The 110,144-nt window shown below is 53.8% G+C and carries 129 protein-coding genes, 1 tRNA gene, 1 pseudogene and 1 other annotated feature (2 of these 132 only partly in view); of the genes and pseudogenes, 47 read left to right on the top strand and 84 right to left on the bottom strand.

The genetic code is table 11. From position 1 onward, the window contains the following. The 7 genes from pheT to thrS all read right to left on the bottom strand — a co-directional run. Positions 1-383 carry the beginning of a phenylalanine--tRNA ligase subunit beta gene (gene pheT / locus L3069_RS09110; protein WP_038415896.1) on the bottom strand. It extends 2,005 nt beyond the left edge of the window, so 383 of the gene's 2,388 nt are visible here — the first part of the coding sequence; its start codon is at positions 381-383; its stop codon lies off the left edge, out of view. Positions 384-398: 15 nt separating this feature from the next. After that, positions 399-1,382 carry a phenylalanine--tRNA ligase subunit alpha gene (gene pheS, locus L3069_RS09105; protein WP_063135932.1) on the bottom strand — a complete coding sequence of 328 codons (984 nt, stop codon included), beginning with the start codon at positions 1,380-1,382 and terminating at the stop codon, positions 399-401. A 62-nt stretch (positions 1,383-1,444) separates the two neighbouring features. After that, positions 1,445-1,569 (bottom strand) — a sequence feature (Phe leader region). Further along, complete coding sequence (gene pheM / locus L3069_RS09100; RefSeq protein ID WP_001386830.1) at positions 1,520-1,564, bottom strand: pheST operon leader peptide PheM; 45 nt, start codon at positions 1,562-1,564, stop codon at positions 1,520-1,522. It overlaps the preceding feature by 45 nt. Positions 1,570-1,686: 117 nt before the next feature. Then, positions 1,687-2,043, bottom strand: coding sequence for a 50S ribosomal protein L20 (gene rplT / locus L3069_RS09095; protein ID WP_000124850.1), 357 nt, complete (start codon positions 2,041-2,043; stop codon positions 1,687-1,689). Positions 2,044-2,093: 50 nt separating this feature from the next. Then, on the bottom strand, positions 2,094-2,291 hold the full coding sequence (gene rpmI, locus L3069_RS09090; RefSeq protein WP_001124225.1) for a 50S ribosomal protein L35: 198 nt from the start codon (positions 2,289-2,291) through the stop codon (positions 2,094-2,096). 97 nt (positions 2,292-2,388) lie between these two features. Continuing rightward, positions 2,389-2,931, bottom strand: coding sequence for a translation initiation factor IF-3 (infC, locus tag L3069_RS09085; protein WP_059443439.1), 543 nt, complete (start codon positions 2,929-2,931; stop codon positions 2,389-2,391). Between the two features lie 3 nt (positions 2,932-2,934). Then, positions 2,935-4,863 carry a threonine--tRNA ligase gene (gene thrS / locus L3069_RS09080; RefSeq protein WP_006809077.1) on the bottom strand — a complete coding sequence of 643 codons (1,929 nt, stop codon included), beginning with the start codon at positions 4,861-4,863 and terminating at the stop codon, positions 2,935-2,937. Positions 4,864-5,186: 323 nt separating this feature from the next. Here thrS and yncL point away from each other — a divergent pair, with 323 nt between their 5' ends. After that, positions 5,187-5,279 (top strand): stress response membrane protein YncL, encoded by a 93-nt coding sequence (gene yncL, locus L3069_RS09075; RefSeq protein ID WP_071785204.1) that lies wholly within the window; start codon positions 5,187-5,189, stop codon positions 5,277-5,279. A gap of 98 nt (positions 5,280-5,377) precedes the next feature. Further along, positions 5,378-5,485, top strand: coding sequence for a small membrane protein YniD (yniD, locus tag L3069_RS09070; RefSeq protein WP_003857815.1), 108 nt, complete (start codon positions 5,378-5,380; stop codon positions 5,483-5,485). A 149-nt stretch (positions 5,486-5,634) separates the two neighbouring features. Here the strand turns inward: yniD and L3069_RS09065 are convergent, their stop codons facing one another. From L3069_RS09065 to L3069_RS09055, 3 genes are all read right to left on the bottom strand, one after another. Further along, positions 5,635-5,868 (bottom strand): hypothetical protein, encoded by a 234-nt coding sequence (locus L3069_RS09065; protein WP_032622263.1) that lies wholly within the window; start codon positions 5,866-5,868, stop codon positions 5,635-5,637. A gap of 264 nt (positions 5,869-6,132) precedes the next feature. Further along, positions 6,133-6,891 (bottom strand): YdiY family protein, encoded by a 759-nt coding sequence (locus L3069_RS09060; protein ID WP_022647833.1) that lies wholly within the window; start codon positions 6,889-6,891, stop codon positions 6,133-6,135. A 5-nt stretch (positions 6,892-6,896) separates the two neighbouring features. Then, positions 6,897-7,169, bottom strand: a complete 273-nt coding sequence (locus L3069_RS09055; RefSeq protein WP_038415894.1) for a hypothetical protein — start codon at positions 7,167-7,169, stop codon at positions 6,897-6,899. Between the two features lie 17 nt (positions 7,170-7,186). Between L3069_RS09055 and pfkB the strand changes: the two genes are divergently transcribed. The 3 genes from pfkB to L3069_RS09040 all read left to right on the top strand — a co-directional run bounded on the left by pfkB (position 7,187) and on the right by L3069_RS09040 (position 9,467). Then, complete coding sequence (pfkB, locus tag L3069_RS09050) at positions 7,187-8,119, top strand: 6-phosphofructokinase II (RefSeq protein WP_022647831.1); 933 nt, start codon at positions 7,187-7,189, stop codon at positions 8,117-8,119. A 91-nt stretch (positions 8,120-8,210) separates the two neighbouring features. After that, on the top strand, positions 8,211-8,501 hold the full coding sequence (gene ghoS, locus L3069_RS09045) for a type V toxin-antitoxin system endoribonuclease antitoxin GhoS (protein ID WP_003857822.1): 291 nt from the start codon (positions 8,211-8,213) through the stop codon (positions 8,499-8,501). A gap of 105 nt (positions 8,502-8,606) precedes the next feature. Next, positions 8,607-9,467: a fructosamine kinase family protein gene (locus tag L3069_RS09040; protein ID WP_022647830.1), complete on the top strand. Its 861-nt coding sequence runs from the start codon at positions 8,607-8,609 to the stop codon at positions 9,465-9,467. Between the two features lie 32 nt (positions 9,468-9,499). Here the strand turns inward: L3069_RS09040 and L3069_RS09035 are convergent, their stop codons facing one another. Continuing rightward, on the bottom strand, positions 9,500-10,036 hold the full coding sequence (locus tag L3069_RS09035) for a YniB family protein (protein WP_015570741.1): 537 nt from the start codon (positions 10,034-10,036) through the stop codon (positions 9,500-9,502). 141 nt (positions 10,037-10,177) lie between these two features. Between L3069_RS09035 and hxpB the strand changes: the two genes are divergently transcribed. The 4 genes from hxpB to tcyP all read left to right on the top strand — a co-directional run bounded on the left by hxpB (position 10,178) and on the right by tcyP (position 13,944). Beyond that, positions 10,178-10,849, top strand: a complete 672-nt coding sequence (gene hxpB, locus L3069_RS09030) for a hexitol phosphatase HxpB (RefSeq protein WP_022647828.1) — start codon at positions 10,178-10,180, stop codon at positions 10,847-10,849. Between the two features lie 128 nt (positions 10,850-10,977). Then, positions 10,978-11,739, top strand: a complete 762-nt coding sequence (kduD, locus tag L3069_RS09025; protein ID WP_023299906.1) for a 2-dehydro-3-deoxy-D-gluconate 5-dehydrogenase KduD — start codon at positions 10,978-10,980, stop codon at positions 11,737-11,739. A gap of 95 nt (positions 11,740-11,834) precedes the next feature. Next, entirely contained in the window at positions 11,835-12,425 is a 591-nt protein-coding gene (locus tag L3069_RS09020; RefSeq protein WP_015570742.1) for a metal-dependent hydrolase, read from the top strand. 127 nt (positions 12,426-12,552) lie between these two features. Beyond that, on the top strand, positions 12,553-13,944 hold the full coding sequence (gene tcyP / locus L3069_RS09015; RefSeq protein ID WP_022647826.1) for a cystine/sulfocysteine:cation symporter: 1,392 nt from the start codon (positions 12,553-12,555) through the stop codon (positions 13,942-13,944). A 48-nt stretch (positions 13,945-13,992) separates the two neighbouring features. Here tcyP and cedA read toward each other — a convergent pair whose 3' ends face one another. Beyond that, positions 13,993-14,232, bottom strand: a complete 240-nt coding sequence (gene cedA / locus L3069_RS09010) for a cell division activator CedA (RefSeq protein WP_022647825.1) — start codon at positions 14,230-14,232, stop codon at positions 13,993-13,995. 201 nt (positions 14,233-14,433) lie between these two features. Here cedA and katE point away from each other — a divergent pair, with 201 nt between their 5' ends. After that, a complete protein-coding gene (gene katE, locus L3069_RS09005) occupies positions 14,434-16,683 on the top strand; it encodes a catalase HPII (RefSeq protein ID WP_236901913.1) in 2,250 nt (749 codons plus the stop codon). A gap of 92 nt (positions 16,684-16,775) precedes the next feature. On the opposite strand, the gene chbG is transcribed toward katE, so the two are convergent. The 4 genes from chbG to chbA all read right to left on the bottom strand — a co-directional run bounded on the left by chbG (position 16,776) and on the right by chbA (position 20,196). Beyond that, positions 16,776-17,525, bottom strand: a complete 750-nt coding sequence (gene chbG / locus L3069_RS09000) for a chitin disaccharide deacetylase (RefSeq protein WP_038415892.1) — start codon at positions 17,523-17,525, stop codon at positions 16,776-16,778. A gap of 11 nt (positions 17,526-17,536) precedes the next feature. Beyond that, a complete protein-coding gene (locus tag L3069_RS08995; RefSeq protein ID WP_038415891.1) occupies positions 17,537-18,892 on the bottom strand; it encodes a 6-phospho-beta-glucosidase in 1,356 nt (451 codons plus the stop codon). Between the two features lie 108 nt (positions 18,893-19,000). Next, positions 19,001-19,846: a transcriptional regulator ChbR gene (gene chbR, locus L3069_RS08990; protein WP_255248587.1), complete on the bottom strand. Its 846-nt coding sequence runs from the start codon at positions 19,844-19,846 to the stop codon at positions 19,001-19,003. Positions 19,847-19,848: 2 nt separating this feature from the next. Continuing rightward, on the bottom strand, positions 19,849-20,196 hold the full coding sequence (gene chbA, locus L3069_RS08985; protein WP_022647820.1) for a PTS N,N'-diacetylchitobiose transporter subunit IIA: 348 nt from the start codon (positions 20,194-20,196) through the stop codon (positions 19,849-19,851). A gap of 193 nt (positions 20,197-20,389) precedes the next feature. On the opposite strand from chbA, the gene L3069_RS08980 reads away from it, so the two are divergent. Further along, positions 20,390-21,558 (top strand): IS3-like element ISEc52 family transposase gene (locus tag L3069_RS08980; RefSeq protein WP_085929673.1). Its coding sequence is split into 2 segments (ribosomal slippage): positions 20,390-20,639 and positions 20,639-21,558, totalling 1,170 coding nucleotides; the frame shifts between segments, so codons are not numbered across the junction. A gap of 5 nt (positions 21,559-21,563) precedes the next feature. Here L3069_RS08980 and chbC read toward each other — a convergent pair. From chbC to osmE, 3 genes are all read right to left on the bottom strand, one after another. Then, positions 21,564-22,859, bottom strand: coding sequence for a PTS N,N'-diacetylchitobiose transporter subunit IIC (gene chbC, locus L3069_RS08975; RefSeq protein WP_051979821.1), 1,296 nt, complete (start codon positions 22,857-22,859; stop codon positions 21,564-21,566). Between the two features lie 80 nt (positions 22,860-22,939). Further along, positions 22,940-23,263 carry a PTS N,N'-diacetylchitobiose transporter subunit IIB gene (gene chbB / locus L3069_RS08970; RefSeq protein WP_225303350.1) on the bottom strand — a complete coding sequence of 108 codons (324 nt, stop codon included), beginning with the start codon at positions 23,261-23,263 and terminating at the stop codon, positions 22,940-22,942. A 275-nt stretch (positions 23,264-23,538) separates the two neighbouring features. Next, positions 23,539-23,883 carry an osmotically-inducible lipoprotein OsmE gene (gene osmE, locus L3069_RS08965; RefSeq protein WP_022647818.1) on the bottom strand — a complete coding sequence of 115 codons (345 nt, stop codon included), beginning with the start codon at positions 23,881-23,883 and terminating at the stop codon, positions 23,539-23,541. Positions 23,884-24,114: 231 nt separating this feature from the next. Here osmE and nadE point away from each other — a divergent pair, with 231 nt between their 5' ends. Beyond that, positions 24,115-24,942 carry an ammonia-dependent NAD(+) synthetase gene (gene nadE / locus L3069_RS08960; protein ID WP_038415889.1) on the top strand — a complete coding sequence of 276 codons (828 nt, stop codon included), beginning with the start codon at positions 24,115-24,117 and terminating at the stop codon, positions 24,940-24,942. Between the two features lie 115 nt (positions 24,943-25,057). Next, positions 25,058-25,936 (top strand): excinuclease Cho, encoded by an 879-nt coding sequence (cho, locus tag L3069_RS08955; RefSeq protein ID WP_032624399.1) that lies wholly within the window; start codon positions 25,058-25,060, stop codon positions 25,934-25,936. Here cho and ves read toward each other — a convergent pair. The 7 genes from ves to L3069_RS08920 all read right to left on the bottom strand — a co-directional run bounded on the left by ves (position 25,914) and on the right by L3069_RS08920 (position 33,493). Continuing rightward, positions 25,914-26,471, bottom strand: coding sequence for an environmental stress-induced protein Ves (gene ves / locus L3069_RS08950; RefSeq protein ID WP_038415888.1), 558 nt, complete (start codon positions 26,469-26,471; stop codon positions 25,914-25,916). The genes cho and ves overlap by 23 nt on opposite strands. Before the next feature lie 167 nt (positions 26,472-26,638). Beyond that, on the bottom strand, positions 26,639-27,133 hold the full coding sequence (gene spy / locus L3069_RS08945; protein ID WP_038415887.1) for an ATP-independent periplasmic protein-refolding chaperone Spy: 495 nt from the start codon (positions 27,131-27,133) through the stop codon (positions 26,639-26,641). A 337-nt stretch (positions 27,134-27,470) separates the two neighbouring features. Continuing rightward, a complete protein-coding gene (astE, locus tag L3069_RS08940; RefSeq protein WP_038415886.1) occupies positions 27,471-28,436 on the bottom strand; it encodes a succinylglutamate desuccinylase in 966 nt (321 codons plus the stop codon). A 9-nt stretch (positions 28,437-28,445) separates the two neighbouring features. Then, positions 28,446-29,771 carry an N-succinylarginine dihydrolase gene (gene astB, locus L3069_RS08935; RefSeq protein ID WP_023305957.1) on the bottom strand — a complete coding sequence of 442 codons (1,326 nt, stop codon included), beginning with the start codon at positions 29,769-29,771 and terminating at the stop codon, positions 28,446-28,448. Further along, positions 29,758-31,245 (bottom strand): succinylglutamate-semialdehyde dehydrogenase, encoded by a 1,488-nt coding sequence (astD, locus tag L3069_RS08930; protein ID WP_063136000.1) that lies wholly within the window; start codon positions 31,243-31,245, stop codon positions 29,758-29,760. The genes astB and astD overlap by 14 nt, the downstream gene beginning before the upstream one ends. Beyond that, positions 31,242-32,276 (bottom strand): arginine N-succinyltransferase, encoded by a 1,035-nt coding sequence (gene astA, locus L3069_RS08925; protein ID WP_022647810.1) that lies wholly within the window; start codon positions 32,274-32,276, stop codon positions 31,242-31,244. Before astA ends, astD begins: the two co-directional genes overlap by 4 nt. Continuing rightward, positions 32,273-33,493, bottom strand: coding sequence for an aspartate aminotransferase family protein (locus L3069_RS08920; protein ID WP_022647809.1), 1,221 nt, complete (start codon positions 33,491-33,493; stop codon positions 32,273-32,275). Before L3069_RS08920 ends, astA begins: the two co-directional genes overlap by 4 nt. A gap of 433 nt (positions 33,494-33,926) precedes the next feature. Here L3069_RS08920 and xthA point away from each other — a divergent pair, with 433 nt between their 5' ends. The 6 genes from xthA (at position 33,927) to L3069_RS08890 (ending at position 40,102) form a co-directional block, all read left to right on the top strand. Then, positions 33,927-34,733 carry an exodeoxyribonuclease III gene (gene xthA, locus L3069_RS08915; RefSeq protein WP_023299900.1) on the top strand — a complete coding sequence of 269 codons (807 nt, stop codon included), beginning with the start codon at positions 33,927-33,929 and terminating at the stop codon, positions 34,731-34,733. A 6-nt stretch (positions 34,734-34,739) separates the two neighbouring features. Then, positions 34,740-35,423: a TVP38/TMEM64 family protein gene (locus tag L3069_RS08910; protein ID WP_038415883.1), complete on the top strand. Its 684-nt coding sequence runs from the start codon at positions 34,740-34,742 to the stop codon at positions 35,421-35,423. Between the two features lie 6 nt (positions 35,424-35,429). Further along, positions 35,430-36,599, top strand: a complete 1,170-nt coding sequence (locus L3069_RS08905; protein ID WP_074133725.1) for an ABC transporter substrate-binding protein — start codon at positions 35,430-35,432, stop codon at positions 36,597-36,599. Then, positions 36,572-38,101 carry an ABC transporter permease subunit gene (locus tag L3069_RS08900; RefSeq protein WP_038415882.1) on the top strand — a complete coding sequence of 510 codons (1,530 nt, stop codon included), beginning with the start codon at positions 36,572-36,574 and terminating at the stop codon, positions 38,099-38,101. The genes L3069_RS08905 and L3069_RS08900 overlap by 28 nt, the downstream gene beginning before the upstream one ends. After that, a complete protein-coding gene (locus tag L3069_RS08895) occupies positions 38,101-38,721 on the top strand; it encodes an ATP-binding cassette domain-containing protein (RefSeq protein ID WP_038415881.1) in 621 nt (206 codons plus the stop codon). The genes L3069_RS08900 and L3069_RS08895 overlap by 1 nt, the downstream gene beginning before the upstream one ends. A 73-nt stretch (positions 38,722-38,794) precedes the next feature. After that, positions 38,795-40,102 carry a rhodanese-like domain-containing protein gene (locus L3069_RS08890; protein WP_038417022.1) on the top strand — a complete coding sequence of 436 codons (1,308 nt, stop codon included), beginning with the start codon at positions 38,795-38,797 and terminating at the stop codon, positions 40,100-40,102. On the opposite strand, the gene L3069_RS08885 is transcribed toward L3069_RS08890, so the two are convergent. Both L3069_RS08885 and L3069_RS08880 read right to left on the bottom strand, forming a co-directional pair. Continuing rightward, a complete protein-coding gene (locus tag L3069_RS08885) occupies positions 40,099-40,716 on the bottom strand; it encodes a CDP-alcohol phosphatidyltransferase family protein (protein ID WP_038415880.1) in 618 nt (205 codons plus the stop codon). The genes L3069_RS08890 and L3069_RS08885 overlap by 4 nt on opposite strands. Next, complete coding sequence (locus tag L3069_RS08880; RefSeq protein WP_038415879.1) at positions 40,706-41,278, bottom strand: carboxymuconolactone decarboxylase family protein; 573 nt, start codon at positions 41,276-41,278, stop codon at positions 40,706-40,708. Before L3069_RS08880 ends, L3069_RS08885 begins: the two co-directional genes overlap by 11 nt. Before the next feature lie 75 nt (positions 41,279-41,353). On the opposite strand from L3069_RS08880, the gene L3069_RS08875 reads away from it, so the two are divergent. Further along, positions 41,354-41,770, top strand: coding sequence for a pyrimidine (deoxy)nucleoside triphosphate diphosphatase (locus L3069_RS08875; protein WP_038415878.1), 417 nt, complete (start codon positions 41,354-41,356; stop codon positions 41,768-41,770). Here L3069_RS08875 and L3069_RS08870 read toward each other — a convergent pair. Then, complete coding sequence (locus L3069_RS08870; RefSeq protein WP_038415876.1) at positions 41,730-42,002, bottom strand: YnjH family protein; 273 nt, start codon at positions 42,000-42,002, stop codon at positions 41,730-41,732. The two genes, L3069_RS08875 and L3069_RS08870, sit on opposite strands and share 41 nt — an antisense overlap. Positions 42,003-42,227: 225 nt before the next feature. On the opposite strand from L3069_RS08870, the gene gdhA reads away from it, so the two are divergent. Continuing rightward, a complete protein-coding gene (gene gdhA / locus L3069_RS08865) occupies positions 42,228-43,571 on the top strand; it encodes an NADP-specific glutamate dehydrogenase (RefSeq protein WP_022647798.1) in 1,344 nt (447 codons plus the stop codon). A gap of 114 nt (positions 43,572-43,685) precedes the next feature. On the opposite strand, the gene L3069_RS08860 is transcribed toward gdhA, so the two are convergent. The 3 genes from L3069_RS08860 to L3069_RS08850 form a co-directional block, all read right to left on the bottom strand. Continuing rightward, positions 43,686-45,608, bottom strand: a complete 1,923-nt coding sequence (locus L3069_RS08860; protein WP_038415875.1) for a DNA topoisomerase III — start codon at positions 45,606-45,608, stop codon at positions 43,686-43,688. A 4-nt stretch (positions 45,609-45,612) separates the two neighbouring features. Then, positions 45,613-46,656 carry a selenide, water dikinase SelD gene (gene selD, locus L3069_RS08855; protein ID WP_038415874.1) on the bottom strand — a complete coding sequence of 348 codons (1,044 nt, stop codon included), beginning with the start codon at positions 46,654-46,656 and terminating at the stop codon, positions 45,613-45,615. Between the two features lie 116 nt (positions 46,657-46,772). After that, positions 46,773-47,324, bottom strand: coding sequence for an NAD(P)H nitroreductase (locus L3069_RS08850; protein ID WP_038415873.1), 552 nt, complete (start codon positions 47,322-47,324; stop codon positions 46,773-46,775). A 167-nt stretch (positions 47,325-47,491) separates the two neighbouring features. Here L3069_RS08850 and sppA point away from each other — a divergent pair, with 167 nt between their 5' ends. The 4 genes from sppA (at position 47,492) to L3069_RS08830 (ending at position 52,555) form a co-directional block, all read left to right on the top strand. Beyond that, on the top strand, positions 47,492-49,348 hold the full coding sequence (gene sppA / locus L3069_RS08845) for a signal peptide peptidase SppA (protein ID WP_063135999.1): 1,857 nt from the start codon (positions 47,492-47,494) through the stop codon (positions 49,346-49,348). A 62-nt stretch (positions 49,349-49,410) separates the two neighbouring features. Next, positions 49,411-50,427: an asparaginase gene (gene ansA / locus L3069_RS08840; protein WP_023305945.1), complete on the top strand. Its 1,017-nt coding sequence runs from the start codon at positions 49,411-49,413 to the stop codon at positions 50,425-50,427. Positions 50,428-50,436: 9 nt separating this feature from the next. After that, positions 50,437-51,078, top strand: coding sequence for a bifunctional nicotinamidase/pyrazinamidase (gene pncA / locus L3069_RS08835; RefSeq protein WP_023305944.1), 642 nt, complete (start codon positions 50,437-50,439; stop codon positions 51,076-51,078). Between the two features lie 223 nt (positions 51,079-51,301). After that, positions 51,302-52,555 (top strand): glycoside hydrolase family 18 protein, encoded by a 1,254-nt coding sequence (locus L3069_RS08830; protein WP_022647792.1) that lies wholly within the window; start codon positions 51,302-51,304, stop codon positions 52,553-52,555. Between the two features lie 51 nt (positions 52,556-52,606). Here L3069_RS08830 and L3069_RS08825 read toward each other — a convergent pair whose 3' ends face one another. Beyond that, the gene (locus tag L3069_RS08825) at positions 52,607-52,879 is read right to left on the bottom strand and encodes a YeaC family protein (protein ID WP_022647791.1); all 273 of its coding nucleotides are present in this window, start codon (positions 52,877-52,879) and stop codon (positions 52,607-52,609) included. 41 nt (positions 52,880-52,920) lie between these two features. Beyond that, positions 52,921-53,334 (bottom strand): peptide-methionine (R)-S-oxide reductase MsrB, encoded by a 414-nt coding sequence (gene msrB / locus L3069_RS08820; RefSeq protein WP_022647790.1) that lies wholly within the window; start codon positions 53,332-53,334, stop codon positions 52,921-52,923. 341 nt (positions 53,335-53,675) lie between these two features. Between msrB and gapA the strand changes: the two genes are divergently transcribed. Together gapA and L3069_RS08810 are read left to right on the top strand one after the other, a co-directional pair. Next, positions 53,676-54,671, top strand: a complete 996-nt coding sequence (gapA, locus tag L3069_RS08815) for a glyceraldehyde-3-phosphate dehydrogenase (protein WP_006809136.1) — start codon at positions 53,676-53,678, stop codon at positions 54,669-54,671. A gap of 74 nt (positions 54,672-54,745) precedes the next feature. Then, positions 54,746-55,630, top strand: coding sequence for a D-hexose-6-phosphate mutarotase (locus L3069_RS08810; protein ID WP_022647789.1), 885 nt, complete (start codon positions 54,746-54,748; stop codon positions 55,628-55,630). Between the two features lie 66 nt (positions 55,631-55,696). Here the strand turns inward: L3069_RS08810 and L3069_RS08805 are convergent, their stop codons facing one another. After that, positions 55,697-56,443: a MipA/OmpV family protein gene (locus L3069_RS08805; protein WP_032676322.1), complete on the bottom strand. Its 747-nt coding sequence runs from the start codon at positions 56,441-56,443 to the stop codon at positions 55,697-55,699. 432 nt (positions 56,444-56,875) lie between these two features. On the opposite strand from L3069_RS08805, the gene yeaG reads away from it, so the two are divergent. Both yeaG and L3069_RS08795 read left to right on the top strand, forming a co-directional pair. Beyond that, positions 56,876-58,810 (top strand): protein kinase YeaG, encoded by a 1,935-nt coding sequence (gene yeaG / locus L3069_RS08800; protein ID WP_126509685.1) that lies wholly within the window; start codon positions 56,876-56,878, stop codon positions 58,808-58,810. An 89-nt stretch (positions 58,811-58,899) separates the two neighbouring features. Then, a complete protein-coding gene (locus tag L3069_RS08795) occupies positions 58,900-60,183 on the top strand; it encodes a YeaH/YhbH family protein (RefSeq protein WP_023299884.1) in 1,284 nt (427 codons plus the stop codon). Positions 60,184-60,441: 258 nt separating this feature from the next. On the opposite strand, the gene L3069_RS08790 is transcribed toward L3069_RS08795, so the two are convergent. The 27 genes and pseudogenes from L3069_RS08790 to L3069_RS08660 all read right to left on the bottom strand — a co-directional run bounded on the left by L3069_RS08790 (position 60,442) and on the right by L3069_RS08660 (position 84,478). Further along, entirely contained in the window at positions 60,442-60,762 is a 321-nt protein-coding gene (locus L3069_RS08790) for a hypothetical protein (protein WP_022650865.1), read from the bottom strand. Further along, positions 60,762-61,001, bottom strand: a complete 240-nt coding sequence (locus L3069_RS08785; RefSeq protein WP_022650864.1) for a hypothetical protein — start codon at positions 60,999-61,001, stop codon at positions 60,762-60,764. The genes L3069_RS08790 and L3069_RS08785 overlap by 1 nt, the downstream gene beginning before the upstream one ends. A gap of 82 nt (positions 61,002-61,083) precedes the next feature. After that, positions 61,084-62,382 carry a phage tail protein gene (locus L3069_RS08780; RefSeq protein ID WP_214586984.1) on the bottom strand — a complete coding sequence of 433 codons (1,299 nt, stop codon included), beginning with the start codon at positions 62,380-62,382 and terminating at the stop codon, positions 61,084-61,086. A 59-nt stretch (positions 62,383-62,441) separates the two neighbouring features. Then, positions 62,442-63,407, bottom strand: coding sequence for a DUF6453 family protein (locus L3069_RS08775; RefSeq protein WP_058648089.1), 966 nt, complete (start codon positions 63,405-63,407; stop codon positions 62,442-62,444). A gap of 1 nt (position 63,408) precedes the next feature. Continuing rightward, a complete protein-coding gene (locus tag L3069_RS08770; RefSeq protein WP_236901912.1) occupies positions 63,409-66,999 on the bottom strand; it encodes a host specificity protein J in 3,591 nt (1,196 codons plus the stop codon). 53 nt (positions 67,000-67,052) lie between these two features. Further along, positions 67,053-67,637, bottom strand: coding sequence for a tail assembly protein (locus tag L3069_RS08765; protein WP_236901870.1), 585 nt, complete (start codon positions 67,635-67,637; stop codon positions 67,053-67,055). Beyond that, on the bottom strand, positions 67,637-68,347 hold the full coding sequence (locus tag L3069_RS08760) for a C40 family peptidase (RefSeq protein WP_236901871.1): 711 nt from the start codon (positions 68,345-68,347) through the stop codon (positions 67,637-67,639). The genes L3069_RS08765 and L3069_RS08760 overlap by 1 nt, the downstream gene beginning before the upstream one ends. 2 nt (positions 68,348-68,349) lie before the next feature. Beyond that, on the bottom strand, positions 68,350-69,108 hold the full coding sequence (locus tag L3069_RS08755; protein WP_016240208.1) for a phage minor tail protein L: 759 nt from the start codon (positions 69,106-69,108) through the stop codon (positions 68,350-68,352). Next, complete coding sequence (locus L3069_RS08750) at positions 69,105-69,443, bottom strand: phage tail protein (protein ID WP_058683958.1); 339 nt, start codon at positions 69,441-69,443, stop codon at positions 69,105-69,107. The genes L3069_RS08755 and L3069_RS08750 overlap by 4 nt, the downstream gene beginning before the upstream one ends. A gap of 2 nt (positions 69,444-69,445) precedes the next feature. Further along, the gene (locus tag L3069_RS08745; protein WP_236901872.1) at positions 69,446-72,937 is read right to left on the bottom strand and encodes a phage tail tape measure protein; all 3,492 of its coding nucleotides are present in this window, start codon (positions 72,935-72,937) and stop codon (positions 69,446-69,448) included. A 46-nt stretch (positions 72,938-72,983) separates the two neighbouring features. Continuing rightward, positions 72,984-73,319, bottom strand: a complete 336-nt coding sequence (locus L3069_RS08740) for a zinc ribbon domain-containing protein (RefSeq protein WP_032665364.1) — start codon at positions 73,317-73,319, stop codon at positions 72,984-72,986. Between the two features lie 55 nt (positions 73,320-73,374). Further along, positions 73,375-73,653: a DUF4035 domain-containing protein gene (locus L3069_RS08735; protein WP_023305929.1), complete on the bottom strand. Its 279-nt coding sequence runs from the start codon at positions 73,651-73,653 to the stop codon at positions 73,375-73,377. Positions 73,654-73,661: 8 nt separating this feature from the next. Beyond that, positions 73,662-74,045 (bottom strand): phage tail assembly chaperone, encoded by a 384-nt coding sequence (locus L3069_RS08730; protein WP_040117541.1) that lies wholly within the window; start codon positions 74,043-74,045, stop codon positions 73,662-73,664. A gap of 32 nt (positions 74,046-74,077) precedes the next feature. Then, a pseudogene (locus tag L3069_RS08725) lies at positions 74,078-74,497 on the bottom strand (phage tail tube protein); the annotation flags it as partial. Positions 74,498-74,556: 59 nt separating this feature from the next. Continuing rightward, on the bottom strand, positions 74,557-74,904 hold the full coding sequence (locus L3069_RS08720) for a DUF3168 domain-containing protein (protein ID WP_236901873.1): 348 nt from the start codon (positions 74,902-74,904) through the stop codon (positions 74,557-74,559). After that, the gene (locus L3069_RS08715; protein WP_063857662.1) at positions 74,901-75,350 is read right to left on the bottom strand and encodes an HK97-gp10 family putative phage morphogenesis protein; all 450 of its coding nucleotides are present in this window, start codon (positions 75,348-75,350) and stop codon (positions 74,901-74,903) included. Before L3069_RS08715 ends, L3069_RS08720 begins: the two co-directional genes overlap by 4 nt. Further along, positions 75,347-75,685 (bottom strand): phage head closure protein, encoded by a 339-nt coding sequence (locus L3069_RS08710; RefSeq protein WP_236901874.1) that lies wholly within the window; start codon positions 75,683-75,685, stop codon positions 75,347-75,349. The genes L3069_RS08715 and L3069_RS08710 overlap by 4 nt, the downstream gene beginning before the upstream one ends. 8 nt (positions 75,686-75,693) lie before the next feature. Next, entirely contained in the window at positions 75,694-76,020 is a 327-nt protein-coding gene (locus tag L3069_RS08705; RefSeq protein WP_236901875.1) for a head-tail connector protein, read from the bottom strand. Then, on the bottom strand, positions 76,020-76,280 hold the full coding sequence (locus L3069_RS08700) for a hypothetical protein (protein WP_236901876.1): 261 nt from the start codon (positions 76,278-76,280) through the stop codon (positions 76,020-76,022). Before L3069_RS08700 ends, L3069_RS08705 begins: the two co-directional genes overlap by 1 nt. Before the next feature lie 40 nt (positions 76,281-76,320). Continuing rightward, positions 76,321-77,532, bottom strand: a complete 1,212-nt coding sequence (locus L3069_RS08695; protein ID WP_032622508.1) for a phage major capsid protein — start codon at positions 77,530-77,532, stop codon at positions 76,321-76,323. A gap of 9 nt (positions 77,533-77,541) precedes the next feature. Then, entirely contained in the window at positions 77,542-78,390 is an 849-nt protein-coding gene (locus L3069_RS08690; protein WP_236901877.1) for a head maturation protease, ClpP-related, read from the bottom strand. A gap of 13 nt (positions 78,391-78,403) precedes the next feature. Further along, positions 78,404-79,708, bottom strand: a complete 1,305-nt coding sequence (locus L3069_RS08685) for a phage portal protein (protein WP_071283826.1) — start codon at positions 79,706-79,708, stop codon at positions 78,404-78,406. Continuing rightward, entirely contained in the window at positions 79,708-81,444 is a 1,737-nt protein-coding gene (locus L3069_RS08680) for a terminase large subunit (protein WP_042889604.1), read from the bottom strand. The genes L3069_RS08685 and L3069_RS08680 overlap by 1 nt, the downstream gene beginning before the upstream one ends. After that, a complete protein-coding gene (locus tag L3069_RS08675) occupies positions 81,444-81,941 on the bottom strand; it encodes a phage terminase small subunit P27 family (protein ID WP_236901878.1) in 498 nt (165 codons plus the stop codon). The genes L3069_RS08680 and L3069_RS08675 overlap by 1 nt, the downstream gene beginning before the upstream one ends. A gap of 157 nt (positions 81,942-82,098) precedes the next feature. Beyond that, positions 82,099-82,449: an HNH endonuclease gene (locus L3069_RS08670; RefSeq protein ID WP_044703918.1), complete on the bottom strand. Its 351-nt coding sequence runs from the start codon at positions 82,447-82,449 to the stop codon at positions 82,099-82,101. Next, a complete protein-coding gene (locus tag L3069_RS08665) occupies positions 82,449-83,039 on the bottom strand; it encodes a hypothetical protein (RefSeq protein WP_214586996.1) in 591 nt (196 codons plus the stop codon). Before L3069_RS08665 ends, L3069_RS08670 begins: the two co-directional genes overlap by 1 nt. Further along, the gene (locus tag L3069_RS08660) at positions 83,021-84,478 is read right to left on the bottom strand and encodes a glycosyltransferase family 2 protein (protein WP_214587078.1); all 1,458 of its coding nucleotides are present in this window, start codon (positions 84,476-84,478) and stop codon (positions 83,021-83,023) included. The genes L3069_RS08665 and L3069_RS08660 overlap by 19 nt, the downstream gene beginning before the upstream one ends. 93 nt (positions 84,479-84,571) lie before the next feature. On the opposite strand from L3069_RS08660, the gene L3069_RS08655 reads away from it, so the two are divergent. Beyond that, on the top strand, positions 84,572-85,114 hold the full coding sequence (locus L3069_RS08655) for a hypothetical protein (RefSeq protein ID WP_214586997.1): 543 nt from the start codon (positions 84,572-84,574) through the stop codon (positions 85,112-85,114). A gap of 111 nt (positions 85,115-85,225) precedes the next feature. On the opposite strand, the gene L3069_RS08650 is transcribed toward L3069_RS08655, so the two are convergent. The 18 genes from L3069_RS08650 to L3069_RS08565 all read right to left on the bottom strand — a co-directional run bounded on the left by L3069_RS08650 (position 85,226) and on the right by L3069_RS08565 (position 94,485). Then, positions 85,226-85,462, bottom strand: a complete 237-nt coding sequence (locus tag L3069_RS08650) for a hypothetical protein (RefSeq protein WP_164692025.1) — start codon at positions 85,460-85,462, stop codon at positions 85,226-85,228. Positions 85,463-85,612: 150 nt separating this feature from the next. Beyond that, the gene (locus L3069_RS08645) at positions 85,613-85,885 is read right to left on the bottom strand and encodes a hypothetical protein (RefSeq protein WP_214586998.1); all 273 of its coding nucleotides are present in this window, start codon (positions 85,883-85,885) and stop codon (positions 85,613-85,615) included. Between the two features lie 217 nt (positions 85,886-86,102). Beyond that, complete coding sequence (locus L3069_RS08640; RefSeq protein WP_063843794.1) at positions 86,103-86,732, bottom strand: glycoside hydrolase family 19 protein; 630 nt, start codon at positions 86,730-86,732, stop codon at positions 86,103-86,105. Beyond that, positions 86,732-87,010 (bottom strand): phage holin family protein, encoded by a 279-nt coding sequence (locus tag L3069_RS08635; protein WP_047051615.1) that lies wholly within the window; start codon positions 87,008-87,010, stop codon positions 86,732-86,734. The genes L3069_RS08640 and L3069_RS08635 overlap by 1 nt, the downstream gene beginning before the upstream one ends. Then, on the bottom strand, positions 87,000-87,389 hold the full coding sequence (locus tag L3069_RS08630) for a phage holin family protein (protein ID WP_058663101.1): 390 nt from the start codon (positions 87,387-87,389) through the stop codon (positions 87,000-87,002). The genes L3069_RS08635 and L3069_RS08630 overlap by 11 nt, the downstream gene beginning before the upstream one ends. Positions 87,390-87,859: 470 nt before the next feature. Then, positions 87,860-87,936: transfer RNA gene (locus L3069_RS08625), tRNA-OTHER, on the bottom strand. 177 nt (positions 87,937-88,113) lie between these two features. After that, the gene (locus tag L3069_RS08620; protein ID WP_109948546.1) at positions 88,114-88,269 is read right to left on the bottom strand and encodes a DUF3927 family protein; all 156 of its coding nucleotides are present in this window, start codon (positions 88,267-88,269) and stop codon (positions 88,114-88,116) included. Next, entirely contained in the window at positions 88,266-88,691 is a 426-nt protein-coding gene (locus L3069_RS08615) for a tellurite resistance TerB family protein (RefSeq protein WP_015570939.1), read from the bottom strand. The genes L3069_RS08620 and L3069_RS08615 overlap by 4 nt, the downstream gene beginning before the upstream one ends. A 240-nt stretch (positions 88,692-88,931) precedes the next feature. Beyond that, positions 88,932-89,510 carry a DUF1133 family protein gene (locus tag L3069_RS08610; RefSeq protein WP_100167701.1) on the bottom strand — a complete coding sequence of 193 codons (579 nt, stop codon included), beginning with the start codon at positions 89,508-89,510 and terminating at the stop codon, positions 88,932-88,934. Positions 89,511-89,522: 12 nt separating this feature from the next. Next, positions 89,523-90,512: a DUF968 domain-containing protein gene (locus L3069_RS08605; protein ID WP_214586999.1), complete on the bottom strand. Its 990-nt coding sequence runs from the start codon at positions 90,510-90,512 to the stop codon at positions 89,523-89,525. Continuing rightward, entirely contained in the window at positions 90,509-90,898 is a 390-nt protein-coding gene (locus L3069_RS08600) for a RusA family crossover junction endodeoxyribonuclease (protein ID WP_214587000.1), read from the bottom strand. Before L3069_RS08600 ends, L3069_RS08605 begins: the two co-directional genes overlap by 4 nt. Continuing rightward, on the bottom strand, positions 90,895-91,218 hold the full coding sequence (locus L3069_RS08595) for a LexA family transcriptional regulator (protein WP_109937577.1): 324 nt from the start codon (positions 91,216-91,218) through the stop codon (positions 90,895-90,897). Before L3069_RS08595 ends, L3069_RS08600 begins: the two co-directional genes overlap by 4 nt. Next, positions 91,215-91,874 carry an MT-A70 family methyltransferase gene (locus tag L3069_RS08590; RefSeq protein WP_214587001.1) on the bottom strand — a complete coding sequence of 220 codons (660 nt, stop codon included), beginning with the start codon at positions 91,872-91,874 and terminating at the stop codon, positions 91,215-91,217. Before L3069_RS08590 ends, L3069_RS08595 begins: the two co-directional genes overlap by 4 nt. Then, a complete protein-coding gene (locus L3069_RS08585; protein ID WP_214587002.1) occupies positions 91,874-92,368 on the bottom strand; it encodes a hypothetical protein in 495 nt (164 codons plus the stop codon). The genes L3069_RS08590 and L3069_RS08585 overlap by 1 nt, the downstream gene beginning before the upstream one ends. After that, positions 92,365-93,318 (bottom strand): conserved phage C-terminal domain-containing protein, encoded by a 954-nt coding sequence (locus tag L3069_RS08580; protein WP_214587003.1) that lies wholly within the window; start codon positions 93,316-93,318, stop codon positions 92,365-92,367. Before L3069_RS08580 ends, L3069_RS08585 begins: the two co-directional genes overlap by 4 nt. Continuing rightward, positions 93,302-93,487 carry a DUF4222 domain-containing protein gene (locus tag L3069_RS08575; protein ID WP_032103835.1) on the bottom strand — a complete coding sequence of 62 codons (186 nt, stop codon included), beginning with the start codon at positions 93,485-93,487 and terminating at the stop codon, positions 93,302-93,304. The genes L3069_RS08580 and L3069_RS08575 overlap by 17 nt, the downstream gene beginning before the upstream one ends. A gap of 163 nt (positions 93,488-93,650) precedes the next feature. Further along, entirely contained in the window at positions 93,651-94,211 is a 561-nt protein-coding gene (locus tag L3069_RS08570; protein ID WP_072014854.1) for a YmfL family putative regulatory protein, read from the bottom strand. A gap of 22 nt (positions 94,212-94,233) precedes the next feature. Next, positions 94,234-94,485 carry a hypothetical protein gene (locus L3069_RS08565; protein ID WP_032103836.1) on the bottom strand — a complete coding sequence of 84 codons (252 nt, stop codon included), beginning with the start codon at positions 94,483-94,485 and terminating at the stop codon, positions 94,234-94,236. Positions 94,486-94,519: 34 nt separating this feature from the next. Here L3069_RS08565 and L3069_RS08560 point away from each other — a divergent pair, with 34 nt between their 5' ends. The 5 genes from L3069_RS08560 to L3069_RS08540 all read left to right on the top strand — a co-directional run bounded on the left by L3069_RS08560 (position 94,520) and on the right by L3069_RS08540 (position 97,311). After that, positions 94,520-95,272, top strand: a complete 753-nt coding sequence (locus tag L3069_RS08560) for a S24 family peptidase (RefSeq protein WP_032103837.1) — start codon at positions 94,520-94,522, stop codon at positions 95,270-95,272. A 210-nt stretch (positions 95,273-95,482) separates the two neighbouring features. Beyond that, positions 95,483-95,767 (top strand): type II toxin-antitoxin system HigB family toxin, encoded by a 285-nt coding sequence (locus L3069_RS08555; protein ID WP_032103838.1) that lies wholly within the window; start codon positions 95,483-95,485, stop codon positions 95,765-95,767. 4 nt (positions 95,768-95,771) lie between these two features. Next, entirely contained in the window at positions 95,772-96,446 is a 675-nt protein-coding gene (locus tag L3069_RS08550; RefSeq protein ID WP_063436878.1) for a type II toxin-antitoxin system HigA family antitoxin, read from the top strand. Continuing rightward, positions 96,443-96,832, top strand: coding sequence for a hypothetical protein (locus tag L3069_RS08545; RefSeq protein WP_032103839.1), 390 nt, complete (start codon positions 96,443-96,445; stop codon positions 96,830-96,832). Before L3069_RS08550 ends, L3069_RS08545 begins: the two co-directional genes overlap by 4 nt. 122 nt (positions 96,833-96,954) lie before the next feature. After that, positions 96,955-97,311 (top strand): hypothetical protein, encoded by a 357-nt coding sequence (locus tag L3069_RS08540; protein ID WP_032103840.1) that lies wholly within the window; start codon positions 96,955-96,957, stop codon positions 97,309-97,311. Positions 97,312-97,346: 35 nt separating this feature from the next. Here L3069_RS08540 and L3069_RS08535 read toward each other — a convergent pair whose 3' ends face one another. Together L3069_RS08535 and L3069_RS08530 are read right to left on the bottom strand one after the other, a co-directional pair. Beyond that, a complete protein-coding gene (locus L3069_RS08535) occupies positions 97,347-97,556 on the bottom strand; it encodes a hypothetical protein (protein WP_032103842.1) in 210 nt (69 codons plus the stop codon). A 473-nt stretch (positions 97,557-98,029) separates the two neighbouring features. Beyond that, positions 98,030-98,488, bottom strand: a complete 459-nt coding sequence (locus L3069_RS08530; RefSeq protein ID WP_022648914.1) for a hypothetical protein — start codon at positions 98,486-98,488, stop codon at positions 98,030-98,032. Between the two features lie 507 nt (positions 98,489-98,995). Between L3069_RS08530 and L3069_RS08525 the strand changes: the two genes are divergently transcribed. From L3069_RS08525 to L3069_RS08490, 8 genes are all read left to right on the top strand, one after another. Next, the gene (locus L3069_RS08525; RefSeq protein WP_223832634.1) at positions 98,996-99,355 is read left to right on the top strand and encodes a hypothetical protein; all 360 of its coding nucleotides are present in this window, start codon (positions 98,996-98,998) and stop codon (positions 99,353-99,355) included. After that, complete coding sequence (locus L3069_RS08520; protein WP_214587004.1) at positions 99,355-100,182, top strand: chromosome partitioning protein ParB; 828 nt, start codon at positions 99,355-99,357, stop codon at positions 100,180-100,182. Before L3069_RS08525 ends, L3069_RS08520 begins: the two co-directional genes overlap by 1 nt. After that, on the top strand, positions 100,179-100,943 hold the full coding sequence (locus L3069_RS08515) for a DUF551 domain-containing protein (RefSeq protein WP_236901911.1): 765 nt from the start codon (positions 100,179-100,181) through the stop codon (positions 100,941-100,943). Before L3069_RS08520 ends, L3069_RS08515 begins: the two co-directional genes overlap by 4 nt. Further along, positions 100,943-101,458 (top strand): hypothetical protein, encoded by a 516-nt coding sequence (locus tag L3069_RS08510; RefSeq protein ID WP_214587080.1) that lies wholly within the window; start codon positions 100,943-100,945, stop codon positions 101,456-101,458. Before L3069_RS08515 ends, L3069_RS08510 begins: the two co-directional genes overlap by 1 nt. A 66-nt stretch (positions 101,459-101,524) precedes the next feature. Further along, on the top strand, positions 101,525-101,794 hold the full coding sequence (locus L3069_RS08505) for a hypothetical protein (protein ID WP_214587005.1): 270 nt from the start codon (positions 101,525-101,527) through the stop codon (positions 101,792-101,794). A 32-nt stretch (positions 101,795-101,826) separates the two neighbouring features. Further along, positions 101,827-102,090, top strand: a complete 264-nt coding sequence (locus L3069_RS08500; RefSeq protein ID WP_022650818.1) for an excisionase — start codon at positions 101,827-101,829, stop codon at positions 102,088-102,090. Then, a complete protein-coding gene (locus L3069_RS08495) occupies positions 102,065-103,207 on the top strand; it encodes a phage integrase Arm DNA-binding domain-containing protein (protein ID WP_032103854.1) in 1,143 nt (380 codons plus the stop codon). The genes L3069_RS08500 and L3069_RS08495 overlap by 26 nt, the downstream gene beginning before the upstream one ends. A 219-nt stretch (positions 103,208-103,426) precedes the next feature. Further along, positions 103,427-103,927, top strand: coding sequence for a YbaK/prolyl-tRNA synthetase associated domain-containing protein (locus L3069_RS08490; RefSeq protein WP_023299826.1), 501 nt, complete (start codon positions 103,427-103,429; stop codon positions 103,925-103,927). A gap of 20 nt (positions 103,928-103,947) precedes the next feature. On the opposite strand, the gene yoaI is transcribed toward L3069_RS08490, so the two are convergent. Further along, complete coding sequence (yoaI, locus tag L3069_RS08485; protein WP_017384693.1) at positions 103,948-104,049, bottom strand: small membrane protein YoaI; 102 nt, start codon at positions 104,047-104,049, stop codon at positions 103,948-103,950. A 285-nt stretch (positions 104,050-104,334) separates the two neighbouring features. On the opposite strand from yoaI, the gene L3069_RS08480 reads away from it, so the two are divergent. The 3 genes from L3069_RS08480 (at position 104,335) to L3069_RS08470 (ending at position 108,271) form a co-directional block, all read left to right on the top strand. Then, complete coding sequence (locus tag L3069_RS08480; protein ID WP_051979820.1) at positions 104,335-105,666, top strand: glycoside-pentoside-hexuronide (GPH):cation symporter; 1,332 nt, start codon at positions 104,335-104,337, stop codon at positions 105,664-105,666. 15 nt (positions 105,667-105,681) lie between these two features. Then, entirely contained in the window at positions 105,682-107,718 is a 2,037-nt protein-coding gene (locus L3069_RS08475) for a TIM-barrel domain-containing protein (RefSeq protein WP_032624454.1), read from the top strand. Between the two features lie 106 nt (positions 107,719-107,824). Continuing rightward, a complete protein-coding gene (locus L3069_RS08470) occupies positions 107,825-108,271 on the top strand; it encodes a DUF441 domain-containing protein (RefSeq protein WP_003857881.1) in 447 nt (148 codons plus the stop codon). Here L3069_RS08470 and L3069_RS08465 read toward each other — a convergent pair. Continuing rightward, positions 108,255-109,046: a helix-turn-helix transcriptional regulator gene (locus L3069_RS08465; protein ID WP_023305889.1), complete on the bottom strand. Its 792-nt coding sequence runs from the start codon at positions 109,044-109,046 to the stop codon at positions 108,255-108,257. The two genes, L3069_RS08470 and L3069_RS08465, sit on opposite strands and share 17 nt — an antisense overlap. Before the next feature lie 99 nt (positions 109,047-109,145). On the opposite strand from L3069_RS08465, the gene L3069_RS08460 reads away from it, so the two are divergent. Then, positions 109,146-110,144, top strand: partial view of a CynX/NimT family MFS transporter gene (locus L3069_RS08460; protein ID WP_038415869.1) — the 5' portion only. 189 nt of this gene lie beyond the right edge of the window; 999 of the gene's 1,188 nt are visible here — the first part of the coding sequence; the start codon lies at positions 109,146-109,148; its stop codon lies beyond the right edge, outside the window.

Here is a 110,144-nt window from a genome sequence, read left to right as displayed (position 1 = left end):
GAAATGCCCAGCTCGGAGAAGGAGCACAGCATGCCTTCAGACGGCTCACCGCGCAGCTTAGCCGCTTTGATTTTGAAATCGCCCGGCAGTACCGCGCCGACGGTCGCCACGGCTACCTTCAGGCCCTGTCGGCAGTTTGGCGCACCGCAGACGATATCCAGCAGACGGTCACCGCCCACATTGACTTTTGTTACGCGCAGTTTGTCGGCGTTAGGGTGCTGGCCACACTCAACCACTTCACCTACCACGACGCCGGTAAAGGCGCCAGAAACAGGATCCACGCCATCAACTTCCAGACCCGCCATGGTGATCTGGTTAGAAAGCGCGTCGCTGTCCAGCGTGGTGTTAACCCATTCGCGTAACCACAGTTCACTGAATTTCATTGTTCTTTCCTGCCCTTATTTAAACTGTTTGAGGAAACGCAGATCGTTTTCGAAGAACGCACGTAAGTCGGTTACGCCGTAGCGCAGCATGGTAAGACGCTCCATGCCCATACCGAACGCAAAGCCGGAGTATACTTCCGGATCGATACCTACGTTGCGCAGTACGTTTGGATGCACCATGCCGCAGCCCAGCACTTCCAGCCATTTACCGTTTTTACCCATCACGTCAACTTCCGCAGAAGGTTCAGTGAACGGGAAGTAGGACGGACGGAAACGAACCTGCAAATCTTCCTCAAAGAAGTTGTTCAGGAAATCGTGCAGTGTGCCTTTCAGGTTGGTGAAGCTGATGTTTTTATCAACAATCAGACCTTCCATCTGGTGGAACATTGGGGTGTGGGTCTGATCGTAGTCGTTACGGTATACGCGACCCGGCGCGATGATGCGGATCGGTGGAGCCTGCTCCTTCATGGTACGGATCTGAACGCCAGATGTCTGAGTACGCAGCAGACGGGTGGCGTCAAACCAGAAAGTGTCGTGGTCAGCGCGTGCCGGATGATGGCCAGGAATGTTAAGGGCATCGAAGTTGTGGTAGTCATCTTCAATTTCCGGGCCAGTCGCCACGGTAAAGCCGAGCTCACCGAAGAAACTTTCAATACGATCGATAGTACGGGTAACCGGATGCAGACCGCCGTTTTCGATACGGCGACCCGGCAGAGAAACGTCAATCGTTTCTGCCGCCAGACGCGCATTCAATACTGCGCTTTCCAGCTCGGCTTTACGTGCGTTCAGCGCCTGTTGTACCTGCTCTTTGGCTTCGTTAATCATTGCACCTGCTGCCGGGCGCTCCTCTGCTGGCAGTTCACGCAGGGTAGTCATCTGAAGGGTCAGATGCCCTTTCTTGCCCAGATATTCGACGCGGACATTGTCTAACGCGGCAACATCTGAGGCCTGGTTAATGGCGGCCGTTGCACTGGCAACCAGCTCTGCGAGATGTGACATGGTTTTCCTCATTATGTCGGTGCAGACACCGAATTGTTGGACGTAATCTCTCAAATTCAGGCACAAAAAAAGCCTCCATCGGGAGGCTTATCTGGCGCTGTTTTTCGTTTCATCTTTCACGCGCTAGCCTCCTGAAGTCAGGTGCTAAAGTAAAAGAAGAAGCGGAAAATAGCAGCATTCATGCTTGCGTTACCTTGTAGGGTAAAAACCGTTAAGACCTTATTGAAAAGCCTGGACGGGTAAATGTCAATCTTCTGATAAGGCGATATGAAAAGAGGGAGCAAAGCCCCCTCTTTCAACTGGCTTATGCCAGTGCTGCTTTCGCTTTTTCGACCAGAGCGGTGAACGCTACTTTGTCGAATACTGCGATGTCAGCCAGGATCTTACGGTCGATTTCAACAGAGGCTTTTTTCAGGCCGTTGATGAATTTGCTGTAAGAAATACCGTTCTGACGTGCTGCTGCGTTGATACGCGCAATCCACAGTTGACGGAACTGACGCTTACGCTGACGACGGTCACGGTAAGCGTACTGACCTGCTTTGATAACAGCCTGGAAGGCAACGCGGTATACGCGTGAACGCGCACCGTAGTAGCCTTTAGCTTGTTTCAAAATTTTCTTGTGACGTGCACGTGCAATTACACCACGTTTTACGCGAGCCATGTGTGCTCTCCTGTATCTATTCTAAGTTAAAAAAGTTAAACGTTAACGACTTATGCGTACGGCAGGCACGCGATGACCAGGCCCAGATCGCCTTTAGAAACCATGGCTTTTGGACGCAGGTGACGTTTACGCTTGGTAGCTTTCTTAGTCAGAATGTGACGCAGGTTAGCGTGCTTGTGCTTAAAACCACCTTTACCGGTTTTTTTGAAGCGCTTAGCAGCACCGCGTACGGTCTTAATTTTTGGCATTTTAATAACTTCCACTTCGCATTGTTAAATAAACGAAACATAGGCGAACAAAACCTATGGGGCCCGAAGGCTCCACAGATTTTGCTGCTTGAAGGCCTTACTGTTTCTTCTTAGGAGCGAGCACCATGATCATCTGGCGGCCTTCGATCTTCGTTGGGAAGGATTCGACTACTGCCAGTTCACTCAGATCTTCACGGACGCGGTTAAGCACTTCCATACCAATCTGTTGGTGGGCCATCTCACGACCGCGGAAACGCAGCGTGATCTTGGCCTTATCGCCATCTTCCAGAAAGCGAATCAGGCTGCGGAGTTTTACCTGATAATCGCCATCGTCGGTACCAGGACGGAATTTGATTTCCTTAACCTGGATAACTTTTTGCTTCTTCTTCTGTTCCTTAGAAGATTTACTCTTTTCATAAAGGAACTTGCCGTAGTCCATAATACGACAAACTGGCGGTTCGGCGTTAGGGCTGATTTCAACTAAATCTACTCCAGCTTCTTCAGCTTTTTCGATCGCTTCTCTCAGACTCACAATCCCCAGTGGTTCACCTTCAAGATCTGTTAAGCGAACTTCCTGGGCGCGAATCTCGCCATTGATACGATTCGGACGTGCCGTTTGAACTCGTTTTCCGCCTTTAATACCTTATTCCTCCAGTTGTTGAAGACTGCGGCTGCGAATCTCTTGTTGCAGCTTCTCAATCACTTCACTTACGTCCAGGCTCCCCAGGTCTTTACCACGGCGGGTGCGAACGGCAACTTTGCCTGCTTCCACCTCTTTATCACCACAGACCAACATATACGGGACACGACGTAAAGTGTGCTCGCGGATTTTAAAGCCAATCTTCTCATTTCTCAAGTCTGCTTTTACGCGAATGCCCGCATTTTGTAGTTTCTGCGTCAATTCTTTAACGTAATCCGCCTGAGAATCGGTAATGTTCATCACAACTACCTGCACTGGCGCAAGCCAGGTTGGGAAGAAGCCCGCGAACTCTTCAGTCAGGATGCCGATGAAGCGCTCCAGTGAACCGAGAATCGCACGGTGAATCATAACCGGCACCTGACGCTCGTTGTCTTCGCCAACATAAGAGGCGCTTAAACGCTGCGGCAGGGAGAAGTCCAGCTGTACCGTTCCGCACTGCCATGCGCGATCGAGGCAGTCATACAGGGTAAATTCAATTTTTGGACCGTAGAATGCGCCCTCGCCCAGCTGGTATTCGAACGGAATACCGTTCTCTTCCAGCGCCACGGCGAGATCCGCTTCTGCGCGATCCCATGTCTCATCGCTACCGATACGTTTTTCCGGACGCGTTGAGAGTTTGACCACGATCTTCTCGAAGCCAAAGGTGCTGTACATATCGTAGACCATACGAATACAGGCGTTAACTTCATCACGTACCTGATCTTCAGTACAGAAGATATGCGCATCATCCTGAGTAAAGCCACGAACACGCATCAGCCCGTGCAGCGCACCTGATGGCTCGTTACGGTGGCAGCTACCGAACTCCGCCATACGCAGCGGCAGATCGCGGTAGGATTTCAGACCCTGGTTGAAGATCTGAACGTGGCCCGGACAGTTCATTGGCTTGATGCAGTATTCACGGTTCTCAGACGAAGTGGTGAACATCGCATCTTTGTAGTTGTCCCAGTGGCCGGTTTTTTCCCACAGCACACGGTCCATCATGAACGGGCCTTTCACTTCCTGATACTGGTACTCTTTCAGCTTGGAGCGCACGAACGTTTCCAGTTCACGGAAGATTGTCCAGCCGTCGTTATGCCAGAACACCATCCCCGGCGCTTCTTCCTGCATATGATACAGGTCAAGCTGCTTACCGATTTTACGGTGGTCACGCTTAGCCGCCTCTTCCAGGCGTTGCAGGTACGCGTTCAGGGCTTTCTTATCGGCCCATGCGGTACCATAGATACGCTGCAACATTTTATTGTTGCTGTCGCCACGCCAGTAGGCGCCTGCGATTTTCATCAGTTTGAAGTGATGACAGAAGCGCATATTCGGCACGTGCGGTCCACGGCACATGTCGACATATTCTTCGTGATGGTACAAGCCAGGCTTGTCATCATGAGCGATGTTTTCATCAAGAATCGAGACTTTATAGCTCTCGCCGCGCTTCACGAAGGTTTCACGCGCTTCATGCCAGCTGACTTTCTTCTTGATGACGTCATAGTTCGTTTCGGCGAGCTCATGCATACGTTTTTCGAGCGCGTCGATATCTTCCTGTGTCAGGGTGTGGTCAAGGTCAACGTCGTAGTAGAAGCCGTTGTCGATAACCGGGCCGATCGCCATTTTGGTGTTGGGCCACAGCTGCTTAATAGCATGACCTAACAGGTGCGCACAGGAGTGACGAATGATCTCCAGACCTTCTTCGTCTTTCGCGGTGATGATCGCAAGCGTTGCATCGCTTTCAATCAGATCGGACGCGTCTACCAGCTCACCGTTTACGCGGCCTGCAATGGTTGCTTTTGCGAGTCCAGGACCGATATCCAGGGCAACATCCATTGGGCTTACAGCGTGGTCGAAATGGCGTTGGCTGCCATCAGGAAGAGTAATTACAGGCATTTTATATCCTTATTTGCAGTGATGCCCCACACATAAGAGCATATACAAAGAAAATAATCGTGATTAAACAGTAGATTACGAAACCATCTGACCAACAATCGTCAAATTGGTTCGTCATCATGCACCTGCCGATTCAGATAAATGCGGATTTACGGCAAGCAGCGTAATGGTAACACTATTAACAGGGCGAATGCACCTTCCCGCGACCGATTTGAACCGCTCATCCTTATGTCTGCGTTCATGAACTTTTGTTGACGGGGGCTCGCAATCCGAAAGTGCTGAGCTATTCTTGATCTGGTCCTTAAACATCGAAGGGGTATCACATGAATGTATCGAGCAGAACCGTTGTGATATTGAATCTACTTTCCGCTGCTGGTCTGGTATTGATACTGGCCGACAGATTCCACTGGTTTTAAGCCGAACCGCTGTTCTGGCATAACCTGTTGTCCCGGGTAAAGCGCTTTCTGGCGCAGACTTTGGTAGACTAAGGGTATCAACTGACAAGGAATGGGTTATGCCAACAAAAAGATTTGCCGTTAAGCACTGGAAAATGGTCGTGGTGTTAATCGCTATTTGCGGCGCGATGTTGCTGCTGCGTTGGGCCGCGATGATCTGGGGCTAATATTATGTCAGCGAAAACGTGCCGTGAATTTACTGAATAAATCTTAACTATCTTTACGATAATTTATGGTCCAAAACCGGTACGTCATAATCCGGTTTTCGCCAGGCTGGGACAGCGTATATATTCCATCACATGTGGCAATAGAAATATCAGGACCACTCACCCGCCACCAGCTTGTGTACATCAAATGCATCATTCATTGACTGGCCGGTAGACTGGGAGCCAGGGGCAATGTTGGAGCCTGCTTCAACATCAGAGGCTTTAGCGATCCCGACTGGGCTGTTAACGTCACTGGCAGGTTGCGTCATATTATCAGCAGCAAATACGCCAAATGAAAGTGCGGAAAGCACCATCGCTGCTGTAGCGGTTTTGATTTTTTTCATAATTCTGTTCTCATACTTAATTAATGCAGAAATGCCTGAGGCGAGTTTTTTGCCTGTGCCGTAAGTGTAGATCTGGATCACACTTTTGCCTAGTCAAATTATTTATCAAATCGTGTCAAATAAACTGAATAAGGCCTGGTCGCCTAATTATGGAGAAATTATGAAGACGAAAGCATGCCTATTATTTCAAAACGCCGTTTAATATAAATAAGCACAGTTTCAAAAAATAAAAAACAGGCCGAGAATAGTCCCGGCCCGAAGAAATTACATTTTATAACCTAAAGAAATCGTGGTTCGGCGATCGGTATGTTCCGGCGCGGAATCAGGCGGTGATGAGTTCCAGGTTACGTTGTACGCCACCTTGAGTCCAAAGTGTTCGTTGATAGCCACGTTCAACGCACTTTCAGAGTTCAGCGTTGTATCTTCAGCACCAAACACCGACACACCCTGGGTGAATTTCGCGTTGTCAGTCATTTGCCATGCGTAGGTGCCCGATGCATAACCCAGCGGCTGGGTTTCATCTTCGCCGTTGGTGTACTCGTCGTAACGGACACCCGGACCGAATTCAAAACGGAGGCTGTGCACCGGTCCATTCAGGAACTGACGACCATAACCCGCAGTCATGACATCGCGCTGGCGATAGCCGTTGTAGCGGTCAGTAAGCCAACTCGCCTGCCCAAACAGGTAGTCATAATCTGTCATGTTGTAACGGCTACGCCCACCTACCGCGTATTTCTCAGAGGAGCGTTCATCGTTAGCAGACGTGTTGCTGGCATTGCCCCACAGCGACCAGGCCGTGGTGTTGCCGTACCAGGTCAGGGTGCTGTCTGCGGTCATGGAGGAGCTTTTCGTGTTACCGGATTGCGCCAGATACCCGGCATTCACGTTACCTTCAAAGGGTTTTTTGGCAGTGGAGGGATCGTCCATGACAGTAAAAACGGTATCATCGGCGGTTGCATTCAGTGACGCAAATACGCCACCCGCCAGCATCAGTGCTGCGGGTACTGTCTTCAAAAGCTTCATTTATTTTAGGAGTCCGTACAACATAAAAAGAGACCGTCACGGTCTCGGAAACTTTCTTGCGGATCAATGACAAGGCGACCATAGAAAGGTAACAAATTATAAAAAGCCGCAAATAACATAGCAATAATTTCTTCTTTCATTTTTTGAATAAGAACGATCCCAAAATGCGATTTAATGTATATACCCGGCCAAGGTTTTTTGTCAGCATTCATTTTTAAAATCATACTGTTATTTACGTTGCCTTCCTGCCAAACGGTGCCAGGCTTAAAATAACCCATGATAAAAGGAGGTCATGATGGCTTCGATTTACACGCTGACGCTCTCCCCTTCCCTCGACTCTGCGACCATGACGCCGCAAATCTATCCGGAAGGTAAGCTGCGCTGTAGCGCGCCGGTGTTTGAGCCGGGCGGCGGCGGCATTAACGTGGCGCGTGCCATTACCCATCTCGGCGGAAAAGCAACCGCCATCTTCCCCGCTGGCGGCGCCACGGGTGAGCATCTGGTTGCGTTGCTGGCAGATGAACAGGTTGCCGTAGATACCGTTGACGCCAGAGACTGGACCCGGCAAAACCTGCATGTCCATGTTGAATCCAGCGGCGAGCAATATCGTTTTGTGATGCCAGGGGCGAAGTTGAGCGATGATGAGTTTCGTCAACTGGAAGAGAAAGTGCTGACCATTGAAAGCGGCTCATTGCTGGTGATCAGCGGTAGCCTGCCGCCGGGCGTCAAAACAGAAAAGCTGACGGCACTGGTTCAGGCGGTGCTCCAGCGCGGCATCCGCTGCATTGTCGATAGCTCAGGCGATGCCCTGAAGGCGGCGTTAGAGCCCGGACAACTTGAACTTGTCAAACCTAACCAGAAAGAGCTCAGTGCGCTTGTCAATCGCGAGCTCAACCAGCCTGATGACGTGCGTACTGCCGCAGAAGAGCTGGTACGCACGGGCAAAGCGCATCGCGTTGTAGTCTCTCTCGGTCCTCAGGGTGCGCTGGCCGTCGACAAGACGGGCTGCGTGCAGGTTGTTCCACCGCCGATGAAAAGTCAGAGTACCGTGGGTGCCGGTGACAGTATGGTTGGCGCGATGGTGCTGAAGCTGGCGCAGGGCGCTTCGCTTCTGGAGATGGCACGCTATGGCGTCGCGGCAGGGAGCGCTGCCACCATCAATCAGGGAACCCGTCTGTGTTCGCTTGCGGATACTCAGAAAATTGTCGATTACCTGGCGAGAAGCTGAACGTGCTTCCCCTTCCCGTGGAGGGGGAAGTCGCCAAATATGGCTTATCGACTATGCTAAGAAAACTTTCAGGATAACAACGAGGTGAATTATGAGCAGTGGTGATATCACCCGCTACGTCGTAACCGTCAATATTCATGAAGCATCGCTGACCGAACTGAATGAACTCAACAACGCTTTCACGCGGGCGAATTTTCTGCTCACGCTGACGGACGATGAGGGCAATATTCACGATCTCGGCTCGCTGGCCTTTGGCCTGATAAGCCCGCTGAGTCAGGAGGAGGTGAAGGCGCTGGCCAGTAGCCTGGTGGAAAGCGTGACTGACAAAGCCACGGAAATTGATGTGGATAGCTGGGAAAACTGGCATAAAAAAGAGCAATAAGTGCCCTGTACAAAATTAAACCGCTCAGTTGTGCGTTAGTTCCTGTTTTTTTATAGCCGTTTTGCGCTAACTTTATGATCTGGCAGACAACATGGGAGAGACATCATGTGGCAGGCTATCAGTCATCTTTTAAGTGAGCAACTGGGTGAAGGTGAAATTGAACTGCGTAACGAACTGCCAGGCGGAGAGATCCATGCCGCATGGCATTTACGTTACGCCGGGCGCGATCTCTTCGTAAAATGTGATGAGCGCGAATTGCTCCCCATTTTTACGGCCGAAGCCGATCAGCTTGAGTTGTTATCGCGCAGTAAAACAGTCAACGTTCCACAGGTTTTAGCCGTTGGCAGCGATCGTGACTACAGCTTTCTGGTGATGAACTATCTTCCGGCGCGCCCTCTGGATGCGCACAACGCCTTTATTCTCGGCCAACAGATCGCCCGTTTGCACCAGTGGAGCGATCAACCTCAGTTTGGGCTCGATTTCGATAACGACCTCTCAACCACCCCACAGCCAAACGCGTGGCAACGCCGCTGGTCGACTTTTTTTGCCGAGCAGCGCATAGGCTGGCAGCTGGAGCTGGCCGCTGAAAAGGGACTAGCGTTCGGCAACATCGACGCGATTGTTGAACACATTCAGCAGCGTCTGGCTTCGCATCAGCCTCAGGCTTCCCTTCTGCACGGTGATTTATGGTCGAACAACTGCGCGCTTGGGCCTGATGGTCCCTATATATTTGACCCGGCCTGCTACTGGGGCGACAGAGAATGTGACCTCGCGATGCTGCCGTTGCACCCTGAACAGCCGCCGCAAATTTATGATGGCTATCAGTCTGTCTCGCCGTTACCTGCGGGTTTCCTTGAACGTCAGCCGGTTTATCAGCTGTACACCTTGCTAAACCGGGCGATTTTGTTTGGCGGGAGTCATCTGGTGAATGCCCAGCGGGCGCTGGACCGTATCCTGGCGGCATAGCGGGAGGGGGCGGCAATACGCCCCCTTTGACATTACAGGAAGCCGAGCAGCGTAAAGAAGAAATACCCGGCCACAATGATAATAACCGGCAGGATATAGAGCGGGAAAAACTGCACAAAAATGGTATGACGCGGAACGACAATGCGCGATTCGATCTGCTCGCGGCTCATCCCGTCAGGGCCTTTCGCCTTCTCAAGTATCAGCTGATCTTCCACCCCTTCGCGTAAAAAGCGGGTCTGGCGACTCATGCGCGCGCCGGAGGCCTGCAACGCCATCGCGATAAAGATCAATGCATAGATTATCCAGAACCCGACATTCAGCTGGTGATGAAAATCCGGGGTGGGCGAGTTGAACCAGAAGACGTTCAGGAATGGGGTGTTAAACCGCATCATCTCAATCATGACGTGGGCAAAATCGAGCATGACGGCATTAATGCCCGGCTGTTTTTCGCTGTGATCGTACATAAATTTAAGTACGGAGATCAGCGTTGAAATCAGGGCGGGAATGAAAATAACCCAACCAGCAATACGTTTTAAGACTGCGATGCGTCCAGCTTGTTGATACGTCATTAGTTCCTCTTCATAAAGACGCGTTATTTGTGCCTAAGTCTACCTGCTGTCGGTCATTTTCGCCCGATCTTTGAATGCAATATGCTAAATTGCTTGTGCTTAGCACCGTTCGTCTTACCCCCAAGATAAGGAGATGTTGTAATGTCGACACCGCGCCAGATACTTGCCGCTATTTTTGACATGGATGGATTGTTGATTGATTCCGAACCCCTGTGGGATCGGGCTGAACTGGACGTGATGGCCAGCCTCGGCGTCGATATCAGTCGTCGTAATGAGCTTCCCGATACTCTGGGGCTGCGCATCGATATGGTGGTTGACCTTTGGTATGCCCACCAGCCATGGGTTGGCCCGGATCGCGACGAAGTTACGGCGCGCATTATCAACCGTGCTATCTCCCTTGTAGAAGAGAATAAGCCTCTGTTACCGGGCGTACGCGACGCTATCGCCCTGTGCAAGGCGCAAGGGCTGAAAGTGGGGCTTGCCTCTGCCTCACCTCTGCATATGCTGGAAAAAGTGCTGACGATGTTCGGGCTGCGCGACAGCTTCGACGCGCTGGCCTCGGCCGAAAAGCTTCCTTACAGCAAGCCACATCCGCAGGTGTATATGGACTGCGCCGCGAAACTGGGGCTGGATCCGCTTACCTGTGTGGCGCTGGAAGATTCGGTTAACGGCATGGTGGCGTCCAAAGCCGCACGTATGCGCTCCATCGTTGTGCCGGCTGAAGAAGGCCGACACGATCCCCGCTTTGCCCTCGCGGATGTCAGGCTGACGTCTCTTGAAGAATTGACTGCCCGCCATCTGCGCGGAGAGTAACGCTCTTTCAGGCAGCTTCGGCTGCCTGTATCACAAAATCAAAACAACGTTTTACTTTATTTGCTTTTCTCATTCCAGACTCCTATCCTTACGTGCAGAATGACAATAACCTGACTTCTGAGGCGCGTATGATACTGGATGCTTTTACTCTGGCAGGAAAAGTGGCGATGGTGACCGGGTGCGATACCGGTCTGGGGCAAGGCATGGCCATTGCCCTCGCCCAGGCAGGATGCGATATCGTGGGGGTAAACCGCAAGGTTCCTGACGAAACGGCAGCGCGCGTCACGGCGCTGGGACGGCGCTTTATCGCAATTCGCGCCGATCTCGGCAAGCATGAGAGTATTCAGAGCGTCGTGGATACCGCCGTCACAGAGATGGGCCGCATCGATATTCTGGTTAACAATGCCGGCACCATTCGTCGGTGCGATGCGCTGGAATTTAGCGAGAAGGACTGGGACGAGGTCATCGATCTCAATCTGAAATCGGTCTTTTTCCTCTCTCAGGCAGTAGCGAAACAGTTTATCGTGCAGGGTCAGGGCGGCAAGATCATTAACATTGCCTCCATGCTCTCCTTCCAGGGCGGCATTCGGGTGCCGTCCTATACGGCTTCGAAAAGCGGCGTCCTCGGGCTCACCCGCCTGTTGGCAAACGAATGGGCGCCGCTAGGTATTAACGTGAACGCTATCGCGCCGGGTTATATGGCGACAAATAACACCCAACAACTTCGCGATGATGAGCAGCGCAGCCAGGCGATCCTCGACCGTATTCCGGCGGGCCGCTGGGGACTTCCGGAGGATTTACAGGGTCCGGTGGTGTTTCTGGCCTCGGCGGCGTCGGATTACGTTAACGGCCATACCCTTGCCGTAGACGGTGGCTGGCTGGCGCGCTAACCGCCGGTTTGTGACAAAGAGTTACACCGTCACCTCTTTCACACACTGTATAAAAACCCTATACTGTATGGATTGACAGTTTACCGGGTTTTATCATGACGGCGGAAGGCCACCTGCTTTTTTCACTTGCCTGTGCAGTGTTTGCTAAAAACGCTGAACTGACCCCTGTGCTGGCGCAGGGGGACTGGTGGCATATTGTCCCTTCTGCCGTGCTGACCTGCCTGCTGCCGGACATCGATCATCCAAAATCATTCCTTGGTCAGCGGCTGAAGTGGATTTCAAAACCCATCGCCAGAGCCTTTGGTCATCGCGGGTTTACCCACAGCCTGCTGGCCGTATTTGGCCTGCTTACACTCTTCTATTTGAAGGTTCCCGAGAGTTGGATAGTCCCGGCGGATGCCATTCAGGGCATGGTGCTCGGCTACTTAAGCCATATCCTCGCCGATATGCTGACGCCAGCGGGCGTTCCGCTGCTCTGGCCCTGCCGCTGGCGTTTCCGCCTGCCAATCCTCGTGCCGCAAAAAGGCAACCAGCTGGAGCGCGTTCTGTGCATGGCGCTGTTTGCCTATGCCGTCTGGATGCCGCAGACATTGCCCGAAAATGGTGCAGTGCGCTGGTCATCGCAGATGATCAACTCGCTGCAATTTCAGTTCAATCGTTTTATTAATCACCAGATTGAGCATTAAACCGGCAATACAATCACTTTTGTCATAAACCATTCCATATGGATATAAGCGCCACATCACACTTCTGATAACCTTGCGCCAACAGGTTCGGTAAAAACCGACCGTATAATAAATCAGGAGAACGGGGATGAATTTTCCACTCATCGCGAACATTGTTGTGTTCGTCGTATTGCTATTGCTTCTCGCCCAGGCTCGCCACAAACAGTGGAGCCTGGCGAAAAAGGTACTGGTTGGTCTGGTCATGGGCGTGGTGTTTGGCCTGGCCTTACACGCTATTTACGGCTCCGACAGCCCGGTACTGAAAGATTCCATTCAGTGGTTCAACATTGTCGGTAACGGCTATGTACAGCTGCTGCAAATGATCGTTATGCCGCTGGTATTCGCCTCAATTCTGAGCGCCGTAGCCCGCCTGCATAATGCTTCTCAACTGGGTAAAATCAGTTTCCTGACCATTGGCACCCTGCTCTTCACCACGCTGATTGCGGCGCTGGTGGGTGTGCTGGTTACCAATCTGTTTGGCCTGACTGCTGAAGGTCTGGTGCAGGGTAGCGCTGAAACCGCGCGTCTGACGGCGATTGAGACCAACTACGTGGGTAAAGTGGCCGATCTGACCGTTCCGCAGATGGTGCTCTCCTTCATTCCGAAAAACCCGTTTGCTGACCTGACCGGTGCAAGCCCAACCTCCATTATCAGCGTAGTGATCTTCGCTGCGTTCCTGGGCGTGGCTGCGCTGAAGCTGCTGAAGGACGATGCGCCGAAAGGCGAGCGGGTTCTGACTGCCATCGATACCCTGCAAAGCTGGGTAATGAAGCTGGTGCGTCTGGTCATGCAGCTGACGCCGTACGGTGTCCTGGCGCTGATGACCAAAGTCGTGGCAGGTTCTAACCTGCAAGACATCATCAAGCTTGGCAGCTTTGTGATTGCCTCGTACCTCGGTCTGGGCATCATGTTTGTTGTGCACGGCATCCTGCTGGCGGTGAACGGCGTTGGCCCGCTGAAATATTTCCGCAAAGTTTGGCCGGTGCTGACCTTCGCCTTCACCAGCCGTTCCAGCGCGGCATCGATTCCGCTGAACGTGGAAGCACAGACACGTCGTCTGGGCGTACCCGAGTCTATCGCCAGCTTCTCGGCCTCCTTTGGCGCCACCATCGGGCAGAACGGCTGTGCGGGTCTCTACCCGGCGATGCTAGCCGTGATGGTTGCCCCAACCGTGGGTATTAACCCGCTGGATCCGGTCTGGATTGCGACGCTGGTCGGTATCGTGACCATTAGCTCCGCCGGTGTTGCGGGCGTGGGCGGCGGCGCGACCTTCGCTGCGCTGATCGTTCTGCCTGCGCTGGGGCTGCCGGTAACGCTGGTTGCCCTGCTGATCTCTGTTGAACCACTGATCGATATGGGTCGTACCGCGTTGAACGTGAGTGGTTCAATGACCGCCGGTACCCTGACCAGCCAGTGGCTGAAGCAGACCGACAAAACGATTCTCGACAGTGAAGATGATGCCGAACTGGCACATCGTTAATCACTGCTGAAATAAAAAAACCGCCATCGGGCGGTTTTTTTATGGCTGTTATTCTTCAACCTCTTCATCCTGGCGGGTCTGCATTGCCCATCGCTGCGCCGATTCCGGCACCGTAAACGCAGGGGAGCGACGGAAGTGCTCGCCAATCAGCACGAAGGCAACGTATTTACCCCGCAGCATCCAGACATCGCGAAAACCATCCACCTTCAGGGCATGGTCTGGCGGCGCGGGCTCAACGCGGGGTACATAGCTAATAACCTGGCGGTTTTGTTGACGAAGAGGTTTCATAAGCGACGGGTTCACTAAAGCAAATTCTTAAAGCAGGAAATTTCTATCATAGCCGATTCTCCCCCCGCCCGTCGCGCCTGACGTATCGCAGATGGCTCCTTTCGCTAATCAATATCTGAAAACGCTTAGTTCGCCTGCTAATTCTTAACATTGTTCTATCCTTAATAGGGTTTTTAGGAATGAACAAAGGAGAAGCGTGCAATGTCGAACAATGTTAAACCACATCAGTCACCCATTCATGGGACTGAAGAATCTCAACCGGGAATGGACTCACTTGCCCCAGCCGACGGCTCACACAAACCATCACCGGGTCCATCCGCACCGGGTGAACAGCCTACCGCCCCGGGCAGCATGAAAGCCCCGGAAACGGAAAACGAAAAGCTGAAATCGCTCGATCCTCACCGCAAGGGCGGTGAAGGCCATGCGCTGACCACGAACCAGGGCGTTCGCATTGCCGATGATCAGAACTCCCTGCGCGCCGGAACGCGCGGCCCGACGCTGCTGGAAGATTTCATCCTGCGCGAAAAAATCACCCATTTCGACCATGAGCGTATCCCTGAGCGTATCGTCCACGCTCGCGGCTCCGCGGCGCACGGCTATTTCCAGCCGTACAAGAGCCTGAAGGAGATCACCAAAGCAGATTTCCTTTCCGATCCGAACAAAATCACACCGGTGTTTGTGCGTTTCTCTACCGTACAGGGCGGCGCGGGTTCGGCCGACACGGTGCGTGATATCCGCGGCTTCGCCACCAAATTCTATACCGAAGAGGGCATTTTCGACCTCGTCGGGAATAACACTCCGGTTTTCTTCATACAGGACGCGCATAAGTTCCCTGACTTTGTCCATGCGGTAAAACCAGAACCACACTGGGCCATACCGCAGGGACAAAGTGCGCATGACACATTCTGGGACTACGTCTCCCTGCAACCGGAAACCCTTCACAACGTGATGTGGGCGATGTCTGACCGGGGGATCCCGCGCAGCTATCGCACCATGGAAGGCTTTGGTATTCATACCTTCCGTCTGATTAACGCTGAAGGTAAAGCGACGTTTGTGCGTTTCCACTGGAAACCGGTCGCGGGGAAAGCGTCCCTGGTGTGGGATGAAGCGCAGAAGCTGACTGGACGCGATCCGGACTTCCACCGTCGCGAACTGTGGGAATCCATTGAAGCCGGTGATTTCCCGGAATACGAGCTGGGGTTACAGCTGATCCCGGAAGAAGACGAGTTCAAATTCGACTTCGACCTGCTCGACCCGACCAAGCTTATTCCTGAAGAGTTGGTGCCGGTTCAGCTGGTGGGTAAAATGGTGCTTAACCGCAACCCGGATAACTTCTTCGCGGAAAATGAGCAGGCAGCGTTCCACCCGGGCCATATTGTGCCGGGGCTGGACTTCACCAACGATCCGCTGCTGCAGGGTCGTCTGTTCTCTTACACCGATACGCAGATCAGCCGTCTTGGTGGACCTAACTTCCATGAGCTCCCAATCAACCGTCCGACCTGTCCGTACCATAACTTCCAGCGTGACGGGATGCATCGCCAGGATATCGATACCAACCCGGCGAACTACGAGCCGAACTCCATTAACGATAACTGGCCGCGTGAAACCCCGCCGGGGCCAAAACGTGGCGGATTCGAGTCGTATCAGGAGCGCGTGGACGGAACAAAAATTCGCGAGCGCAGCCCGTCATTCGGCGAATATTACGCTCAGCCTCGCCTGTTCTGGAACAGCCAGACTCCGATCGAACAGCAGCACATTATCGGCGGCTTCAGCTTCGAGCTGAGCAAAGTGGTGCGTACCTACATTCGCGAGCGCGTGGTCGACCATCTGGCGCATATTGATATCCAGCTTGCTCAGGGCGTGGCGAATAATCTCGGCATTACGCTGACTGACGAGCAATGCCATGCTGCACCGCCTAAAGACGTGAACGGGCTGAAGAAGGATCCGTCCCTGAGCCTGTACGCGGTACCTGGCGGGTCGATCAAAGGCCGCGTAGTGGCTATCCTGCTGAACGATAAACCGCGCGCCAGCGACGTTCTGGGGATCATGAGGGCGCTCAAGACTCAGGGCGTACACGCCAAACTGCTTTACTCACGCATGGGTGAAGTGACGGCCGATGATGGCTCCGTCCTGCCGATTGCCGCGACCTTTGCCGGGGCACCGTCCCTGACGGTTGATGCGGTGATTATGCCGTGCGGCGACGTTGAGAGTCTGCTCGGTAACGGTGATGCCGCCTATTATCTGCTGGAAGCCTATAAGCACCTGAAGCCAATCGCCCTCGCAGGCGATGCGCGGAAGTTTAAATCGCTGCTGAAGGTACCGGCTCAAGGGGAAGAAGGCATTGTCGAAGGTGATAACATTGACGATGCGTTTATGACCCGGCTGTTTGACCTGCTCGCCGCGCACCGCGTGTGGTCGCGCAGCAGCAAGATTGACCAGATACCGGCGTAAAAAAAGCCGGGTGGCGATACGCTTACCCGGCCTATATTTCGACTGATGTTGTAGGCCCGGTAAGGCGAAGCCGTCCCCGGGCTTTATTTTGCTCACAAATCCCTGAACGTCCCCAGACGATACCCACGCTCGGCAATCGCATACTTCAACGACGCCGACGTTAGCACGTCCAGTTCCGCCAGACGCGGCCAGCAGTAGGCGCTCTTACGTACGATGTTATCGACAAACGCCGGATGCGCCATTACCTCAAGCGAGCGCTCCCCTTTTGCGGCGGAGGCATCCAGCACCTTCAGGAACAGCGCTTCGTCGATATCGTCGCCATAAAATGCGCTGCTGAACCCCTCCGTTGACGTCACCGCAACGTCCGGCAGTCCGCGCACCTCCCGATCCACGCGCATCGCCACGCCTTTACGTTTGGCAAATTCTGCCACAAGCGGGAAAATCGCCGGGATCATATGCACATGATGATGACTGTCGATATGGGTGGGCTCGCGGCCAAACACATCCACAAAGCGGTTAAACTGGCAGTCCAGCTCGCGGGCAATCTCATCAAGCGGCAAAGCGTCCTGCTCCGCCATTTCCCAAATCCATTTACCCAGTTGCCCGTCGCGCGTCAGCCCCGGCATCGGTGAAAGGGGCAACCCAAGCGTCAGCACAAAGTGCATGCCCACGCCCAGTTCGGGCAGCTCACGGCTTAACTGCGCCGCATGTTCCACCGCCTCACCGTTGATGAGCGCTGTTGTAGAGGTCACGACGCCCCGGCGACAGGCTTCGATAATGCCGTAGTTCTGCCCTTTTGACAGGCCGAAATCATCGGCATTGACGATCAGCAGGTTTTCCATCGCGCCTCCTCTTAACGGTGTGTGAGTTTCAGTTTCTCAACCGTTGCAGCAAAGTTTGGCAGCCATTTCTCATGCGCCAGTATCATCTCACTCGCGAGTTTTTCAGCGTCACGGTCAGAATGCACCAGCGGGCTCAGGTTCAGCGCCAGCAGCACGTCATTCAGCTCGCCGCTCAGGGCCGCATTGCTCGCCGCCACTTCAAAGCCTTTGATGGTGTGAATCAGGCCCATCACCTTATCGTCGAAGTGGGTAATGCGGGGATGCGGTTTTGCACCCTCGCGCCCAAGGATGCAGGTCATCTCCACGGCCCAGTCTGCCGGGATATTGTCGATGTGCCCATGATGCGGAACGTTCACATAGTGCTCGGCCTGCTTGTCATTGTAAATGGCGTTGATCACTTCACACGCGGCATCTGAATAGTATGCCCCACCGCGCTGCTCAAGCTCTTTCGGTTTGACGTTCAGGTTCGGATCTTTATACAAATCAAAAAGCTGCTTCTCTACTTTCTGTACAACCTGAGCGCGTGCGCCTCCTTTGTAGTATTCGCCCATTTCAATCGCCAGCATCTCTTTCTGCTTGAAGTAGTAAAGCAGATACGAGCACGGCAGCAGATTCAGGGAGCGGATCAGCCCTTCGCTGAACGGCAGATCGAAGATGTTTTTCACCGAGGCCGCGGTCAGGCGACCAGAGGCAACGCCATCAAGCAGCTCCGCAAAGCGCGATTGCCCGTTCACAATCACATCTTTGATAAAGACCATGTGGTTCAGGCCGAACAGGTCAATGGACAATTCATCGTTATCGGTTAGCGCCAGCACATCGCGGATGAACATCTTCATGCCGATCGGAATATTGCAGACGCCGATAAAGCGTTTGAAACCGGTGTGACGATAGACTGCCTCGGTGACCATCCCGGCCGGGTTGGTAAAGTTAATCACCCACGCGTTCGGGCAGATCTCTTCCACGTCTTTAATGATGTCAAAAATGACCGGAATAGTACGCAGACCTTTAAACAGGCCACCTGCCCCGTTGGTTTCCTGGCCCAGATAACCGTGGCTCAGCGGAATACGCTCGTCCAGCTCACGCGCCTTCAGCTGGCCGACGCGCAGCTGGGTGGTCACGAAGTCAGCATCTTTCAGCGCCAGGCTGCGATCCAGCGTTTTATGCACGGTTAAAGGCACGCCTGCTTTTTCAACCATGCGTTTGCACAGTTCAAAAATAATATTTAGCTTCTCCTGACCTTCTTCAACATCCACCAGCCATAATTCGCTGACCGGTAATTCATGATAACGTTTCAGGAAACCTTCAAGTAATTCCGGGGTATAGCTGCTGCCGCCACCAATGGTTACGACTTTTAATTTCTTTTGCATAAACTCTCCCTTAGCTTATCAGGGTAATCGCCTGCAAGGTATAGCGTACTCTTCCCGCTATTTGGGCAAGCCATTACGTCAATATTCCTGGCGGATAACCGCCGAAAGTTAATTAATTACCGTTAAATTTTTGCGGTAACTGTTCGGTGTGAATGAAGTCATTTTCTTAAAGGTTTTAATAAACAGGCTGGGGCTGCTGTAACCCGATTCGTAAGCGATATCGGTGACAGAGTAGTTAGTAATTTCCAGCTGTTTTTTGGCAAAATTGATGCGGATTTCATTAATAATTTGAACAGGCGTTTTACGGTAATAGCGCTGCGTGGCGCGCGTTAAATATTCCTGCGATTTACCCGACAGCGCCACCATGTTTTCCAGGGCGTTATCGCTGAACTGTCCTTTGTCGTGCATCAGCTCCACGGTACTGCGCAGCCACTGAGGAATATCATCCACCACCTGCTGTTCTTCACGATGATGGCGAAGACGGTTCATGACGTAGAACGTCACGGTTTCAATAAATTCATCAAATTCATTGTCGCGGAAATTCAGCGAGGCGATAACCGTTTCAATCCAGGTCATAAACTCATTTTTAACGCGATACACCTGTGACGCCACAAAGCAGAACGGAACCAGCGGCAGATAGTGCTTCTCGAAGAAACGCCTGCTCACCCCTACGTTAAGAATGCGCGTCGCACCAAACTCATAAAAGCTCTGGTGATAGGACCCCATCGGCAGGAAGACGAAATCGCCACGCTCAAGCAGGACGCGCTTACCGTTGATCTCCTGATAGTAGCGGCCGGTCAGAACAATCGTGAACTCGTAGTAGTCATGCTGGTGCAGACCGCTGGCGCTCTCCGTTTTGTTGTAAATCACCACGTGAAAATTCTTGCCATTAAACAGCTGCTGCTCATGTGCGGTTTTGATTTCCATCGTGCTGACCTCCTGGTGCCTGTTCAGACTTACTGCATCTTCTCGTGAAGCTCGATGAGCTCCGCTACCATCTCGCGCGCCAGCATGGAGGTCATCAGGTGATCCTGCGCATGTACCAGCACCAGACTCACTTTCATCTTTCCTTCGCCCTGGTCGCTTTCGATGAGTTTCGTCTGCACCAGATGCGCTTCGTTTAACGCCGTACGGGACTGCTCCATCATGGTTTTCGCGGCAACAAAATCGCCCTGCTTAGCCTGCTTAAGCGCCGCATACGCCAGGCTTCGCGCCTGCCCGGAATTGATGATGAGCCCCATCACCACTTCTTCCAGATCGTTCACTGCGGTTTCTTCGGCAACGATACTCTCTAAATCTAACATCTTTAAGCTCCTTTACGCTGGCGCGGGTTGCCCCGCGCCGTGCAATTTTAGAATTTCAGTGCGAGGGCGATATCCTCTTCGCTCTCTTCTTCATCGATAACCGTTGCAGCCTTGTTTGAAGTGAAGTGGTTTACTGAATTTGGCCACCTGAACAGAGGTGATATGCTCACCTCAGAACAACACAGGTGTCATAATGAAAAAAAGAAATTTCAGCGCAGAGTTTAAACGCGAATCCGCTCAACTGGTCGTTGACCAGAACTACACCGTGGCAGATGCAGCCAGCGCTATGGATGTCGGCCTTTCCACAATGACGCGATGGGTGAAACAATTACGTGATGAACGGCAGGGCAAAACACCAAAAGCCTCCCCCATTACCCCGGAACAAATTGAAATCCGTGAGCTCAGGAAAAAGCTACAACGTATTGAAATGGAAAATGAAATATTAAAAAAGGCTACCGCGCTCTTGATGTCAGACTCCCTGAACAGTTCTCGATAATCGGGAAACTCAGGGCGCGTTATCCTGTGGCCACTCTCTGCCATGTGTTCGGGGTTCATCGCAGCAGCTACAAATACTGGAAAAACCGTCCTGAAAAGCCAGACGGCAGACGGGCTGTATTACGCAGTCAGGTACTTGAACTGCATGGCATCAGCCACGGCTCTGCCGGAGCAAGAAGCATCGCCACAATGGCAACCCAGAGAGGCTACCAGATGGGGCGCTGGCTTGCTGGCAGACTCATGAAAGAGCTGGGGCTGGTCAGTTGCCAGCAGCCGACTCACCGGTATAAGCGTGGCGGTCATGAGCACGTTGCTATCCCGAATCATCTTGAGCGACAGTTCGCCGTAACGGAACCAAATCAGGTGTGGTGCGGTGATGTGACCTATATCTGGACGGGTAAGCGCTGGGCGTACCTCGCCGTTGTTCTCGACCTGTTCGCAAGAAAACCAGTGGGCTGGGCCATGTCGTTCTCGCCGGACAGCAGGCTCACCATGAAAGCACTGGAAATGGCATGGGAAACCCGTGGTAAGCCCGTCGGGGTGATGTTCCACAGCGATCAAGGCAGCCATTATACGAGCAGGCAGTTCCGGCAGTTACTGTGGCGATACCGGATCAGGCAGAGTATGAGTCGGCGTGGAAACTGCTGGGATAACAGCCCAATGGAGCGCTTCTTCAGGAGTCTGAAGAACGAATGGGTGCCGGCGACGGGCTATGTAAGCTTCAGCGATGCAGCTCACGCAATAACGGACTATATCGTTGGATATTACAGCGCACTAAGACCGCACGAATATAATGGTGGGTTACCGCCAAACGAATCAGAAAACCGATACTGGAAAAACTCTAACGCGGTGGCCAGTTTTTGTTGACCACTTCAGTTCGCAATCGCCACGAACGGCATGTAGAGCAGGGTTGCAATCCCGAGGTTGAATATCGCCAGCAGGAAGGCGGCCACGCTACCGTTGGTGTTGAAGAACGCGCCCAGACCAGCTGGCATCGTCCACGGCGCAATGTTGGTCACCGGCGGGATAATGCCCAGGTAATACGCCGTCAGCGTAATCGCGGCCAGCAGCGGCTGAACCAGGATGAATGGAATGAACATCACCGGGTTCATGATAATTGGCAGACCAAACAGGATCGGCTCGTTAATCTGGAAGATGCCTGACGGCAGGGCCAGCTTCGCAACCTGACGATGGTCGGCGCGGCGAGAGACAATAAAGACCGCGATGATCAGACCCAGCGTCGCCCCGGTACCGCCCAGGAAGATATAGGAGTCAAGCATCGGCTTCGCCCACACATGGAAGGTTTTACCGGCCGCCAGCGCCGCATCGACGGAGCCGTACTGCTGGTAAAGCGCGACGTTTTCCAGTGCCCACGGGGTCATAATACCGCTGTCCAGCGCCGCCAGTGCCAGTGAACCATGCACGCCGAAGAACCACAGCAGGGAAGTAAAGATGACATACGCCCAACCGACCACGCTACCCATCGACGCCAGCGGCGTTGAGATAGAGTCCATAATGATCTGGTGGAAGTTAGTCCCCCAGTGAGAGAGCGCCCAGGCAATAATCCCCATGATGGAGAGAATAATGAAGCCCGGTATCAACGCGGAAAATGAACGAGAAACAGAGGCCGGAACGCTATCAGGCAAGCGGATAACCCAGTTGCGGCGAATAATAAAGGTGAACATTTCGGCCACCACCAGTCCGATAATAATACCGGAAATAATGTTTGCCCCACCCAGCCAGTTGGCGCCCACGGCGTAAGCGTCGCCTACACTGTACGGCGTGACGGTCATAAACGCGGCAATGGACAGTAAGCCCGCCGCCAGCGGATCCACTTTACGCTCTTCCGCCAGCGCCATTCCGATAAAGAAAGGCGCCATTAGCGACATAATACCCAACGTACCGTTGTATACGTTGCCGCCAATGGCTTTTAAACCATTAAGGGTTTCAATAGTGGAAGCATCTAACCTAATTCCTAATGAATAAAAAAAGGAACCTTCTCCAAAGCTGAGAAAAACGTTGTTAATTAAAACGAACATTGCCCCGGCTAATGTCAACGGCATTAATTTAATAAAGCCGTTCCTAATGGCATTAACGTGAGGCTGCTTTCCTATTTTAACAGCAAAAGGAAGGAGTACCTTTTCAAGTGAAGCGATGACTTTACTCATAGGAAAATACCCTTAAATGCCGCAACGACCGTTACGGCGTATTGTGTGTGAAATAACTCTTTGACGGGAAAAATAAAAAATTAATTAGCAGCTTTTTTAATCGCCGCAACAGCAGCTTTTAATACACCTAAACCATCAATCTTGCCGTATAAAACGGAATCGATCACTTCGACCGGCTTATTAGGGAGCAAACGTTGAATTTCTGGCAGCATATAAGCGATTTGCGGCCCGAGTAAAATTACATCTGCTGTCTGACCCTTTTCGCCCGCCAGCGTTTCCGGAAACGCCTCAATCACCACAGGGACTTCATATTTTTCGGCCTGCGCGCGCATTTTTGAAACCAGCAGCGAAGTGGACATGCCCGCAGAGCAGAACAAGTAGATATGTTTCTTTTCCATGATAATTTCCCTCTTATTGGTCTGACCGCCGTCGCGCTATCACTCGACTCGCTATCCTGGCTGACGGGCAGTGTGCTGAACATTGTTTGTCGTTGAAGTGAGTATACGCAATGGTACAGGGAGGGGATAATTCTGGATAGACTCAAATTGTCTCTCATTGACCTGGCTTGTTGACTACCTTCACATTTCAGGCAAATATTTCGCGCTAAGAAATAAGATTTACGTATGCATAAAAAAACCGGCCATCAGGCCGGTTTGTTAACACTTTCAGGCAAGCGCGGTTACTGCGCCTTAGGTGCCTGTGGATCGGTGTCGTATTCAGCGCAGGTCTGGTAGCCCGAATTGATCACGTGACCGGTATCATCCAGGGCGACAAAGTAGGTTTCTGCCTTACCATTACGTTGACCCAGAATATAGGTCTGGCAGGTGCCACGCGCGTGGATCATAGTGACTTCTGAAGAAGGTTTACCGGCAATGGCTGCAACCTGGGAACGCGTCATGCCTTTTTTGACGTCTTTTACCACTGGCTGTGTGAACTGATCTGTGGTGCGATCGTAAGCTGTACACCCAGCCAGCATAGTCAGTACCGCCGCTGCGCTTAAAATTCCTGCTACGTTCTTGTTCATATTCCGTCCTCTTGTTTATCAGCGTGTTAACTAAGCATGGGATAAAAATTACTATTGTTCAACTTTGCGAGTTACGCCAGACGAATTTCGGAAAATTCTAATAAAACAACGATAAGCTGCTAAATCGCTGTAAAACAGTACACTCAAAACTGTGATCCTTGTCGTTTCCCCGACAAAGGGTTAGTTTTAACAGATCACACTTTCTGTTTGGTTCTGCATAGGGAGGGCGTAATGGCTCTGCAACAAGAAATTATTCAGGCGCTGGGCGCGAAACCTGCGATTAATGCCAAAGAAGAGATCCGTCGAAGCGTTGATTTTTTGAAAGCTTACCTGTCCGCACACCCTTTCCTGAAGACGCTGGTACTGGGTATCAGCGGCGGTCAGGACTCCACTCTGGCCGGTAAACTAAGCCAGATGGCCATCACCGAGCTGCGTGACGAGACCGGTGACACCGCACTGCAATTTATTGCCGTACGTCTGCCGTATGGCGTGCAGGCCGACGAGCAGGACTGTCAGGATGCGATCGCCTTTATTCAGCCGGACCGTGTTCTTACCGTAAACATCAAAGGTTCGGTACTGGCAAGCGAGCAGGCCTTGCGTGAAGCTGGCATTGAACTGAGCGATTTTGTTCGTGGCAACGAGAAAGCCCGTGAGCGCATGAAAGCGCAATACAGTATCGCAGGGATGACCAAAGGGGTCGTCGTCGGCACCGACCACGCCGCGGAAGCCATCACCGGTTTCTTCACCAAATACGGCGATGGCGGCACGGACATCAACCCCCTCTTCCGCCTGAACAAGCGTCAGGGTAAGCAACTGCTGGCGGCGCTGGGCTGCCCGGAGCACCTGTATAAGAAGGCGCCAACGGCAGACCTGGAAGACGATCGCCCTTCCCTGCCGGATGAAGCCGCGCTGGGTGTGACCTATGACAACATCGATGATTATCTGGAAGGCAAAACGCTCGACGAAGGTACCGCAAAAATTATTGAAGGCTGGTATCTGAAAACCGAGCACAAACGCCGTCCACCCATTACGGTGTTTGATGATTTCTGGAAAAAGTAAAAGCAAAACGGTAACTCAGTTTTGCAGGCCGGGTAAGGCGTAACCGCCACCCGGCTCTTTTTTAACCACCAAACACCTGCTACACTGTATGCCTGAACAGTATATGGAGCAGTATGTGAGCAGGCGTCAATCCGCCCCGCGTCTTGAGTTTGAAGCGGCGGCTATCTACGAATATCCCGAGCATCTTCGCCCCTGGCTTGAGGCGCTGCCTAAACAGCCTGGCGTCTATTTCTTCCACGGCGACAGCGACACCATGCCGCTCTATATCGGCAAAAGCGTAAATATCCGCAGTCGGGTGATGTCGCACCTGCGTACGCCGGACGAAGCGTCGATGCTCAGACAGTCCCGGCGGATCACCTGGATCGAGACGGCAGGTGAACTGGGCGCGCTTCTGCTCGAAGCCCGGCTCATCAAGGAACAGCAGCCGCTGTTTAACAAACGCCTGCGCCGCAACCGCCAGCTGTGTTCCTTGCAGGTTAACGCGGGAAAACCGCAGGTTGTTTATGCCCGGGAAGTGGATTTTTCGCATGAACCGAATCTTTACGGTCTGTTTGCCAACAAACGTGCCGCACTGCAAACTCTGCAATCCCTTGCTGATGAATTACAGCTTTGTTACGGCCTGTTAGGACTGGAAGCGACTACCCGCGGTCGCGCCTGTTTCCGCTCCGCGTTGAAACGCTGCGCCGGGGCGTGCTGTGGAAAAGAGAGCGTTGAAGAACATCATGCCCGGTTTATGGCTGGCCTGGCCTCAATCAGCGTCAACTGCTGGCCGTGGGAAGGCGCGGTGGCGTTGAAAGAGACCCGCGATGCGATGACGCACTATCACGTCATCCGCAACTGGCTCTGGCTTGGCGCGGTTGAAAGTCTGGATGACGCTGCCGCCCTGCTGCGCACACCTGCCGGGTTCGATCAGGATGGCTACAAAATTCTCTGTAAGCCGCTGTTAACCGGTAAATATGAGATAGTCATGCTCAATGACCCGGCAGCCAGGTAATTTCACTTAACAGCAGCGACCCCTTCGTTTCCAGTAGACGGAGGGTATGGCTGCCCTCTTGCCAGCTGGCGCCCTGATCGGCGGTCAGTAATTTATCGCCCAGTTGCCAGGCGCCGCTTAATACGAACGCCACGCCACCGCGTGATGCGAAGGTAGTGAACGTTCGGGTAGCAACGCGCACCTTTGCCTGGCAGTGCTCCCGTCGGGTCATGACATTGAAATCCATCGACATCTGCCCCTCTGTGAGCACGGCTTTCACCGTCAAATCGCCCGCAAAGCCGTAAGGCTGATGGTGTTTCAGGGTATGGCAAAACGCCCTCCCCGCATCCAGCGTCACCTCGCCGCCTTCCAGCAGCGTAATCACCCGGTCAACGCCCGGAAACGCGGAGAATTCGCCGTTACTGGCGATGGAGGCGATGCTGGCCCGCCAGGAAAAATCCCGCGTCGCGGGAGGGAAACAGCAAATCTCACGCGTCTCACCCGCGCCGTTACGCCAGAGACTGACGGGTATTTTACGGATATCAAAGAATTCCATGACCACTCCTGAAGGACGCACCGTGCGCCAGGGCATTTTCACAGACGTATTATCGGCAACGGTATGGCCAGACCTTAGGCATGGGGCAAAAGAAAAACCGCCGGTCCTGTCCACAGCGTTTTCGCTTGTGTAGACAGGAGCCCGGCGGTCTTAAGAGAGTGAACCGATTATTCGGCTGGTGCAGGCATTTTACCTTCCGGCGCTGCACGTTCTGTCAGACGCTTCTCAAAATTGGCATTAAATTGCTTTTTCTGTTCCGGCGTCAGAATGTTGTAAATCTTGTTCTGGGTTTCCATGTGGGCCAGCATATGCGCTTTATGCTGCTCGGCCATTTTGTCGATCTGCGCTTCTGCTTTTGCTTTGTCGAAGCTGTCGCTGGCAATGATGTCATGCATCGCGCGGCGCTCTTCCAGCGGAGGACGTTTCATCTGGTCACGCTGACTTTTCCTGATGTCGCGGATCTGCTGCTTCTGCGCATCGGTCAGGTTCAGATCTTTAAACATCATCATCTCATGATGCATACCCGGCTTGCCTTTATGATGCATCATCATTTTGCCTTCTGCCGGCGCGGCGGTAGTGGTCGCGGTATCGGCGGCGAACGCCATGCTGGTAGCGCCCAGAGCCAGGGTAGAGGCAACAAACAGTGCAGTTAATTTACGCATAATGTCTTTCCTTACTTTCAGTTATTCTTCGGCGCTATGCCGTGTTGACGAGATTAACTTTACGGGGTTTATCGTCAATTAGTCAGAGCAACGGTAAAACAATGAAAGTATAAAAAACACGTTTTCGCCAATTATGGAGAAATTAAGGAAAAAGCGTGGAGAGATGAAACAAAAATATTCAACAGGATGATTTTAAAGAGATTGTGGAGGAGTATAGCGAAGTGCCGTTTAATAATAAAGCAATTCTCCAGGAATATTCCGCAAACACTTCCAGAGCGCTTTTAACGTTAAGAAATTAATTCTTCGTTTCCCCTCCGGTCTGCGCGAGGGGAGACGATCAGGGCATTTTTTCCAGCATCAACCCGGCTCGTAAACCAAACGCGACTGACGGGTTAGGAAATAAAACATATTCCGTGGGGTTCTGTACCGCATAACGCGTCTCACCATCTTCCGCCAGCAGGACGCCCTGGCGAAACGGCGTGAAGTTCAGCGTATGGGGCGCCATATGAAGCTGGAAAGCTTCACTTTGACGCGTGATCTGCTGTACGACCCGATAGCGCACGACGGGTTCCCGGGTGGGTTCCGGCGCAACCCCTGCGAGCAACGCCCGAAGCGCCTGATGCGTAGGGGCAAAACGCGTCAGGTCGTTTTGCCCGAACGGCAGCGCTTTTCCCAGCTCCAGCGTGCAGGACAGCGCGCCGAAATTCTCGCAGGTGAAGTGGGTAAACGTGCCGCCCGGCGTCTGGTGGAAAACCAGCGCTTCCAGTCCCGCGTCGCCAAGCCAGGTCAGAAACGCCTCATCCCACGGCTGATGGCGCTGCGGTAACACGCCAAAACGTACGTGGTACGAGGCGCGGATGGCGGTATGCAGATCGAGGTGCCAGCGCGTTTCCCCCGCCCCGGCAAAAAACGCCGTGACCACCTTCTCCAGCCATTGCGCACGTGTCGTTTCATCACTCTGTGGAAATTGCGCCCAGCGGCCACCAAACATTCGGTTGATGTCGCTCACGAGATACCGTTTGTTTTGCGCCAGCGCAGGCGGATTTCCCAGTACCACCAGCAGACGGCAGTGCAGCGTGATCTCTGCGCGATACAGCGCGCGCAGCAACAGATCGACAATCTCCACAGGCGCGGTTTCATTCCCGTGAATGCCGGTAGAAAGCAGCAGCGACAGGTTATATTGCCCCGTCGGCGTCAGTTCAAGCACGCCCGGCCCCAGCCATCGCCAGTGGAACGAGGGGCCTTCCCCCTCGTGCCGCTCCGGTGTCTCTTCAGCCAGCGTCAGCGCCAGAAAGTTTTCCATATCGTCTCCTTAGCGCTGGAACGGATAAACCGATCCCAGTTGCAGGATGGTTGATAATGCATCCAGCGCCTCGCGGCCTTCGCGCAGCAGCTGCGGATCAACCAGATCGGCCTGAACCAGACGGTCACGATAGTAGCGGTCCACCCAGTCATTGAGGGTATTGAACAGCGTGTCGTTCATCATCACCGCCGGATTCACGGCCTGCATTTCCTCCGGCGTTAACACCACGCGCAGTCGCAGGCACGCCGGTCCCCCGCCGTTGGCCATACTTTCCCGCAGATCAAACACGCGCAGTTCATCAATCGGGTTATCCGCCTGCACCAGTTCGCTGAGATAGCGCCAGACGCCCTGATGGTTGCGGGACTCCTGCGGCAGCACCAGCATCATGCTGCCGTCATCCCGGCTCAGCAGTTGGCTGTTGAACAGATACGTTTCGACCGCATCCTGCACGCTTACCGCCTGCGTGGGCACCTGAATCGGCATAAATCCCGGCACGCGTTCGCGCAGCGTGGCCAGCAACTTTTCCTGATGGGCAAACGCCTGCTCGTGGCAGAACAGCACCTGACGGTTGGAAACGGCAATCACGTCGTTATGAAAAACGCCCTGGTCGATCACCTGCGGATTTTGCTGGGCAAAAATCACCTGAGTAGGATTAACCTGGTTCAGCCGTGCAACCGCCTGGCTTGCGGCTAAGGTTTGTCTCGCCGGATAACGAACCGGCGCGGCGTGGCCGCCCTCTTCCCGTCCATAGATAAACAGCTGCAAACCCGGATCGCCGTAATCGCCACCCAGACGGTTGTGGTTTGCCGCCCCTTCGTCGCCAAACATCGCGACCTGCGGCAGCGCCGAATGCACCTCAAAATGCGCATCATGATTAAAAATGGCGCGCAGCACGCGCCCGGTGGTCTCCGCTTCGCTGGCGCGGTGGAATTTGTTGTTCAGGTTAGCGACAGTCAGATGCACTTTGCCGTCCAGCGTATCCGCCGACGGCGCGACGGTGGCGGCATTCGCTACCCACATTGAAGAGGCTGAACTGGCCGCGGAAAGCAGCTGTGGGGACTGCGTACCGGCTTTTTCAACCACCTGTTCATCCGTACCGCTGAAGCCCAGCTGGCGCAGCACGGCCACGTTCGGCCGCTCCTGCGGCGGGATCACCGCCTGCGGGAAACCGGCATCGGACAGCGCCTTCATTTTCAATAGCCCCTGCTTGGCCGCCAGCTTCGGGTTCGAGACCTGGAAACGGTGCTTCGTCGAAGCTTCATTGCCGAACGACAGCCCGGCATAGTGGTGCGTCAGCCCCACCAGTCCGTCAAAGTTAACCTCACGCGCTTTCATGGGCGTCACCCTCTGTAAAATCCAGCCCCGGATTCAGCGTCTCCGGCAGCGTCAGCGCCGGGGTTTCCAGGCTTGCCATCGGCCACGCGCAGTAATCGGCGGCATACCAGGCGCTGGCGCGATGGTTGCCCGATGCCCCTACGCCACCAAACGGCGCGGTGCTCGCCGCGCCGGTCAGCGGTTTGTTCCAGTTCACGATCCCGGCGCGCGCTTCCAGCAGCAGCTGGTCGAATTTCTCGCGATGCGGGGATATCAGGCCGCTCGACAGACCGTAGCGGGTGTTGTTGGCCATCTCGATCGCCGACTCAAAATCGTCATAGCGCCAGACGCACAGCAGCGGGCCAAAGACCTCTTCATCCGGCACGTTGCTCGTCGCACTCATCTCAATAATCCCCGGCGTCAGCAGCGACGTGCCCGGCATTACCTGCTTCGGCTCCAGCAGGGTCTTCGCCCCACGCGCCACGTGCTCCTGCCACGCTTTCAGCACGTTCAGCGCCGCCTGCCCGGAGATCAGCCCGCCGATAAACGGCTGCGGCTCGGTATCCCATTTCGCGGGAACCAGACGCCCGCTCACCTCCACCAGACGCTTAAGAAACGCATCCCCCTGCGCGCCGCGTTTAACCAGCAGGCGGCGGGCGCAGGTGCAGCGCTGTCCGGCGGTAATGAATGCCGACTGAATGGTCAGGTGGACCGCAGCATCGATATCATCCGGATCTTCCACAATCAGCGGGTTGTTGCCACCCATCTCCAGCGCCAGAATTTTTTCCGGCTGCCCCGCCAGCTGACGATGCAGCTGATAACCCGTTCCGGCACTGCCGGTAAACAGCAGACCGTCAATGTCGCTCAGCGCACTCAGCGCCTGACCGGTTTCACGCCCGCCCTGCACCAGATTCAGCACGCCCGGCGGCAGCCCTGCCTGCTCCCAGAGTTTTACCACCGCTTCTCCGGTTAAGGGGGTTAACTCACTCGGCTTGAAGATAACGGTATTTCCCGCCAGCAGCGCAGGCACAATATGCCCGTTCGGCAGATGCCCGGGGAAGTTGTACGGGCCAAACACCGCCAACACCCCGTGCGGACGGTGGCGCAGCGTGGCGGCGCCGTCCGGCATCCCGGTATGCTGCTCACCGGTGCGGGCATGGTACGCCTTCACCGATATACCGATTTTATTGATCATCGCCGTCACTTCGGTGGTTGCCTCCCAGCGCGGCTTGCTCGTTTCGCAGGCAATGATGCGGGTCAGCTCTGCTTTATTGGCCTCCAGCAGCGCAGCAAATTTCTCAACCAGCGCCTGGCGCTCGGAGAATGGCCGTTTCGCCCATGCCGGAAACGCGCGGCGTGCAGCCTGGCAGGCCTGCTCAACCTGCCCGGCGCTGGCGTCGTTCCCCGACCAGAGCACCTCCTGGCCGACCGGGTTAGTTTTTGTCCGCGCATCACCTTCGCCCGTTACCCAGTCACCGTTAATCCATAGAGTCATGCTGTTTTCTCCTCAGGGCAGAGCCGCACCAGGCGAACCGTGTCGCCAGCGTTACATTTCAGGGCATCCAGTTGCGCAGCCGTCAGTACCAGACGCTCGCATGTTGGGTTGGTTCGCACCAGCATGGCGCGGAAGTTGGCGTAATTCTCGTTCGAGACCAGGCAGGCTGGCCACTCGCCCGGCGCGGGCTGGCCTTCTGAAACCTCAACCAGGCGGCTTTTACGGATGGCGCGTACGCGGTCAATATCGCATTCCAGCGTTGGACCGCCGTCAAAGATGTCGACGTAATTGCGGTAGCGAAAACCCTCTTTCTCCAGCACTGCACGGGCCGGGGCGGTTTGCGGGTGAACTTCGCCGATCACCGCCTGCGCTTCCGGCGTTAAGAAATGGGTATAAATAGGATGCTTCGGCATTAACTCGGCGATAAACGCCTTCTGACCGGTACCGCACAGGTAATCCGCCCGGCTAAATTCCATGGAGAAGAAGCGTTCGCCCAGGCTCTCCCAGAACGGCGAGTAGCCCGTCTCATCAATTACGCCGCGCATCTCCGCGACCACTTTTTCGTTGAAGCGGTCGCGAAAGGCGGCCATAAACATGAAGCGCGATTTGGAGAGCAGATAACCGTTACCCTCTTTGCGCCAGTCCGGATCGAGAAACAGGGTGCAGAGTTCGCTGGCGCCGGTATGGTCATTACAGAGAAAAAGCGTCGGCAGCGCGTTGTAGACGTTCAGCTCTTTCGAGGCGTGGACCATCGTGCCGACGCGGTAGTTGTACCACGGATCGTTAAGCCCGACGGCCACCTCGATGGCGCAAATCCCCGCCACGGTTCCCGTGTCGGTCTCTTCCAGCACGAACACATAGCCCTGTTCGCTTTTTGGCAACGTCCCCTGCCAGGTTTGCAGGGCGCGCTCAATGCGCGCCGACAGCGTTTTTTCATCGGCAGGCAGCGAGGTCAGCCCGCCCCCTGTCTTACCGGCAAGCTGCATAAGCCCGGCGAGATCGCCGTGCGCAACGGGACGGATGACCATCATGATGACACCCCGGACTTCACCTGTTCGCAGGCCAGCGCAAAACGATCTAACCCGGTTCTGACCTCTTCCTCACTGACGATCAGCGCAGGGGCAAACCGCACCACGTTAGCGCCGGCAATCAACACCATCACGCCCTGCTTTGCCGCTTCCTGTGAAATCAGCTTCGCTTTGCCAGCAAACTCAGGGGCAAGCTCACAACCTATCAACAGCCCCAGACCGCGGATCTCTTTGAACATGCCGGTCTGGTTATTGATGGCGGTAAGACGCTCAACAAACCACTGGTGACGCTGCTTCACGCCGCTAAGCACCTCAGGAGTGTTGATGATATCCAGCACCTGTCCGGCGACAGCGGTTGCCAGCGGGTTACCGCCGTAAGTGGTGCCATGGGTGCCCACGGTCATCACGCTGGCGAATGTATCGGTGGTCAGCATCGCCCCCACCGGGAAGCCGCCGCCGAGCGCTTTGGCTGTTGAAAGCACATCCGGGGTCACGCCATAGTGCATGTAGGCGTACAGCTCACCCGTGCGGCCCACGCCGGTCTGGACTTCGTCAAAAATCAGGACCGCGTTATGCCGATCGCACAGCTCGCGCAGCCCTTGCAGGAACGCTTTCTGGGCGGGCATGACGCCGCCTTCCCCCTGCATGGGCTCGACAATCACCGCACAGGTGGTGTCGTCAATCAGCTCGCTGGCAGAGTGTAAATCGTTATACGCCGCATGACGGATATCCGGCGGCAGCGGCGCAAAATCCTGAGAATATGAGGGCTGACCACCCGCACTGACGGTAAACAGCGTGCGGCCATGGAAGGCATTTTTAAAGGCTACGATGCCGCTCTTGTGCGGGCCGAATTTATCGTGCGCATATTTGCGCGCCAGCTTCAGCGCCGCTTCGTTCGCTTCCGCGCCGGAGTTACAGAAAAAGACTTTTTCTGCGAAAGTGGCGTCGATCAGCTTCTTCGCCAGACGCAACGCCGGTTCGTTGGTATAACCGTTGCCGGTATGCCAGAATTTCGCCGCCTGATCATTCAGCGCCTGCCGCAGCGCCGGGTTTGCATGCCCCAGCGCATTCACCGCAATCCCACCCGCAAAGTCGATATACTCTTTGCCCTGCTGATCCCACAGGCGAGAGCCTTCCCCACGTACCGGAATAAAAGCCGCCGGAGCGTACACCGGCATCATCCATTCATCAAAATTTTCACGCGTAACTGACAGAGACATAGCGACCTCATCCGGTAAATAAAAGGTTGTTTAAATGTTAAATAATTGAGTGTTTGCACTGTGAATGTAGATTGCAGCGTTCGTGCCAGCCAGCGATAAAAATGCATAAACGGATTTGGGTAACAGAATATCAATGAGTTACAATATGGAGTTATTCACTATTAATGCATAAATAGTGAATATTTTTACAGCAAGCGGCGCTTTGCCGCACGAAAACAAGAAAGAGTATGCACATGCCAAATATAATTCTGGAATTGTGATCGCTCGCGAAATTTATCGGTCCTTTACGCCCTGTTCGAGGGCAAAACGCGTCGAAATGGTGCAAATATTGCACCGTCGGCATTATCTGTCGCAGTAATTGGGCGAAGCGGATAACAGACGACGTAAATTCTGCTACCATCCTTGCACTATTCACCTTGCATTGGCAGCGACTATGAAATTTGTCTCTTTTAATATCAACGGCCTGCGTGCCCGCCCTCACCAGCTCGAAGCGATTGTTGAGCAACATCAGCCAGATGTGATCGGCTTGCAGGAGACAAAAGTTCACGACGATATGTTCCCGCTCGAAGAGGTAGCGAAGCTGGGCTATAACGTTTTTTACCACGGTCAGAAAGGCCACTACGGCGTTGCGCTGCTGACCAAAGATACGCCGGTGTCGGTGCGTCGTGGCTTCCCGGGTGACGGTGAAGAAGCACAGCGTCGTCTCATCATGGCTGAGCTGCCTTCCCCGCTGGGTAACATCACTGTGATTAATGGTTACTTCCCGCAGGGTGAAAGCCGCGACCACCCGACCAAATTCCCGGCCAAAGCCAAATTTTATCAGGATCTGCAAAACTACCTTACGACCGAACTCAACAAAGATAATCCGGTGCTGATCATGGGGGATGTGAATATCAGCCCGACTGATCTGGACATTGGCATTGGCGAAGACAGCCGCAAGCGCTGGCTGCGCACCGGGAAATGTTCCTTCCTGCCGGAAGAGCGCGAGTGGATGCAGCGCTTGCTTGACTGGGGGCTGGTGGATACCTTCCGCACCGCTAACCCGGAGACGCAGGATCGCTTCTCGTGGTTTGACTACCGCTCTAAAGGCTTCGATGACAACCGGGGCCTGCGTATTGATCTGCTGCTGGCGAGCGCCCCCCTGGCCGAACGCTGCATCGAAACCGGTATCGACTATGATATTCGCAGCATGGAAAAACCGTCCGACCATGCGCCAGTATGGGCAACGTTCAAGCTGTAATCCTCAGTGAATATTAAAAAAATCAGTCTCCTGTGCGCCCTTCTGGGCGCATTTGTTTTGATCGTTGTTTTGCTTCCTCCGGGCATGCTCTCCCTCGACACGTTAAAAATACACCAGCAAACGTTGCTCGATCGTGTGGAGCAGGCGCCCCTTCAGAGCGCGCTGATCTATTTTGCGGTTTACGTTCTGGTCTCTGCGCTGTCGATACCCGGGGCTGCGCTTCTGACGCTGCTCGGCGGGGCGATTTTCAGCCTGTGGGAGGCGACGCTGTTGGTGTCATTGGCCTCGACGCTCGGCGCCACGCTTGCCATGCTCGTCAGCCGTTATCTGCTGCGTGACTGGGTGCAACGGCGCTTTGCCGCACAGATGAACACGATCGATGCGGGGATGGTTCGCGATGGCGCGCGCTACCTTTTTGCCCTGCGCCTGATGCCGTTGTTTCCGTTCTTTCTGGTCAATTTACTGATGGGGCTAACACGTATCCAGGTGCGTCACTACTGGTGGGTCAGCCAGCTTGCGATGCTACCTGCCACCGTCATTTATCTGAACGCCGGACGCGAGCTGGGAAAACTCACCACGCTGCGCGATATTCTGTCGCCGGGACTGCTGTTCGCCTTTACACTATTAGGGTTATTACCGCTGGTCACTCGCTGGCTGTTTTCCCGTTACATCCCTTCGATTAAAAAGTGAGGCATTATGCGCCGGGTGCGTTTTTGCGCGTTTCTGACGAGTCTGCTGCTGGCAACCTCTGCCTTCGCCGCAGAAAGCTGGCAATCCATTCAGCAACAGGCCACCGGGCAGACCGTCTGGTTTAACGCCTGGGGCGGTGACGAGGCCGTTAACCGCTACCTCGACTGGGTGAGCGGCGAGATGAAAACGCACTACGCCATTAACCTGAAGATCGTTCATCTGGCCGATGCCGCCGATGCGGTGAAGCGGATCCAGACGGAACAGGCCGCAGGACGCAGCAGTAACGGGTCGGTGGATCTACTCTGGGTAAACGGGGAAAACTTCCGCACGCTGAAGGAGGCAAACCTGCTGCTCACCGGCTGGGCGCAAACCCTGCCCAACTGGCGTTACGTCGATACCCGTAAACCGGTCACGGAAGATTTTGCCATCCCGACCGATGGGGCGGAATCCCCATGGGGCGGCGCGCAGTTAACCTTCATCGCCCGTAAAGCGAGTATGCCGACGCCCCCGGCAGATCCCCACGCGCTGCTGGCTTACGCTCAGCAGCACCCTGGCAAGGTGAGCTATCCGCGACCGCCGGATTTTACCGGCACGGCGTTTCTTGAACAGCTTCTGCTGGCATTGACCGCCCATCCGGAGGCGTTAAAAAACGCGCCGGACGGCACCTTTGCAGAGATCACCGCGCCGCTGTGGGACTATCTTGATACGCTGCATCCCCTGCTGTGGCGCGAAGGGAACGATTTTCCTCCGTCGCCTGCGCGCATGGATACGCTGCTTGCCAGCGGCAGCCTGAACCTGTCGCTCACCTTTAACCCCGCCCATGCGATGCAAAAGGTGGCGAGCGGTGAACTGCCTGCCGACAGCTACAGTTTCGGCTTTCTCAAAGGCATGATCGGCAACGTCCATTTTGTCGCTATCCCGGCAAATGCCAGTGCGAGCGCAGGGGCGAAAGTGGTGGCAAATTTCCTGCTGTCACCGCAGGCGCAGATCCGCAAAGCCGATCCTGCCGTCTGGGGTGACCCGAGCGTGCTGGATGGTGCCAAACTACCTGCGAAAGCGGCAAAACAGCTTCATGCCTTTACCCCTTCAGGCACGCCTGATGTACTTCCCGAACCGCACGCCGCCTGGGTTAACGCCCTGGAGCAGGAATGGCTTCGCCGCTACGGAACCCGCTAAGCGGGCTGGTATGGGCGGCAATGGCGGTCATCTATCTGCCACTGCTTCCCGCCAGCGGCATGCTGCTGGCCCCGGCGTTTTCTCTCAGTAACTGGGCGGCGCTGTTTGCCGACCCGCAGCTGCCGCAGGCGCTGGCCGCTACGCTGGTATCAACCCTCATCGCGACGCTGGATTCACTGTTTATCGCCCTGAGCCTGCTTGCGCTTCTCTGGCCGGGTGATGGCTGGCAGCGCCTGAGCACCCGTCTGCCGTGGCTGTTAGCCGTGCCGCACGTCGCCTTCGCCACCAGCGCGCTGCTGCTGTTTGCGGAAGGCGGTCAGTTTTACCGGATCTGTACAGTCTGTTCGCCGCAGCTTGACCGCTACGGTATCGGGCTTGGCCTGACGCTTGCGGTCAAAGAGAGCGCGTTCGTTCTGTGGGCAATCTACGCCGCGCTGCCTGAAAAGCGCCTCGCACAGCAGAAAATTGTCCTGCATACCTTCGGCTACGGACGAATGCAGGCGCTTAACTGGCTCGTCCTCCCGGCTATCGCCCCCGCGCTGGGCGCCGTGATGCTGGCGGTGCTCGCCTGGTCGCTTTCCGTGGTGGATGTGGCGATCGTGCTCGGGCCGGGCAACCCACCTACGCTGGCGGTGCTGGCCTGGCAGTGGCTCACCCAGGGCGATGCGCAGCAGCAGACAAAAGGAACGTTGCTGTGTCTGGTGTTGCTCCTGCTGCTGGCCGCACTTGCCGCGGTGGGATACGGCCTCTGGACGGCATGGCGGCGCGCCCAGCCTGACCCCTCCGGGGTACGTCGCGCTTCGCATACCGCGTTGCCCGCACGGACGCTGGGCGGGTTACTGCCGTTGTGCGGCGTGCTCTGTGCGCTGGTTCTGCTGATGCTGGCACGCCGGGGCCACATCGGCCCCGTCAGCGACAGCCTTTCACTGGGACTGCTGTCCAGCCTGACAGCGCTGGCCATCCTCATGATCTGGCTTGAGTGGGGACCCCAGCGCGGCGCGGTGTGGATCTGGCTGCCGCTTGCCCTCCCGGCGCTGCCCCTCGTGTCCGGGCAGTATGCCGTGGCGCTGTGGCTGGGCATCGACGGCCAGTACGCTGCGGTGCTCTGGAGCCATATGCTCTGGGTTCTCCCGTGGATGCTCCTGGTGCTGCAACCGGCCTGGCGCAGGCTCGATCCCCGGCTTATCCTCACCGCCAGAACGCTGGGCTGGCGACAGGCGAAAATTTTCTGGTTAGTGAAATGTCCCCTGATGGTTCGTCCGGCACTGCTGGCCTTTGCCACCGGCTTTTCCGTGAGCATGGCCCAGTACATGCCCACCCTCTGGCTGGGAGCGGGTCGTTTTACTACTCTGACGACGGAGGCGGTCGCCCTCAGCAGCGGCGGCAGCGTTCCGATCCTCGCCAGCCGGGCGCTGGGTCTGTTGCTGTTGACCAGCAGCGTATTTGCCCTTGCCGCGCTGCTCGCCCGGTTCGTGGGCCGTCACAGACAAGGATTACGTTAATGCTGAACGTGAAAAATCTCACCATTGCGCCACTCTTACGTGAGGTCAACTTCCGCGTCCCGGCAGGGGAGATTCTCACGCTGATGGGACCCTCCGGGAGCGGGAAATCGACCCTTTTCGCCTGGATGGTGGGCGCGTTATCCGCTGATTTTAAGGCGCACGGCGAGCTGTGGCTGAACGATCGTCGCTGCGATATGCTCCCCGTGGAAACGCGCGGGATCGGCATTCTGTTTCAGGATGCCCTGCTGTTTGACGCCTTCAGCGTGGGGCAAAACCTGATGCTGGCGTTGCCGGCGCACATTGCCGGACGCGCGCGGCGCGACGCGGTAGAACAGGCTCTTGAATCTGCCGGGCTGGCAAACCACTATGTCAGCGATCCGGCGACCCTTTCCGGCGGCGAGCGCGCCCGGGTCAGCCTGCTGCGCGCCCTTCTCGCCCAGCCGCAGGCATTGCTGCTCGACGAACCGTTCAGCCGACTGGATAAAACGCTGCGCGCCTCATTCCGGGCGTGGGTATTCGAAACCACTCGCCAGCGCAAGATCCCGGTGGTGCTGGTCACGCATGATGAGGAAGATATCCCGCCCGGCGGAGAGGTGATTGAGATTTCTCGCTGGCAATAATGTGCTAACGCAATGTTTTTGGCTTCAGGAGAGACGACAATGCCACCCTCTTTTAATGACGTCAGGTTTTTCGATGAAACGTGTTTCTCAACTGACCGCGCTGGCTCTGATCTGCGGCCTCGCCTCACTCTCCTCCATGGCGGCTGATATGCCCCACTCCCTCACGCTGGACCAGCTCCAGGCGCAAAACGGCGCGGTAATTGATACGCGCATCAGTGCGTTCTATAACGGCTGGCCGCAGGCGCTGCGCGGAACGTCCGGGCATGAACCCGCCGCGCTTAATCTCTCTGCAGGCTGGCTTGGGGCAATGAGCGATGAACAGCTCAGCGGCTGGGCAAAACAGCATCGGCTTACGCCTGACATGCCGATTGCGCTCTATGGCAATGATGATGACAACCAGACCGTCAAAACGCGGCTGGAAAAAGCGGGTTTTACCCACGTTTCCATCCTGAGCGATGCCCTGCAACAATCCGACCGTTTGCAACGTCTGGCACATTTTAAACAGCTGGTTTATCCGCAGTGGATCCACCTGTTGCAGCAGGACAAACCCGTTACCGCCGCACCAGCCGGAGAGTGGAAGGTGATCGAGGCTGGCTGGGGTGCGCCGAAGCTTTATCTCCTGAGCCACATTCCCGGCGCGGGCTACATCGACACCAATGAAGTGGAAAGCGAACCGCTGTGGAATAAGGTCGCTGACGAAAAGTTGAAAGCGATGCTGGCGAAGCACGGGATCCGTCACGATACCACCGTCATTCTGTACGGTCGCGACGTATATGCCGCCGCGCGAGTGGCGCAGATCATGCTCTACGCGGGCGTGAAGGATGTGCGTATTCTGGACGGCGGCTGGAAGGCATGGTCAGACGCCAGCCTGCCCGTTGAGCGCGGAACGCCTGAGAACGTGAAGCCAGCCCCTGATTTTGGCGCGCCGATCCCGGGCCAGCCCCGGCTGATGGTGGATATGGAACAGGCCCGGGGAATGCTGCACCGTCAGGATGCATCCCTGGTGAGCATTCGTTCCTGGCCAGAGTTTATCGGTGAAACCAGCGGCTACAGTTATATCAAGCCAAAAGGTGACATTGCCGGTGCGCGCTGGGGCCATGCGGGTAGCGACGCGACCCACATGGAAGATTTCCACAATCCGGATGGCACCATGCGCAGCGCCGATGATATTGCCGCCATGTGGAAGACGTGGAATATCCTGCCGGAGCAGCACGTTGCGTTTTACTGCGGCACCGGCTGGCGCGCGTCTGAAGCCTTCATGTACGCCCGCGCCATGGGCTGGCAAAACGTTGCCGTCTACGACGGCGGCTGGTACGAATGGAGCAGCCATCCGCAGAACCCGGTCTCCACCGGGGAGCGTGGACCGGAGAGCGCACGCTAGCGGGGGAGTGACTTCAGCGTCACGTAACCGCTCCAGATGCGCGTTGTGGTGGTCAGCCAGCACAACGCGCCAAACGCCCAGGCGAACAGCGTGAAGTGTGCCGGAAACAGGCAGCACAGCACAAACAGCGCGATGGTCTCCGTTCCTTCCGTTAATCCTCCAATGTAATAAAGCGACTTGTGCGCGTAGCCGGGGTTGTCGATATTATGCTTCCCCGCCAGCGCGGCAAAGGCCAGGAAACTGCTGCCCGTCCCCATAAACGCGAACAGCAGCCAGGCGGCGGCGATCGCATTGTCAGCCGGAGCGGCCAGCGCGAAGCCAAACGGTACCAGCGCGTAAAACAGGAAGTCGAGGGCGATATCAAGAAATCCTCCCGCGTCCGTCAGGCCACGGCGACGCGCCAGCGCACCGTCCAGACCATCCAGCAGCCGGTTCAGCACAATGGCGACCAGCGCTGGCAGATACCAGCCCAGCGCCAGAAACGGTAACGCCAGTACGCCAATCGCAAACCCGGTGAGCGTTAACCCATCAGGCGTAATAAACGGTTTATCCAGCGCGGCGGCCAGCTGATTTAACCCGGGCTTCAGCCGTGGATGCAGATGTTTATCCAGCATGCGGTTCACCTTTAAACGTGGCACACAGGCCCTGAGCCGGGATATCCAGCGCGGCGTTAAAGCGGGCGGAAAGGTTCTGAAAGGCAATCAGAGCCGTCATTTCGGTGATAGTCTCTTCGCTAAAGTGGCGCTTCAGCTGGTTTTTGATATTTTCATCCACCTGAGGCGGCGTGGCGGTGACCGCTTCCGCATAGGCCAGCGCCGCGCGCTCCTCTTCGCTGAACAGGGTGGAATTTTGCCAGTCGTTGACGGCCTGCACTTTATCCAGCGCCCCGCTCCGCTCGGCCAGACGCAGGCTGTTGGCATCAATACAAAATGCGCAGTGGCAGATCTGCGAGACCCGCGTCATTAGTAACGAACGCAGAACCGGCGTCAAACGCGCCTTGCGCCGCTCCAGATAGCCGACAAATAGCGCTACCAGCCAGAAAAGACGCGGCATACGCCCCCACCAGCGCGTGGGGTTCAGCACCGCGCCGAAGTGTTTTTTCTGCATGGCAGCAATGGGCTTGAGGCTGACGGGAAGGGTTTCCATGGGCGCAACCCAGGCGGCTGTCTCTTTCACCTGATTCTCCTGATGACTGGACTCTTTGGCAGGGCACGATAATATGTCGTTTTTCGCTATTAATTATTGACGAACATGCTGAAAACACTCGATGTTGTTGCGGCCATCCTCGAAAAAGAGGGCAAGATCTTGCTGGCGCAGCGTCCCGAACATGCCGATCAGCCAGGAATGTGGGAATTTGCGGGCGGGAAGGTTGAAGCCGGTGAGACCCAGCAGGAAGCGCTGATCCGCGAACTACGCGAAGAGCTCGGCATTGAAGCCGTGCCCGCGCGGTATGTGGCAAGCCACCAGCGGGAAGTGTCGCTGCGGCTGATCCACCTCCACGCCTGGCACGTGCCGGAATTTAGCGGCGAGCTGAAGGCGCACTACCACTCGGCGCTGGTGTGGTGCACGCCAGAAGACGCGTTCACGTATGATTTAGCCCCGGCGGATATACCGCTCCTGGAAGCGTTTATTCTTTTACGCGACGCCAGACCAGCGGGTTTGTACTGAGGGTGCGCTCATCATGCTGGCACTGCAACAGCACGCCATCCGCCCTGACCACTGCGCCTTCGGAATAGTTTTGATCCTGATAGATACAGCACTGATTACACGGCTGCGCACGCTGTCCGCCAGCGCTAAAAACCTCTGGCGGCACGTTAACTTCGACATCCGGGCGAATGCGATCAGCCTGTGCCCCGGCGGACACCATCAAACATAACGCGGCCATTGCGAAACGGTTCATATACTTAATTTCCTTTGCATCGTTTATATCTATAACGGTAGATCCTGACGGGATCTTTAATTTATCTCGTCATCGCTTTTGGTTATGACGCGCGCCTTGTCATTAATTTCCCTTTCGGCCTAAATTTCTGCTTGCCTCTCAAAGCGGTGCGGGTGGTATAGTCAAAAAAACGACACAAAACATCTCCGCCACACGCATAAGTTATTATAAGAGGTTCTTATATCTATGGATCAGACACGCTCTCTGGAAAGCTTTCTTGCCCATGTTCAGCAGCGCGACCCGCACCAAAGCGAGTTTGCCCAGGCCGTTCGTGAAGTCATGACCACCCTGTGGCCCTTCCTTGAGGAAAATCCGCGCTACCGCCAGATGGCGCTGCTTGAACGTCTGGTGGAGCCAGAGCGCGTCATCCAGTTCCGCGTGGCGTGGGTGGACGATCGCAATCAGGTACAGGTCAACCGCGCGTGGCGCGTGCAGTTTAACTCCGCCATTGGGCCGTTTAAGGGCGGGATGCGCTTCCATCCCTCGGTGAACCTGTCGATTCTGAAATTCCTCGGCTTCGAGCAGACCTTTAAAAATGCGCTCACTACCCTGCCGATGGGCGGCGGTAAAGGCGGGAGTGATTTCGATCCGAAAGGCAAGAGCGAAGGCGAAGTGATGCGCTTCTGCCAGGCGCTGGTCACTGAGCTCTATCGCCACCTTGGGCCGGACACCGACGTTCCTGCCGGGGATATCGGCGTGGGTGGTCGTGAAGTGGGCTTTATGGCCGGGATGATGAAAAAGCTCTCCAACAACAGCGCATGCGTCTTTACCGGCAAAGGTCTGTCGTTTGGCGGCAGCCTGATTCGTCCGGAAGCGACGGGTTACGGTCTGGTCTATTTCACTGAAGCGATGCTTAAGCGTCACGGGCTGAGCTTCGAGGGGATGCGCGTGGCGGTCTCCGGCTCCGGCAACGTGGCGCAGTACGCTATCGAGAAAGCGATGGAGTTTGGCGCGCGCGTAGTGACCGCCTCCGACTCCAGCGGCACCGTGGTGGATGAAGCTGGCTTCACAGCAGAAAAACTGGCGCGTCTGTGCGAAATCAAAGCCAGCCGTGACGGCCGCGTGGCGGATTATGCCCGAGAGTTTGGCCTGACCTATCTGGAAGGTAAACAGCCGTGGGGAGTGCCGGTGGATATCGCCCTGCCGTGCGCGACGCAAAACGAGCTGGACGTGGATGCCGCCCGGACGCTGATTAGCAATGGCGTGAAGGCGGTAGCGGAAGGGGCAAATATGCCCACCACCATTGAAGCGACCGATCTGTTCCTGGACGCGGGCGTACTCTTTGCGCCAGGCAAGGCGGCGAACGCGGGCGGGGTGGCAACATCCGGTCTGGAAATGGCACAAAACGCCGCGAGAATGGGCTGGAAGGCGGAGAAAGTGGATGCCCGTCTGCACCACATTATGCTTGATATTCACCATGCCTGCGTGGAGTACGGCGGTGAGGCTTCACAGACCAACTACGTGCGCGGCGCCAATATCGCCGGGTTCGTGAAGGTGGCCGATGCGATGATCGGGCAGGGTGTGATTTAGTTTCGCTGCATTCTCGCCCTTGCAGGCCCGGTAAGCGTTAGCGCCACCGGGCTTTTTTCAGGCCGCAGAGCTGCTTTTTGCCGGGTGGCGGCTTCGCCTTACCCGGCCTACGGTTTAAGCGGTGGTATTTTTGGCTGCGCTTTTTTTCTTTTTGAACGGTTTCTTCGCCCCGCCACCCGGGGCAACCATCCCCCGGAATCGCTTCACTGGCGTGCTGCGCGCCTGATCAATCAACTGATAAAGCGTCCCCACCAGCGGCTGCATAAAGTCCTGGTAACGGCACTGCTTTTCGCTGATCTGCGTCAGCACCGACTCCCAGTGCGCGGTCATGTCCGGTCTGGCGGCCAGCTCTGGCAAGGAGTGAATCAGTGCCCGGCCCGGCTCTGTCGAATGGATATAGCGCCCTTTTTTCTCGAGAAAACCACGCTTAAACAGCAACTCGATAATCCCCGCGCGGGTTGCTTCCGTACCCAGACCGTCGGTGGCGCGGAGGATCTTCTTCAGATCTTTATCCTGCACAAAACGGGCGATCCCGGTCATGGCCGAAAGCAGCGTCGCATCGGTGAAGTGGCGCGGCGGCTGGGTCTGACGTTCAACCACTTCGCCTTTTTCGCACAGCAGTACATCGCCTTTGGCTACGACCGGCAGCGGCGTGCCGTCGTTCTCTTCGTCACGCTCTTTATTGCCGAGCAGCGTGCGCCAGCCCGCTTCCGCGAGGAAACGCGCTTTGGCGATAAATTTGCCTTTGGCAATTTCCAGCTCAATAACGCACTTGCGGAAAACCGCGTCCGGGCAGAACTGCATCAGATACTGACGCGCGATCAGGTTATAGACCTTTGCTTCGTTGTCGTTCAGGTTGACGTTGCTGGTGCGCGCCGTCGGGATTATCGCGTGGTGGGCATCGACTTTTTTATCGTCCCAGCAGCGGTTATGGGTATCCGGGTTTACCGCCGGCTGCGGCAACAGATCCGGCGCATGGACACCAATGGCATTCATCACCGAGTGGCGTCCGGCGAAGTGTTCCTCCGGCAGATAGCGGCTGTCCGAACGCGGATAGGTGATCAGCTTGTGGGTTTCATAGAGCTTCTGGCAGATATCGAGCACGTTCTGCGCGCTCAGGCCAAACTTTTTCGCGGCCTCGATCTGCAACGCCGAAAGGGAGAACGGCAGCGGTGCGGGCTCTGATTCCCGTTTGTCGTTATAGCTGGTAACGATCGCGGGCTGGCCGGTAATGCGGTTAACCACGTGCTCCGCCAGCGGACGATGCAGCAGCCGCCCCTCTTCGTCCTGATATGACTCACAGGCATCGCTCGGCTGCCAGACGGCGGTAAAGCGTTCGTCTTTCGGCGTGACGATATGCGCTTTGACTTCGAAGAAGTCTTTGGCGACGAAATTTTCGATCTCTTCATCGCGACGCACCACCAGCCCCAGCACCGGGGTTTGAACACGCCCAACAGAGAGTACGCCCTGATAGCCCGCATTGCGTCCCAGGATGGTGTAGGCGCGGGTCATGTTGATCCCGTACAGCCAGTCGGCACGCGCACGCGCCAGCGCGGAGACACACAGGGGAATAAATTCGCTGTTGGCGCGCAGGCGCGAAATCGCGCGCTCCACCGCCTGCGGGTTGAGGTCGTTAATTAAACAGCGCTGCACCTGCTGGCGCTTTTCCGGTGCCAGCTCCAGGTAGTCGAGCACTTCGTCGACAAGCAGTTGCCCTTCCCTGTCCGGGTCACCCGCGTGGACCACTTCCGTCGCCTCATGCAGGAAGCGCTTAATGACGTTGAGCTGTTTGGTGACGGAAGGACGCGGTTGCAGACGCCACTTTTCCGGCACGATCGGCAGATCGTTGAGGTTCCAGCGGGCGTAGCGGCTGTCGTAGACATCCGGCTGCGCCTGTTCAAGCAGGTGACCGATACACCAGGTGACCACCTGCCCGTTACCGCATTCGATAAAGCCATCACCTTTGCGATGCGGCTTGGGCAGCACGTCGGCGATGGCTCGCGCCAGACTCGGCTTTTCGGCAATAAACAACCGCATCGAATTAACGGATCTCAATCATCGGGCGGCCACCGCGGGCGGTCACCAGCTCGCCAATGGCCGTCAGGGTGATGCCAAACTCGGCCGCCGTTGCCTGAACGTCAGCTTCTGCTTCCGGCGTCACCGCCAGCAGCAGGCCGCCGGAGGTTTGCGGATCGCACAGCAGATTGCGCCACGCTTCCGGCATTTCGCCCATTAAATGGCCGTAGCTGGCGAAGTTGCGCTGCGTCCCGCCCGGAACGGCGCCCTGAGCAATGTACTCTTCCACGCCCGGCAGCTTCGGCACATCCTGATACCAGACCTGCGCCTGCACGCCCGCGCCCTGACAGACTTCAGAGAGGTGTCCCAGCAGACCAAAGCCGGTCACGTCGGTCATGGCCTTCACGCCGTCGATACTGGCGAATGCCGCACCGGCAAGGTTCATCTGGCACATCACTGCCGTTGCCAGACCAATATGCTCGGGCTTCAGCAGGGATTTTTTCTCGGCGGTTGTCAGTACGCCAATGCCCAGCGGCTTGGTGAGGAACAGCTTGCAGCCCGCCTGCGCGGTGCTGTTGCGCTTCACGCGTTCGGTCGGCACCACGCCGGTGACGGCCAGGCCGAAGATCGGCTCCGGCGCATCGATAGAGTGACCACCGGCCAGGGCAATACCCGCCTGCTGGCAGGCAAAGCGTCCGCCTTCGATGACATCGCGGGCAATCTCCGGCGGGAGGGTGTTAATCGGCCAGCCCAGAATGGCGATCGCCATAATCGGCTTACCGCCCATCGCGAAGATATCGCTGATGGCGTTGGTGGCCGCAATGCGTCCGAAGTCGAACGGGTTGTCGACAATCGGCATAAAGAAGTCAGTGGTGCTGATAATGCTGGTGCCGTTACCTAAGTCATAAACCGCTGCATCGTCACGCGTTTCGTTACCGACAAGCAGGTTCGGGTCGACAAACTTCGCCTGTTCACTGTGCAGGATGGTCTCCAGCACTTTCGGGGAAATTTTACAACCGCAACCGGCTCCGTGGCTGTATTGCGTTAAACGAATGGTTTGCTCGCTCATGGACGTCTCCTGTCATCTCAATCGCGCTATGGTAGCGCTCATTCCATAAAGAGGTAAGTATGACTGTCTGAATTCTGCGGCGGATGCTCAGAATCCAGACAGTTTAGCGCGTGTAATTAAAAACGGCTGACGAAAGGCGTGGTGTCCGGCACGCTAATGGTGCTGGAGGCTTTAAGCTGCGGGGTGCCGAGATAGAGGAAGCCGACAATTTTATCGTGTTCACCGCAGGAGAAGCCTTCCCGCACGGCGGCGCTCTCGGTCAGCGGCCCGGTACGCCAGATGCCGTTAAAGCCCTGCGCGACGGCGGCCATCTGCATTGCCATTACCGCGCAACCGGCAGACATCTCCTGCTCCCAGACCGGCACTTTATGGTCGGCCTGGCATTTTGCGACTACCGCGATGATCATCGGCGCACGGAACGGCGCGTTGCGGACTTTATCAATCCCCTTCTCATCCTGGCCTGCGGCAACCGCCCCCTGCTCCAGCAGCTGGCTGAAGCGGTCGCGCCCTTCGCCTTCAATAATAAAGAAGTGCCACGGCTGCAATGTGCCATGGTCCGGCGCACGCATTCCGGCACGCAGAATGTTTTCCAGCTGCTCGCCGACGGGGGCCGGGTCGGCCAGGCGGGAAGCGCTACGACGGTTAACAAGCAGTTCAAGTGCGTCCATTGGTTAACTCCTTTCGTGAAATTTACTCACAAAATTAACACGACAGCAGAATTTGTTACAGCGTGGCAGGCGATTCCTGCTGACAAGTGGCGGTTGGGTCATTACGATAACCGCACATTACCGTCCTGTGGCGACGGAAACAGTCCTTTTCTGGTTAGGGAGAATACATGCGAACCCTTTGGCGAATCTTTGCCGGTTTCTTTAAATGGACGTGGCGACTGCTCAACTTCGTCCGTAACCTGGTGATGAATATCTTTTTCATCTTCCTGGTCCTGGTATGCGCAGGTATCTGGATGCATCTCAGCAGCGCCAGCCAGGCGCAGAATTCGACGCGCGGCGCACTGCTCCTCGATATCACCGGTGTGATTGTTGATAAGCCATCGACCAGCAATCGTCTGGGCGTGATTGGCCGCCAGCTGTTCGGCGCGACTTCAGACCGCCTGCAGGAAAACTCCCTGTTTGATATCGTCGACACGATCCGTCAGGCCAAAGACGATCGCAACATTACCGGTATCGTGCTGGATCTGAAAGATTTTGCCGGAGCCGATCAGCCTTCGATGCAGTACATCGGGAAAGCGCTGCGGGAATTCCGCGACAGCGGTAAACCGGTCATTGCCGTCGGCGACAGCTACACCCAGGGGCAATATTATCTGGCGAGCTTTGCTAACAAAATCTGGCTCTCTCCGCAGGGCACGGTCGATCTGCATGGCTTCGCCACAAATGGTCTGTACTACAAATCGCTGCTCGACAAGCTGAAGGTCACTACCCACGTCTTCCGCGTCGGGACCTATAAATCTGCCGTGGAGCCGTTTATCCGTGATGATATGTCCCCTGCCGCCCGTGAAGCGGACAGCCGCTGGATTGGCGAGCTGTGGCAGAACTATCTCGGCACCATTGCCGCTAACCGTCAAATGACCGCTGAGCAGGTCTTCCCGGGCGCGCGCGGTGTGCTGGAGGGCCTGCGCAAAGTGGACGGCGATACAGCGAAATACGCGCTTGATAACAAACTGGTCGATCGGCTGGGTTCCAGCGCTGAAATCGAAAAAGCGCTGACCAAACAGTTCGGCTGGAGTAAAGAGGACAAGAACTACAGCGCCATCAGCATGTATGACTACGCCGCGAAAAAGCCGGATGACAGCGGTGACAGCATCGCCGTGGTGTTTGCTAACGGGGCCATTATGGACGGTGAAGAAACGCCGGGGAACGTCGGCGGGGACACCACCGCGTCGCAGATCCGCGATGCGCGTCTGGATCCGAAAGTGAAGGCGATTGTCCTGCGGGTGAACAGCCCTGGCGGCAGCGTAAGCGCCTCCGAGGTGATCCGTGCTGAGCTGGCCGCCGCGCGTGCCGCGGGCAAGCCGGTCGTGGTCTCGATGGGGGGCATGGCGGCTTCAGGGGGGTACTGGATCTCGACGCCAGCCAACTACATTGTGGCTAACCCAAGCACGCTGACCGGCTCGATTGGCATCTTCGGCGTGATCAACACCGTAGAGAACAGCCTGGATTATCTCGGCGTTCATACCGACGGCGTTTCCACCTCGCCGCTGGCGGATGTGTCCGTGACTAAATCTCTGCCGTCTGAGGTGTCCGAGATGATGCAGCTCAGCATTGAGAGTGGCTATAAGCGCTTCATCACGCTGGTGGCGGATTCCCGTAAAAAGACGCCAGACCAGATTGACCAGATCGCGCAGGGCCACGTCTGGACCGGCCAGGATGCGAAGAGCAACGGTCTGGTAGACAGCCTGGGTGACTTCGACGATGCCGTGAAGAAAGCGGCGGAACTGGCGAAGCTCAAGCAGTGGCACGTTGACTATTATCAGGACGAACCGACGTTCTTCGATATGGTCATGGACAGCATGTCCGGCTCCGTCCGCGCCATGCTGCCGGAAGCGCTTCAGGCGTATCTGCCGGCGCCGGTGGCGACGGCGGCTAAAGCCATGAAAGCGGAGAGCGATAAGCTCGCGACTTTCAACGATCCGCAAAGCCGTTACGCGTTTTGCCTGACCTGTGCGAACGTGCGTTAAAAACCGTCCCCTCTTCCCGTTAAGAGGGGATTTTTTCTTTTGAAGAACAAGAACTCATTACCATGCAGAAGAAATCAATATATGTCGCCTATACCGGCGGTACCATCGGTATGCAGCGCTCAGAAAATGGCTATATTCCGGTTTCTGGCCATTTGCAGCGCCAGCTGGCGCTGATGCCTGAATTCCACCGTCCGGAAATGCCGGACTTTACCATCCACGAATATGAGCCGCTGATGGACTCCTCCGACATGACGCCGGAAGACTGGCAGCATATTGCGGACGATATTAAAGCCCATTACGACCAGTACGACGGCTTCGTGATCCTGCACGGCACCGACACCATGGCGTTCACCGCCTCGGCGCTCTCCTTCATGCTGGAGAACCTGGGCAAGCCCGTCATCGTGACCGGTTCGCAGATCCCGCTGGCGGAACTGCGTTCAGACGGGCAGATCAACCTGCTTAACTCCCTGTACGTGGCCGCTAATTACCCGATCAACGAGGTAACGCTGTTCTTCAACAACCGACTGTACCGCGGGAACCGTACCACTAAAGCGCACGCTGACGGCTTTGACGCGTTTGCCTCACCTAACCTGCAACCGCTGCTGGAAGCGGGGATCCATATCCGTCGTCTGGGCACGCCGCCCGCGCCAAATACTGCAGGCGAGCTGATCGTTCACCCGATCACCCCGCAGCCGATTGGCGTGGTGACGATTTATCCGGGTATTTCCGCCGACGTGGTGCGCAACTTCCTGCGCCAGCCGGTGAAGGCGCTGATCCTGCGCTCCTATGGTGTGGGTAACGCCCCGCAGAACGGTGAGTTCCTGAAAGAGCTTCAGGAGGCGAGCGATCGCGGGATTGTGGTGGTGAACCTCACTCAGTGTATGTCCGGTAAGGTCAATATGGGCGGCTACGCCACCGGCAACGCCCTGGCGCACGCTGGCGTGATCAGTGGTTTCGATATGACCGTTGAGGCAACGCTGACTAAACTTCACTATTTATTGAGTCAGGATCTGGATATTGATTCCATTCGCCGCGCCATGATGCAAAACCTGCGCGGTGAACTGACGCCGGACGAATAAGGAGTTCCCATGAAGCAACGCGCCCTGTTACTGGTCGATTTGCAAAATGATTTCTGTGCGGGCGGTGCGCTGGCCGTCGCGGAAGGCGACAGCACCGTCGACGTCGCGAATTCGCTGATTGAGTGGTGTAAGGCTCGTGATGAAGCGGTGGTGGCGAGTCAGGACTGGCATCCGGCAAACCACGGCAGCTTTGCCAGCCAGCACAACGTTGAGCCTTACAGCCAGGGCGAACTGGACGGACTGGCGCAAACCTTCTGGCCCGATCACTGCGTGCAGCAGACGGAAGGCGCTGAGCTGCATCCGCTGCTGAACCAGAAAGCCATCGACGCGGTGTTCCACAAAGGTGAAAACCCAACCATCGACAGCTACAGCGCATTCTTCGATAACGGTCACCGCCAGAAGACGGCGCTGGACGCATGGTTACGCCATCATGAGATCACCGAGCTGATTGTGCTGGGCCTGGCGACGGATTATTGCGTGAAGTTCACCGTGCTGGATGCGCTCCAGCTGGGCTATACCGTGAATGTCATTACCGACGGCTGTCGCGGGGTGAATATTCAGCCGCATGACAGCGCCCAGGCGTTTATGGATATGGCCGCAGAAGGCGCAACGCTGTATACGCTGGCTGACTGGATGGAGACGCAGGCGTAAGCTTTTTTAGCCGGGAGGCGGCTTCGCCTTACCCGGCCTACTTTCTCTGGTTTTGTAGGCCGGGTAAGCATCAGCGCCACCCGGCAAAACCCCTCCCCGATCTCCCATAAAGTGAACTCCCTCGCATCACAAGCGAGGCGGCGATGGTATTCTCTTCAGGCTGTTTTTTCGCCACGCCTTTTCTGTGGCGTGGTTATTTTTATTCAGTCAAAGAGGAACTTATATGAAACGTTTGCCCTTGCTGGCAGCATTACCCTTGCTTTGTGCGTCACTGGCTTCCGCCGCGCCCCTGATGTCCGTGGGCTACTTCAATGGCGGTGGCGATGTTACCGCCGGACCGGGTGGCGATATCAATAAACTCGATGTCCGCCAGATCACACACCTCAACTACTCGTTTGGTCTGGTCTATAACAACGAGAAAGACGAGACCAACCCTGCACTGAAAGATCCGGCAAAACTGCATCAAATCTGGTTATCACCCAAGGTGGCATCCGACCTGGCGTTACTTCCTCAGCTTCGTAAACAAAACCCGAATTTAAAAGTGCTGCTTTCCGTTGGCGGCTGGGGCGCACGTGGTTTTTCTGGCGCAGCGGCTACCAAAGAGAGCCGCGCGGTGTTTATTCGCTCCGCGCAGCAGATCGTCAGTCAATACGGCCTGGACGGGATCGATCTCGACTGGGAGTTCCCGGTCAACGGCGCGTGGGGACTGGTCGAGAGCACCCCAGCCGACAGGGATAATTTCACCGCGCTGTTAAAAGAGATGCGTGACGCGTTTGGTAAGAAAAAACTGGTCACGATTGCGGTGGGCGCAAATGCAGAAAGTCCGAAAAGCTGGGTGGATGTGAAGGCCATTGCCCCCCTGCTTGATTACATCAACCTGATGACCTACGACATGGCGTACGGGACGCAGTATTTTAACGCGAATCTGTATGACTCCAGCGCCTGGCCAACGGTGGCTGCCGCAGACAAATACAGCGTTGATTTTGTGGTGAATAACTATCTGGCCGCCGGCCTAAAGCCGCAGCAAATGAACCTCGGAATCGGTTTTTACGGTCGTGTACCGAAGCGCGCCGTTGAACCGGGTATCGACTGGAGTAAACCGGATGCGCAAAACAATCCGGTCACCCAGCCCTACTTCGGGCCGCAGGAACTGGGCCTGTTCAAATCGCTTGGCTATGACCTGACCAAAGATACCTACGTGAAATACAACGATATCGTCCGCAAACTGCTAAACGATCCGCAGAAACGCTTTACCGAGCACTGGGACGAACAGGCGAAGGTGCCGTGGCTGTCGGTAAAATCCGCCGACGGGAAGGCGCTGTTTGCGATCTCCTATGAGAACCCGCGTTCCGTGGCGATTAAAGCAGATTACATCAAGGAGAAAGGTCTCGCCGGGGCGATGTTCTGGGAGTATGGCGCGGATGACAACAACCAGTTAGCGAAGCAGCTGGCGGAGTCGCTTGGGATCCCGCACTAAGGTGTAGTGTGCCGGGTGGCGGCTTCGCCTTACCCGGCCTACATGGGAGATTTATTTGAAGGTTGCAATCGGCTTCGGCGTGATACCGAAGTCTTCTTTCAGTTCGCGCTTACTTTTCATCACCATCTGACCGTTAGTGTCGATGGTCATGTGCTGGGCGTTGGTATTGTGACGCGCCTGCCACAGCATCACCAGCTGCAAGCTGTTCTCTTTTTGCTCAGGTGTGAGCGCCACACCGTCCGGCCATTTTCCCAGCTCAACGGCCGTCACCAGGCGCTGATACACCTCCGGGGTCATGCCTGCAATCATGTCATCGATATTCACGTTCTCTCCCTTTCAAAGGAATAATTTGCTGAATCGTTTTTTCAACCCTTGGTCTGGTCGCCGTTTTCGTCATCGGTAAAGCTCATCGAAGCCGAATTTACGCAGAAACGCTCCCCCGTCGGCTGCGGGCCATCCGGGAAGACATGCCCGAGATGGGCGTCGCAATTCCCACAACGAATTTCGGTGCGCACCATGCCGTGCGAGGAGTCCGTCAGATAGCGGATCGCATCATCGCTGACAGGCTCGTAAAAGCTTGGCCAGCCGCAGCCAGAATCGTACTTAGTCTGGGAGTTAAACAGCGGTGCATCACACACCAGGCAATGGTAGACGCCTTCCCGTTTATTGTGCAGCAAACGCCCGGTAAACGGCGGTTCCGTGCCGTGATTTTGCGTTACGTAAAACTGCATCTCTGTAAGGTTTTTTTTCAAATCGTCGGGGTTATGTTGGTTCGACATATGCTTACATCTCGCTGTTGAAACAGACATCTTTTAACCCAGATTCTAACAAAACATTAACACCCGCGCGTGCACTTTTGATCTAAACTTATGTGTCGCGAAAAGGCGGTCAGGCAATTGTGATCAATTTCACATTTTAATCCTGCAAGGCCTTTAAAATTCCGGGCGCAGCCCCCATGTGGTTGCTAGCTCAAAGGGAAAGTGAGGCGAGTCAGTCGCACAAACGTTAGTCACAGGATTGATTTGTCGCAATGATTGACACGATTCCGCTTGACGCTGCGTAAGGTTTTTGTAATTTTACAGGCAACCTTTTATTCACTAACAAATAGCTGGTGGAATATATGACTATCAAAGTAGGTATCAACGGTTTTGGCCGTATCGGCCGTATTGTTTTCCGTGCTGCTCAGAAACGTTCTGACATCGAAATCGTTGGTATCAACGATCTCCTGGACGCTGAATACATGGCGTACATGCTGAAGTACGACTCAACTCACGGTCGTTTCGACGGCACCGTTGAAGTGAAAGACGGCCACCTGGTTGTAAACGGCAAAACCATCCGCGTTACTGCTGAGAAAGACCCAGCTAACCTGAAATGGAACGAAATCGGTGTTGACGTTGTAGCTGAAGCTACCGGTATCTTCCTGACCGACGAAACTGCACGTAAACACATCACTGCGGGTGCGAAGAAAGTTGTTCTGACTGGTCCTTCCAAAGACAACACCCCAATGTTCGTTCGCGGTGCAAACTTCGAAACTTACGCTGGCCAGGACATCGTTTCCAACGCATCCTGCACCACCAACTGCCTGGCACCGCTGGCTAAAGTTATCAACGACAACTTCGGCATCATCGAAGGTCTGATGACTACCGTTCACGCTACCACCGCTACTCAGAAAACCGTTGATGGCCCGTCTCACAAAGACTGGCGCGGCGGCCGTGGCGCGGCTCAGAACATCATCCCATCATCTACCGGTGCTGCTAAAGCAGTAGGTAAAGTACTGCCAGAACTGAATGGCAAACTGACTGGTATGGCGTTCCGCGTTCCAACTCCTAACGTATCCGTTGTTGACCTGACCGTTCGTCTGGAAAAAGCTGCTTCTTACGAAGAAATTAAGAAAGCAATTAAAGCTGCTTCCGAAGGCCCGATGAAAGGCGTTCTGGGTTACACCGAAGACGACGTTGTATCTACCGATTTCAACGGCGAAGTGTGCACTTCCGTGTTCGATGCTAAAGCAGGTATCGCACTGAACGACAACTTCGTGAAACTGGTTTCCTGGTACGACAACGAAACTGGCTACTCTAACAAAGTACTGGACCTGATCGCTCACATCTCCAAATAAGTTGAGATGAGTGCTTGATCCTAAAAGGCGACTTCGGTCGCCTTTTTTATTGTTTTTAGACAGAGGATTGCTTAATGATTAATAAAATTTTTGCACTTCCGGTAGTCGAACAACTTACCCCTGTGCTCTCCCGCCGTCAGATTGACGGCGCCGATATCATCGTCGTCGATCATCCGCGCGTTAAAGCCTCCGTAGCGCTCAATGGCGCCCACCTGCTCTCCTGGAAACCAGAAGGCGAAGAAGAAGGCCTGTGGCTGAGCGAGGCCACCTCGTTCAAAAAAGGGGCGGCGATCCGTGGCGGCGTACCGATCTGCTGGCCATGGTTTGGTCCGTCAGCGCAGCAGGGATTGCCGTCTCACGGTTTCGCCCGTAACCAGCAGTGGACGCTGAAAGCCCACAACGAAGATGATAACGGCGCGGTGTTGACCTTTGAACTTCAGGCAAATGATGAAACGCGCGCCCTGTGGCCACATGAATTCACCCTCTATGCCCGCTTCAAGCTGGGTAAAACCTGCGAGATTGAACTGGAAGCGCACGGCGAATTCGAAACAACGTCCGCCCTGCACACCTATTTCAACGTAGGCGACATTCAGGCCGTTAAGGTGAGCGGACTTGGCGATACCTTTATCGACAAAGTGGACAACGCGAAAGAAGGCAGGCTGGACGACGGCGTTCAGAGCTTCCCGGACCGTACCGACCGCGTGTATCTGCACCCGGAAGCCTGTAGCGTCATCCACGACAGCGCGTTGAACCGCGGCATTGACGTGGTTCACCACCACCATAGCAACGTGGTGGGCTGGAACCCGGGCCCTGCCCTTTCCGTCAGCATGGCAGATATCCCTGATGACGGTTACAAGACCTTCGTGTGTGTGGAAACCGCGTGCGTGACCGCCCCGCAGAAAACCAGCGAAGAAAAACCGTCCCGCTTAGGCCAAACGATCAAGATTGTGAAGCGCTAATATTTATCAGGCACCATAAAAAACAAACGGGGCGCAAGCGCCCCGTTTTAATACATCACGTTCTGGTCAGAACTTGTAGGTCACACCCACGGAGAAGATGCCGGACCAGGACTTGTCGACCATCGGACTGTCCTTCACTTCGTCGCTCAGACGGGTATAACGGCCAGTACCGTACACGTTCCAGTCACCGAGGAAGTTATACGAGGCGGTGAGTTCCAGGTACGGATCCCAGCCATCATCAGCGCTGTAGCTCTTCAGACCACTGCGGCGAGACTCAGCCTTAGACACGCCATAGTAGTAGTCATTGTAATTCTCGCTGCTGTACTGCACACCGATACCCGGCGTCAGGGTCACCGCGCCGTTGGTATAGCGATAAAGCCACGCCAGATCCCAGATGAAGCCATTGCTGTTGTCCAGGGTATCGCCCGCCAGCGCCGTGCGCAGGAAGCCATACTCGGTATTATGGACGTAAGAAAGCCCGGCCATCAGTGAGCTTCTGCGCTTGTCCAGCTGACGAAGCGCATTGCTGTCGCTGTCGCCTGGTTTAAAGTACGTTGGGTCGTAATAGGCCATGATGGAGAGCTTATCGGCCGTATCGTTCCACAGATAGTAGCCGCCGCCCAATCCACGGAACCAGAAGTTATCGCCTTCATAGGTGACAACGGGGACAGGATAAACGTCGCGGTCATACTGCTTGTACGGGCTGTTGATCACGCCAGCACCCGCGCCAACAGTCCACTGGCTCTCAGCCTGTACGGTGCTCGCTGCGGTAGCGGCAAGGATGCCCAATGCCAGAAGTTTGAGTTTGGTCACAATCCATTCTTTCCTGTAGTCAAATAATCAGCGGGTGAAGTGTAACCGCCATTCCCGTACATCCCAAAATTTTTTGCGCGCGAATCCATTTGATTAACCCGTTATTTTTCATTTTTCAGATGACATCCCGCTTTCATTTATGTGACCGATAAATGAAAAACCCCCTTTTCGCTTATAACCGCAGTGGAAATTTTTGGATGAGTTATTGATATGTCATTGAAAGTAGATTTTATCCGTATGCAAGTTTTGCAATTGCCATCTACGCTTTAATTTAAGAAGAGGTTTTGCTGAACACCCTGCGGTTCATAGCCTTCGACCTGGCACACAGGTTGCTGCTCTGGCAGTGAGGTGCGAAAGATTCTCTTCCGGGAGCCTCCACTACTCATACGAACGGCTCTTATCCTGTGCTAAAAAACGAAAGGACGGCATGCCATGAATATATTCGATCACTATCGCCAGCGCTACGAAGCTGCCAAGGACGAAGAGTTCACACTGCAGGAGTTTCTTACCATTTGTCGGCAAGATCGCAGTGCCTATGCCAATGCGGCAGAACGGCTATTGATGGCTATCGGTGAGCCAAACATGGTTGATACTGCCCTGGAGCCACGGCTTTCCCGTCTTTTTTCGAATCGGGTAGTCGCCCGATACCCGGCGTTTGAAGAGTTCTATGGTATGGAAGATGCCATTGAGCAGATCGTCTCCTACCTGAAGCATGCCGCTCAGGGGCTGGAAGAGAAGAAACAGATCCTTTACCTGCTGGGTCCCGTCGGCGGGGGTAAATCCTCCCTGGCTGAACGGCTGAAAGCGCTGATGCAGCGCGTGCCGATCTATGTGCTGAGCGCCAACGGCGAGCGCAGCCCGGTCAATGACCATCCGCTGTGCCTGTTTAATCCGCAAGAGGATGCGCAAATTCTGGAAAAAGAGTTTGGCATTCCGCATCGCTATCTCGGTACGATCATGTCGCCGTGGGCGGCAAAACGCCTGCACGAGTTTGGTGGGGACATCACCAAATTCCGCGTCGTGAAAGTGCGGCCGTCTATCCTCGAGCAGATCGCCATTGCTAAAACTGAACCCGGTGACGAGAACAACCAGGACATCTCGGCGCTGGTGGGTAAAGTCGATATCCGTAAGCTGGAACATCACGCGCAAAACGACCCGGATGCCTACGGCTATTCCGGTGCGCTATGCCGCGCCAACCAGGGGATTATGGAATTCGTCGAGATGTTTAAAGCACCGATCAAAGTGCTGCATCCGCTGCTGACCGCCACCCAGGAGGGGAACTACAACGGGACGGAAGGTATTTCCGCCCTGCCGTTTAACGGGATTATCCTCGCCCACTCGAACGAATCTGAATGGGTGACCTTCCGTAACAACAAAAACAATGAGGCGTTCCTTGACCGCGTGTACATCGTCAAAGTGCCTTATTGCCTGCGGATCTCCGAGGAGATCAAGATTTACGAAAAACTGCTCAACCACAGTGAGCTGGTCCATGCCCCTTGCGCACCGGGAACGCTGGAAACGCTCTCGCGCTTCTCGATCCTGTCGCGCCTGAAAGAGCCGGAAAACTCCAGCATCTACTCAAAAATGCGCGTGTATGACGGCGAAAGCCTGAAGGATACCGACCCGAAAGCGAAATCGTACCAGGAATACCGCGATTACGCCGGGGTCGACGAAGGGATGAACGGTTTGTCGACGCGTTTCGCGTTTAAGATCCTCTCCCGCGTCTTTAACTTCGACCACGCGGAGGTGGCCGCCAACCCGGTACATCTTTTCTACGTGCTGGAACAGCAAATTGAACGTGAACAGTTCCCACAGGAGCAGGCTGAACGCTACCTGGAGTTCCTGAAAGGCTACCTGATCCCGAAATACGCCGAGTTTATCGGCAAAGAGATCCAGACCGCCTACCTGGAATCCTATTCCGAATACGGCCAGAACATTTTCGATCGGTACGTCACCTACGCTGACTTCTGGATCCAGGATCAGGAGTACCGCGACCCGGATACCGGCCAGCTGTTTGACCGTGAATCCCTGAACGCAGAGCTGGAAAAAATTGAGAAACCGGCCGGGATCAGCAACCCGAAAGACTTCCGAAACGAGATTGTGAACTTCGTGCTGCGCGCCAGAGCGCATAACAACGGCCGCAATCCAAACTGGACCAGCTACGAAAAACTGCGCACGGTTATAGAGAAGAAAATGTTCTCTAACACGGAAGAGCTGTTGCCGGTTATCTCGTTCAACGCCAAAACCTCAACCGACGAGCAGAAAAAGCACGACGATTTTGTCGACCGTATGATGGAAAAAGGCTATACGCGCAAACAGGTCCGCCTGCTTTGTGAATGGTATCTGCGCGTGCGTAAATCGTCTTAAAACAAGTGCCCGGTAACGCGCTTACCGGGCCAACAAAATGTCCGGCACTTACGGACGCTGCAAGTTGGCAAATGCAGTACGGGGGATATATGACCTGGTTTATTGACCGGCGTCTTAACGGCAAAAACAAGAGCACGGTGAATCGCCAGCGCTTCTTGCGCCGTTATAAAGCGCAAATTAAACAGTCGATCTCCGAGGCCATCAACAAACGCTCGGTGACCGACGTCGACAGCGGCGAATCCGTCTCCATTCCCAACGATGACATCAGCGAACCGATGTTTCATCAGGGGCGTGGCGGTCTTCGCCATCGCGTGCACCCAGGTAATGACCACTTCGTCCAGAATGACAGAATCGAGCGGCCACAAGGCGGAGGCGGCGGTTCTGGCAGCGGTCAGGGACAAGCCAGCCAGGACGGTGAAGGCCAGGATGAGTTCGTCTTTCAGATTTCAAAAGACGAATATCTCGACCTGCTGTTTGAGGATCTGGCCCTGCCGAATCTGAGAAAGAATCAGCACCGTCAGCTCAACGAATACAAAACCCATCGTGCGGGCTATACCGCAAACGGGGTGCCCGCCAACATCAGCGTAGTGCGTTCACTGCAAAACTCGCTGGCGCGACGCACGGCGATGACGGCAGGCAAACGGCGCGAACTGCGCGAGCTGGAAACCAGCCTGAAAGTGGTGGAAAACACCGAACCGGCGCAACTACTGGAAGAGGAGCGCCTGCGAAAAGAGATCGCCGAACTGCGGGCGAAGATCGACCGGGTACCGTTTATCGACACGTTCGACCTGCGCTACAAGAACTACGAAAAACGTCCGGAGCCTTCCAGCCAGGCGGTGATGTTCTGCCTGATGGACGTGTCAGGTTCAATGGATCAGGCCACCAAGGATATGGCTAAGCGTTTTTATATTCTGCTCTATCTGTTCCTGAGCAGAACGTATAAGAACGTGGAGGTGGTCTACATCCGCCATCACACTCAGGCGAAAGAGGTGGATGAGCATGAGTTTTTCTACTCGCAGGAGACCGGTGGCACCATCGTGTCGAGTGCCCTGAAGCTGATGGATGAGGTGGTAAAGGAGCGTTACGACCCGGCGCAGTGGAACATCTACGCCGCACAGGCATCGGATGGCGATAACTGGGCGGATGACTCGCCCCTGTGTCATGAAATTCTGGCGAAGAAGATCCTGCCGGTGGTGCGCTACTACAGTTACATTGAAATTACCCGTCGCGCCCACCAGACGCTGTGGCGAGAGTATGAGCATCTGCAAGCGATGTTCGATAACTTTGCGATGCAGCACATTCGAGACCAGGATGATATCTATCCGGTCTTCCGGGAACTGTTCCAGAAGCAGAGTTCGACAACCTCCAATTAAATGTTATTAATCAGCCAGTTAACTTTGTTTTTCTGGCTGATTTTATTGCATTTTCATCCTCATTTTTCTCCATGTTTTTCATTCACTTAAATTTTATTTTGGGGAATGCGATTTTGAAGAAGTGATTATGCAAAACTTCCTTTAGCTTTAGGATGCCATCATGGGATGGAGGTTAAAATTCTCTCGTTCCGACCAAACCACACAAAAAACCAGCCGCTTATGGCTGGTTATTCGTCAGTGAAGCATGGGGAACTTTATCTATATTGCAGGGCAATCATCATCTAATGCACGATTGATGAAGAACGTCACTCTGCCCAACACTTCCACCTCTTCCAGAGCGGTTCCCTCTATTGCCTCGCCATCATCCGTGATCAATGACTTACCCATCAGTTTTGCAAACTGCGTGTGGCCGTCGCACAAAATTAACAATACATCTCCTGGCCTTTTTTTCGTGGCTGGCTCAATGACTGCAAACCCAACATCTGTTTCAAGCACCCTGCTTTCTGCCCCTATGTTGCACAGAACGGATGGAGAAAGTTGGCGTTCGACGTAATCGGTCGCAGGTGATGCAAATCCCATCAGAGGACCCTCCCCATGTTTCTCAGGATCCAGTACCGGTTATCGCTACCGTCTGTCGTCTTGTCAGCGAAGCCTGGCTGATTGCGCTCTATCCATGCATTGGCGTCGGCTCGGGTGAAGTGCCAGTTAAAACCACGCAACTTTTCTATAAAGCTGTCTGTTCTCAGGTAGCGGTAGCCCTTTGGGTTAAGCTCTATGGCCGCAATAAAGGCGGCCTGAATATCTGAAATTCGGGGCATAATCTGCACTCCCTTTATTACTGTGTTTATATACAGTAGTTTCAAATGAGATGCAGATCAATTTGGGTTCGCCTATTAATTTTTAAGGCTGAATGTCCTCAGGCTGCTCTGTCAGTTCAAGAGAAGCTTCGGAAGCTCTTGTTTTCCAGATGCTATCCTCTGGCATATCGAGGCGAACGTCGATCCAGCTGTTGGCAGGAACATCTATAGGAGCCCCTTTCGTTTTAACAATTTCGCCTTCTTCGTTGAGTATGTATTTCCGCTTAAAAAGCCGAATCGTCAGCCCACCGCCTTCTGTCTGCTCAGCTTCAACTACACCCAGTTCCCCCATGCCGCCAGGGTCCATTGGTGGCAATAACTGCCAGCCCTCAGAGGCCAGTCCCGCTGAACCAGTCAGGACATAAACACCAACATCCAGTCTTGAAATCTTGATCCCTTCAGCTTCTTCATTGGCAGTGCCACCTCCACACCAGCTGAAACCGTCAGAATCAATGTCCTCACGCTGGCAGTCCTCACGGGATTTTACAATACGGGCGACAGGGGACGCCGCCTTCAAAGTACCATCGCTTGATTTTGTCGTATTACCAGTCGTGTAAGCTTCGTGATAGGCCCATGCGATCCCGCTGTAATATGAAAACCAGGTACGACGTAGAGAGTATGCCTGATGTATTCTGGTTGGCCTGTTGCCCCGATTGAGAATGATGGAAGTTAGTCCCGTATTCGATGTCAGGCCCAACTGAGTCAGACCATCATTTTGATGTGAGGTAAATCCGGTAGGCGTTAACCCGTCCATATTATCGAGGGTTGGACCGTCCCCCTGGATAGCGCCAAGGTTGAATGCGCCTACCTGCATGACGTTTCCTGCGGCTGTTCCAACGTCCTTCGTGGCGCTACTTCCCAAACCGAGGTTTGAGCGAGCGTCAGCGTCATTCGTTGCCCCAGTCCCACCCTGCCCAATCGGTACAGCGCCATTACTCCCCTTCTGCGCCAGCTTACCGATCGCCGGAATGGTTACACGAGTGCCGTTGATGGTAACGGTGATGTTCTGGTTTGCTGAGGTGGTGGCGAACGTCTCCCAGGCGCCGATGTTCTCGTCATACTCGTTGATGAGCTGAGACATGCTCTGCGCCAGGCCGTCGACCGAGAGACTATCAGTAACAAGAATGCCGTACTTCTGGCCGCTCAACGCCGGAGACGCGGCAGGCGTAACCGTCAGTGACGTCGCACTGTTGATGGCCGTGATCTGAAACATCTGTACCGGGTTAGAAAGAACAAATAACGTCTGGCCAACCCGAATCTGGCTGGCCGGTGCCGTCCAGTTCGTGCCGGTGCCGGTGGCTGTATTTCCGTTAATGGCGATGGTGCCAGTGTTATAAAGCATATTTTCTCCAGGCAATAAAAAACCCCGCCGGAGCGAGGTTGATTAAAAAGACAGTTTATTCAGACGTACATATCGGGAAGAACGGGAAGGTTCAGTGGCGTTACCGTGTCATTACCAAAAATTGCATACCGCTCGCGCCCAAGATATTTCCCACCCTGAACTGAAGCACTGCCGTTCTGTATTTTTATTCCGAACATTCGATACACGTACATGCCATTTACTTCGTGAGCCATCAGCCCGAACCTGCCCAGCGGAACATAGCCGCTGCCGATGCTCACGGCATTTTTCGAAGGCGTCCAGAGTTGGTTGAGGTAGACGAAAGGCCGCTTTGTCGTCGAAAACGTGCAGGCCCCGGCTGCATTGAAGATGTTGAGGCCGGTGCCCGGCTGAGGCGCCACGCCACTGGCAAAGATGACAATATCTATCGTGCCGGTCGTCGGAGCATCATCGTTGGTGGATGGAGGGCTGAAGAACCTGACCGTGTTGCCATCGAAATCGACTGTGTTACCGCTATTGCAGCGCCCAAAGACGATATATTTGGACTTGTCGTACCCCGCTATCGTGGGAACTGCCCAGCCGCCAGTGGGAACATTGACGGTACCCTTCCAGATACACTGTCCTGACTGTGTAGCATTGGTTATTGAGGTGAAGTCAGTGCTGTTGCTGATGAGAAGACCCACACCACTACGCTGGCCTGACGGAAATATCTGCCAGAGGCTACCGGGGAACGTGTACGTACTTTCACGCTCACTGATGCTTACATCCTTCATCGTGGAGTTCTGCGTCACGCGGCCACCGGATATGGTGACCGAGTTCATTTTATGAAGCAGCCCTGAATCAAGATAAGCCGTTGCGTGAGGGATAAACAGCACCTGCGCCCCGGAAACATAACCGGCAATATCAGCGTACTTGGCTTTCTGGTAGCCACTGTCAAAGTAGGCCCCAAAAGACGGGCACCGAAGACCCGCCGTTATCTCCATGCGCTTTCCACCATCATTCAGGTCAATCAGTAGTCCTCTTGGCATATTATTCCCATTCTCCAAGTACGATACGTCCGCCTCCGGTCAGGTTGATAGTTACACCATTACTGTCTATCACCGTCGCCTTGTTCGGCCCGCTAAACCCGAAATTACCAGTCGTTGCATACAAAGCCCCGCGAACGGTGACATTGTTCAGTTCAGCGTTACCACTTTTCGGCATATTCCAGCCTGTCTTCCCGGTCACAAAATTATTGGATTTCAGTGAATCGGTAATTTTTGCGAACTGGATGCTGGCATCCCTGAAGTAAGCATCGTTGATGAACACCTGCCCGTTCTGGATAACGAACGGAAGGGACACCGTGGCTCCGGCCTGGTGAGTGACGGCGAAGCGGTCAGCGAGGAAGATAACCTGCGACTGCATGCCGGACGGCGTATTCTCCACGCCTATCCCCATCCCTGCGGCGTAATACTGACCGTTGCTGGATAACCCGACCTTGATGCTGTACATCGCCTTCAGGTCCCCGTTAACGTTCGCGATGGCCTGAGCGTTAGTGGTAATGGCTGACGTATGCCCGTTAATGGTCGCCGTGATGCTGTTTACCTGCGTGGCCATAGCCTGCTGGTAATCGGAGAACGTCTGGTTCAGGCTGTTGATGGATGCCTTGTTGCCGTTCACGTCAGTCTGCAAACTCAGCAGCGAACGCCCCGTTGCCTCCTTCTCATTGACGATGACCTCATCAATGCGGTCCAGCTGCGCGCTGTTACCGGCGACGGATGCAGACAGCGTTTTGCGCGCCGCCACCTGCGCCAGCCTGCCCTGAATAATCGCGATGGCGGAGTTCTTCACACCTCCCGCCATGCCGTCCATAGACACGCTGATGTTATCGATACGCTGACCCAGTGCGGTATCGGCCGTCGCCACTGTCTGCTCAAGCTCGCTCAGAGAAGAAGACACATCTCCGACCTTGCTCGACAGGTTTGTAACGCTGGTCTGAACCTTCCCGATATCCTGGGCATTTTGGGCGATTTCCTGCGCCTGTTGCGCCAGTTCATCGTTGGCCTGTTTGATGTCGTCAGCCATGCCAGCAATTTTTTCATTGCTGTCCACCGCGTTCTCGATCAGGTCTTTGAACGTATCGGAGCCTTTCATGTCCTCCAGGATTGCATCGGTGATATCGGATACATCGATGCTGGCCTGCCCGCGCACAAAGTCTGTATACCCTGATTCGTTTCCGCTGCGGTCCACCAGCTGCGCGCGGTACCAGAAAATTTGCCCTGCCTTTAGGCCCATCTGCTGATACTTGCGCTGCGGAAAGGGTACGTCTGCCAGCAGCATCACATCGTCTTCGGTACCGGTCAGACTGTACTGAATTTCCGTCTTCAGCGTGTCGTCGGTATTCGCCGGGAATCCCCAGTTCAGCTCGATACCAAATACCACGTTTTCAGAAGCGATAAAGCCAACTGGCTTCGGTGGGTTGCCCACTTTACCCGTAAGATTTACTTCTGATGATGTCGCCCACACCGATGAAACGTCGCTGGCGTTCACCGCCCTGACGCGGACCAGATAGCGACCCGAGTAGATGCCCTGCACTTCAAAACCGAGAGAAGACGTTCGGGGCACGCTTACCCAGTTTCCGCTGTCACGCCGCCATTCCGCCTCGTACGCAACTGCACCCTGAACAGCATCCCAGGCAACGCGCATGGTGGTAATCGCAATGTTCTGGTTAACCGTAGAGTAACTGTCTACGACAATATTTCCTGGTGGGGCCTGAACCCCAGGTGGAATGACACTGACTGGACGCTCGTCCAGTCTTGCGCCGGTATCAACGGCGGAATAGATGTCAGGGTTGTAAGTCGTCCCGGTGACTTCGAAAGTGCCGTCGTTGTTGTCCCGCGTTCCCGTAACACGGAAAAGCGCTATAAACAGATCGTCAGAGTCCACACCCCAGTTACATTCAGCCTCCGGCGTTTCGCTGTAGGATGTGGTGACAGTGACTGTGTTTCCGTTAACGGCCTGGACGGTTCTGGCCTGAGCTGTGCCTGATGGAAGATTCAAAAACAGCCGGTTCCCGGCCTTCACATCAGCGGCGCGATCGAGGGTTATGTTGCGGCCGTTAACCGCACTCACCCTGCCGCCGATAGTTCTTCCGGCCAGCTCGTTAGCAGCCACGCCGATCACCTCCCCGACAGGGGGAACGTCCATGCCAGTACTGAAGGTCACCACCTCGCCGATACCGTTAGTGAGCAGCGCCCAGCGCCCCCGCCGGTTTGCCTCTGACTGCCTGGTGCAGCCGATCGCAGTCATTTCGAGCTGACGATAATCGAAGCGCATGGCCAGATCGTTATCGTAAACAGGCTCAGGCGTGTCTTTGTAGTGGTTAGCTGGGTCAGACCAGTTCACCAGCGCGGCAGTGTTTCGGGTGGTTTCACTCGGGTCCGCAAAGGTAAATTTACCCTCAACAACGCTGGCGTGGTTATAGATGTGCCACACATCGCGGGGCATATCAGCCAGGACATACATCTTATTGTCACCCCAGTACGTCATGCCGCGAAATATACCCGCCAGATCACGAAGTACGGTCCAGGCGTCATTACGGTCCTGGATATAAACGTTGCAACGAAAACGAGGCTCCGTCCCGCTGCCGCCCTTGCCGTCTGGTACCAGTTGATCGCAATACTGGGCGATGCGATAAAGCTCCCATTTGTCTATCTGAGTCGCATCGATTCTTTGACCCAGCCCGAAGCGCTCGTTCAGAATGATGTCGTAATAAATCCAGGCAGGGTTATCCGTCCATGCCCATTTAAATACGCCCTCCCATGTACCAGAGTAAGTGCGGGTTTCGGGTTCATAAGTATCAGGTACACGGATGATTCGCCCTTTCGGATTGCACACAACCTGAGGAATGCCATTGGGGAACTGCTTTGCGTCAAACTCTACATACAGCAGCGCTGTGTTAACGTAGCGAAGCTTGGCGTCAATAATTTCAGTTACAGCTACAACGCGCATGGTGTCCACAATATTTACGCTCGTGGAATCCGGCGTGATTCTGCGAACCCGTAACTGCCAGCCAGTCGAGGCTTTTGGAAGATTAACGCGGTGACTACGCTCATAAAGCGACGTAGTTTTGTCATCGACAGCACCGTTAACCACCGTTTCATACGGCCCGCCATCGACCGAAAGATCGATAGCATACTCGACGCGGGTGCCGACTTTGTCGCCGTTGTTTTTCTGGAGCAAAAGAGTTGGCCATCCCAGGCGAATTCGCAGCGCAGAGAGCTGCGTGTTGGATACCGCTCGCACGTAAGGAACAGCCTGTTTCAGCTCATATGAAACCTGAAGTTCGTTTTCAATGCCGGGGAAGCCCTGAATATAGTCCTGGTCCTGAGTGCCGGAACGGAACTCGTATTTTACATTATTGAAGTTATAACTTCCGTCGGCGTTCTGAAGGGGCGTATACGAAGATGAGTCACCAAGAAAGATGTTTTTAGCATCAAGCCCGCCAGCGAACTCACCCTCTCCAAGAGCAATCAGCACCTTTGCCCTGGCAATGGACTGAATGCTGTCCGGTGCTTCAACAGGCGTTCGGGTCTGATTGCTGCCACCTTTACCGCGGCCTTTGATGATTGTCGTCGTCATATCGCGTCCATAAAAAAAGCCACCGTCAGGTGGCTTACAGTGCGTGGTTTGGTTTATTGCTGATCTTCGGTATAAATCCCGGCGGAAATAATCGCGCCACCTATTTCGCGCTGCCCATAAAGCAGGGGGACGGGATTTCCGGATGCTGTTGTATTAACGGGGCCACCAAACGCATAAGAGGGTTTGTTATCAGGATCCTGCCGCATTCGCAGACCTGAAACCTGAGGAGAGAGCATTTGCACTACACCGCCAACGGCCATTGCGGCACCAACGGAAAACATGAGGTTACTTGCTGCGATACTAACTCCCGGCATCCATATGGCAGCAGCGACCAGAGCCGTTCCGAGCAACGCCTGGAAAACTCCAGCTCTTTTACTACCCCTTATCACAGGGATTATTCTTAACTCATCACCCGGCCCCAGGAGTTCAAACTCTTCGTGCCCGATATTGCGACGATCCCGGAAAATAACAAAATCCAGTCCCTTTGCCCGAGCTTCACGCAGATAAGCATCAAAGCCGTCAATGGTGTTAGAAAGCGCCCTGAAAACTTCGCTGGCGGACGTTAGTGCACGGCGATGTGTCCTGCCAAATCGCTGAGCCATTGAGCCGCTGAGTTTGATAACGGTTTTTCTTTCCATTACATCAAATCCTTATAACGCAGAATTTTGATGGTACGGTCACGGTAATAGCCACCGTAGGGAATACGCTGGCTTAGCTGGCCATACATGTGATGCAGTAGCATGTTGCCATCAAGCAAAATCCCGGCATGGTTCGGGACGGTGGACTGAACCTGCATGATAACCATGTCACCTGGCTGAGCGGGACCGTCGTACTCACGGAAACCGCATTCCTGCCAGTTATCCATATAGAGGTTTTCACCCTGCTCCCACCAGTGGCGATCTACGCTGTAGTTGGGCAGTTCAATGCCGTGCTCGGTGCGGAAATAGTCCATGATGAGAGACCAGCAGTCTGCATACCCGAGTACAAACTGGCGTCCTGTGAGGGGACGGTCTCCGCGAGGCATGACGGTGCGAATGTCGCCCTCCGGCCACGATGCAATAATCCAGGGCAGTTCCGTGGCATCACACATCAGCATGTCGAGCTCGCTCGGCTGAGTTGTTGCCCCGTCGCCGGGATGGCTGTGGACGATCGCCACCACAGTGCCCTGCTCTTCGGCGGCCGCATAATCCTCAGGATTAAGTTCAAATTGCTCAGTCGGCGACTCAGCATTATTTTTGCAGGGGATGTATTTCTCCACCCGCCCCTTCTGAATAACCACGCCACAGCACTCCTCGGGGAAGGATGCGGCGGCATGGGCCAGAATGGCGCTAACTGTTTTGTCGCGCATGATTATCCTCTCAGAAGTGAAGCGCCTGGGAACCCGCCATAATCCAGCTGTTCATTCTCTCCGAAGCGAGGTTTACAGCCCGTTGACAGCAATCCGGAGCAAACATCCTGTGAAGGATCGTCCACCCGATTGCCGTCTTTATCGAACCAGCCGTTTTGCCCGGCGTAGGTGCAGCCGTTCCCGGTTTTGTACCAGCCCCGCATGCACCACGTGCACATTGGCTGAATTTGCCGGGTCGGAATGAGTTGCCCTCGCAAATCGGCTGGACTTGAAAGCTCAAACTCTACGGTTTCATCGTCTGACCCTGATTTACGGTCGATGTAATAAACCTGTTTGCGCTCCTCGTTGGGATTCGCAGTCGGGTTCCCGCCAGGAAAATTTCTTGCGTCCAGGTAGTGAGCGAAGGTGTCATGGATGATCACCTTTGCTTTAGCCATCCCCTGAAACCTGCGGCACAGCGCGCCAATCGTACCGCTGATGTTTGCAACAGTGAGTGACGGCCGTGAACTCTGGCCGTCACTGCTTACAGATATGCCGGTCAGTTCATACGGCCACGCGCCATACTCCTGCCCCTGCCACCACACCGACTTCGGCTCAAGTTTTGACTCGTCGCCGCCTGCGGCGATGATTTCCGCCTCGGTATGCGGGATTGTCTCGTTGTGAAAGCGAAGAATACCCGCACCGAACGCTGAGCCGTCCACCTCGATCAGGCGGACGCGCTTACCCGGTTCCAGTTTCTGGACATCAGATGAAATACTCATGGATGGTATGCCTGTATGAATGTGCTGCTGAGGGTGTATTTTTTGTTGCCGTGGGTAGATATCTGGAAGGATTCCGCGCGCCATAAACCTGAAGGATCAAGCGGTGGCTTCCAGATAAATGACTTCCACCCTGCATGTCTGTTCAGAAAGTTTTTAATGGCCTGAATGTAAGCCTCGTCGCCGGTAAAGCTCACGCTCCACTGAGGTGTTACCGGGTTGATGCCGTCCCCGGCCACCTGTGTATAGCCATCGCCAAACTGCGCCTTTCGGGTACGAAAACTTGTATCAACCTGAGAGGCAACCTTTGGGCACCAGCTGAAGGTTTCGACTGCCATGGTTAAACTCCCTTGATTAATCGCCACAGAGGCGAGCCCGGCATGCTGGCCTGCTCGTTAATAACGCCAGTGATGGCATCTTTCAATTGTCTGCCAGCGGCACCGGCTGTTCCCTGACTGGCCGCCTGGGATGATCCGCCCTGAATATTGATATCGCCAAAGTTAACTGAAGGCACGCCACCAGAAACCTGCGGCATCCCCACTGCGCGAACGGCAAGATCACCATTAGGTGCCCGCGTGAGGGGCATGATTGCTTCAGGACCTGCCTCGCCGAAAATCCCTGCGCCTTTAGCAAAAGCAAACAGTTGAGGTGTCTGAAAAACGCCATTGCTGTAAGCGCTCAGGGACGGAGAGTCGTAAACATTACCCTTTGCATTAAAGGTAAAGTTCGCGCCAGCATTCTGAATAGCGGTACCGCTGCTGGCGGTTGCGGCTGACGAGGCACCAAAACTGAACAGTGATCCAATTGAGCTGACGCCATTAGCAACAGCCATGTTCACCAGAACGTTCTGGATAATCTTCAGTACGCTCACGCCCCAGTCCTTCCAGCTGTCAACGTTGCCATTGAGCATGTCGGTGATCGTGGTGACCGCGCCACCCATGGCCTGCTTCATGCCGTCAGCGGCCATGGAAGAATAATCAGTAGCTTCGTCCACCCAGTTCGCATAACCCTCAGACAGTCCCGTCATCCAGTCGTCACGCTGCGCATCAGAAGCTGCGTAATATCCCTCCTGGTCGCGCAGGCGCTCTTCGAGGTAGCGCTTATTAAGTGCCAGCCCCTGCTGATAGAACGTCTCGTCGATTTCACCAGCCTGACGCTGGCGGAGAAGATCGGTATTCTTCTGCTCGAACTCCTTACGCAGATTGAACTGCTCCTGAAGTCTTTCACGGAACCTGGTTCCCTGCCCGTATCCCAGCAGTTGCGCTTCATTGGCTGCGCGGGCGCTGGCGTTACTGTCAGCAAGGTTGGCTTCGTAATTTCGCAGTTGCTCACGTAATTTAACCTGGTCAATCAGCGCAGCATTCTGCAATACCGTCTTTTTCTGGGCTTCCGTCAGAGAAGCAAGTTCGCCCTGGCTGACCTGATATTTAACCTTCGCCAGTTCAGTATTCTGACCTTGCAGGGCAATCTGCTCTTTTTGCTGCTTGATAAGGCGCTTATACACATCCTCGGTTTTCTCGCCTTCGGTTTTACCGCCCTTCGCCTTAGGTTTGTTGGCCTCATTATTCCGCCATTCAGCAAGACCGTTATTAATCAACTCCTGACGGCCTGTCTGGAATTGCGGATCACTGGTTAACCCCAGGTCATCGGCTGCATAACTCAGTCGCAGGCGCTCTTTTGCTTCACCCTTCAGGCGTGACAACTCCAGATCCCGGCGGCTCTTTTCGAGGGCATCGGTTTGCTTTTTGTCGAGATCGGCCTGCGGAAGTCTGAGCGGGACGTTAGCCAGCCCCTGACGCGCCATAAGGAGTTGGTTACCCAGTCCGAGTAATCGATTAAGTTCATCGTGCTGCCCATTCATCAACAGAAGTGATTGATAAGCCCGGTTCTGATTCGCTGCCTCCTCCCGAATTAGCGTCACACGCCGATGCTCAAGACCTTCAAGAACCTGTTGGATAGAGGCAGATTTCTCCTGCATCTGGGCAAGCCTTTCCTGCTCAACAGATAACTGTTCAGTGACTGTAGTCAGTCCACGGGTCACGGTATCCAAAGATGTCAGGTGGTTAATCATGAAACCACCGCTGGTCGTTGGACCGGGATTACTGATCACTGACTGATAACCAGCCATCTGCTCTTTCAGATTTTCTATCTTGCTCTTTTGTTCATCTATCAGCCTGTTCTGCTCATTCAATGCTGCGCGCGTTTTCTCAGCATTGTCTGAAGCTTCAGGCAAAGACATTGCCTTCGACTTTTTACTGACTTCATCAATCGTGGTGGCGTATTCCTGCGCCGAACGACGGGCCTGCTCCTGATTTTGATAGACCGCATACCAGGCACCAGCACCCAACATGACCAAACCCGGTATTCCGCCGATGAGACCAAGTGCACCACTCATCAGGCGAGTACCAACTGATGTTACATTGTTGAGATTTCGCTGGGTGGAGACGCGATTTGCCAGATTCCTGTCTCTGGCTGCCTCCGCAGAAGCCAGCCGTCTTTCAGCAATAGCCTGAGCGTCGGCATTTTTTGCAGCCACCAGCCCTGCCTGCGCACGCTCAAGCGCAGTTCTGGCCCTGACTTTTTCTGTGGCGGAGCCACTTGCAAGAGCAGTGGTCAGCCTGGCTTGAGCTGCTGTGACTTTGGCTTCCGCTGCCGCAATTTTTTCTTGCTGAGCGGCCTGAACATCTGCACTTCGCGATCTTTGAACAGCTTGCTGGGCTCGATAAACTTCTGCCCTTGAAGCTGCAACAGCAGACTGAGCCGCTTTATCCTGCGCGACAGCAAGGGCAACCTCTGATTTCGCAGCTGAAATTAGCGCACCTGTTGCGCTACTGGCGCTGGTTACAACTCCGCTGAGGTATCTTGCCAACCCAACACCAACAAGCGCCCCAGCGACTGTTGTAATTGTTGACATATTGTCAGCAACGTCATTCAGAGCGCCGCTCACTGCTGATGAAGTAAAAGAATCAAGCGTCTGGGCAACATTATCCAATCCGCCAGACAACGCATCAGTAGCACCGGTTGCCTGGTTTACACCGCCCACCCAGGCCATGAATGAGTTAGTTACTTTTTGAAGGGATCCGGAAACCGTTTGTGGCATGCTGGCAAATTCGCCCTGCAATGCTCCTAACTGGCTCATTAAAGCTGGGACAACCTTATCGATCGTAAGCTGTCCCTGGTCAGCCATGCTCTTGAGGTCTTTACGGGCTACACCCATTCCCGCAGCCAGAGCGCGGATTACCCGATCACCGGCTTCGTTAACGGCATTAAATTCTTCACCACGAAGAACGCCTTGTGCGAGCGCCTGGCTGAACTGAGTAATAACAGAGCTCGCCTCCTGAGTGTTAGCCCCGGAAAGTTTGAGGCCGGTAGAGACAGCTTCGGTAATTTTCAGAACTTCGTCAGAGCTATAACCGTACTCGCGCATTGAGGCTGCTGCACGGGAAAAAAGGTTTGCGTTATCTGAAAATGCCGTGCCGGTTCTTTGGCTGATTTCCATTAACTGACGCTGTGAAGCGGCAAAATCATCAGCAGAAGATGATGCCTGTTTAAGACGAGCGTTTACGGAGTTCCACTCATCAGCAATCTGCACAATTTTACCCGTTGCAAAAGCTGCCGTAGCTGCGGCAGCAGCCCTTCCAGCAGATGCAAATCCGGCAGTCAAATCAGAGAGCGCCCTTTCGCTCTCTCTGGCAGCAGCAGCGGCCTGCCGACCGCCATTCTGCATGGTGCGGTAATAATCCTGCCCCATTCGTGAGGCGCGGGAAATTTCCGTCTGGAAAGATTGAGAATTGGCGGAAATTTTGATTATTAATTCGCGTAAGGTTGCCATTTATCCAAACTCCAGACGTAAAAAAACCGCCGAAGCGGTTTTATTTTTATTGTTTCCAGACCTTTTGCCTGGCTTCTTCAAGGTATTCTTCATCGGTTTTAGCCGGAGGTGATTCGGCCATCAAATCACTGCCACAATGTTTACATTTAATGGCTGCGTTTTTGATTATTTCCGCACAGAACGGACACTTTTTCATACCCTCATTTTCAATTAAGTCTTTTTCTTCAGCTGCAACATCTTTCTTAATTACCAGCGAGTGTACAAAGGCAATAATAAACAGCAATGCACCATAAACCCACCAAGCAAAGAAAGAGCGGCCTTTGCTTTGAGCTATTAAGGCTGGAACTAAGCCTATTACAATTGAAACAAGTAAAATTTCCATTTTCTATCCCCAGAATTATTAGTGGCTAAAATCCTAATGTTTTCTGGGTAAAAAGTCACTGAGTTGCAGCAGTTAGCGCCGCCTCAAGCCCTGCAAACGGGTCCTTCGGTGCTGATTGCTCATCACCACCCCAGCGCAGGATCGCATCGTCCAGCGGTACTTTTGCCCCCTGCGAGCCGTAGATGGCAGAGACGAGCTGAGCTGCCTGAATGTCACCACGAATATCGCCAACCGGACTTTGCCTGTCGTACTCAATCCACATCAGAAGCTCGCTTGCCGTCATATTCTGCCGAAGCTCTGAGAGCGTGCGCCCCATACGGAGCGCAAGCGACATCAGAAACTTTACGCCGGGGGTTGAGACTTTTCCCGCGCTTCGTCCGCGTTGTTGATCAGGTCAAGCGCCTGTTTGAGCAGGCGTGAATGGACGGGGCCGTAGATTTCACGCACCTGCTCTTCTTCGTCTACGCTGAATACCGGTTGCTTATCGGTGTCACACAGAACGTCAATGAAGAGCACCACGTCAGCGCAAAGATTACGGTGTGCCTTTTCCGATACCGACACATTTTCATCATCAGCACCCGTTTTCACCACTTCCTGCCAACGCAGCCAGGCTTCACCTGACGGCTCACGAAGAACCACTTTGACGCCTTCCCACTCAGGAACGGCGACCGTCTTATGACGAAATCCCGACATCTTAGCCAGGGCGAGATTTTTAATATTCTTCATGAGACCTCTCAGGAGCCAGACTCAATGTTTTCAGGCTTACCTTTCAGGCGCAGGGAGAACGTTGCCGCCACTACGCCGTTGGTACCTGAAGACCAGGTGTGCTGGCGAATTTCAGCCAGGAACTTAAAGCCCTTGCCGGAAGGGAAGATCACCTGGAAAGCGTAGGTCGTATCGTTGTCATACGCATCGCGCAAGGCGTCCTGCGCCGGGTTCTTGTAAAAGTTACCGGACAGAGAGATTTCTGACGGAGAAGGCAGACCGTTGATATTCTCCTGCTCGGTAGAGCAAAGCGTTGTTACGTCGATATCCTGCTTCTGACCACCGGTGAACTGAATTTCTTTGATGGTGCAACTCAGATCGAGGAAGGTTGCGGAATCCATCGATTCTTTGGTGGCTGGCGCAGAGGAAATAAGGATCTTCGTCAGCTGCGATTTTTCATAAAGTGCAGACATAGCTTTCTCCTGGAAAAAGAAAACCCGCCATCAGGCGGGTTCGTTGGGTGAATTAATTGTCAGGGGGTAACCCTGAAATCGAGGGTCATGCGGTAGAGTCGTCGATGGGGCTCGTATCCGGGGAGCCTGGCGACCTCCGTCGGGTTTAGTGGCCGTAGCGCCACTAGAGCATCTTCCACGAGCGCGCGCGCCTCTTTGATGGAGGTTGAGTAAGCATCTACCTGAATGGAAACCCTGCTCTCTGCCTGTCCACACAGCACGTCAGCGGAAACATCATCGACGATGGAAAAGATAATCCAGGGTGGAGTGACCGACGGTTTCCCGTCACTACCTAATGGCGCAACATAGGGATATACCCGTCCTTCTGCCAGGGGAGAAAGCAAGGCGTAGATATTATCTTCATTCACTTGCTCAATACCTCATCAATAGCCTGATTCATCCTGGCAATGGCGACGCTGGCGGCCTCTTCCTCGCGAGTATCGTAAGCGGGTCGCACAAACGGATGAGGCGGCATATTTATTGTCCCCATCTCAACAAACCGCCAGTAAAACGCATTTCGCGGATCGCTGGCTTTCATGGTGTTGTCGCTATTACCGGTTCGCATGTTGCGACCACGGATATGTACGCCGGAAGTAATTTCGCCACGGCGGCGTGAGCGCTGAGTCAAAACGACCACGTTTTTCTTCAGCTTTCCAGTTCTCTCAGGAGCACGTGCGATCACTTCTTCCTTAAGCACTTCGGCACCGGCGCGCGTGGCATCACGCAGAACCTTATTGTTTTCAGCGCGGCTAAGCGCCTCCAGATCCTTTGCGATGTCATTCAGCCCGGAAAAATCGAGGCTCGTCTCAATCATTTTTCGGTCCCCTGTTTGCAAAGAATTTCGAGCTGAACACCGCGAGAGTCAGGGATTGGCGGACCAATGATATTCAAAATGGCACCCTTGAACGCGCCAGTCATAACCCGGAGTCTGGACGCAGCAGTTATATCGCTACGAAATCGTGTCCATACCCTGATAGTGGCGACTGCGGTTTCAGCACCAGCGGCTACCAGCTCGCGCCCACTGATGCCCTTTACTTCTGCCCAGGTTTCTGCGCCGTCATGCCATGTTTCAACAGGCTGGCCAGAAGGATCACGCGATGTTGTGATGTTCTGAATTACCACCCTGTCTCTCAGTCTTCCGGCCTGCATAATCCCTCCTACACTCCGTAAATTCGGTATGGCTGCAGCAGGGCTTCAACCGCAAACGGGACCTCTGCTACGGTCTGCCCAACGGCCACTGATTCGCGGTTGGCGTACCAGTGTCCGATCAGCAGTAACATGGCCGCCTTCACATCGTCATTAAGAAGAATCGGGTCCGGGTCGTCTGTGTAGCCAGGGCTGTCTTCTTTTTCATAGAGCGTTCGCCGCGTCCATGTCTGAACGTAACGCGCCGCCGCACCAGTGTATAAAGTCAGCAAGGCATCATCACCGGTAAAGTCGGTATCAATGCGGCAGTGCTGTTTCACCACATCAAGGTCGACCATTATTTTTTCGCCTTCTTGTCCGCTTTTACTTCCGGCTGTTCCTGCTGCTGTTCCTGCTGCTGTTCCTGCTGCTGTTCCTGCTGCTGTTCCTGCTGCTGTTCCTGCTGCTGTTCCTGCTCTGCAGGATTTTCTGATTCTTCGAGCATCGCATAGCCTTTTTTGATGAGCTCGCGCCCGTGCTGTTCCAGAGTTTCCAGAGGAAGCCCTTCAGTAACGACGGTACCGCCGAAATAAATCGGTTTGAGTGCGATCAGTTTCATTTTCCCACCTGTAAAAGCGGCCCGAAGGCCGCAGTGTTTATCAGCTACCTGCACCGGTGCTGAAGGAGCCATACACGAACGCTTCAGGGCGTTTGACGGCCAGCGCCAGACGTTCCTCGCAACGGATTGTGATCATGTTTTTCTCGAAGTCGTCGGCGTTCTCCGTGGAGATAACAACGTTCGCATCTTCGCGGTCGAAGATTTGCGCGCCAGCGTTGAAAGCACCCGTCAGGAATTTACCCTGGAAGGCTGCCGCTTCCGTTGCAACAACCGGCAGGCCCCACAGAGTCGGACCAGTCAGCGCCGCAGGGTTCGCCAGAATGTAACGACCCAGGCTGTCTTTGGTCAGCTCGATCCGCGCCCAGTCAATGAAGTGAAGAACATGACCGGATGCCGGGAAACGCGCCAGCTGCGCCTGCAACATTGCCAGACGCAGATCGTCAATCCCGCTCTGCTGTTCGACAGTGAACGCCGGATTGAACGCTGACGCCTGAGGAACGATGCCGTGCAGATGAACGCCGGTACCATCACCGAAGAGAATTTCCTGCTCTTCTGCATACTTCAGTCCGTAGCGCATTTCGGCATCAACGGTGGACTGCAACTGTGCGAAGTCATCCAGGATCTGCTTTGAGGCTTTGAACAGGTGCGCGATGGTGCTGACGCCAGTGATTTTCGGCGTGAACTCAATTTCGCTGTATGGTTTCTGCGTATTTTCAGGAACCACTTTCGCGTTATTGGTAAAGCCTGTCTGCTGCACCCAGAAAATAGCTGAGGAGGACGTACGGCCTGGAGCGATCAGATCGCGGATGAACAGGCGCTGTTTCGGTGCCGTATCAATACCCGGCAGGCGCTGTGGCTCTACAACACCATCAGGCACATCCACCGAAGTCAGGGCAGCCTTAACCGGGATGCTGATGCGCTTACCGCCTTCCACGCTGGAAGCAAAGGTTTTCAGGGCTTCAGCGGAGATCACCTGGTGGCCAACGGACTCGACAACCTGTTTCGCGTTTGCCAGCGGCATCTGGGCAACATGTTGCTCCAGTTCGCCCATTGCGGCCTTCAGGGTTTTTTCAGCTTCACGCAGCGCATTGAACTCAGAAGCCATTTTATCAACGGCTGCTTTTGTTTCTTCTGACAGCCTGCCTGACTTCTGTGCCTCTTTAAGTGCGTCTTCTGCTTTCGCGTTGAATTTGCCGGTTGCCTCTTCAATGCTGGCAGTGACTTTTTTCAGAATTTCGTTTACTTCAGACATAAAGGGTCCTTATTTGACTAACGCCGCAAGAGCGCTTTCAAGTGAATTGAGGGTTTCAGGTTTGATATCTTCGGTAGCGCCCGGCGTACCGTCGTTGGTGGTGACAGCGCCAGGCATGCCACCGGATAAGGCTTTAATGAGTTTTCTGCGCTCAGAGCGCGGGGTGTTGGTTTTAGCCAGTAGCGCGTCGAGTTTGCGAAGCGCGGCTGCAGGCGATTCGTCGCCGTCGCTGACCGCATCAGCAGAAAGCAGGCTGTCTGCCAGTCCCTTCACCACAGCATCACTGCCACCGATATAGCTTTCCGCGTCCATCAGCTTCTGCACGGCGGCCATATCAAGGCCGGAGCGCGCCGCGTAGATGTCAGCCATAGCGGTATCGAAGGGTTCCAGTGACTGTGCCAGTTCTGCAAAATCATGGCGGTTTCCCATCGCGTATACCCAGCAGTTGTGGATCATCAGAAAAGCACCGCGGCCAATCTGAATATCATCCCCGGCCATCGCAATTATCGAGGCGGCGCTGGCGGCAATGCCCAACACCTTCACCGTTACACGGCCTTCGTATTCGCGGAGAAGGTTGTAAATTGCCAGACCTTCGAACATGTCGCCGCCAGGTGAGTTGATATTCACCGTAACGTCGGCACCGTTCATTGCCCGAAGTGCACCGGCAATGCGTTTCGCCGTCACACCCTCGCCCCAGTAGTCCTGCCCGATAACATCAAAAACAGAAATGCTGTTGTCGTCTGCGGCTGCAGCTTTAATTCCACCGTCCCAGCGGTCCAGTGCAGACGGTAAAGTTTCACAAGTTACACGCGCGCAGGGACGACCCGCCGGTGCAACCGGAAGTTGTTTTTTGCTCATCAGGAAAGTGCTCCTAAGCGGCCTGTTTCAGCGGAGATTGTTCAAAGGAAATATCGGGGAATACGTGGTTGTGTAGCTCTCGCAGGGCCAGTGCCTGAACAGCAGGGTTGCTGCTTTCGAGATTTTTCAGTTGCGTCAGGTTGAGCTGAACGGTGTAAATATCGCCCCCTTCAATTGGCGGCATGTTCTCAAGACGACGAACGTCATTACGGGACATCCAGCCATTTTGAAGCGCGCTGGTATAGTAAGCGGCACGGCCCGCGCTGTCGGCGCGCAGCAATCCTTCAACAGAGAATTCTGCAAACACTTCATCATCGCTGTCGAGTAAGCACCGGCCAATTTCCTGCTCAATGTTCACCAGCAGCGGTCGAAGTGTATGAGTCAGAAACTGCAGGTTCATACCTTCCAGGCTGGATGCCCAGCTGCTTTGTTTCGTGGTATGACCAACCATGAAAGGCGGCACGCGAAACCAGCGGCAGATCTCCTCAATGCTAAATGCGCGGCTTTCGAGCATCTGAGCATCTTCCGGGTTCATGGTCACGCCCTGATATTTCAGGCCGCCTTCAAGAACCATAATTTTTCCGGCGTTTTTGGAGCCGGTGAATGATGCCATATAGCCACGAAGTCTTTCACGTTGATCGTCTGTCAGCGCATTATCAGCGGATAGAAAACCTGAGCTCTGCAGACCCTGCTCGAATATCTTCGCCGCGGACTCTTCAACGGCCATTGCTGAACCGATCACATCCCGGCCAGTCTTCATCGGCATCATGCCGCAAACACCGTCCAGACCGAAACCGCGAATGTGCATGATGTTTTTGACCGGAATGACGCGCTCGTTTCCGTTTTCAGTGTATTTGTATTCCAGCGCCCCGGTAGTGAGACGTTTAACCACCATGTTCTGCGGCAGTAAAGGCACCAGCGAAACCAGGCGGTTTGCAATGAATTTCTTCTCAATGAAGGCGTTCCCGCGCAGGCAAATACTGGCGACCACCATCAACATAAAGCGTGATGGTGTCATTTCTGAATTGGGTCGGCGGCACAGTATCGAATAGGCCGGATGATCAGTTGCCGCTTTACGCGAACCGTCAGGCTGTCGAACGTATATTTTCAGCGGAAGGGTTGAAATAGACTCGCTTAACAGTCTTACGCATGCCCACACAGCCGATAGCTGGATGGCTTTATCGGCCGTGACTACCTTTCCGCTGCTGCTGGTGCCAAACCATTCCTCCCAGAACGTGCCGGTAGTCAGGCTGATAGGCACACCAAGCCAGTTAAGCAGAGCGCTTTTCACCCTGCCTGGCTGTTTGTTTTTTTTCATCAGAAACCTACCATGATGGGATTATTGAAGAATCCGGAGAGATCCTGCTGGTCGTTGCCACCGTTAACCAGAACGCGGCTCATTGCTGTGAACAATGCCGCCGGGCCATCAATCTTGGCCTCTGGTGTGGACTTGTTCGGGAAAATGTTCTCGTTCCGGTCAGGTTTGACGGTTACGTTTGACATCATCCAGTTCATTACCGGGTGATCGCTGTGATGGAAGCGGCCACCGTATACCAGTGCTTCGACCTCTTTCATCGCCTCAGAGAAATTGCGAACCGTCTGCGGCACTTCCACCAGCGGCAGCCCTTCTTCTGCCAGCGCAAGGCTGAACTGCGTCGCACTCCACGGGTCGAAGCCAATTTCTTTCAGACTCTCGCCAGCAACCCACACCTGCAGCTCTTCCTTAATCTGAGCATGGTCGATTACATCCCCGTCGGTAAGGATCAGCTTGTCCATCTCGGCCCACTTACGATAGAGCTCTGCCATCTGACGCGAACATTTCTCAAGGCGTCCTTCCGGCAGCCAGAATTTAAAATCCGCATGAACGTGGCCACCTGGCGCGCGCCAGACTTTAGCGGCTGCACAGATATCAATTTTGTTTGAAAGGTCAACGCCCACCCAGGAGGGATAGGTTTTAAGTTCGTGCTGCGGGGCGATAAACTCGCATTTTTCCCATTTCATCATGTCCATCCAGGCAGACTCAGCGGTAACCCAGATATTCATGTGCTTGGTGAAAAAGTTAATCCTGGCCGAAACCTGCTCTTTCGCCTTTTTAGCCAGGCGGCGGAGATCATCCCAGCGCTTACAGATACCCAGCCCCGGATTTGCCTTCTGCCAGACTTTTTCATCAAAGGGATCATCACCTTCATCTAATGTGTAGATGATGGCAAAAAACGTATCGTCTTTTACCAGCCCACGCAGAACCTTGATGGCGTAATCACGCAGTTCGTAGCAGATACCCTCTTTGTTAAATCCGGCGGTGGTGATACCGAAAAGCAACGACTGCAGGCGCGCGCCGGTTGCCGTCTCCAGAACGTCCCATACATCACGGGTTTTATGTGCATGCAGCTCGTCGACAATGGCGCAGTGGATGTTCAGGCCATCGAGGTTGTTCGCATCTGATGATAAAGGCTCGAATTTGGAGGCCGTTTGCTCCTGGTAGATAGCGAGCTTGTTGAATTCGAAGATCCGCCCAAGAGTGGCTTTCGCCTTCTTGACCATATTTTTCGCGTCTTCAAAAACAATTCGCGCCTGGTCACGGGTGGTTGCAGCGGAATAAACCTCCGCCCCGCCCTCGCCGTCAGCGCCAGCCATATAGAGCCCCACGCCGGAGCAAAGTGTTGATTTGGCATTTTTACGGGCCACCTCAACATCTGCTGTACGGAAACGCCGAACCATCACCGGCCGACCGCTGCCGTCGTTACGCAGAACGGTTTCCCCCGTCTCTTCGTTCACCAGCGGGATAACAAAACCAAAAATATTAATCAGGATGAAAACATGCCAGTCCATCAGCTCAATAGGCTGGCCTGCCAGGGCGCCTTTTACGTGAGGCACAAAATTATAGAAATTCAGAATGTGCTGCGCGCGCGGCTCACTGAAGAAAATACCGCGCTCTTCGCCGTGTGCCAGATCGTCAAGAAAACGCTGGCAGGCAAGGCGCACGTACTCACAGGCAATAATTTCCCCCGCCACCACCCTCTCGGCATAGCGGATGCCTTCTGCAACCTTAGCCATTAATCCCTCGCTTTCATAAACTCGGCCAGCGGATCAACCGCATCAGGACCTTTTACATTCACTTTAGAGCGGCTGGCTGGCGTCATGCCGAACTCACCGAGCATGGCGCGCAGACGTTTCCAGGCATCAGCTTTCATAATGGCGGCCGGGTGAGCCTTGATCATGCGAATCTCTCGCTCTTTACCTTCGTCTGGCTCTTCGTCGCTATAAACGGCGTAGGTGTAGCCTTCTCTCTCCAGCGTATCGCAGTGATGCCGGTACTCGGTGTAAACCTCAACCAGAAGCTCAAGTGCTCTCGCGTCCAGCTGCGACATGACGCCAAGCGCATCGAGCTCGTCGGCCATCCGCTTAAACCAGTATTTCCCCTGCTTGTCGAAATGCTTCGGCGTTGGGGGTACCCCTGCGGCTGGCTTTGGTTCGCATTCATTAATCGGGCGTTTTGATGGGTTACCCCTCACCAAACGTAGATGGGTCGGGGTTTTCGGTGGTCCAGACATAATCGAAAACTCCTATTAATCATCGAATGGGGGACCCCATAAAAAAGTTTTCTAACCTGCGGCGATGTGAAAAGAGGTTAGGCGGCGGTCCTTTGGCGCGTCGTTCCTGAACTTTCAACCCGCCCTCCCCCTCGGTCGATTCAAATGAGAATTGATTTCATTTGAGTCTTTCGACCGCTGTCTTCGCCCTGTGGCAAGGCTTGCAGAGGCTTTCGAGGTTGGACAGGTCATCGGTCCCCCCATTTGCTTTGGCAGTGATGTGGTCCACCGTCTCAGCGGGTGTATACCTTCCATTTCGCAGGCATTCCTGACAAAGGTGTTTGTCTCTGTCGAGAACGATTGGGCGCAGCCTGTCCCATTTGCTGCCATAACCTCGCTGATGTCTGCTCTGTCCTCGCTGATGCTGCTGCCAGCCTTCGTTAAGGTGCTGGGGACAATAGCCTGAGCGGTCAGTGGTTGTGCCAGGGCAGCCACGCTTGCGGCATGCTCTCGGTATTAACGCAGGCATCAGGCTAACCTCCACGCCCTGCGGCGTTCTGTGCGTGGCGCTGAGTCAGGGTGACGTTCAACCGGTTCACCATCTGCATGGTCCACCAGCGAGTAACACGGATAGATCACTGAGCCACCCCATGCATCACCCACAGCGTAATCGGCGGGCTTGCTGTTATCCCAGCGGGATAGCACGCGCTGCACATGCTCAGGCGGGACGCTGTAGCAAACGCCGTGAATGAGTCTCGACAGCGTGATGTAATCAGCGCGAGTCTTATCAGCCACTATTAGCCGCTCAGCAATCTGCATCTGATACTGTGGCGGCCGCCCGGTACCGAGATAAAAACTCAGCATGTGACACGGGAACCTCGCCAGCCAGACAGCAACCTGATCCATAAATCCACGGACTGGCAGGGCGTCGTCCTCCAGCACCACTACCCTGCTGGATTGCTCAGCAGCCCATTGCAGCGCGCGGTAATGATTCCAGTTCGCCCCACGGTCACTGTTATCAATTATCAGGAAAGCACCAAGGGATTCAGCCAGACGCAACGCTTGCTTATGTCGCGAGTGGTGACCAACCACAACAAACTTCACTTGTGTTTCCACCATGCGGCCTCCTTACCGATACCATCAGTTTTGAAAACGGTATGTACCAGAGGGCCGGTGACCAGCCTGTCAGCGAATGACTGCGCGACAATACCGAACGCCAGCATGTCACCCACCGCGGCGCCAGCCTGTTCTTTCTTCCAGAAACGATAACTCTCGATCCGGTAGTAAAGACGGATGATGCCGTGAGCGAACGCCATTACATCAGCGCGAGTGCCACCCAGCAGACCAGCGTTAAGCATCACATCGCCGCGGTGCGCTTCAATGAATTCCTGATAGATACGCTCAGGATGATTCTGTTTCGCCCAGGAGTCGGCGTAGGTCTTCGGTTCAGAACCGACATACACCTTCCCGGGTTCCATTTCTTCCCACGGCGCGCGAAGCATTTCGACATCGGTACCATCGGTACACCAGACTAACCGGTACTCAGGGTGATTTCGCAGGTGCTGCCAGATGTGCAACCAGCGACGAAAGTAGACATTCATCTTCACGTCAGGAACGCGACATAGCTCAACATCTGCCGGGGCCGTCAGTAATTCATCCACCAGCGCTATACGACCACACTGGCGAAGCGAGGCCGCCCATTTGCTCAGCAAGTCAGGCGAGGCCGCCATTTTTGTGCCGCGCTGCGGGTCAGGCTGACTGGTAAGCAGCGTTGTGATAACCACGTCGCTCTGCTGGCGGTATTCAACGTAACCAGTAAACCCGGCATCACGCCGTTCGTTGTGGATCTTCACGTTACGTTCCACCAGCGCCTGTCGGTCGGGACGCGGTACCGAACGCTCTACGGCTTCATGCTCATCGAGAGAATGGATCAGCTTTTCTGAACCGACCACATCACCGTAAGCCCACGTCGTCAGGCCAGCGTTATGGATACGTAGCGCGAGGTCACTGTGTTCATACATACCACGGCCGTATATCGGATCGAATCCACCTACTTTCTCAATGGCGCTGCGGTGGTAATACAGCATCACGCCGCGCTGCCCGGTGTAAGCCACATGCTGATCGTCACGGTAAAGCTCCGAAAGGTCATTCAGCTTGTTCGTGCCAGCAAGATCTAGAAACTGGTAAGCCAGGTGCGGTTCGGGTGATTCGATGTATGGCAGGTGCCAGTTATCAGCGATGGGCCAAGCGTCATCGTCCCAAAGGAATAGATGCTCACACCCGGCGTCCATCAGCGCGGTTAAACTGGCGTTCTTCGAAGCAACAATGCCGAGTGATGTTTCATGGTGACGCAGCTGCACACAGTCAGGTACTACTGCGACAGGTTTAGAGCCGTCGTCGATAACCGCCACCAGCGCCCCGGCGGGCAGATGTTTAATGTGCTGCTTAATGGCGCGGTTTAAAACGTCTGGCCGGTTGTGGGTAGTTATGGCAATGCCAATCCGTGGCGCTGAAGCGCAGGCAGGCACATACGGGACACCATCAATTGTCACCTGCATCATTTATTCCTCTATAATTTTCACCTTGCTTTGTATAAAGTCTTATTTCTCAAAAAACGAAAACAATACTCAGATAACTTTTAGGAGTTCTACATGCGACAGCAAGGTTCTGTTGGAAGAAGACTTGAAGCTGCATTTGCAGCATATAACCGGAAAGACTACGAGACTTGCTTGATACATTTATTCCCAGCACTTGATAAAACGGCTAAAAAGAGACGACCGAAGGCAAAAGTGGGTGAAAGAATCTGTAAGTATATTGAAGAAGATGAAGATCTTCTTTCTTACATAGCTATGGATGGTTGCATACTTCGCAACATCCATATAGGTGATATGACTGTACCTAAAGCTATTTATTTATATGGCAGATGTCCTATAGCCCATGAAGGTGAGTTAGACCCTCGACTCAAGATTACCGAAAGAAGAGAATTATTGTTTGGTAGTAACTGGGTTTTCCCAACTAGCTACATTTTTGCTCTTATGGTTTCTGTTCTTTTAGCCCCTGAAAATGCTGATGAGTTTTTTATACAAAATATGGAACTAAATTTCAGTCAAAAATCCTTCAGCGCAAACGAGAACTGGGGATGTGCGGTTAGCGTGCGTGAATCAATCGGCCTGACTAAACGCAATAATAGTTAGCCATGACTTTGAGTATAAATACTCGTTCATCCTCTGGAGGGTAAATACTCTCCTTATTTGCTACAGGAGATAGCCATTATTAAGCCCACCAACAGGCGAGCTTTGTAATGGCTAGCAATCGTCGTCTGGCTTTGCCACTGCGCGACACGCAAACATGCAGGCCTTTTGCATTTCAGTTTTAGCCATTGCTGCCCAGCGTGGGTCTGCTCCTGTCTCTTTGGAGGTTTCCAGGAGATTAAGAAAATGTCGACTTACATCTTTCAGGCGATTCATCACCTCAATATCCCCTGGTGTTAAGGTGCGATAACCTTTTACGGTACTGCCGTCCTGCGGTTTTGCTTCACTCATAGAGTTCTCTTCTCGGTTGGTTTCTGGCAGTTCTTCTGCCACGCTTTGTTATGTGCCAGGATGTCGCGCTTCGTCTGCTTATCCAGTACATCCCAGTCGTGCGCTGTGCCGTAGATCGGTTTAACCCAGTCGCACGCCGTATCGACTACCTCAACCCTTACGGGTCCAGTTGTCCCGCAGCTCGCGATCAACATCGTCGCCAGGCATATGGTTAACAGTCTGCTGTACATTGCTGGCCTCTTTCGTTGCTTCTACCCGGCGTTCTGCCGCCGCAACGGCAGCCGCTGCGTTCTCCTCGGTGCGTTGCTGGTCTGCTTTCGCTTCCGCTTTGCTGGTGCCGCGAATATGGCCCAGACCAAAGCCACCAGCTGCGGCAACACATATAGCGCCTATAACGCCAATGATTATTTCCAGAATGCTCATGCTGCTACCTTTGGCTCAAACGAGCGAACGTTGATAGGTTTACCAAACGGAAAAGACAAGTTCAGCCAAGTGAAGGTCTTAAGCTCGCACATGCCGTCAAACATTTCGCCGGGATCGATATCCTCGTAGCTACAGACAATGTGAAGCTCATCCCCCCTTACCTGTAAAACTACAGTGTCTGTTTCCCAACGAGGAATCAGGAGACTTAACCACTTCTTCATACGAGTACCGATTTCGCCAGGTTAAACAGCGCGCGGCGTTTATCCAGCCCGTTTCTGCCACCATTGATAAGTAGGGTCACGCGCTCCACGTCGCCGGAATGAAGCAGGCAACCCCGAGAGACATAGAACCATGCAGCTGAACGCGCAGCATATTCATCCTGTTCAAGCAGCTCCGGGTGAGTAACCAGGTCTAGTTTCAACGCGTGGCCACAACTGCGATAGTTGCTCAGGCCGGTAATCTGTTTTAGCCCGCGACCGCGATATTTCCAGCCATCACCGGCAACCTGATTGCCAAGGTGTGCTTTTCCCCACTCACCACCGTATACCAGATTGGCGATCGCTTTCTGGTTTGCCGGTTGCGTTGCCGTTCTGCCAAGTGCGGCGGCCTGCTGTTGCGTGATGCGGTGGCTACCGAACGTCGGTACCAGGTTTTCAGCCGCGTAATTCAGGTTTTCCACCAGCCGGGTAAATCTGGTGCTTTCGTGCCCCATCTGGGCAATAAACATAGCCTGATCAAGCGGTGCGGTGATGCCGTATTCCTTCATGGCGGCGTCGATATGCGGAAACCAGCGCGCAGATAACCCGGCGCTGATACCAGCCGCCCTCTGAAATTGTGTTTGGTTCATTAGTGCCTCAGACGATCAACCAACCGCGCCATATTTCCACGAACCTTCAGGATGGCGGCGAAGATAAGAATGTTTGCGACCACCACCAGCCAACTGGAATCACGATAAAGGCCGAAGATGAACTGCAAGGGGATCGCGGCGTAAACCAGCACGGTTATATACGCCAGGACAGAAATAAAGGGGCGATGCCGGGCGCCATGTCGCTGGTAAAACATCAGCACGATAACTATGGCCGCACAGATAAACGCATTAAAGAATGCTGACGGGTCAATTGCCATTTCCCCCTCCCCCGCGTAGCCGCGAGAAAAACTTGAACACGTTGTTCAAATCCTGGTTGTTAAGATAAGTTAGGATTTTTATACACAGGGCAGACAGAATCACTGCGCCCAGTGCATCCAGCGGTTTTTCATAGTGCGAAGCTGCATTTAGCAGTGAGCCAATAAGTCCCGCCCCAAGCACCCCAACGATAAACGACGTCAGGAAATATGCTGCCAGTCGGGAGCGGGACAGGTTTGTGGCTGTCGCGACGTAGAACACCGCACCACCAAACGCCCCGAACACCACACCAAAATCTGTATGAGTAAAGACGCCGTACAGGACTGAACCCAGCAGGCCGCCGCCGAGAACAGCGCCGGTGCCGGTTAATGGATCGGACATTAAGCCCCCTCTTATTGCTGTGATCCCTCTCAGGAAATTTGAGGGGAATAAAAAAAGCCCGCTCGCGAGAGCAGGCTAAAGTGATGATTATCACAAGAAGGTAGAAAGGAGATCATCCGAAAGACAGGTAGTGACGTCCGGGTATCGAGGCCGATTCACTGATGGTTCAGGAGAATCACCTGCCAGCGGATATATCCCCTTCTTCTTTAGCGTAGCCGTAACTTCGGGAAACGAGCAAAAAAAACCTGCTGTTTAAAGCAGGCTCTCAAGGAATTATCAATTCGATATTATTGTTATCGTGGTGCCGGGTGCCTCCCGGTGAGAATTACTCCAGCAAACATTCCCGCGTCTGAGAGGTTTCCTTTTCAGGTAACTGCTGGAACGCCCCTCCGCATAGGGGGATTCACCACAATAAAAAAATAGCGCATAAATCAGAGTTGAGAAACTTCCTCGCTTAACGAATTGGACACTGGTCCGCCATCGAGGATTCGAACCTCGAACCACAACGGTAGAAGCTCCGTGCTCTTTCCAGTTGAGCTAATGGCGGAAAAAAAAGACCAGCATTGGGTTGCTGGTCATGGGTCATGCAGTTGTCTCTGCGAAGTTGGTGTATCCCCACCAAGTGTTATCAGTATCGAGAGCATTATCGAATACCAGTTTACTATAGCACCGAAGAAAAAATTCACTCTGTCAAAGGCCATCAGAAATGACCTTTTGCAAAGTGTTATTTACTGGATTTAAACAGGGGCCAGAGTAAAGCAATTACCCCGGCTACCAGCACGCCATCAGCAAGGATGGACATCATTTTGCTGGTAAAGTCGATGGCAACCACCAGGAACAACAAAACTCCGGCGGCTGCCCAGCGCAGTTTTCCGATCACAGGTACTGATCCAGTGGAAGTTGCAGCGCCTGAGCAATTTTCTTGAGCTGCTTCTCTTCTTCTTCCCCGATGCCGTCATTGTCAGCGACATCAAGGCACAGGCAAAGAACATCAACAGCATCGTTTGTACCGGCAACGTCAGCCAGTTCGCGCAGCGCCTGTGCATTAGCAGAGCGCGGCGAAGCTTCATAGCGAGCACGGATATTGCTACTCATCTGTGCGATCTCACCAGCGAACGGTGCGAAAGCAGGCAATGCTGAAATGGTTTTTTCCAGAGTGGCGATTTCTTTCGCGTCGCATGTGCCGTCGGCATACGCAATGGAGTAAGCACCCCACACCGTAGCTTCAACCGCGTCGCGGTTTTCCATTTTCTTAACTTCGACAACAGCTTTACGTGCTTTCTTTTTAAAGATACCGAACATAGTGACTTTCCTTTAGTGGTGAGCCTTACGCTCAGAGTGGAGCAGCCCGCAGACGTAGTCACACTGACCACTGCTAAGGCTCACCCTGAAAGACTCTGCGGTTGATTGCGTCGAGCGAGGCGCAGATACAAGAAAGGCCGCCATAAGGCAGCCTGTAGAAATGAAAAAACCCGCAGCAGTGGCGGGTTTATGTTTTGTTCTGTTGCTCAGTACGCTTTACTGTCCCGAGCCTACCACAATTTAAGCACTTTCCTGCTCACTCTGCAACTTAAATCTGTCGCTATTTGTGGCGAATGCGTCACAAAGTGGTGCGTAAAGGATCGATTCTGCAAGACTAACCCATGTATCAATGCGACGACGGCATGTAATAAGGGTCCAGTCGGGGTGTTTTGAATTAAGCTCTTTAGCCATCTGGAGTTTGCTTTTACGCAGACGATGACGATCAACAATCACGCCATACAGCCCACGGTATTCTTCGTTCATCAATACCGCAGCAATAACGCCGTCAATCTTTAGCCCCTCCTCATCTGAGCAGAACGCCAGGCCACTTTTGTTTTTACTGTCGAGGATTTCACGCAGGTATGCTTCCAGCTCGGGTTTGGTGATGCCGGATTTCTTCATGCGGCGCAGCGCATCGTTGATGGCGGATTTGGTTATTTTCCCGGATGCCAGCAGCTGGTTGAACATGTTTCCGCCCGAGCTACCACCGATATAAGACCAGCGGCCCCACATGCGGAGCTTTCCCTGTACCCAGATACTTTCGAGAGTGCGAAGGCGAACCAACTCGCCGGATTTGCCTACTTCTGAAGGATTGATCATTTGCGTCTCCACTTACGCCAGTACGCCCATTGCCAGCGCACGATCTAAAAACCGAAACAGCAGCGTTAACTGGTCGCCGTATTTCGCTTCAAATGCCACGGGGTCAGCGTGTAACTCGTCGTGATGCGCTCTGCACAGCGGTATCACAAACAGGTCATGCGCTTTGGTACCCATTCCACCCTGCCCATGGCCTATCAGGTGGTGGGGGTCGTCTGCTGGGTTATTGCAGCAACTGCACTGCTGCGACTTCACCCAGCGGGTGTACTTCTCGTTTTCCCAGCGTCGGCGCTTTGGCCTCCGCATGAAAGATTCCGGCGTTTCAGGATCGACCTTCACCGCCACTATCCTTTTTGCCTTCTCCTGAAAGATTTGCTTAGCCGGTAATGACGGGACAATGTCGCTTTCCCTCATCACTGAACTGTGCTGTTCTGGCTTAATCCTGAGGGCTTTACTCGCCACCGATTCAGGAACAAAGTCAGCCAGATCATTACGTACCATCCACCAGCAGAACTCAGGAAGCGAAAGAGTGTGGTCAGGGCTGAAACCTAAATCAATATTTACCCTTTCCAGCAACCATTTTACCAGGTTCTGCATGGCAATTCCTGCCAGTCTTTCAGTGGTTTGCTCACGTAAATGGTTATCACATGACCAACAAAGACGAATGCTCCCCGGAGCGTGGCGCATTATCGTAAAGTCACTGGCATGCCAGTCAGTGTGAGGCCACTGACATTCAAATTTTCTCTCCAGCCAGGCATCAAGGCTACTCAACCCACCAGCTCGCTGAATGACTCTCTCGTTGACGAAAATAGCCTGCACATTGGCATCATCAGTAAGAGGCTGGTGGGCTTCAGGGATTAATCCAGATGGCAGATGCTGGATGGCTTCGGATGGTGACTCAATAACTACCCTTCCCTGACGGAATAGCCAGAGCAGTTCTGTACCAGGGCGGAACAGAACCACCCCGGACATCGGCGCAATTTCGGGCGTCAGTATGGCTCTCACCCAATTCCCCCCATTGTTGGTTGATGCCTAGTTAATGTTATTTCTACCCTTCCGCCATGCACTTTCGGCCTCCACTCCACCAGCATTCTCTGCACCTGGCTGTCATCCTCCCAAATGCCAGCATGCGTAAGCGCATCAAACAGAGCCTTGTTGTAGTTGTCGATGTCGCGGCGGCGGGCATCTGGCGGAAAGAGAAGGATCTCCACCGCAGCTGGTGATGATGATGGTTTTGGTAAGCAACGCAGTTGCTCAATGATCGCTGCACATGCCGCGCTCTGGTATGCCCTGCCCTTCTCGCTGATAAGATGGCGGCCTTTTAACGGCCCCTTGTTTGGGGCTCGCCAGTATGTGTTTACACTCGGTGGGAACGGGAGCACCAGTTTCATAACGTCACTCCCTGTTTTTTCAGCCATTCAACAGCGTTATCTCTGGCCTTATCTCCACCGGATAGCAGGTTTTTTATGATCGTCACTGGATCTGCATCCCATTCCGTTTTGATGACGGTAATGCCTCTGGCAGCGCCAGGAGCAACAGTGATGTAACCTTTTTTCTTAAGTGACTTCACGTGCTCTACAGCAGCGTTCGGTGATGTGCAGCCTATTAGTCCTGCAAGCTCCAGCATCGTAGGCGGGAAGCCTGCCTTTTCGATATGCACCTTGATAGCTTCAAACACTTCATTCTGACGCGGAGTTAATTCAGGTTTCATGCGGCGCGCTCCTGTTGTTTTTTCATGGGAACAGCAACTGCCGGTATAAGCTCAACAGCTGGTGATTCAGATTGATTTCCCCAGTGGTCCCAGCCAGGCGCACCGCAACGGCTGAATAGTTCGATGCGTGGGACGTCACCGTAAAGCTTCTCCAGACGGAAACGCGCCTCTGCTGGCTTCTGGCTGTGCTCACCGAGTGGGCTGTAAATAACCTGCTTGATGCTGGCGCACTTGCGTTCCAGTCCATTTCCCTTGGTGGCGATTAGCAGGTCTTCGGTATTGGCTCGGGTGTAGTTCCCGCCGTTCATGCGTGTCTGTGCGTTCATCAGGTCGAGGAAGTCGTAAAAATCCTCTACACGGCCTGCCTGAAGTGCTTTGTTGATGTGCTGCTCTGCCAGTGAATTGAACTTAACCCAGGTGAAACCCTTCATCGTGCGTACTTTAAATCCCCATGCTTCAGCCAGCTCGATAGCCTCTCGGGTGTGCGTACCGGTGAACCACATAGCCAGAACAGCATCCTCGGCAGCCAGGTCCCAAACCGCGAGGCGCTTCATGTCGATAAGCTTCATCGTGCCGTAATGGTTATTTGCAGCGCCATTGTTGATGGTGTTCCCGTATTCCCACGCAGGGTCGGCATAAATCAGTGAATATTTCATCAGACATTCCTCGCTCGGCCAGCCAGACACCATGCATCAGAGGGTGCTTTCACTTTCGGCGCCATGCTCAGGCAACGCTGACGCTCAATCAGTATCTTCATCCGCTGATCTTCGTTCTTAGAGCGATTGAAGGCATCCATCAGAACCGTGGCTGCACGCTGGTAGAGACCTTTTTCAAACAGGCCTTGAGCCTTATCCATCATTGTGGTCACAGCCGGATTCAGACCTTCTTCCTGTTCTGGTACAGCTGGTTTATCAGCCCGGTTGATTTTCAGTGCAGAACGCCCCTCGCCAACCTCCCCGCCCGGTGCTTTGGCAAAATACTGGTAGCACTTGCCGTTATGCTGGCGGGTTGCGCGATTCAGTTTGACCAGATGGCATACACCGCGCTGAACAGCATGAACGTCGTACTGTGGCATTGATGCCGCAATCTCTTTGTTCGTTAAACCAGGATTATCAGCGATGAATATTTGAATATCTTTCAGAAGGCTCATGAGTTCGCTCCTCTGAAGCCCGCCGGGACTTTGCTATAGTCGGTGTTCTTGAAGCTGGATTTGAAGATTCCATCCTCACGCTCCCACTTGCCGTTAACTCGCGCTGGCCTTCCGGCATTCGCCCAGTTGGTAGCGGACTTCAGGTAAGCTGGAAACTTAGTTGGCTGGAAAAGTGTCTGCGGGCGCAGGTAGGCCGCCATTGTTAAATCGTCGCTCCACTTGGCGTTGCAGTAGTCCACCACCAGCGACAGTTCTTCAACGGTGAAGCCCTCCCCGATTCGGGCGCGAATGTTTTGCAGCGAGGTTGTTGAAACCTGATAACGCGAACTGGTCACTTGGTTCAGATGGGTTAAAACCTGTTTAGCCTGATCGGTGATCAACACATCACCGTCTGGTTGCGGCGCAACCGGACAAATAGGTTTATTAGTCTGCTTGTTTAACTCTGTATTAAAGTCTGTATAGAGATAGGATTCCGTACTTTCGCGGCTCCCTAGATTCCTGTTATTCGCGGATTGAGAAACGCAGCTTCGCGGTTTTGATTCCGCATCTTCACGTTTTCCATTTCGTACTTTTGCGGAATCGTTATTTTCTGGAAAGATTAATGAGATTAGAGCATCGCCGTCGATGCGATAATGCTTGGTTGGCGTGCCATTGACCTTTCGAGAACACGTCTCGATCACGCCAGGCAGATACTTGTTTACCAACTTTTTAACCAGCCGCTCTGTCTGGTCTTCAGTTAATTCGCCCGCCTCAGCTCCAAGCTCCTTGTGAGTTTTATAGAACCAGCCGTCTTCATCCCCAAATGCTGACCAGAATACGAGGTTATTAAGAACTGCTGCCAGCGCATGAGCCTGCTGGTCTTCTTTAAAGAACAGCAGGTACGGCCTGGGAAGAACAATGACGTTCTTCTGGCCTGACATTGACTGGACGATGTCAAAGATTCTGCTCATGGTCGTCCTTTAACTCTGTAAATTTACGCTGGAATTGCTCAAGGGGGCTGAAGCACTCATGATCGTACCCTTCGCGGAGGTATATAACGCGTCGGGTCTCGGGCTCCCACCTGATGACGCGCACCGAGACGCCATAGTGATCTCTGAAACGCCGGTTAAGTTCTCGCATAGCGCTCTCCCCTTCCGACGCCAGACACCCACAATCGCCATAGCCCTGCTGTGGTTACATGGAACCCAGCGGCCTGATACCATGCGCTCATACCGAAACGACGAGGTTCCAACAACGGGAATACCACGGAGTTGCGGGAGATGGTTGTTTACCGTTACACTGTTCATGCGTTAGTTTCTCCACTGATACGACACGCCAAGGGGCCCGGAGCTGCACACTCGCGGGCCTCACCCATTTCTGGGAGGCAATAAACACGGGAAATAAGGTTCAGGAACGTCATGAGAGTGACCCTGAACTGATATGCGATATCGTTAAGACTTTGCCACTCGCTCCGGTCAACTACACCATCTTCAATGTAATGACGGTAAGCATTGACCAGCTCACCAAGTCTCCCCACCAGCTCGGCCAGTTTCAGGCCAATCTCTTCGTTTTCATCATCAGGCACGGCGCCGGGAACGTGTATTCCGTTATCAGTTTCACGAGAGTACGCGTCAGCGATGTAACTTACGCCAGCAGCTCTCTGAAGCACCATTGCCCAGCCCATTGGAAAGATCTGGTCGCCACCAGCACGAAGGCGGTTAAAGAGTGAATTCTGGGTTTCGTCCAGAATCTCTGCCGCTTCAGCGTATCCGCCTGGCAACGCGGCAATCGTCTTCCTGATTGCGGCCACTAGCCAGGCGGGCTGCTTCTCAACTTTCCATTCAGGTTCTATACCCACGGTCATATCCTCTTTTCTGTGGTTTCTATCAAACCGCTGAATCTGTAGGCTTTTGGGGACGACTAATCGCCTTGATCAATTCCTTTGAGAATTTTCCCTCGGAGGCTAAAGCGATTTTTTCCGCATAGTTAGTCTCGCCAGTAAAATCTGTACGAGGCAGGCATCCTTTTTTCATCCACTTGTAGATGGAACGAACACTACATCCGCACGCAGAAGAGATGGCAATGACACCTATCTCCTTGATTGCTTCGGTAAGAGTTGGGAGTTTTTCCTCTTGCATATGAACCTCACTTTATGAACTTAAAGTACATATTATGACGGAACTGATAGTTCACGCAAGTACACCTATTATTGAACTCATGGTTCAGGAAGAAAGAGCGCGACAAGACTTCTCCAAAAGGCTAGCGCTGGCCTGTGAAAAAGCTGGTTTACAGATTCATGGTCGACAGGCAGAAATTGCTAAGAAAATGAAGCTAACACCTAAAGCTGTGAGCAAATGGTTTAACGGGGAAGCAATACCAAGGCGCGGAAAGTTGCAGGAATTAGCAGCTTATCTTGGCACGTCTGCCACTTACCTGTTAGGTGACTCTTCTGAGGATGGGATTATCAAAAGACAAGCCAGTATTGCCAATGACGTTTACCGCGTCGACGTTCTCGACCTGACTGTCAGTGCGGGGCCAGGCTCGTTCATGATTTCTGAGTTTGTAGAAGTTCTGCATGCTATTGAGTTCACAGGTGAACATGCGCGCTCCCTCTTTGGTAACCGACCTCAGCACGATGTGAAGGTCATGACTGTAGACGGTGACAGCATGTGCCCAACGATTCAATCTGGTGATCGCCTCTTCTTTGATGTGTCAGTGAGGAACTTCAAGGTTGACGGAGTTTATGCATTTGTTTTCGGGCAACACTTTCATGTCAAGCGCCTGCAAATGCAGGGATTACAGTTAGCCGTGCTTTCAGATAATCCGGCATACAAAGACTGGTACGTAACTGAAGAGAATCAGGACCAGCTATACATCATGGGCAAAGCACTCATCCATGAGTCAATAGCGTATAACAAGCTATAGAAACGAGGCTGCGACTGATGTGATGGCATGTTATTCCTTGGTATGCCGCATGGGTATCGCAAGAATCGTTAGCAAAATGGACTGACGATACGTTTGTTGAGGGGAGCAATCTTGCTAACTGCACAGCTTAAAGGTTAACTAAGTTTGTATGAACCATTCCCTTTTTGGGAATTTATCTTATAATTCCCAAAAGGGGAACGTTGGCAAGATATGATTGTCATAGGATTAGAGGAGCTCCAGAAGTTCATCAAGAAGCACAACCAGGCAAAAGGGCCACTTGAAGCTTGGTATGATGAAGCGTGTAGAGCTAAATGGAAAACTCCTCAGGACATTAAAAATAGATTCAGCCATGCCGATTTTCGTCCGAACAATAGGGTTATCTTTAACATTAAAGGTAATGATTATCGATTGGTTGTTCAGGTGGTGTTTGTGGCTGGAACGGTGATTGTTGAGCAAGTCGGGACTCATGCCGAGTATGATAAGTGGAGGCTTTGAGATTATGGAAAACTGGAAAATCATTAAAACCAAAGGTGACTATGATAAAGCTATGGCTCGCATCATTGAGCTAGCCAATGCCGGCCTTGAAGTTGATACAGACCAAATGGACGAGTTCGAGTTGCTAACTCTTCTCGTTGGTCATTATGAAAAAGCCAATTTCCAGATGGACAAGCCAGATCCCATTGAGGCCATAAAATTCCGCATGGATCAAGAGGGATTAACTTCTGCTGACATGAAGCAGTTTATCGGTTCAGCATCTAAAGTCTCTGAAGTGCTTAACCGGAAGCGCCCATTGAGCCTGCCTATGATTCGAAAAATACATAATGGACTTGGCATTCCTGCGGAAATTTTGATTAAAGATGTCAATGAATTAGAGTGGACGCCGTTGGATTCTAGCGATGAGTTGCTTGAGTTAATTGGTGTGTCAGTTTCCTCTCATATGAATATAGATGCTGGTTTTTCGAACATACCAGATTTCATTGCACATGGAAGGATTACTCAGCGAGCAGAGGTGGTTAGTCCACTCTCTATGAGTTCCGAAAGAAAAGAACTAAAAGCGGTTAAACACACATTTTCGCGGGCTAGAGCAACCAAAATCTTTGATGGAGTGATTGGCACAAAGGTTCACTCAACTAACACTCGTTACCTGGATGAGAGTTTTAATCTAATATCATGAAATTAAATCTTGTTTCAAAGAAAGTTCATAAAGCTACCCTTGAAATGATTCAGGGTGATAGCGGTAAAAAGAAAGCTAAAGCTAATGTAACTATTTCTAATGAATTTTACGGAAACACCAAGGATCAGAACCTCTTCAGAATTCGTTATGAAGTTGAGGTGACAATCGAAAATGTTGTTAAAGTGGATATTTCTTATGATTTTGATTTCACAACTGACTCTGAAGTATCGAGCGAATTGTTCGCTTCATTTGAAGTTCGTTCAATTGCACCATCTTTAGCATACCCCTACATAAAATCTTACGCCGAGCAGCTAATCAGTATGTCTGGGCTTGGATCTTTTAATTTACCATATATCAATTTTACAGAAGAACCATTCGAAGAGTAATAATTAGCTGCACCCGGCCACCGCGCCGGGTTTTTAATGTTTGAAAGCCCTTAGAACAGGTGATCTCCAAAGACCTCGTTTTATGTTAAGATGTTTCCGATTGCAATCAAAGGAAACAATAAATGAAAAAAGTTTTAGCTTTAGCTCTTGGGGTAATGATGTTGGCTGGGTGCAGCTCTCGCGTTGCGGATCTGACTGTAGCGAGTACTAAAAATTACAATCTCAACTCAAACAATTTCGTTAAAGGCGCGCGCGTTAAAGCAGAAGACTCTGCTCCAGTCGTGATTTTCCCGCTCGGGATTCCGAATGTGAAAACGGCCATTGATCGTGCTATTGAGAAGAACAAATGCTCTGTTGCTCTTTCTGACGTTGTTGTCACTCAATTCAACCACTCTTTCCTGTTCGGTAAATTCGGATTTATTGTAGAGGGAACCGAAGTTATTGACCGTGGGCAGCCGGGTTGCGAGAAAGCGAACTAAATGAATTCCCGGCCATTGAGCCGGGTTTTTTATGCCTACTTCACAGCCTTACTACCTTTCCTCACTATCTCCGCAGCATCCCTGTTAACTCCCTTGCCGATCACATTGCCCGTTTCTCTGCGGTACTGTTCCAGCTTCTTGATGATAGCCTCCTGCGTCAATGGCTGGCCTGAGAGCGACAAATCCATAACCGCCCTGCCCATGGCATGAACAATCATACTTACCCTTTCATCGTCCAAATCCATTAATGCGCCCCTTTCTGATGTTTATTTAATCATAACATCATTATCTGATAAAAATAAATAACCCGAAAAATCAATACATTATTGCATTGCAATCATTAAGTGTACTTTTGGTGCTTTACATAATTGAACTATTGGTACATATTGATTTCATTAGCTACTAACAGTTAGCAGTACGGCATATGGCACATGTGCCGCAGCGGTCCGGGGATTCCTTCGAGTATCCAGATCCAGCGGGTAGCCGGAATGTGCAAGCCAGGCAAGTACGACAGCCAGAGACGTTTCACCAGCGTGGCGATCAGGTGTGACACCTCGGAAGAGACGAGGATGCATTCAGAAAATAAAAAAGCGCCCATAGGACGCTTTGCTCTTTAACAATCTGGATATCCCTAACCCTGCGGGCGGGGACTTGGTTGGACAGGTGGCCGTGGTTGTGTTGGCTTATGTCCACCAGCTCTTTCAATCATCTTGAAATCCTATACTGGAAGATCTCCCCCAAGCCTCGCGAGAAAAGCCTCTTTGCTAGTGAGAGCACGGGAATTGTCAATGCGACCAAGCACTATTGAAGCGCGTTTATGCGCGGCTGGTTTAAGCGATCCCCATGGCTCCGAATCGGAATCCTGCAAAAGTTTAAAGCGGGACAACAATTCCTCATTCGATAGTGCTGGCTCATCTGTGATCAATGCCAGGTATTTTCTTGCATGCTCTGCCGCAACACCTGACGCCCGGGAGAACTGAAATACAACCTGGCAGATCGACAACGCAGCTATCAATGCGCCGACAATAAAATAGCCAGTCACGGAAACAAATACGCCGCACCCGGACAAAATAATTATGAACGTAATTATTCGGTCAATCCGCCCTGTAAGGGTGGCAAACATCTTTTCCAGATAGTGCGAATAATGAATATCAAAAATTATATCGTCGCGGTTCATGCGGTACCTCAGTCTTCGTCGTTGGGTTTTGGTGGCTCAGGTCTCTTAAAAGGAGACATGTGCCGCTCTTCATAATCTGAATAATTTTTCATTGAAAAGTACTCATGTGGTTGCTGGGGATATCCAGATTAACTGAACTCTGGTTGTTGGGGAATAGCCAGATCCACCGAGCCTGATGTGGTGAAAAGACAGGCAAAGTTTTGATTGCTGTGTGTAGTCTTGGCGGTCGACAGTTTTGAATGTCCTTAATGTCGACCGCCCCTTTTACACAACTGAAAGCGCGTTCAGCGTTCAACTTGAGAGGCGTAGTCGTTAAATCAACTCAGGAGAACGCGCTCCCAATTGTGGAGAAGCTAACTGGCGGTGGCAGCCGCCCGTTTCACTAAGTGCCCTGGTTGGGTGCTTATTAAAACGAAACCCCTTTATTTTTTGTCGCCAATCGGCGAGGGATTCGTGCAACCAAAATTCAGCGCTGTGCAGAGCGCGTATAACACGGAGAAACTATCCATGACTAACACACAGAACGTCACCGAGTTACAACCACGCATGACCCGGGAGCAGCTGATTGACGCAGCGCGTAAGGCAGCCCCTCTCCTTCCGCCAGCTTATTGCGGCATTATGAAAGAACTGGCTAACCGCCTGGACTATACCAGCGTCGCGCTTTGTGAAGCGATGGCTCAGCGTAAGGAACTGGCTGTTCAGAACGCCACGTTGCGTGAAGATGTCGCAAGCTGGGCCAAAGAGTGTGACCGCATTGTTGAACGCCACACGAAGATCAGAACAAATATGCATTTACTGGAAGCCCAGCGAGAACTGCGTGAGTTGTCTACCGTCGTCATTTCCCAAAATAGCGAGGTGGCTCTCTGATGGCTAACTCATTCAAGCAAATGACCCGTGACGGGACCATCAAGCGCACCGATACCGGGATGTTCATCAGCCTCGACCAAATCCATGTGCGGGAAGGTTTCAACAAACGCGAAGATGATGAACGTACCCGCCAGGCAGATGATGACCTCTTCAACTATCTGATGAACGGTGGCTCCGTTCCCCCGCTGGAAGTTATAGCCCGTGATGAAGGTGGAGTGTGGGTTGTTGAAGGCCACCGTCGTCGTCGCTGCTATGCGCGTTGTGCAGAAGCTGGTAAGCCAGTAGACCGCATCCACATCATGCCGTTCAACGGTAGCGATGTTCAGCGCCTGGCGCGCATCATGACCAGTAACAACCAGCTCCCGCTATCCGATATGGAACAGGCAGCTGTTATTCAGGAGCTTCATAACGCCTTCAACCAGACCACCAGCGAGATAGCAAAACTGGTCAACAAGTCTGTCCCTACTGTCGAAAAGCTTCTGCTTCTTAGCACAGCCAATCACGACGTTCAGAAAGAAGTTAAGTCCGGGACCGTGTCTGTAGATGTGGCCGTTGACCGAGTAAAAGAGTTTGGCGAAAAGGCCGGTGAGGTTCTTCAGAAGGATAAAGCTTCTGCTGCTGCCAAAGGTAAGAAGAAAGTCACCCGCAGCGTTATAGCGCCAGAAATTAGCGTTAAGAAAGCGCGTCGCCTTGTAGAGCTGATCAGCCTGGCGGGTATAAGCGACACAGGTGTTATCTATCTCAAAGGATTGGTCCATGCAGAAGTCGTGGAAATCATCGACGAGCACAAAGCTATCGCCGTTCAGCGTCATGGAGAAGCATCATGAGCACCTTCACCAAAGAGCAGTTAATCGCAGCAGCATGCTCAAGAATTGATTTTGCCAAGCAAATGTTGCGTGGAAATCCATTGCCCCTGGCAAAGCGAAAATGGGAGATTGAATTGTCCCTATCTGAAATCGCGCTGGCCTCGATCGAAGCGGATAGTAAATTAAGTGACTTTGTCGCATCTCAGGAATCTCTGGGTGTCGATTTTGAGAAGGTACTGGCTGAGAATATCGAAGAACTTTACGTTCCCAGCAAATCAACCCCGCCAGCGCCGGTATCTGTGCCTGATGAGCAGCGAGCAATGCTTTGGGATATGGATGACGAAATCTTTGCTGAGCTTGAGGAAGAAGAGAAAACATGCCGTGACGAGATAAGAAAATGCATTGCTGCATTAAGGTACCATCATAAGCGTGCTGAAGCTCATTCAACTGGTTACAAAGGATCAACGCTTGAGGAAGATACTTTGAAAAGTATTAACTTTCTCAGGAGAACAAGCATCGCCGCCATTCTTCAGGGTGCCGAACCTGTAAGTAATCGTGATGAGTTGCCGGATGGCTGGGTGGCTTGCAGTGAGCGGATGCCTGAGGATGAACAAGAGGTCATCACTCACAACATTTTTGGTTATCGTCATGTTTCTTTTTTCGACGAACACTCAGGAAATTTCTTTAACCGCCTTGACGGGAGCCCGGTTGATTGCGTTGAGCATGTTCTGGTTTCTCACTGGATGCCAATGCCAGCAGCACCGCAGCAGGAGGTGAAGTGATGGCCTTAACCCACAGTGAGCTCTGCGTGCTGGCCTGTAAATTCCTCCAGAACAACGGATTCAAAGTAGCGTTTCATGATCGCTTTGTTGCCGCCGTTTCTACGGGTGAGCAGCCTGATGCGCTCGGATTCAGGAATCTTGCGTCATGCCTGATCGAGGTGAAGTGTTCTCGCGCTGACTTTCTGGCTGACCGCAAGAAACCATTTCGCAGAATGCCAAGCGAAGGTATGGGCGACTGGCGATTCTTTATGGCCGAACCCGGTTTTATTGAGATTCATGAACTGCCTCCAGGATGGGGCCTGCTCCACGTAAAAAATGGCCGTGTCTATAAAGTTCACGGATGGCCAGGCAATGCGATGTGGTGCAATAGATCATCCAAGCCTTTCGCCGCCAATAAGCAGGCAGAATGCGATTACATGTACAGCGCTCTTCGCCGCATGCAGGTGCGTGGCCATCTTGACCAGGTATATGACGGTCTTCCAAGCTTCTCTCCTCCGGAGGTGGCCAATGCCTAACCCATTCGACGTGGTGATGTTCGTGCTGCTGGCAATCGGCGCACTTCAGCAAATGGGGTGGCTGCCATGGTGAGCAAACTCAAGCAGCGGCGCCTGCGCCGCCTTAAAGCCGATGCGGCATGGTGGAAAGGTGAAGCATCGGACCTGTATGCCAGAGTCATTGAGCAGGCAGACGAAATAGCCGAACTCCGTCGTCTGGTTATCCGCGTGCCGATGCCAGTAATTATTTCAAAGGAGATGGCCAACCAGCTTTATAACAACGAAACGAAAATATGTCGTACCTGCAATGATGGCCTCCGTGGTGGGTGCTCATCATGCATTTTCTATAAAAGATAGCCGGGTGCAGCCGGTTAAGTGGAGAGAAACGCATGGGGCAGTTAGTAACACTTCATGAGTGGGCATCTGGTCCTAATGGATTCAAATATCCATTAAGCAACTCAGCATTAAACAAAATAGCAAAGACCAAACAGACTTATCCGCCAGCCTTAAAGCAAGGTCGACGCTGGGTTATAGATGAAGATGCTCGTTTTGTTGGCATGGTTGGCAGTGTTGATATTTCGTCATCATTATCAGACAAGGCCCGCCAGTTAGTGGAGAAAGCAATAAATGGCAGCTCGCCCCAGAAAACATAATGTCAAAATACCCAACCTTTACTGTAAGTTAGATAAGCGTACTTCAAAAATTTATTGGCAATATCGCCACCCTGTAACAGGTTCATTTATTGGATTCGGGACAGATGATGAAGCGGCAAAAGCTGCTGCAATCGAGATGAACCGTATAACCGCAGAACAAGAAACTCAGCAATCTTATGCTCTGATTGATATGGCAATGAAGAGCTCAGGGAAAAAGGATCAAGGTATACGTGTTTCTGAGTGGATTAAAAAATACATCGAAATTCAGATGGAAAGGTTGCGTGACGGTGAGATAAAAAACCCTACTGTAAAATCCAGACGATTATGTTCGCAGATTCTCGCAGATAGAGTGCCAAACCTTCGCCTGAAGGATGTTGATACAAGACTTATTGCAAAAATTATTGATGAATATAAGGCAGAGGGAAAGCACAGAATGGGCCAACTGATAAGAAGCGTACTAAACGACGTGTTCAAAGAGGCGCAGCATGCTGGCGAGGTTGATCCTGGCTACAACCCAGCCTTAGCTGTAAAAAATCCAATAGCCAAAGTGAAACGAAGCAGACTTAGCATTGAACAATGGAAATTGATTTTTGAAAGCGCAGGCTCTTTGCCGCCTTGCGCTCAAAATTCTATGCTTTTGGCTTTAGTAACCGGGCAAAGGATAGGTGACATAGTCGAGATGAAGTTTAGTGACATTTGGGATAATCACCTTCATGTTACCCAAAATAAAACCGGAATGAAGTTAGCTATCCCCTTAAATTTAAAGTGCGATGCAATCGGGTTGACTCTGGCTGATGTTATTAGTAAGTGTCGCGATAGAGTAGTGAGCCCTTATCTGATCCACCATGTTAAGCATCACGCTTACGGTAAAGCGGGATCTCACGTTCCCGAAAAAACAATATCAAGATATTTTAAGGAGGCAAGAGATAAAGCAAATATCACCTGGCCTAAGGATTGCACTGCCCTTCCGCCGTTTCATGAACAGCGCTCGCTTTCATCAAGAACATACAAAGCTCAGGGTATAGATGTCAAAACTCTTTTAGGGCATAAAACCGAAGCAATGAGCGTAATGTATGGAGATGATCGTGGTCTAGAATGGAAAAAAGTTGTGATTTAAACAGGGAGTTTTGGGGAATTATTTTGGGGATGTTTTGGGGAAAGAGTTTTACGAATTAAATTCAGTCACTTAGATTTTAGCGAATTGCTCCAGAAACAGTCTTCCACCAGCAACGCATGAATCAACAGCCAGCGCTCCCGCTGGCTGTTTTCTTTCAGCCCTCTCCCTCCCGTGCTAATGTAGCAAGCTACGTAATGGCTAATCACAGGTGAAATCGTTATGTCTGATGACGTGACCGGGACGACAACCCATCAGCAGCTAATCAGCTTATTAACCGAGCAGGAGGCGCACTTTCGTGTGGTGGCGCATGAGGCCGTAGGGAAATGCGAAGCGGTCAGTGAAATTCGCGGGACCGATCTCCGCCAGGGAGCAAAAGCGCTGGTCTGTAAGGTAAAAGGCAACGGCGTTAAGAAACATATTCTGGCAATCCTCGCCGCCGATCGGCAGGCCGATCTGAGCCTGCTGGCCAGCCATTTCGGAGGGCTTAAGGCATCTCTCGCCAGTCCGGCCGAAGTGGATGCGCTTACCGGCTGCGTTTTCGGCGCCATTCCCCCCTTCAGCTTTCACCCGGATCTGACGCTTGTCGCCGATCCGTTGCTGTTTGAGCGCTTTGACGAGATCGCCTTTAACGCCGGTCTGCTGGAAAAATCGGTGATTATGGATACCCAGGACTATCTGCGAATCGCCCGTCCTGAACTGGTGTCGTTCCGTAAACAATAAATACAGAGGCTGGCTAACGGTCAGCCGTTTTCCAGCAGCAGCACGGAAGCAATCAAAATAATCGCGATGATAAAAAACGATGAGGAGATAATCAGCGTTTCGACAAACATAGGATCGTTCATGATGCCCTCTGCCTTGCCCATTTCCTTTTTTTTTACTCCCGCATAATGACAGTTAAATGACAATGACGCGTCCGCGAAATGACAATTTTTCGCTGAAACGATTCGCTGTTAACTCCCCTCCCCCGTATAAAGTCACTGTTTAAATACTTTATTTGTTACCGGTATCACGAAAAGAAATTTACGTAACCCCGATGCCAGATCTCGCAATTGTTAACCTTTTCATGATGGTTAACCTTGTTTACGGAGCACCTCATAAATAAACCTTACACTGGCAAGGTGAATACAATGACTGAGATAATTACCCGTAAAGAAAAAATCAGTTATGGGTTAGGCGATATGGCGAGCCATATTGGGCTGGATAACGTCATTATTTTTCTGACGTTTTACTATACGGACGTGGTGGGGTTACCTGCCGCATTCGTGGGCACTATGTTTCTTCTGGCGAGAACCGCCGATGCCATAATTGATCCGGCGATGGGCTATATCGCAGACAGGACGCATACCCGCTGGGGAAAATTCCGCCCCTGGATGCTGTGGCTGGCGCTGCCCTTTGGCGCAAGCTGTCTGCTGACCTACGCCGTGCCGGCGTCGCTCGACCTGCACGGTAAAATGATTTTCGCCACCGTCAGCTATACCCTGATGATGCTGATGTATACCGCAATCAATATTCCCTATTGCTCCATGGGCGCGGTGATTACGCCCGACAACGATGCGCGAATTTCCCTTCAGTCTTATCGCTTTTTCCTTGCCACGCTGGGTGGTGCGTTGTCGACATTCTTTATGATGCCGCTGGCAGAGTTTTTAGGCGGCGACGATAAATTACTGGGCTACCGCTGGGCGATGGCCATTATGGCGACCGTCGCGGTGATCATGTTCTGGATCTGCTTCGCCAATACGCGTGAACGTATTAAGGCTCCCGCCACCCACAATAATTATCTTGCGGAACTGCGGGATTTATTACGAAACGACCAATGGCGAGTTGTCGCCGTCCTGGTATTAACCAATATTGGTTTTGGCGTTATTCGCCTTGGCGCAATGATGTATTTCGTCACTTATTATCTCGGTAGCGCAAGCTATTTTATGTGGATGCTCGGCGCGCATATTCTCGGGAAAGCCGCAGGCAGCGCGCTGGCCAAACGTCTGACGCAGAACGTCAGCAAAGTGCAGATGTTTGGATATTGTTCCGTACTGGCGGGGGTACTCAGCATCGCCCTGTTCTTTGCGCCTAAGTCGGTGCTTATTCTGGTGCCCATGACGTTTATCGTCTCCACCCTTTACCAGGCCACCACCACGCTAATGTGGGTGATGATGGCGGATGTCGCCGATTACGGCGAATGGAAACAGGGCAAACGCATGGACGGCGTGATCTTCTCCACCTTCCTCGCCGTACTCAAGCTGGGGATGGCGATCAGCGGCGCGATTGTTGGCTGGACGCTGGGCTTAAGCGGCTATGTTGCCAATGCCCCGGAACAAACCACCACGGCCATGTACTGCATCATCGCCCTCTTCACCGTCGTACCTGGCATCTTGTCGATCTGCGCGTTTGCCACGTTGCGCTGGTACAAGCTCGACGACAGCACAATGCAATCCATCCATCTCGCCAAACACCCTGTTTAGAAGGACGCATTATCCATGAGTGAGCTGATTCAACATTCCAACTGTATCGAATGGCGTTTTGAACGCCAGATCCTGCGCATCGAACCCTGGGGAGAAAACAGTCTTCGCGTCAGGGCCACCTGCTCCCCGGCATTTGATGACGCCTTACAGGCACTGTTACCCGCCGCCCCTTGCCAGGCCGAGATTGTCGCCGAAGCGGAAAGCCTGACGCTGCGCAACGGCAATATTACCGCGACCCTGAACCTTAAAGGTCAGTTGGCCTTCTATAATCAGCGCGGCGAACTGCTGCTGGAGGAGATGTGGCGCCAGCGTTCAACGGTGGGTATCGGTGCCAGCGAGAAGAGTCAGGATAAATATGTCAGCGCCCTGAAGCTGGATGGCCGCGAATTTAAACCGCTGATGGGCGGCAAATATCAGCTCACCGTCCGGTTTGAATCGCGTCCGGATGAACGCATCTATGGCATGGGTCAGTATCAACAGCCGTGGCTGGATCTGAAAGGCTGTACGCTGGAGCTGGCTCAGCGCAACTCCCAGGCCAGCGTGCCCTTTATGCAGTCCAGCCTTGGCTATGGCCTGCTGTGGAACAACCCGGCGATTGGTGAAGCCAGCTTTGCAAAAAATCAGACGGAATGGCGCGCCCGCGTCACAGGAGAGATGGACTACTGGATCACCGCCGCTGACACGGTGGCGGAGATCACCCGCCAGTATGTGAAAGCCACCGGTACTCCGCCCCCCGCCCCGACGTTTATCAGTGGACTGTGGCAGTGCAAATTGCGATACCGCACCCAGCAGGAGGTGCTTGAGGTTGCGCGGGAGTATCGCCGCCGTAATCTGCCGCTGTCGGTGATGGTCATCGACTTTTTCCACTGGCCGAATCAGGGCACCTGGTGCTTCGACCCCGTAGACTGGCCCGATCCTGAAGGCATGGTCGACGAGCTGCGCGAAATGGGTATTGCGCTGATGGTGTCGGTGTGGCCAACGGTAGAGGCGCGCAGCCCCCTCTACCCGCTGATGAAAGCCAAAGGCTGGCTAGTCAGCAGTGAGCGCGGCGTGCAGGTCAACCTCGATTTTATGGGCAATACCACCTTCTTTGATGCGACCCATCCAGAGGCGCGGAAATTCGTCTGGGATACGGTGAAGAAAAATTACTACGACATGGGCATTAAGCTGTTCTGGCTGGACGAAGCGGAGCCGGAATATCGCGCCTATGATTTTGACAACTATCGCTACCACGCCGGTCCGGTACTGGAAGTGGGCAATCGCTACCCGCGTGACTTTGCGCAGGGCTTTTACGATGGGCTCCAGGCAAACGGCGAAACCGACATTGTTAACCTGGTACGCTGCGCCTGGGCAGGCAGCCAACGCTTCGGCGTGCTGGCGTGGTCGGGTGATGTCCACTCCTCGTTCCATGCTTTTCGCAATCAACTCGCCGCAGGACTGAATATGGGGCTGGCGGGGATCCCATGGTGGACGACCGATATCGGCGGCTTCCAGGGAGGGAACGTTAACGACCCGGCGTTCCATGAATTGCTGATCCGTTGGTTCCAGTGGGCGGTGTTTACACCGGTTCTGCGCATGCACGGCTATCGCGAACCGCAGATCCAGCCCCCGGAGCGCTACCGTGACGGCATTCCTCAGTGTAACAGCGGTTCGCCTAATGAGCTGTGGAGTTACGGAGAAGAGAATTACGCCATCATGCAGCACTGGCTTACCGTGCGCGAAACCCTGCGCCCGTATATTGACGCGTTGTACCGGCAGGCTCATCTGCACGGAGACCCGCTTATGCGTCCGCTGTTCTGGCACTATCCGAAGGATAAGCAGAGCTGGGCGTGTGAAGATCAGTATCTGTTTGGTGAAGATCTTCTGGTGGCGCCGGTTATGCAGGCCGGTCAGCGTGAGCGCGATGTCTGGCTGCCGACGGGCAATAGCTGGATCGCCCTCAACGGTGAGCGCTACGCCGGTGGGGAGCATATCCGGGTGCCTGCGGCGCTGGAAACCATCCCGGTGTTTATCCGCGAAGGGAGTCCGCTTATCCAGCAACTGGTGGACTGACGTCAGGCAAGTGCCCAAAAATAGACAATTTTTTCAGTAAAGCCTGCCTGCCGTCGCGTTTGCGCGTAAAGTAAGCAGGCTTACTATTTTTGGCAAGGATCCCGTCATGTTCGACCCTACACTACTCATACTTCTGGCCCTGGCTGCTCTGGGTTTTGTCAGCCACAATACCACCGTCGCGATTTCCATTCTGGTCCTGATCATCGTTCGCGTCACACCGTTGAACACCTTCTTCCCGTGGATAGAAAAACAGGGGCTTACCATCGGGATCATTATTTTGACCATCGGTGTGATGGCCCCGATTGCCAGCGGAACGCTACCGGCCTCAACGCTGCTGCACTCCTTTGTGAACTGGAAATCGCTGGTGGCGATTGCAGTGGGCGTTTTTGTCTCATGGCTTGGCGGGCGCGGCGTGACGCTGATGAGCAGCCAGCCTTCTCTGGTGGCCGGGCTGCTGGTGGGCACCGTGTTAGGCGTGGCGCTATTTCGTGGCGTGCCGGTTGGCCCGCTGATTGCTGCCGGACTGGTTTCGCTGTTTATCGGGAAGTCGTAGTCAGGCTGGCGATATAGCGGGCGGGCGTCTGTCCCAGTCCTTTCTTGAACATGGTGATAAAGGCGGTGGTGGAGTCATACCCCAGCGCCTGCGCCGCCTGCTGGACCGACTTTCCGCCGATCAAAAACTGCAATGCGACAATCAGCTGGAGCTGGTGTCGCCAGCGGCGAAAGCTTAAGCCGGTCTCTTTCACCACCAGCCGCGCCAGATTGCGCTCGCTCATGGCAAAGTGGCTGGCCCACTGCGCCAGCGTCTGCCAGGCGGCAGGTTCGTTTGCCATGGTCTCACTCATCAGACGAATTTTCGGATGCGGAGATACCGGCAGCTGGAGATGCTCCTGCGGTTGCAGGGGCAGTTCATCAAACAGGACGTCAACCAGCCTTCCGGTAGCGGGAAGAGGCAGTTCCTCCTGTGACCTGTCCGCGAGCGCCAGCACCAGCTCCCGCACCAGCGGTGATATTTTCAACGTACAGGTACGGGTCGGCAATTCGAGCGCACCGGGTTCAATAAACAGCAGGCAGAGCTGCGCGCCGGGCGTCGCCTTGTTGCTGTGCGGCGTTTGACCCGGGATCCACACCGCATACTGGGGCGGCACCATCAGCATCGCGTTCTCTACTTCACAGGTGATCGCTCCTCCCAGCGCCATAATCAGCTGCCCTTTGCGGTGCTGATGCAGCGGAATGTACTGTTCTTGTGCCACCACGCGGATGCGAAAGGCCACCGCCGCGTCGTGCTGGCTATCGGGATCGTAGCCGTCGAGTCCCAGTCCATACATAAAGTTGTCCGATATTAGCGATAAACTGTCATTTTAGCCTGATTTCAACCACGACTTAAATCGGTATGGTATGCGCTCGCCTGAACGTAAGAGACAATAATGACTACTGCTATTCAACCTTCCGGGAAACAGGGCGCGCTGCTGGTTGCAGGCATCCTGATGATCGCCACGACGCTGCGCGTCACCTTTACCGGGGTCGCCCCCCTGCTCGACACCATCCGACAGGACTATGGCTTAAGCACGGCGCAAACCGGCCTGCTCACAACGCTGCCTCTGCTGGCCTTCGCCTTTATCTCTCCCCTTGCCGCAGGCGTCGCCCGGCGCCTGGGCATGGAGCGCAGCCTTTTTATCGCTATGCTGCTGATTTGCATCGGGATTGGCGTACGTTCGCTGCCGTCGGCCTCGCTGCTGTTTATCGGTACGGCGATCGTGGGCTGTGGGATTGCGCTGGGCAATGTCCTGTTACCGGGATTAATCAAACGTGATTTTCCGGGCCAGGTCGCAAAACTGACGGGGGCTTATTCGCTGACGATGGGGGCCGCCGCTGCCGCAGGGTCTGCGCTGATCGTTCCGCTGTCGCTGGGGAGTGGTGGCTGGCACGGGGCGCTGTTGATGCTGATGTTCTTCCCGCTGGTGGCGCTGCTGCTGTGGTTACCGCAATGGCGCAAGAGGCCGGCCGCCACCCTGACCGGCGCGGGCGCGTTGCACAATCGGGCAATCTGGCGCTCCGCACTCGCCTGGCAGGTGACGCTTTTTCTGGGCATTAACTCGCTGATTTACTACGTCATTATCGGCTGGTTACCCGCGATTTTACTTAGCCACGGCTACAGCGAAACGCAGGCTGGCTCCATGCACGGACTTCTCCAGCTGGCAACCGCTGTTCCCGGTCTCGCCATTCCGCTGATCCTGCACCGTCTTAACGATCAGCGTGGCATAGCCGGGCTTGTCGCTCTGATGTGCGCCGTCAGTGCGGCCGGGTTCTGGTTCGCGCCGGGGCTGGCCGTCGTCTGGACGCTGGTGTTTGGCTTTGGATCCGGCGCCACCATGATCCTCGGCCTGACGTTTATCGGACTGCGCGCCAGCTCGGCCCATCAGGCC

The organism is Enterobacter cloacae complex sp. ECL411 (genome assembly GCF_021869665.1).
Taxonomy (GTDB): Bacteria; Pseudomonadota; Gammaproteobacteria; order Enterobacterales; family Enterobacteriaceae; genus Enterobacter; species Enterobacter intestinihominis.
The sequence above is the reverse complement of the archived record's forward strand: the minus strand, read 5'-3'. Positions and strand labels throughout refer to the sequence as shown.

Bases quoted from the DNA above. Each gene is read 5' to 3' on its own strand.
- chbC (WP_051979821.1), bottom strand. From the start codon at position 22,859: ATGAGTAAAGTCATCGCTTCACTTGAAAAGGTACTCCTTCCTTTTGCT.
- L3069_RS08730 (WP_040117541.1), bottom strand. From the start codon at position 74,045: ATGAAGAATATTAAAAATCTCGCCCTGGCTAAGATGTCGGGATTTCGT.
- gdhA (WP_022647798.1), top strand. From the start codon at position 42,228: ATGGATCAGACACGCTCTCTGGAAAGCTTTCTTGCCCATGTTCAGCAG.
- L3069_RS08830 (WP_022647792.1), top strand. From the start codon at position 51,302: ATGAAACGTTTGCCCTTGCTGGCAGCATTACCCTTGCTTTGTGCGTCA.
- L3069_RS08715 (WP_063857662.1), bottom strand. From the start codon at position 75,350: ATGATTGAGACGAGCCTCGATTTTTCCGGGCTGAATGACATCGCAAAG.
- L3069_RS08755 (WP_016240208.1), bottom strand. From the start codon at position 69,108: ATGAGTATTTCATCTGATGTCCAGAAACTGGAACCGGGTAAGCGCGTC.
- cedA (WP_022647825.1), bottom strand. From the start codon at position 14,232: ATGAAACCTCTTCGTCAACAAAACCGCCAGGTTATTAGCTATGTACCC.
- L3069_RS08585 (WP_214587002.1), bottom strand. From the start codon at position 92,368: ATGAGCCTTCTGAAAGATATTCAAATATTCATCGCTGATAATCCTGGT.
- rpmI (WP_001124225.1), bottom strand. From the start codon at position 2,291: ATGCCAAAAATTAAGACCGTACGCGGTGCTGCTAAGCGCTTCAAAAAA.
- L3069_RS08660 (WP_214587078.1), bottom strand. From the start codon at position 84,478: ATGCAGGTGACAATTGATGGTGTCCCGTATGTGCCTGCCTGCGCTTCA.
- L3069_RS08810 (WP_022647789.1), top strand. From the start codon at position 54,746: ATGATTAATAAAATTTTTGCACTTCCGGTAGTCGAACAACTTACCCCT.
- L3069_RS08505 (WP_214587005.1), top strand. From the start codon at position 101,525: ATGGTGAGCAAACTCAAGCAGCGGCGCCTGCGCCGCCTTAAAGCCGAT.
- L3069_RS08870 (WP_038415876.1), bottom strand. From the start codon at position 42,002: ATGAACCGTTTCGCAATGGCCGCGTTATGTTTGATGGTGTCCGCCGGG.
- L3069_RS08735 (WP_023305929.1), bottom strand. From the start codon at position 73,653: ATGTCGCTTGCGCTCCGTATGGGGCGCACGCTCTCAGAGCTTCGGCAG.
- L3069_RS08760 (WP_236901871.1), bottom strand. From the start codon at position 68,347: ATGCGCGACAAAACAGTTAGCGCCATTCTGGCCCATGCCGCCGCATCC.
- L3069_RS09035 (WP_015570741.1), bottom strand. From the start codon at position 10,036: ATGACGTATCAACAAGCTGGACGCATCGCAGTCTTAAAACGTATTGCT.
- L3069_RS08570 (WP_072014854.1), bottom strand. From the start codon at position 94,211: ATGACCGTGGGTATAGAACCTGAATGGAAAGTTGAGAAGCAGCCCGCC.
- yncL (WP_071785204.1), top strand. From the start codon at position 5,187: ATGAATGTATCGAGCAGAACCGTTGTGATATTGAATCTACTTTCCGCT.
- L3069_RS08645 (WP_214586998.1), bottom strand. From the start codon at position 85,885: ATGAGCATTCTGGAAATAATCATTGGCGTTATAGGCGCTATATGTGTT.
- osmE (WP_022647818.1), bottom strand. From the start codon at position 23,883: ATGAACAAGAACGTAGCAGGAATTTTAAGCGCAGCGGCGGTACTGACT.
- L3069_RS08480 (WP_051979820.1), top strand. From the start codon at position 104,335: ATGACTGAGATAATTACCCGTAAAGAAAAAATCAGTTATGGGTTAGGC.
- tcyP (WP_022647826.1), top strand. From the start codon at position 12,553: ATGAATTTTCCACTCATCGCGAACATTGTTGTGTTCGTCGTATTGCTA.
- L3069_RS09055 (WP_038415894.1), bottom strand. From the start codon at position 7,169: ATGGGTTATTTTAAGCCTGGCACCGTTTGGCAGGAAGGCAACGTAAAT.
- L3069_RS08565 (WP_032103836.1), bottom strand. From the start codon at position 94,485: ATGCAAGAGGAAAAACTCCCAACTCTTACCGAAGCAATCAAGGAGATA.
- L3069_RS08785 (WP_022650864.1), bottom strand. From the start codon at position 61,001: ATGCCCCGAATTTCAGATATTCAGGCCGCCTTTATTGCGGCCATAGAG.
- nadE (WP_038415889.1), top strand. From the start codon at position 24,115: ATGGCTCTGCAACAAGAAATTATTCAGGCGCTGGGCGCGAAACCTGCG.
- ghoS (WP_003857822.1), top strand. From the start codon at position 8,211: ATGAGCAGTGGTGATATCACCCGCTACGTCGTAACCGTCAATATTCAT.
- L3069_RS08550 (WP_063436878.1), top strand. From the start codon at position 95,772: ATGGAAAACTGGAAAATCATTAAAACCAAAGGTGACTATGATAAAGCT.
- L3069_RS08530 (WP_022648914.1), bottom strand. From the start codon at position 98,488: ATGAACCGCGACGATATAATTTTTGATATTCATTATTCGCACTATCTG.
- L3069_RS08685 (WP_071283826.1), bottom strand. From the start codon at position 79,708: ATGAAAAAAAACAAACAGCCAGGCAGGGTGAAAAGCGCTCTGCTTAAC.
- L3069_RS08515 (WP_236901911.1), top strand. From the start codon at position 100,179: ATGAGCACCTTCACCAAAGAGCAGTTAATCGCAGCAGCATGCTCAAGA.
- L3069_RS08675 (WP_236901878.1), bottom strand. From the start codon at position 81,941: ATGTCTGGACCACCGAAAACCCCGACCCATCTACGTTTGGTGAGGGGT.
- L3069_RS09020 (WP_015570742.1), top strand. From the start codon at position 11,835: ATGACGGCGGAAGGCCACCTGCTTTTTTCACTTGCCTGTGCAGTGTTT.
- astE (WP_038415886.1), bottom strand. From the start codon at position 28,436: ATGGAAAACTTTCTGGCGCTGACGCTGGCTGAAGAGACACCGGAGCGG.
- L3069_RS08700 (WP_236901876.1), bottom strand. From the start codon at position 76,280: ATGAAACTGATCGCACTCAAACCGATTTATTTCGGCGGTACCGTCGTT.
- L3069_RS09065 (WP_032622263.1), bottom strand. From the start codon at position 5,868: ATGAAAAAAATCAAAACCGCTACAGCAGCGATGGTGCTTTCCGCACTT.
- hxpB (WP_022647828.1), top strand. From the start codon at position 10,178: ATGTCGACACCGCGCCAGATACTTGCCGCTATTTTTGACATGGATGGA.
- L3069_RS08545 (WP_032103839.1), top strand. From the start codon at position 96,443: ATGAAATTAAATCTTGTTTCAAAGAAAGTTCATAAAGCTACCCTTGAA.
- L3069_RS08745 (WP_236901872.1), bottom strand. From the start codon at position 72,937: ATGGCAACCTTACGCGAATTAATAATCAAAATTTCCGCCAATTCTCAA.
- astB (WP_023305957.1), bottom strand. From the start codon at position 29,771: ATGAAAGCGCGTGAGGTTAACTTTGACGGACTGGTGGGGCTGACGCAC.
- L3069_RS08595 (WP_109937577.1), bottom strand. From the start codon at position 91,218: ATGAAACCTGAATTAACTCCGCGTCAGAATGAAGTGTTTGAAGCTATC.
- pncA (WP_023305944.1), top strand. From the start codon at position 50,437: ATGAAGCAACGCGCCCTGTTACTGGTCGATTTGCAAAATGATTTCTGT.
- L3069_RS08750 (WP_058683958.1), bottom strand. From the start codon at position 69,443: ATGGCAGTCGAAACCTTCAGCTGGTGCCCAAAGGTTGCCTCTCAGGTT.
- L3069_RS08995 (WP_038415891.1), bottom strand. From the start codon at position 18,892: ATGCAAAAGAAATTAAAAGTCGTAACCATTGGTGGCGGCAGCAGCTAT.
- L3069_RS08770 (WP_236901912.1), bottom strand. From the start codon at position 66,999: ATGACGACGACAATCATCAAAGGCCGCGGTAAAGGTGGCAGCAATCAG.
- L3069_RS08705 (WP_236901875.1), bottom strand. From the start codon at position 76,020: ATGGTCGACCTTGATGTGGTGAAACAGCACTGCCGCATTGATACCGAC.
- L3069_RS09040 (WP_022647830.1), top strand. From the start codon at position 8,607: ATGTGGCAGGCTATCAGTCATCTTTTAAGTGAGCAACTGGGTGAAGGT.
- L3069_RS08900 (WP_038415882.1), top strand. From the start codon at position 36,572: ATGGCTTCGCCGCTACGGAACCCGCTAAGCGGGCTGGTATGGGCGGCA.
- rplT (WP_000124850.1), bottom strand. From the start codon at position 2,043: ATGGCTCGCGTAAAACGTGGTGTAATTGCACGTGCACGTCACAAGAAA.
- L3069_RS08590 (WP_214587001.1), bottom strand. From the start codon at position 91,874: ATGAAATATTCACTGATTTATGCCGACCCTGCGTGGGAATACGGGAAC.
- L3069_RS08890 (WP_038417022.1), top strand. From the start codon at position 38,795: ATGAAACGTGTTTCTCAACTGACCGCGCTGGCTCTGATCTGCGGCCTC.
- astD (WP_063136000.1), bottom strand. From the start codon at position 31,245: ATGACTCTATGGATTAACGGTGACTGGGTAACGGGCGAAGGTGATGCG.
- pfkB (WP_022647831.1), top strand. From the start codon at position 7,187: ATGGCTTCGATTTACACGCTGACGCTCTCCCCTTCCCTCGACTCTGCG.
- sppA (WP_063135999.1), top strand. From the start codon at position 47,492: ATGCGAACCCTTTGGCGAATCTTTGCCGGTTTCTTTAAATGGACGTGG.
- L3069_RS08615 (WP_015570939.1), bottom strand. From the start codon at position 88,691: ATGTTCGGTATCTTTAAAAAGAAAGCACGTAAAGCTGTTGTCGAAGTT.
- gapA (WP_006809136.1), top strand. From the start codon at position 53,676: ATGACTATCAAAGTAGGTATCAACGGTTTTGGCCGTATCGGCCGTATT.
- L3069_RS08655 (WP_214586997.1), top strand. From the start codon at position 84,572: ATGCGACAGCAAGGTTCTGTTGGAAGAAGACTTGAAGCTGCATTTGCA.
- L3069_RS08510 (WP_214587080.1), top strand. From the start codon at position 100,943: ATGGCCTTAACCCACAGTGAGCTCTGCGTGCTGGCCTGTAAATTCCTC.
- astA (WP_022647810.1), bottom strand. From the start codon at position 32,276: ATGATGGTCATCCGTCCCGTTGCGCACGGCGATCTCGCCGGGCTTATG.
- L3069_RS08610 (WP_100167701.1), bottom strand. From the start codon at position 89,510: ATGATCAATCCTTCAGAAGTAGGCAAATCCGGCGAGTTGGTTCGCCTT.
- L3069_RS08780 (WP_214586984.1), bottom strand. From the start codon at position 62,382: ATGCTTTATAACACTGGCACCATCGCCATTAACGGAAATACAGCCACC.
- L3069_RS08680 (WP_042889604.1), bottom strand. From the start codon at position 81,444: ATGGCTAAGGTTGCAGAAGGCATCCGCTATGCCGAGAGGGTGGTGGCG.
- katE (WP_236901913.1), top strand. From the start codon at position 14,434: ATGTCGAACAATGTTAAACCACATCAGTCACCCATTCATGGGACTGAA.
- L3069_RS08795 (WP_023299884.1), top strand. From the start codon at position 58,900: ATGACCTGGTTTATTGACCGGCGTCTTAACGGCAAAAACAAGAGCACG.
- L3069_RS08630 (WP_058663101.1), bottom strand. From the start codon at position 87,389: ATGTCCGATCCATTAACCGGCACCGGCGCTGTTCTCGGCGGCGGCCTG.
- L3069_RS08525 (WP_223832634.1), top strand. From the start codon at position 98,996: ATGACTAACACACAGAACGTCACCGAGTTACAACCACGCATGACCCGG.
- L3069_RS08905 (WP_074133725.1), top strand. From the start codon at position 35,430: ATGCGCCGGGTGCGTTTTTGCGCGTTTCTGACGAGTCTGCTGCTGGCA.
- L3069_RS08635 (WP_047051615.1), bottom strand. From the start codon at position 87,010: ATGGCAATTGACCCGTCAGCATTCTTTAATGCGTTTATCTGTGCGGCC.
- L3069_RS08465 (WP_023305889.1), bottom strand. From the start codon at position 109,046: ATGTATGGACTGGGACTCGACGGCTACGATCCCGATAGCCAGCACGAC.
- L3069_RS08920 (WP_022647809.1), bottom strand. From the start codon at position 33,493: ATGTCTCTGTCAGTTACGCGTGAAAATTTTGATGAATGGATGATGCCG.
- L3069_RS08860 (WP_038415875.1), bottom strand. From the start codon at position 45,608: ATGCGGTTGTTTATTGCCGAAAAGCCGAGTCTGGCGCGAGCCATCGCC.
- L3069_RS08765 (WP_236901870.1), bottom strand. From the start codon at position 67,637: ATGGAAAGAAAAACCGTTATCAAACTCAGCGGCTCAATGGCTCAGCGA.
- L3069_RS08640 (WP_063843794.1), bottom strand. From the start codon at position 86,732: ATGAACCAAACACAATTTCAGAGGGCGGCTGGTATCAGCGCCGGGTTA.
- kduD (WP_023299906.1), top strand. From the start codon at position 10,978: ATGATACTGGATGCTTTTACTCTGGCAGGAAAAGTGGCGATGGTGACC.
- yeaG (WP_126509685.1), top strand. From the start codon at position 56,876: ATGAATATATTCGATCACTATCGCCAGCGCTACGAAGCTGCCAAGGAC.
- L3069_RS08575 (WP_032103835.1), bottom strand. From the start codon at position 93,487: ATGCGAGAACTTAACCGGCGTTTCAGAGATCACTATGGCGTCTCGGTG.
- L3069_RS08850 (WP_038415873.1), bottom strand. From the start codon at position 47,324: ATGGACGCACTTGAACTGCTTGTTAACCGTCGTAGCGCTTCCCGCCTG.
- L3069_RS08555 (WP_032103838.1), top strand. From the start codon at position 95,483: ATGATTGTCATAGGATTAGAGGAGCTCCAGAAGTTCATCAAGAAGCAC.
- pheS (WP_063135932.1), bottom strand. From the start codon at position 1,382: ATGTCACATCTCGCAGAGCTGGTTGCCAGTGCAACGGCCGCCATTAAC.
- L3069_RS09060 (WP_022647833.1), bottom strand. From the start codon at position 6,891: ATGAAGCTTTTGAAGACAGTACCCGCAGCACTGATGCTGGCGGGTGGC.
- msrB (WP_022647790.1), bottom strand. From the start codon at position 53,334: ATGTCGAACCAACATAACCCCGACGATTTGAAAAAAAACCTTACAGAG.
- L3069_RS08600 (WP_214587000.1), bottom strand. From the start codon at position 90,898: ATGAAACTGGTGCTCCCGTTCCCACCGAGTGTAAACACATACTGGCGA.
- L3069_RS08470 (WP_003857881.1), top strand. From the start codon at position 107,825: ATGTTCGACCCTACACTACTCATACTTCTGGCCCTGGCTGCTCTGGGT.
- spy (WP_038415887.1), bottom strand. From the start codon at position 27,133: ATGCGTAAATTAACTGCACTGTTTGTTGCCTCTACCCTGGCTCTGGGC.
- L3069_RS08540 (WP_032103840.1), top strand. From the start codon at position 96,955: ATGAAAAAAGTTTTAGCTTTAGCTCTTGGGGTAATGATGTTGGCTGGG.
- ves (WP_038415888.1), bottom strand. From the start codon at position 26,471: ATGGAATTCTTTGATATCCGTAAAATACCCGTCAGTCTCTGGCGTAAC.
- selD (WP_038415874.1), bottom strand. From the start codon at position 46,656: ATGAGCGAGCAAACCATTCGTTTAACGCAATACAGCCACGGAGCCGGT.
- L3069_RS08500 (WP_022650818.1), top strand. From the start codon at position 101,827: ATGGGGCAGTTAGTAACACTTCATGAGTGGGCATCTGGTCCTAATGGA.
- ansA (WP_023305945.1), top strand. From the start codon at position 49,411: ATGCAGAAGAAATCAATATATGTCGCCTATACCGGCGGTACCATCGGT.
- L3069_RS08535 (WP_032103842.1), bottom strand. From the start codon at position 97,556: ATGGATTTGGACGATGAAAGGGTAAGTATGATTGTTCATGCCATGGGC.
- L3069_RS08875 (WP_038415878.1), top strand. From the start codon at position 41,354: ATGCTGAAAACACTCGATGTTGTTGCGGCCATCCTCGAAAAAGAGGGC.
- L3069_RS08560 (WP_032103837.1), top strand. From the start codon at position 94,520: ATGACGGAACTGATAGTTCACGCAAGTACACCTATTATTGAACTCATG.
- L3069_RS08710 (WP_236901874.1), bottom strand. From the start codon at position 75,685: ATGCAGGCCGGAAGACTGAGAGACAGGGTGGTAATTCAGAACATCACA.
- yniD (WP_003857815.1), top strand. From the start codon at position 5,378: ATGCCAACAAAAAGATTTGCCGTTAAGCACTGGAAAATGGTCGTGGTG.
- L3069_RS08520 (WP_214587004.1), top strand. From the start codon at position 99,355: ATGGCTAACTCATTCAAGCAAATGACCCGTGACGGGACCATCAAGCGC.
- L3069_RS08495 (WP_032103854.1), top strand. From the start codon at position 102,065: ATGGCAGCTCGCCCCAGAAAACATAATGTCAAAATACCCAACCTTTAC.
- xthA (WP_023299900.1), top strand. From the start codon at position 33,927: ATGAAATTTGTCTCTTTTAATATCAACGGCCTGCGTGCCCGCCCTCAC.
- L3069_RS08775 (WP_058648089.1), bottom strand. From the start codon at position 63,407: ATGCCAAGAGGACTACTGATTGACCTGAATGATGGTGGAAAGCGCATG.
- thrS (WP_006809077.1), bottom strand. From the start codon at position 4,863: ATGCCTGTAATTACTCTTCCTGATGGCAGCCAACGCCATTTCGACCAC.
- L3069_RS08650 (WP_164692025.1), bottom strand. From the start codon at position 85,462: ATGAGTGAAGCAAAACCGCAGGACGGCAGTACCGTAAAAGGTTATCGC.
- L3069_RS08580 (WP_214587003.1), bottom strand. From the start codon at position 93,318: ATGAGCAGAATCTTTGACATCGTCCAGTCAATGTCAGGCCAGAAGAAC.
- L3069_RS08885 (WP_038415880.1), bottom strand. From the start codon at position 40,716: ATGCTGGATAAACATCTGCATCCACGGCTGAAGCCCGGGTTAAATCAG.
- L3069_RS08665 (WP_214586996.1), bottom strand. From the start codon at position 83,039: ATGGTGGAAACACAAGTGAAGTTTGTTGTGGTTGGTCACCACTCGCGA.
- chbA (WP_022647820.1), bottom strand. From the start codon at position 20,196: ATGTTAGATTTAGAGAGTATCGTTGCCGAAGAAACCGCAGTGAACGAT.
- chbG (WP_038415892.1), bottom strand. From the start codon at position 17,525: ATGGAAAACCTGCTGATCGTCAATGCCGATGATTTCGGCCTGTCAAAA.
- L3069_RS08740 (WP_032665364.1), bottom strand. From the start codon at position 73,319: ATGGAAATTTTACTTGTTTCAATTGTAATAGGCTTAGTTCCAGCCTTA.
- L3069_RS08490 (WP_023299826.1), top strand. From the start codon at position 103,427: ATGTCTGATGACGTGACCGGGACGACAACCCATCAGCAGCTAATCAGC.
- L3069_RS08790 (WP_022650865.1), bottom strand. From the start codon at position 60,762: ATGGGATTTGCATCACCTGCGACCGATTACGTCGAACGCCAACTTTCT.
- L3069_RS08670 (WP_044703918.1), bottom strand. From the start codon at position 82,449: ATGCCTGCGTTAATACCGAGAGCATGCCGCAAGCGTGGCTGCCCTGGC.
- L3069_RS08475 (WP_032624454.1), top strand. From the start codon at position 105,682: ATGAGTGAGCTGATTCAACATTCCAACTGTATCGAATGGCGTTTTGAA.
- L3069_RS08695 (WP_032622508.1), bottom strand. From the start codon at position 77,532: ATGTCTGAAGTAAACGAAATTCTGAAAAAAGTCACTGCCAGCATTGAA.
- L3069_RS08690 (WP_236901877.1), bottom strand. From the start codon at position 78,390: ATGAGCAAAAAACAACTTCCGGTTGCACCGGCGGGTCGTCCCTGCGCG.
- yoaI (WP_017384693.1), bottom strand. From the start codon at position 104,049: ATGAACGATCCTATGTTTGTCGAAACGCTGATTATCTCCTCATCGTTT.
- L3069_RS08895 (WP_038415881.1), top strand. From the start codon at position 38,101: ATGCTGAACGTGAAAAATCTCACCATTGCGCCACTCTTACGTGAGGTC.